Origin of the sequence: Micromonospora sp. NPDC007271, from assembly GCF_040634005.1 — a bacterium.
Taxonomy (GTDB): domain Bacteria; phylum Actinomycetota; class Actinomycetes; order Mycobacteriales; family Micromonosporaceae; genus Micromonospora.
The window spans coordinates 1-89,016 of record NZ_JBEYER010000013.1 but is presented as its reverse complement, the minus strand read 5'-3'; the positions used below and the strand labels follow the sequence as shown (position 1 = coordinate 89,016).

Annotated in this window: 85 protein-coding genes, 2 tRNA genes and 4 pseudogenes; 31 read left to right on the top strand and 60 right to left on the bottom strand. The window is 72.8% G+C overall.

Annotated elements, in window-relative coordinates; genetic code table 11:
• The 4 genes from ABZ570_RS07560 to ABZ570_RS07545 all read right to left on the bottom strand — a co-directional run.
• The coding region (locus tag ABZ570_RS07560; protein WP_358058346.1) for an ATP/GTP-binding protein at positions 1–571 on the bottom strand (571 nt) is incomplete at its 3' end.
• Between the two features lies 1 nt (position 572).
• Positions 573–950: a DUF742 domain-containing protein gene (locus ABZ570_RS07555; RefSeq protein ID WP_358058343.1), complete on the bottom strand. Its 378-nt coding sequence runs from the start codon at positions 948–950 to the stop codon at positions 573–575.
• A gap of 100 nt (positions 951–1,050) precedes the next feature.
• Positions 1,051–1,455: a roadblock/LC7 domain-containing protein gene (locus ABZ570_RS07550; RefSeq protein ID WP_358058340.1), complete on the bottom strand. Its 405-nt coding sequence runs from the start codon at positions 1,453–1,455 to the stop codon at positions 1,051–1,053.
• Positions 1,452–4,910, bottom strand: a complete 3,459-nt coding sequence (locus tag ABZ570_RS07545; protein ID WP_358058338.1) for a nitrate- and nitrite sensing domain-containing protein — start codon at positions 4,908–4,910, stop codon at positions 1,452–1,454. Before ABZ570_RS07545 ends, ABZ570_RS07550 begins: the two co-directional genes overlap by 4 nt.
• A gap of 193 nt (positions 4,911–5,103) precedes the next feature.
• On the opposite strand from ABZ570_RS07545, the gene ABZ570_RS07540 reads away from it, so the two are divergent.
• Positions 5,104–5,712, top strand: a complete 609-nt coding sequence (locus tag ABZ570_RS07540; protein WP_358058335.1) for an ATP-binding protein — start codon at positions 5,104–5,106, stop codon at positions 5,710–5,712.
• On the opposite strand, the gene ABZ570_RS07535 is transcribed toward ABZ570_RS07540, so the two are convergent.
• Together ABZ570_RS07535 and ABZ570_RS07530 are read right to left on the bottom strand one after the other, a co-directional pair.
• Positions 5,713–6,789: an adenosine deaminase gene (locus ABZ570_RS07535; RefSeq protein WP_358058332.1), complete on the bottom strand. Its 1,077-nt coding sequence runs from the start codon at positions 6,787–6,789 to the stop codon at positions 5,713–5,715.
• Positions 6,790–6,841: 52 nt separating this feature from the next.
• A complete protein-coding gene (locus ABZ570_RS07530) occupies positions 6,842–7,255 on the bottom strand; it encodes a PPOX class F420-dependent oxidoreductase (RefSeq protein WP_358058329.1) in 414 nt (137 codons plus the stop codon).
• Positions 7,256–7,381: 126 nt separating this feature from the next.
• Between ABZ570_RS07530 and ABZ570_RS07525 the strand changes: the two genes are divergently transcribed.
• Complete coding sequence (locus ABZ570_RS07525; protein WP_358058326.1) at positions 7,382–7,861, top strand: MarR family transcriptional regulator; 480 nt, start codon at positions 7,382–7,384, stop codon at positions 7,859–7,861.
• Between the two features lies 1 nt (position 7,862).
• Positions 7,863–8,789 carry a putative RNA methyltransferase gene (locus ABZ570_RS07520; RefSeq protein WP_358058323.1) on the top strand — a complete coding sequence of 309 codons (927 nt, stop codon included), beginning with the start codon at positions 7,863–7,865 and terminating at the stop codon, positions 8,787–8,789.
• Between the two features lie 72 nt (positions 8,790–8,861).
• On the opposite strand, the gene ABZ570_RS07515 is transcribed toward ABZ570_RS07520, so the two are convergent.
• From ABZ570_RS07515 to ABZ570_RS07460, 12 genes are all read right to left on the bottom strand, one after another.
• Positions 8,862–9,542: a DUF4272 domain-containing protein gene (locus tag ABZ570_RS07515; protein ID WP_358058320.1), complete on the bottom strand. Its 681-nt coding sequence runs from the start codon at positions 9,540–9,542 to the stop codon at positions 8,862–8,864.
• A 110-nt stretch (positions 9,543–9,652) separates the two neighbouring features.
• A complete protein-coding gene (locus tag ABZ570_RS07510; RefSeq protein ID WP_358058317.1) occupies positions 9,653–10,933 on the bottom strand; it encodes a thymidine phosphorylase in 1,281 nt (426 codons plus the stop codon).
• 134 nt (positions 10,934–11,067) lie between these two features.
• Entirely contained in the window at positions 11,068–11,775 is a 708-nt protein-coding gene (locus ABZ570_RS07505) for a cytidine deaminase (protein ID WP_358058315.1), read from the bottom strand.
• A gap of 132 nt (positions 11,776–11,907) precedes the next feature.
• A complete protein-coding gene (locus ABZ570_RS07500) occupies positions 11,908–13,188 on the bottom strand; it encodes an ABC transporter permease (protein ID WP_358058312.1) in 1,281 nt (426 codons plus the stop codon).
• A gap of 3 nt (positions 13,189–13,191) precedes the next feature.
• Positions 13,192–14,529, bottom strand: a complete 1,338-nt coding sequence (locus ABZ570_RS07495) for an ABC transporter permease (protein WP_358058309.1) — start codon at positions 14,527–14,529, stop codon at positions 13,192–13,194.
• 76 nt (positions 14,530–14,605) lie between these two features.
• Positions 14,606–16,141 carry an ABC transporter ATP-binding protein gene (locus tag ABZ570_RS07490; RefSeq protein ID WP_358058362.1) on the bottom strand — a complete coding sequence of 512 codons (1,536 nt, stop codon included), beginning with the start codon at positions 16,139–16,141 and terminating at the stop codon, positions 14,606–14,608.
• A gap of 265 nt (positions 16,142–16,406) precedes the next feature.
• The gene (locus ABZ570_RS07485) at positions 16,407–17,480 is read right to left on the bottom strand and encodes a BMP family ABC transporter substrate-binding protein (RefSeq protein WP_358058360.1); all 1,074 of its coding nucleotides are present in this window, start codon (positions 17,478–17,480) and stop codon (positions 16,407–16,409) included.
• A gap of 276 nt (positions 17,481–17,756) precedes the next feature.
• Entirely contained in the window at positions 17,757–18,098 is a 342-nt protein-coding gene (locus ABZ570_RS07480) for a hypothetical protein (RefSeq protein ID WP_358058306.1), read from the bottom strand.
• Positions 18,099–18,317: 219 nt separating this feature from the next.
• Complete coding sequence (locus tag ABZ570_RS07475; RefSeq protein WP_358058303.1) at positions 18,318–20,132, bottom strand: glycoside hydrolase family 13 protein; 1,815 nt, start codon at positions 20,130–20,132, stop codon at positions 18,318–18,320.
• On the bottom strand, positions 20,129–20,968 hold the full coding sequence (locus ABZ570_RS07470; protein WP_358058358.1) for an ABC transporter permease subunit: 840 nt from the start codon (positions 20,966–20,968) through the stop codon (positions 20,129–20,131). The genes ABZ570_RS07475 and ABZ570_RS07470 overlap by 4 nt, the downstream gene beginning before the upstream one ends.
• 71 nt (positions 20,969–21,039) lie before the next feature.
• Positions 21,040–22,680 (bottom strand): ABC transporter permease subunit, encoded by a 1,641-nt coding sequence (locus ABZ570_RS07465; protein ID WP_358058300.1) that lies wholly within the window; start codon positions 22,678–22,680, stop codon positions 21,040–21,042.
• A complete protein-coding gene (locus ABZ570_RS07460; RefSeq protein WP_358058297.1) occupies positions 22,680–23,930 on the bottom strand; it encodes a maltose ABC transporter substrate-binding protein in 1,251 nt (416 codons plus the stop codon). Before ABZ570_RS07460 ends, ABZ570_RS07465 begins: the two co-directional genes overlap by 1 nt.
• A 197-nt stretch (positions 23,931–24,127) precedes the next feature.
• Here ABZ570_RS07460 and ABZ570_RS07455 point away from each other — a divergent pair, with 197 nt between their 5' ends.
• On the top strand, positions 24,128–25,213 hold the full coding sequence (locus tag ABZ570_RS07455; protein WP_358058294.1) for a LacI family DNA-binding transcriptional regulator: 1,086 nt from the start codon (positions 24,128–24,130) through the stop codon (positions 25,211–25,213).
• A gap of 230 nt (positions 25,214–25,443) precedes the next feature.
• Positions 25,444–27,078, top strand: coding sequence for a glycoside hydrolase family 13 protein (locus ABZ570_RS07450; protein ID WP_358058291.1), 1,635 nt, complete (start codon positions 25,444–25,446; stop codon positions 27,076–27,078).
• A gap of 197 nt (positions 27,079–27,275) precedes the next feature.
• Here the strand turns inward: ABZ570_RS07450 and ABZ570_RS07445 are convergent, their stop codons facing one another.
• The 6 genes from ABZ570_RS07445 to ABZ570_RS07420 form a co-directional block, all read right to left on the bottom strand.
• Positions 27,276–27,719, bottom strand: coding sequence for a hypothetical protein (locus tag ABZ570_RS07445; RefSeq protein ID WP_358058288.1), 444 nt, complete (start codon positions 27,717–27,719; stop codon positions 27,276–27,278).
• Between the two features lie 106 nt (positions 27,720–27,825).
• Positions 27,826–28,194 carry a GntR family transcriptional regulator gene (locus tag ABZ570_RS07440; RefSeq protein WP_358058285.1) on the bottom strand — a complete coding sequence of 123 codons (369 nt, stop codon included), beginning with the start codon at positions 28,192–28,194 and terminating at the stop codon, positions 27,826–27,828.
• Position 28,195: 1 nt separating this feature from the next.
• Positions 28,196–29,131 carry a YhjD/YihY/BrkB family envelope integrity protein gene (locus ABZ570_RS07435; RefSeq protein ID WP_358058282.1) on the bottom strand — a complete coding sequence of 312 codons (936 nt, stop codon included), beginning with the start codon at positions 29,129–29,131 and terminating at the stop codon, positions 28,196–28,198.
• 57 nt (positions 29,132–29,188) lie between these two features.
• Positions 29,189–29,746, bottom strand: a complete 558-nt coding sequence (locus tag ABZ570_RS07430) for a 2'-5' RNA ligase family protein (RefSeq protein WP_358058355.1) — start codon at positions 29,744–29,746, stop codon at positions 29,189–29,191.
• A 47-nt stretch (positions 29,747–29,793) separates the two neighbouring features.
• Complete coding sequence (gene trpS / locus ABZ570_RS07425; RefSeq protein WP_358058279.1) at positions 29,794–30,819, bottom strand: tryptophan--tRNA ligase; 1,026 nt, start codon at positions 30,817–30,819, stop codon at positions 29,794–29,796.
• A gap of 33 nt (positions 30,820–30,852) precedes the next feature.
• Complete coding sequence (locus ABZ570_RS07420; RefSeq protein ID WP_358058276.1) at positions 30,853–31,878, bottom strand: hemolysin family protein; 1,026 nt, start codon at positions 31,876–31,878, stop codon at positions 30,853–30,855.
• Positions 31,879–31,885: 7 nt separating this feature from the next.
• Here ABZ570_RS07420 and galE point away from each other — a divergent pair, with 7 nt between their 5' ends.
• Entirely contained in the window at positions 31,886–32,950 is a 1,065-nt protein-coding gene (gene galE / locus ABZ570_RS07415; RefSeq protein ID WP_358058273.1) for a UDP-glucose 4-epimerase GalE, read from the top strand.
• Positions 32,947–34,143, top strand: a complete 1,197-nt coding sequence (gene galK / locus ABZ570_RS07410) for a galactokinase (RefSeq protein ID WP_358058270.1) — start codon at positions 32,947–32,949, stop codon at positions 34,141–34,143. Before galE ends, galK begins: the two co-directional genes overlap by 4 nt.
• Before the next feature lie 143 nt (positions 34,144–34,286).
• On the opposite strand, the gene ABZ570_RS07405 is transcribed toward galK, so the two are convergent.
• From ABZ570_RS07405 to ABZ570_RS07365, 9 genes and pseudogenes are all read right to left on the bottom strand, one after another.
• Positions 34,287–35,603, bottom strand: coding sequence for a GTP-binding protein (locus ABZ570_RS07405; protein WP_358058267.1), 1,317 nt, complete (start codon positions 35,601–35,603; stop codon positions 34,287–34,289).
• Positions 35,603–36,514: a sulfate adenylyltransferase subunit CysD gene (gene cysD / locus ABZ570_RS07400; RefSeq protein ID WP_358058264.1), complete on the bottom strand. Its 912-nt coding sequence runs from the start codon at positions 36,512–36,514 to the stop codon at positions 35,603–35,605. The genes ABZ570_RS07405 and cysD overlap by 1 nt, the downstream gene beginning before the upstream one ends.
• A gap of 78 nt (positions 36,515–36,592) precedes the next feature.
• Entirely contained in the window at positions 36,593–37,426 is an 834-nt protein-coding gene (locus ABZ570_RS07395) for a 3'(2'),5'-bisphosphate nucleotidase CysQ (RefSeq protein WP_358058261.1), read from the bottom strand.
• A gap of 99 nt (positions 37,427–37,525) precedes the next feature.
• Positions 37,526–38,116 (bottom strand): aminoacyl-tRNA hydrolase, encoded by a 591-nt coding sequence (pth, locus tag ABZ570_RS07390; RefSeq protein ID WP_358058258.1) that lies wholly within the window; start codon positions 38,114–38,116, stop codon positions 37,526–37,528.
• A gap of 253 nt (positions 38,117–38,369) precedes the next feature.
• Entirely contained in the window at positions 38,370–39,065 is a 696-nt protein-coding gene (locus ABZ570_RS07385) for a 50S ribosomal protein L25/general stress protein Ctc (protein WP_358058255.1), read from the bottom strand.
• A 311-nt stretch (positions 39,066–39,376) separates the two neighbouring features.
• Positions 39,377–40,357: a ribose-phosphate diphosphokinase gene (locus ABZ570_RS07380; protein ID WP_358058252.1), complete on the bottom strand. Its 981-nt coding sequence runs from the start codon at positions 40,355–40,357 to the stop codon at positions 39,377–39,379.
• A gap of 53 nt (positions 40,358–40,410) precedes the next feature.
• Positions 40,411–41,937, bottom strand: a pseudogene (glmU, locus tag ABZ570_RS07375) (bifunctional UDP-N-acetylglucosamine diphosphorylase/glucosamine-1-phosphate N-acetyltransferase GlmU).
• A gap of 73 nt (positions 41,938–42,010) precedes the next feature.
• Positions 42,011–42,081, bottom strand: a tRNA-Gln gene (locus ABZ570_RS07370).
• 45 nt (positions 42,082–42,126) lie between these two features.
• Positions 42,127–42,621, bottom strand: a complete 495-nt coding sequence (locus ABZ570_RS07365) for a hypothetical protein (RefSeq protein ID WP_358058249.1) — start codon at positions 42,619–42,621, stop codon at positions 42,127–42,129.
• 122 nt (positions 42,622–42,743) lie between these two features.
• Here ABZ570_RS07365 and ABZ570_RS07360 point away from each other — a divergent pair, with 122 nt between their 5' ends.
• The gene (locus ABZ570_RS07360) at positions 42,744–43,712 is read left to right on the top strand and encodes an acyl-CoA desaturase (protein ID WP_358058246.1); all 969 of its coding nucleotides are present in this window, start codon (positions 42,744–42,746) and stop codon (positions 43,710–43,712) included.
• Positions 43,713–43,909: 197 nt separating this feature from the next.
• Positions 43,910–44,593: a TetR/AcrR family transcriptional regulator gene (locus ABZ570_RS07355; RefSeq protein ID WP_358058352.1), complete on the top strand. Its 684-nt coding sequence runs from the start codon at positions 43,910–43,912 to the stop codon at positions 44,591–44,593.
• Positions 44,594–44,628: 35 nt separating this feature from the next.
• On the opposite strand, the gene ABZ570_RS07350 is transcribed toward ABZ570_RS07355, so the two are convergent.
• The 6 genes from ABZ570_RS07350 to ABZ570_RS07325 all read right to left on the bottom strand — a co-directional run bounded on the left by ABZ570_RS07350 (position 44,629) and on the right by ABZ570_RS07325 (position 50,837).
• Positions 44,629–45,096, bottom strand: a complete 468-nt coding sequence (locus tag ABZ570_RS07350) for a DUF4383 domain-containing protein (protein ID WP_358058243.1) — start codon at positions 45,094–45,096, stop codon at positions 44,629–44,631.
• 112 nt (positions 45,097–45,208) lie between these two features.
• Positions 45,209–45,667 carry a DUF4383 domain-containing protein gene (locus ABZ570_RS07345; RefSeq protein WP_358058240.1) on the bottom strand — a complete coding sequence of 153 codons (459 nt, stop codon included), beginning with the start codon at positions 45,665–45,667 and terminating at the stop codon, positions 45,209–45,211.
• Between the two features lie 94 nt (positions 45,668–45,761).
• Positions 45,762–47,561, bottom strand: coding sequence for an ABC-F family ATP-binding cassette domain-containing protein (locus tag ABZ570_RS07340; RefSeq protein ID WP_358058237.1), 1,800 nt, complete (start codon positions 47,559–47,561; stop codon positions 45,762–45,764).
• A gap of 323 nt (positions 47,562–47,884) precedes the next feature.
• Positions 47,885–48,838 (bottom strand): 4-(cytidine 5'-diphospho)-2-C-methyl-D-erythritol kinase, encoded by a 954-nt coding sequence (locus tag ABZ570_RS07335; protein ID WP_358058234.1) that lies wholly within the window; start codon positions 48,836–48,838, stop codon positions 47,885–47,887.
• Between the two features lie 85 nt (positions 48,839–48,923).
• On the bottom strand, positions 48,924–49,793 hold the full coding sequence (rsmA, locus tag ABZ570_RS07330) for a 16S rRNA (adenine(1518)-N(6)/adenine(1519)-N(6))-dimethyltransferase RsmA (protein WP_358058231.1): 870 nt from the start codon (positions 49,791–49,793) through the stop codon (positions 48,924–48,926).
• Between the two features lie 81 nt (positions 49,794–49,874).
• Entirely contained in the window at positions 49,875–50,837 is a 963-nt protein-coding gene (locus ABZ570_RS07325) for a TatD family hydrolase (protein WP_358058228.1), read from the bottom strand.
• An 82-nt stretch (positions 50,838–50,919) separates the two neighbouring features.
• Between ABZ570_RS07325 and ABZ570_RS07320 the strand changes: the two genes are divergently transcribed.
• Both ABZ570_RS07320 and ABZ570_RS07315 read left to right on the top strand, forming a co-directional pair.
• Positions 50,920–52,143, top strand: coding sequence for a hypothetical protein (locus ABZ570_RS07320; protein WP_358058225.1), 1,224 nt, complete (start codon positions 50,920–50,922; stop codon positions 52,141–52,143).
• 60 nt (positions 52,144–52,203) lie between these two features.
• Positions 52,204–53,055, top strand: a complete 852-nt coding sequence (locus tag ABZ570_RS07315; protein WP_358058222.1) for an alpha/beta hydrolase — start codon at positions 52,204–52,206, stop codon at positions 53,053–53,055.
• 52 nt (positions 53,056–53,107) lie between these two features.
• Here ABZ570_RS07315 and metG read toward each other — a convergent pair whose 3' ends face one another.
• On the bottom strand, positions 53,108–54,940 hold the full coding sequence (gene metG / locus ABZ570_RS07310) for a methionine--tRNA ligase (protein ID WP_358058219.1): 1,833 nt from the start codon (positions 54,938–54,940) through the stop codon (positions 53,108–53,110).
• A gap of 138 nt (positions 54,941–55,078) precedes the next feature.
• Here metG and ABZ570_RS07305 point away from each other — a divergent pair, with 138 nt between their 5' ends.
• Complete coding sequence (locus tag ABZ570_RS07305) at positions 55,079–55,942, top strand: hypothetical protein (protein WP_358058216.1); 864 nt, start codon at positions 55,079–55,081, stop codon at positions 55,940–55,942.
• Between the two features lie 57 nt (positions 55,943–55,999).
• Here the strand turns inward: ABZ570_RS07305 and rsmI are convergent, their stop codons facing one another.
• A complete protein-coding gene (rsmI, locus tag ABZ570_RS07300) occupies positions 56,000–56,848 on the bottom strand; it encodes a 16S rRNA (cytidine(1402)-2'-O)-methyltransferase (RefSeq protein ID WP_358058213.1) in 849 nt (282 codons plus the stop codon).
• Between the two features lie 83 nt (positions 56,849–56,931).
• On the opposite strand from rsmI, the gene ABZ570_RS07295 reads away from it, so the two are divergent.
• The 3 genes from ABZ570_RS07295 to ABZ570_RS07285 all read left to right on the top strand — a co-directional run bounded on the left by ABZ570_RS07295 (position 56,932) and on the right by ABZ570_RS07285 (position 61,136).
• Positions 56,932–58,608 (top strand): phospholipid carrier-dependent glycosyltransferase, encoded by a 1,677-nt coding sequence (locus ABZ570_RS07295; RefSeq protein WP_358058210.1) that lies wholly within the window; start codon positions 56,932–56,934, stop codon positions 58,606–58,608.
• A gap of 453 nt (positions 58,609–59,061) precedes the next feature.
• Positions 59,062–60,348 (top strand): VWA domain-containing protein, encoded by a 1,287-nt coding sequence (locus tag ABZ570_RS07290; RefSeq protein ID WP_358058207.1) that lies wholly within the window; start codon positions 59,062–59,064, stop codon positions 60,346–60,348.
• Between the two features lie 2 nt (positions 60,349–60,350).
• The gene (locus ABZ570_RS07285) at positions 60,351–61,136 is read left to right on the top strand and encodes a peptidase (RefSeq protein WP_358058204.1); all 786 of its coding nucleotides are present in this window, start codon (positions 60,351–60,353) and stop codon (positions 61,134–61,136) included.
• A 50-nt stretch (positions 61,137–61,186) separates the two neighbouring features.
• Here the strand turns inward: ABZ570_RS07285 and ABZ570_RS07280 are convergent, their stop codons facing one another.
• The 3 genes and pseudogenes from ABZ570_RS07280 to ABZ570_RS07270 form a co-directional block, all read right to left on the bottom strand.
• Complete coding sequence (locus ABZ570_RS07280; RefSeq protein WP_358058202.1) at positions 61,187–61,456, bottom strand: hypothetical protein; 270 nt, start codon at positions 61,454–61,456, stop codon at positions 61,187–61,189.
• A gap of 294 nt (positions 61,457–61,750) precedes the next feature.
• A pseudogene (locus ABZ570_RS07275) lies at positions 61,751–61,882 on the bottom strand (4-hydroxy-tetrahydrodipicolinate synthase); the annotation flags it as partial.
• A gap of 59 nt (positions 61,883–61,941) precedes the next feature.
• Positions 61,942–63,075 (bottom strand): DUF4236 domain-containing protein, encoded by a 1,134-nt coding sequence (locus ABZ570_RS07270; protein WP_358058199.1) that lies wholly within the window; start codon positions 63,073–63,075, stop codon positions 61,942–61,944.
• Positions 63,076–63,424: 349 nt separating this feature from the next.
• Between ABZ570_RS07270 and ABZ570_RS07265 the strand changes: the two genes are divergently transcribed.
• From ABZ570_RS07265 to ABZ570_RS07255, 3 genes are all read left to right on the top strand, one after another.
• Positions 63,425–63,952 (top strand): hypothetical protein, encoded by a 528-nt coding sequence (locus tag ABZ570_RS07265; RefSeq protein ID WP_358058196.1) that lies wholly within the window; start codon positions 63,425–63,427, stop codon positions 63,950–63,952.
• A gap of 109 nt (positions 63,953–64,061) precedes the next feature.
• The gene (locus ABZ570_RS07260; RefSeq protein WP_358058193.1) at positions 64,062–64,559 is read left to right on the top strand and encodes a SigE family RNA polymerase sigma factor; all 498 of its coding nucleotides are present in this window, start codon (positions 64,062–64,064) and stop codon (positions 64,557–64,559) included.
• Positions 64,556–65,659, top strand: coding sequence for a hypothetical protein (locus tag ABZ570_RS07255; RefSeq protein ID WP_358058190.1), 1,104 nt, complete (start codon positions 64,556–64,558; stop codon positions 65,657–65,659). The genes ABZ570_RS07260 and ABZ570_RS07255 overlap by 4 nt, the downstream gene beginning before the upstream one ends.
• 83 nt (positions 65,660–65,742) lie before the next feature.
• Here the strand turns inward: ABZ570_RS07255 and ABZ570_RS07250 are convergent, their stop codons facing one another.
• Entirely contained in the window at positions 65,743–66,912 is a 1,170-nt protein-coding gene (locus ABZ570_RS07250; protein ID WP_358058187.1) for a TDT family transporter, read from the bottom strand.
• Between the two features lie 71 nt (positions 66,913–66,983).
• On the opposite strand from ABZ570_RS07250, the gene ABZ570_RS07245 reads away from it, so the two are divergent.
• The 6 genes from ABZ570_RS07245 (at position 66,984) to ABZ570_RS07220 (ending at position 70,442) form a co-directional block, all read left to right on the top strand.
• Positions 66,984–67,895: a LysR family transcriptional regulator gene (locus ABZ570_RS07245; protein WP_358058184.1), complete on the top strand. Its 912-nt coding sequence runs from the start codon at positions 66,984–66,986 to the stop codon at positions 67,893–67,895.
• An 18-nt stretch (positions 67,896–67,913) separates the two neighbouring features.
• Entirely contained in the window at positions 67,914–68,180 is a 267-nt protein-coding gene (locus tag ABZ570_RS07240; RefSeq protein WP_358058181.1) for a hypothetical protein, read from the top strand.
• Between the two features lie 23 nt (positions 68,181–68,203).
• A complete protein-coding gene (locus tag ABZ570_RS07235; protein ID WP_358058178.1) occupies positions 68,204–68,728 on the top strand; it encodes a phosphotransferase in 525 nt (174 codons plus the stop codon).
• Between the two features lie 70 nt (positions 68,729–68,798).
• The gene (locus tag ABZ570_RS07230; RefSeq protein WP_358058175.1) at positions 68,799–69,464 is read left to right on the top strand and encodes a hypothetical protein; all 666 of its coding nucleotides are present in this window, start codon (positions 68,799–68,801) and stop codon (positions 69,462–69,464) included.
• A gap of 89 nt (positions 69,465–69,553) precedes the next feature.
• Positions 69,554–69,748 (top strand): general stress protein CsbD, encoded by a 195-nt coding sequence (locus ABZ570_RS07225; RefSeq protein ID WP_358058172.1) that lies wholly within the window; start codon positions 69,554–69,556, stop codon positions 69,746–69,748.
• 79 nt (positions 69,749–69,827) lie between these two features.
• Positions 69,828–70,442, top strand: a complete 615-nt coding sequence (locus ABZ570_RS07220) for a DUF6461 domain-containing protein (RefSeq protein WP_358058169.1) — start codon at positions 69,828–69,830, stop codon at positions 70,440–70,442.
• A gap of 200 nt (positions 70,443–70,642) precedes the next feature.
• Here the strand turns inward: ABZ570_RS07220 and ABZ570_RS07215 are convergent, their stop codons facing one another.
• Complete coding sequence (locus ABZ570_RS07215) at positions 70,643–71,665, bottom strand: hypothetical protein (RefSeq protein WP_358058166.1); 1,023 nt, start codon at positions 71,663–71,665, stop codon at positions 70,643–70,645.
• Between the two features lie 709 nt (positions 71,666–72,374).
• Between ABZ570_RS07215 and ABZ570_RS07210 the strand changes: the two are divergent.
• Positions 72,375–72,650, top strand: a pseudogene (locus ABZ570_RS07210) (hypothetical protein); the annotation flags it as partial.
• 178 nt (positions 72,651–72,828) lie between these two features.
• On the opposite strand, the gene ABZ570_RS07205 reads toward ABZ570_RS07210, so the two are convergent.
• The 7 genes from ABZ570_RS07205 to ABZ570_RS07175 all read right to left on the bottom strand — a co-directional run bounded on the left by ABZ570_RS07205 (position 72,829) and on the right by ABZ570_RS07175 (position 79,921).
• A tRNA-Ala gene (locus ABZ570_RS07205) sits at positions 72,829–72,902 on the bottom strand.
• Between the two features lie 171 nt (positions 72,903–73,073).
• Positions 73,074–73,631: a dihydrofolate reductase family protein gene (locus ABZ570_RS07200; RefSeq protein WP_358058163.1), complete on the bottom strand. Its 558-nt coding sequence runs from the start codon at positions 73,629–73,631 to the stop codon at positions 73,074–73,076.
• A 132-nt stretch (positions 73,632–73,763) separates the two neighbouring features.
• Positions 73,764–74,555 (bottom strand): hypothetical protein, encoded by a 792-nt coding sequence (locus tag ABZ570_RS07195; RefSeq protein WP_358058160.1) that lies wholly within the window; start codon positions 74,553–74,555, stop codon positions 73,764–73,766.
• Positions 74,556–74,733: 178 nt separating this feature from the next.
• A complete protein-coding gene (locus ABZ570_RS07190; RefSeq protein ID WP_358058157.1) occupies positions 74,734–75,378 on the bottom strand; it encodes a GNAT family protein in 645 nt (214 codons plus the stop codon).
• Complete coding sequence (gene glp / locus ABZ570_RS07185) at positions 75,375–76,688, bottom strand: gephyrin-like molybdotransferase Glp (protein ID WP_358058154.1); 1,314 nt, start codon at positions 76,686–76,688, stop codon at positions 75,375–75,377. Before glp ends, ABZ570_RS07190 begins: the two co-directional genes overlap by 4 nt.
• A complete protein-coding gene (locus tag ABZ570_RS07180) occupies positions 76,685–77,638 on the bottom strand; it encodes a UTP--glucose-1-phosphate uridylyltransferase (protein WP_358058151.1) in 954 nt (317 codons plus the stop codon). Before ABZ570_RS07180 ends, glp begins: the two co-directional genes overlap by 4 nt.
• A gap of 9 nt (positions 77,639–77,647) precedes the next feature.
• Positions 77,648–79,921, bottom strand: a complete 2,274-nt coding sequence (locus tag ABZ570_RS07175; protein ID WP_358058148.1) for a diguanylate cyclase — start codon at positions 79,919–79,921, stop codon at positions 77,648–77,650.
• 82 nt (positions 79,922–80,003) lie between these two features.
• On the opposite strand from ABZ570_RS07175, the gene ABZ570_RS07170 reads away from it, so the two are divergent.
• Both ABZ570_RS07170 and ABZ570_RS07165 read left to right on the top strand, forming a co-directional pair.
• Positions 80,004–80,669 (top strand): 5-formyltetrahydrofolate cyclo-ligase, encoded by a 666-nt coding sequence (locus ABZ570_RS07170; protein WP_358058145.1) that lies wholly within the window; start codon positions 80,004–80,006, stop codon positions 80,667–80,669.
• Positions 80,626–80,871: pseudogene (locus ABZ570_RS07165) on the top strand (FmdB family zinc ribbon protein); the annotation flags it as partial. The gene ABZ570_RS07170 and the pseudogene ABZ570_RS07165, both read left to right, overlap by 44 nt.
• 14 nt (positions 80,872–80,885) lie before the next feature.
• Here the strand turns inward: ABZ570_RS07165 and ABZ570_RS07160 are convergent.
• The gene (locus tag ABZ570_RS07160) at positions 80,886–81,092 is read right to left on the bottom strand and encodes a hypothetical protein (RefSeq protein ID WP_358058368.1); all 207 of its coding nucleotides are present in this window, start codon (positions 81,090–81,092) and stop codon (positions 80,886–80,888) included.
• Positions 81,093–81,397: 305 nt separating this feature from the next.
• Between ABZ570_RS07160 and ABZ570_RS07155 the strand changes: the two genes are divergently transcribed.
• Positions 81,398–81,895 (top strand): flagellar biosynthesis protein FlgA, encoded by a 498-nt coding sequence (locus tag ABZ570_RS07155; protein WP_358058142.1) that lies wholly within the window; start codon positions 81,398–81,400, stop codon positions 81,893–81,895.
• Positions 81,896–82,020: 125 nt separating this feature from the next.
• Here the strand turns inward: ABZ570_RS07155 and ABZ570_RS07150 are convergent, their stop codons facing one another.
• Positions 82,021–82,194, bottom strand: a complete 174-nt coding sequence (locus ABZ570_RS07150; RefSeq protein ID WP_358058365.1) for a hypothetical protein — start codon at positions 82,192–82,194, stop codon at positions 82,021–82,023.
• Positions 82,195–82,358: 164 nt separating this feature from the next.
• Here ABZ570_RS07150 and ABZ570_RS07145 point away from each other — a divergent pair, with 164 nt between their 5' ends.
• Entirely contained in the window at positions 82,359–82,988 is a 630-nt protein-coding gene (locus ABZ570_RS07145) for a hypothetical protein (protein WP_358058139.1), read from the top strand.
• A gap of 6 nt (positions 82,989–82,994) precedes the next feature.
• Here the strand turns inward: ABZ570_RS07145 and ABZ570_RS07140 are convergent, their stop codons facing one another.
• Positions 82,995–83,477 (bottom strand): DUF2231 domain-containing protein, encoded by a 483-nt coding sequence (locus ABZ570_RS07140; RefSeq protein WP_358058136.1) that lies wholly within the window; start codon positions 83,475–83,477, stop codon positions 82,995–82,997.
• 174 nt (positions 83,478–83,651) lie between these two features.
• Here ABZ570_RS07140 and ABZ570_RS07135 point away from each other — a divergent pair, with 174 nt between their 5' ends.
• Both ABZ570_RS07135 and ABZ570_RS07130 read left to right on the top strand, forming a co-directional pair.
• Positions 83,652–84,080, top strand: coding sequence for a Fur family transcriptional regulator (locus ABZ570_RS07135; RefSeq protein ID WP_358058133.1), 429 nt, complete (start codon positions 83,652–83,654; stop codon positions 84,078–84,080).
• Between the two features lie 79 nt (positions 84,081–84,159).
• Positions 84,160–85,011 (top strand): oxygenase MpaB family protein, encoded by an 852-nt coding sequence (locus ABZ570_RS07130; RefSeq protein WP_358058130.1) that lies wholly within the window; start codon positions 84,160–84,162, stop codon positions 85,009–85,011.
• 29 nt (positions 85,012–85,040) lie between these two features.
• Here the strand turns inward: ABZ570_RS07130 and ABZ570_RS07125 are convergent, their stop codons facing one another.
• From ABZ570_RS07125 to ABZ570_RS07110, 4 genes are all read right to left on the bottom strand, one after another.
• Positions 85,041–85,886, bottom strand: coding sequence for a PD-(D/E)XK nuclease family protein (locus ABZ570_RS07125; protein WP_358058349.1), 846 nt, complete (start codon positions 85,884–85,886; stop codon positions 85,041–85,043).
• A 143-nt stretch (positions 85,887–86,029) separates the two neighbouring features.
• A complete protein-coding gene (locus tag ABZ570_RS07120) occupies positions 86,030–86,644 on the bottom strand; it encodes a MarC family protein (RefSeq protein WP_358058127.1) in 615 nt (204 codons plus the stop codon).
• Between the two features lie 40 nt (positions 86,645–86,684).
• Positions 86,685–87,551 (bottom strand): PHP domain-containing protein, encoded by an 867-nt coding sequence (locus ABZ570_RS07115; RefSeq protein WP_358058124.1) that lies wholly within the window; start codon positions 87,549–87,551, stop codon positions 86,685–86,687.
• Positions 87,552–87,605: 54 nt separating this feature from the next.
• Positions 87,606–88,898, bottom strand: a complete 1,293-nt coding sequence (locus tag ABZ570_RS07110) for a hypothetical protein (RefSeq protein ID WP_358058121.1) — start codon at positions 88,896–88,898, stop codon at positions 87,606–87,608.
• Positions 88,899–89,016 lie beyond the last annotated feature (118 nt).

Below are 89,016 nucleotides of genomic sequence, written 5' to 3'. Positions count from 1 at the left end.
CCCAGGCCATCGACCCGGCCATCCGGGTGCTGTACGTCGACATCGACCCGGTCGACTCCCGGTTGCGGGCGTCGCACGGCACCACCGGCACGTGGCTGGAGATGGCCAGCGCGTCCCGGACGTCCTGCGGGTCGTGGTACTGCATGCCGTCGAAGCAGTTGATGGCCACCAGGTACGGCAGCCGCCGGTGCTCGAAGAAGTCGATGGCGGCGAAGCAGTCGGCCAGCCGGCGGGTGTCGACCAGCACCACGGCGCCGATGGCGCCGCGGACCAGCTCGTCCCACATGAACCAGAACCGGGTCTGACCCGGCGTACCGAACAGGTACAGGATCAGATCACGGTCGATCGAGATACGACCGAAGTCCATGGCGACCGTGGTCGTCGTCTTGCCCGGCACCTGCCGGTTGTCGTCGACGCCCACGCCGGCGGAGGTCATGATCGCCTCAGTGGTCAGCGGCGTGATCTCCGAGACCGAGCCGACCAGCGTCGTTTTACCGACGCCGAATCCCCCGGCGATCACGATCTTCGCCGACGTCACGCGCCCGCTCGGGGCCGACGGCCGGTGCGACATGTCAGAGCCTGCGAAGTCCACTCAGCACCCTCTCCAGCAGTTCAGTGCCCACCGCGTCGTCGGAGTCGTCCAGGATGGTCGGCTCGTGGACCGCGACCAGGCCGTCCGTCGCCATGTCGGCGATGAGCACCCGGGCCACGCCGAGCGGAAGTTGCATCCGCGCCGCGATCTCGGCGAGCGACTGCACGCGTCCGTCACACAGCGCGGCGATGTACTGGTGCTCACGGCCCTGTCCGCCGTTGCCGGCGGCAACGGCCCGGCCGCGCACCGTCGTCTCGACGAGCGCCTCCAGGGCGATCTCGAGCCGGGGCCGGGTACGGCCGCGGGTCACGGCGTATGGACGGACCAACGCGCCGGTCGGCTCGTCACGATCGACCATGTCGCCGCTCACCTCCTTCGTACCCCGTGCCGGCCCTACCCGGTGGCATCCGTCGTTGTCCTAGTTGTTGCCGCTCCTGACCCACCGGTCAGCGCGTCGATCAGCCCATCATCCCGACAGCCGTACGCGGCTGCGGGGTCAGGGCGTCGCCCACCCGGTCGACGAGGAGGGCCATCTCGTAGCCGACCTGGCCGACGTCGGAGCTCCGCGAGGCCAGCACCGCGAACGAGGAGCCGTCCGAGATGGACATCAGGAACAGGAAGCCGTTGTCCATCTCGACGACGGTCTGCAGCACCGCCCCGCCCTCGAAGCAACGGGCCGCGCCCTGGGTCAGGCTGACCAGACCGGACGCGATGGCCGCGAGCTGGTCCGCGCGGTCCCGCGGAAGATCACGGGACGCAGCGAGGAGCAGGCCGTCGGCCGAGACCGCAACCGCGTGCGCCACACCGGGCACCCGGTCGGCGAAGTTGGCGAGCAGCCATCCGAGATCCTGCGTAGTAGTCATCGTTGTTGCTCCTTCTGCCCGCTCCCGGCCACCGGGCCTGAGCCAGACTGCGAGGACTGCTGCCCGCCCGGAGTCGCCTCCGGGCCGGCCGAGTTGCTGTCGGACGGGTTGTTACGCCCCCGCTGCACGCCCCGGTGGTAGGCCGAGAGGAGACCCCGTACGCCCTCCGGCGTCCGGCGCTGCACCGACGTGGTCGGCTTCTCGATGCCACCCGGGACGAGCTGCGCCATCGGCACCCGCTTGGGCAGGCCCTTCTGCGTGGTCTCGGCGACCGGCACCTCGGTGGCCGCCGAGGCGGCCCGCCAACCGTCGTCGGCCGCCGTCTGCCAAGGGGGGGACTGCTGCGGCACCCGCCGGTTCGGCAGTGCCTCGGCGAAAGCGGGGCGCACGCCCCCGCTCGCCGATCCGTTGTCCTGCGAGGCTCCACCGGCCGTCGGAGTGTGTGCCATCGGCGTGTTACCTGTCGTCCCGGATGTGGTCTGCTGGACGGTCCGACCGGCGGCATCGACCTTGGCAAACTGCTGGGTCGCGGCGCCGTTCGCCGCCGCTGCGGTCGTCTCCTCCGGCCCCGGCCGTCGGGTACGGAACCAGGCCGACTCGAGCTCCCGGAAGATCGGCAGCTCCATCGTCTCGTCCGCGTACCGCTGGCGATCGGCCGGCTGCTGTGCCGGCGCGGGCACCGGCCGGCTGGCAGCCGGCGGCGCCTCCGGACGGGCGACCCGGGGCAGCTCGGTGGTCATGTCGAGGCCGGCGGCGAGGCGCTCCGGCACCGGCGGGGCGGCGGCCGGCTCGGGCGCGGCGACCGGCGGCCAGGCCGGCGGCGCACCCACGCTCGGCGCCGGACGTGGCGGCACCTGGTTGACCGGCGGCAGCGAGACCGGCTGGACCGGGGCCGGCGCGGCCGACACCGGCTGACCGGAGACCGGCGCGGCCGAGACGGGTTGCCCCGAGACGGGCGAGGCCGAGACCGGCACGCCGGAGATCGGCGGCAGCGGCGGGGCCGACACCGGCGGCGGGCCGTACCGCCGCGCCTCGGGGCTGCTCGGCAACTGCCGTGGGATGGGGGGCTGTGAGCCGGTGCTGTTCGGGTCGCCCTCGGCCGGGCTGCGCCGCTGCGGCAGCGGGTCGATCGGCTGTCCGTTGGGCGTCCGCGGGGCGAAGGCGTCGCCGCCGGCGAGCCCGGTGGCACCGGTGAGGTCGGACCAGGCCGGCATCGACCGCGCCCCGGCGGCGGTGGCCGGGTTGCCGGAGCCGTTCTGCGGTGCCGGGTCGAAGGGCCGCCCGCCGAGCGTCACCTGGTTGCCGGACGCGCCGGGGCGCGGGGCCGGCGGGGTGTTCGGGCCGCTGCCGAAGGCGGCGAAGGCACCGAGCGTGGGGGCCGGACCGCCCTGCTGGGGACCGGTCGTGGCGGCCGGGAGGGCGGGCGCCTGCGGGCCCCGGCCGGAGAGGGCGCGCGGCACCAGAACCGAGATGGGGAGGGTGACGTCCGCGACCGTGCCCCGGTCGGCACCGGGCCGCAGCTCGACCTTGACGCCGTGGCGGGACGCCAGCCGCGCGACCACGACCAGGCCCATCATCCGGGAGACCGCGACGTCCACCTGCGGTGGCGTGGCGAGCCGCTCGTTCAGCTCGCGCAGCTGCTCCGGGCTGATGCCGATGCCTCGGTCCTCGACGTAGAGGGAGGCGCGGTCGCCCACCCGCCGGGCCTCCACCATCACGTGGGAGTCCGGCGGGGAGAACGCGGTGGCGTTGTCGAAAAGCTCGGCGACCAGGTGCACCATGTCGTTGACCGCGTGCGCGGCGACCTCGATGTCCCGGTCGATCACGCCGAACTCGATCCGCGTGTAGTGCTCGACCTCGGACTGGGCGGCGCGGAGCACGTCGATGAGAGCGGCCGGCTCGCGCTGCACGCGGGTGGAGTCCGCACCGGCGAGGACCAGCAGGTTCTCGTCGTTGCGTCGCATCCGGGTGGCCAGGTGGTCGAGCTGGAACAGCTCGGCCAGGCGGTCCGGGTCCTCCTCGCCGCGCTCCAACCGGTCCAGGTGGCCGATCAACCGGTCGACCAGGATCTGCGACCGGCGGGCCAGGTTGACGAACATCGTCGCCACGGACGCCCGGAGGGCGGCCTGCTCGGCGGCGGTCCGGACGGCCTCCAGGTGGACGGCGTTGAACGCCTCGGTCACCTGGCCGAACTCGTCCTTGCTGCGGACCGGCAGCGGCTCGGCGATCTGGTTGGCCAGCTGCACCGGGGAGAGCTGGCCGGTGACCTGCGGATCCCGGAGGCGGGCCACCGCCTGCGGGAGGCCGTACTGGGCCACCGAGAGGGCACCCTGCCGCAGCTCGCGCAGCGACCGCGCCATCGAGCGGGCGACCAGGTACGCGAAGAGGATGGCCAGCAGCAGCATGGTGAGCAGCAGGCCGGTCTCCAGGAACACCTGGGTCTGGGTGTCCGAGCGGAGCTGTTCGGCCTGTCGGACGACGTTGCCGTCGAGCTTCGCCTCGACCGTCCGGATCAGCTTGGCGTTGGCCACCATGGCGGCGTCCCACTGGTCCGGCTTGAACGGCGCGTCGGACATGTCGCCGTCGATGCTGTCCGTGACGTAGGCGGTGTAGCTGGTCGCCTGGCGCAGGTCCGAGCCGGCCACGGTCTGGTCGTAGAACTCGGAGTCGGCCGTGGTGGCGACCGCCTTGAAGCTCTGCAGCGCCTGCGCCTGGCCGGTGCCGCTGGCGATGAACTGCTCGCGCAGGATCGGGGTGAGCTGCTTGCGCACCAGGGCCTGGTGCACGACCACCCGGCGCTGGGAGAGGTACTCCTGCTGCCGGGCGACGGCGGCGGCGGCGCGCATGTGGTCGCTCAGGTCGGCGTCGCCGGCCAGCTGGGTGGCCGAGTCGCGGATCGAGAGCAGGTCGTTGATCAGGCCCTCGTACGACTTCTCCGCGGCGTCGATGGTCAGCTTGCCGTTGTAGACCTGGCTGCGGGTGCCCGGGAGGTCGGCGAGGCTCTGGTCGATGCGGTCGAGCAGGACCTCGAAGTTGCTCGGCAGGTCGTCGATCGCGGCGCGCTGCCGGGAGTAGGGCGCCTTCTCCTGGTCGACCCGGGAGTTCGCCCGGTTGTAGGCCTCCTGGTACTGGGCGTTGGCCTGGGCCTGCTCGGCCTTGGTCTGGCCCCGGCTGTTGGCGCCGAGCCACAGCACCGCGGTGACCCGCTCGTCCTGCAGGGTGTCGACCAGGGCACCGGAGTAGCCGATCAGGTTGGCGAGGTCGCCGGCCCGGTTGGCATTGTTGAGTGTCTCCAGGTGGCCGACCAGGCCGTTGGTGCCCACCACCACCGTGGCGATGGTCGGCACGATCATGATCAGGCCGAGCTTGGACCAGATCGGCATGTCGCGGAGCCGGCTGGCTGGCCGGCGTAGACGCGACAGGAAGGAGCCCGCCGTCTTTGGTCGTTTGCTCACGTCACCGCCCTCGCATTACCGCGTCCGGACGTCACCCGCGGGCAACGCCGAGCGACCGACCCGGCGGGTCGGACCTCCGAGATTCCATCACGCCGCCCCGCAAAGAGAAAGCCCAGGTTGTCCGTCGCCGGAGGTGTGATGAGATGTTGATGCAATTTGATAGCAGTCCGTCTGGCCGGAGTCACTCAAAGTAATGGAACACCCTCACCGCGTCGTCCTCCTCGCCGGCCCCTCCGGCTCCGGAAAGTCGTACATTGCGCAGCGAACCGGACTTCCCGTGCTCTGCCTGGACGACTTCTACAAGGACGGCGACGACCCCACGTTGCCACGCCGAAACGGACAGGTCGACTGGGAGTCACCGCTGTCCTGGGACGCGGACGCAGCGGTGGAAACAATTGCCCGACTGGCTCGGGACGGCAAGGCCGAAGTGCCGGTTTATGCGATCGACGCGGACCGAAAGGTGGCCACTCGGCCATTCGACGTCGACGGATCGCCGCTGTTCGTCGCCGAAGGGATTTTCGCGGCCGAGATCGTCGAGGAGTGCCGCCGCCGCGGCCTGCTCGCCGGGGCGTACGCGTTGCGCCGGCCGCGCGGCGCGACCTTCGTCCGCCGGCTCGCCCGCGACCTGTCCGAACAGCGCAAGGCACCCCGCGTGCTGATCCGGCGCGGGATCACGCTGCTGCGCACCGAGCCGGCCGTGCTGCGCCGGCAGACCGGGCTGGGCGCCGAGGCGGCGCGGGCCCGGGAGGTGCTGCGCCGGGTGGCCGCCCTGCTCGCCGGCCACCCGCACGTGCATTCGTGATCAGCCGATCAGCTTGGCGTACGCCGGCTTGATCACCTCGTCGATGATCCCCAGCCGCTCGTCGAACGGGATGAACGCGCTCTTCATCGCGTTGATCGTGAACCACTGGAGCTCCTTCCAGCCGTAGCCGAAGGCCTCCACCAGCAGCGCCATCTCCCGGGACATCGAGGTGCCGCTCATCAGCCGGTTGTCGGTGTTGACGGTCACCCGGAAGCGCAGGTCACGCAGCAGCCCGATCGGGTGCTCGGCGATCGACGGCGCCGCCCCGGTCTGCACGTTCGACGAGGGGCACAGCTCCAGCGGGATCCGCTTGTCCCGGACGTACGCGGCCAGCCGGCCCAGCACCGGCGGCGGGCCCGGGGTGATGTCGTCGACGATCCGGACCCCGTGGCCGAGCCGGTCGGCGCCGCACCACTGGATCGCCTGCCAGATCGACGGCAGTCCGAACGCCTCACCGGCGTGGATGGTGAAGTGGAAGTTCTCCCGCTGGAGGTACTCGAAGGCGTCCAGGTGCCGGGTGGGCGGGAAGCCCGCCTCCGCGCCGGCGATGTCGAAGCCGACCACCCCGGTGTCCCGGTGCCGGACGGCGAGCTCGGCGATCTCCTGCGAGCGGGCGGCGTGCCGCATCGCGGTGAGCAGGGTGCCGACCCGGATCGGCGTCCCCGCCTCGGCGGCCAGGGCGCTGCCCTCCGCGAAGCCGGCCACCACGGCCTCGACCACCTCGTCGAGGGTGAGGTTCTGCTCCAGGTGCTGCTCCGGCGCGAACCGGACCTCGGCGTAGACCACGCCGTCGGCGGCCAGGTCGAGCGCGCACTCGCGGGCCACCCGACGCAGCGCGGGCGCGGTCTGCATGACCGCCACGGTGTGCGCGAACGTCTCCAGGTAGCGCTCCAGCGAGCCCGAGTTCGCCGCCTCCACGAACCAGCGGCCGAGCGCCTCCGAATCGGTGGCGGGCAGCTCGTGGCCGACCTCGGCGGCCAGCTCCACGATCGTCGCGGGCCGCAGGCCGCCGTCGAGGTGATCGTGCAGCAGCGCCTTCGGGACCTTGACGATGTCCTCGTATCGGATTGCGACCATGGTCAGACACTATCCACCGGCGGCCCGGCCCCGACACAGGACCGGGCCCGGCTCACGGTCGCCAGCCGTACACCCGCTCGACGGCGAGGCGGAGCACCAACCGGCCGTCGGCCACCATCGCCGCGCGGTAGTCCGCCCAGTCCGGATGCTCGCCCCGGATCCGCCGGTAGACCTCGACCAGCTCGTCGACGGTGGCGTCGCCCGTCACCGTGGCCGGTGTGGTGAGGGTCACCGTCCCCTCGGCCACCGCGTACGCCCCGCCGTCGGTGGTGGTGACGTGGAAGCTGGCCCGGGGATCGCGCCGCAGGTTGCGCACCTTGGCCCGGTCGCCGGTGGTGGAACAGCGGATCAGCCCCGGCTCGGCCAGGTAGTCCACGTTGGACAGCTGCGGCCGGCCGTCGCGGCGCAGGGTCACCAGCACACCGCGCCCCCGCTCGCCGAACAGCTCCCACAACCGCTCGCTCATGCCGCCACCCGTGGCAGAGGCAGTCGACTGCGTCCTGCGGCGGCGCCCTGCCGGCGATCCGGTTGACATGTCATCGACGTTAGGACCGCTTGGATGACATGTCAACAACTGGACTAGGATCGGGGCATGGGCGAACCACGCTGGCTGGACGAGCGGGAGGACCGGGCCTGGCGCGGCTACCGGCGGATGCGCCGCCTGCTCGACCTGGAGCTGGCCCGGGAGCTGATGCAGGACGCCGGCCTCTCCGAGCCGGACTACGACGTCCTCTCCGACCTCTCCGAGACGCCCGACCAGCGGCTGCGGCTCAGCGAGCTGGCCGACCGGATGCTCTGGTCGCGCAGCCGCCTGTCCCACCACCTCACCCGGATGCAGCAGCGCGGCCTGGTCACCCGCGAGGAGTGCCCGTCCGACGGCCGGGGCGCGTTCGTGGTGCTCAGTCCCGCCGGCCGGCGGGCCATCGAGGCGGCGGCCCCCGGACACGTCGCCGCCGTCCGCCGGCACCTGATCGACCTGCTCACCGCGGAGGAGGTCGACGCGCTCGGCGCGCTGACCCACCGCGTCGTCGACCGGCTCAGCGGGCGGCGGACCGGCCGGGCAGAGGTCTGACGTGGACGCCCGCATCCTCGACCGGCTGCGCTGCCCGGTCTGCGGCGAGCCGCTGGCCGAGACCACCGCCGGCACCGCCCGCGCCCTGCGCTGCCCACGCCGGCACAGCTTCGACATCGCCCGGCAGGGGTACGTCAACCTGCTCGCCGGCCGCGCCCCGCACACCGGGGACAGCGCCGAGATGGTGGCCGCCCGCGCCGACTTCCTCGCCGCCGGCCACTACGACACCATCGCCGCCGCGCTCGCCGCCACCGCCGCCGAGGTCGTCGCGGGGGCACCCCGCATCGCACCGGCGGGCACGGCGCTCGCGCACGGTGACGGCCGCGCCGACGGTCGCGGCGCGGCGGGGAACCCGTACCCCCTGGTGGTGGATGCCGGCGCGGGCACCGGCTGGTACCTCGCGGCGGTGCTGGCGGCGCTGCCGGACGCCGTCGGCCTGGCCCTCGACGTCGCCAAGCCGGCGCTGCGCCGGGCGGCCCGGGCCCACCCGCGCGCGGCCGCGGCGCTCGCCGACACCTGGCAGCGGCTGCCCCTGGCCGACCACTCCGCCGCGCTGCTGCTGAACGTCTTCGCACCGCGCAACGGCCCGGAGTTCCACCGGGTGCTCGACCCGGCCGGCGCGCTGCTGGTGGTCACCCCGGCTGCGGACCACCTCGCCGAGCTGGTCGACGCGCTCGACCTGCTGCGGGTGGACCCGGCCAAGGCCGACCGGGTCGCCGGCAGCCTGAGCGGGCACTTCATTGCGGATTCGGTCGGCGAGCACCGGGCCCGGCTGGCCCTGCGCCGCACCGAGGTGTCCACCCTGGTCGGCATGGGGCCGAGCGCCTGGCACACCGACCCGGCCCGGCTCGCCGAGCGGATCGCCGCACTGCCCGAGCCGGTGCCGGTGACCCTCGCGGTCCGGATCGGCACACACCGGCCGCGCTGACCCGCGCCGACGCCGCCCGTGGCCGAGGGGCCGGAGACCGAGGAGCGGGGGCCGGGGCGAATGGCGGACCGGTCAGGTGGAGAGGTCGACCTCTTCCCAGCCCGGCGGCTCGTCGTGGTACGGCCCGTGCAGCACCACCGCCCACTCCAACGCCCAGCGGCGCTGCCCGATCGCGTTCGCGTCCACCAGCCCGGGTAGCGGCCGTCCGGTGTCCTCCGACTCCAGGTACGCCCAGTCCAGGCAGTAGTGCAGGTCGAGCAGGGCGGCCGCGTCGGCCGGGTGCTGCGGCGCGGCCAGGATCCGGGCCCGCCACTGCGGGAAGGTCTCCCCGGCGACGAGATTGGGCATCCGCTCGACCAGTCGCTCGTCCACCGGCACGGTCGGGTCCAGTTCCTTGGCCAGCCCCAGCACCCAGGCCAGCGCGAAGAGCGCATCGTGGTGCAGCACGAACGAGCGGTGGTCGCCCTTGCCGCCCACCACGAACTGCCACTCGGGCGGGGTCAACGTGTCGACCAGGTGCGACTCCAGCAGCCAGCTCATCGCCGCCTGCGCGGGCATGCCGAAACAGCGGGCCAGGATCAGGTGCAGCACCGCGATCCGCGCCTCCATCTCGGCGGTGGGGCGCAGCTCGATCTCGTCCCCCGGCTCCCACACCAGGGGGAACTGCGGTGGCGGCAGCGGCAGACCCAACCGGGACAGCTCGTCGAGGCTCGCCTCACGGACGGCCCGGGGATCAGGGGCGGGTACGCGCACGGCTCAGGTCCCTGTCTGCTCGCGTCGGCTCAGCACCGATCGGTCCCCCTTGGCCAGGCAGGATAGCCGCTCGGCGGGGCCGGCACCACGGCCCCGCCGACGGGAAACGATCAGCCGATCCGCTCGATCACCAGCGGCGCCGCGGCGGGGGCGTCCGGGGCGATCCGGACCGCCCGCTGCGCCTCGGCCAGCGCGGCCGGGATCCGCTCCGCGTGCTCGGCGCGCAGCTCGTACAGGGGCTCGCCGACGCGTACCCGGTCGCCGGGGCGCTTGTGCAGCACCACGCCGGCCGGAATGCTCACCGGGTCCTCCTTGCGGGCCCGGCCGGCGCCGAGCCGCCAGGCCGCCACCCCCATGGCGTAGGCGTCGATCGCGGCGACGTAGCCGTCGGCGGCGGCGTGCACCACCTCGACCTCGTCGGCCGTCGGCATCGGGGCGTCCGGGTCGCCGCCCTGCGCCCGGATCATCGTCCGCCACGCGTCCATCGCGCGACCGTCGCGGAGCGCCGCCTCCGGGTCGGCGTCCGGCAGGCCCGCGGCGGCGAGCATCTCCCGGGCCAGCGCCAGGGTCAGCTCCACCACGTCGGCCGGGCCGCCGCCGGCGAGCACCTCGACCGACTCGGTCACCTCGACGGCGTTGCCGATGGCCAGGCCGAGCGGGGTGGACATGTCGGTGAGCAGGGCGACCGTCCGCACGCCGTGCGCCCGGCCCAGCTCGACCATGGTGCGGGCCAGCTCGCGGGCGTTGTCGGCGGTCTTCATGAACGCGCCGGAGCCCACCTTCACGTCGAGCACCAGCGCCCCGGTGCCCTCGGCGATCTTCTTGCTCATGATCGAGCTGGCGATCAGCGGGATCGCCTCCACCGTGCCGGTGACGTCGCGCAGCGCGTACAGCTTGCGGTCGGCCGGGGCCAGCCCGTCACCGGCCGCGCAGATCACCGCGCCGACGTCGCGGAGCTGGGTGATGAACTCCGCGTTGCTCAGCGCGGCCCGCCAGCCGGGGATCGACTCCAGCTTGTCCAGCGTGCCGCCGGTGTGGCCGAGACCCCGGCCGCTCAGCTGCGGCACCGCCGCGCCGCAGGCGGCGACGAGCGGGGTGAGCGGCAGAGTGATCTTGTCGCCGACGCCGCCGGTGGAGTGCTTGTCCACGGTCGGCCGGGTCACCGGCGAGAGGTCCAGGCGCTCCCCGCTGGCGATCATCGCGGCGGTCCACCGGGCGATCTCCGGGGCGGTCATGCCGCGCAGCAGGATCGCCATGGCCAGCGCCGACATCTGCTCGTCGGCCACCAGCCCCTTGGTGTACGCGTCGACGACCCAGTCGATCTGCCCGTCGCTCAGCACACCCCCGTCCCGCTTGGCCCGGATGACATCAACCGCCGTAAAAGCACTCACCGTCAGAAGTTCCTATCAGTCGTTGCGGAACCGATCCGCGAACAGTGGCCATCGAGGGATTGGGCCGACCGTGACCGGCGGAGGGATCAAGCCTGACCGCCCGGAGCCGGGCACGGTCGGCCCGATCCCCAAGCTCAAGCACCCGGCCAGCGGACCGGGATTTCCAGCGGCGGCTCGCCCTCGCCGGCCCAGAAGATCGTGCCCGACGCGTCCACCACGACGACCCGGGGTGTACGCGCCAGCCCCCAGGTGATCGCCTCCGCCGGGTCGCCCCAGGTCGGGCCCTCCTCCAGCACGCCGGTCTCGATGCCCTCGGTGTCCCCGGCCGACCGCTCCCAGTACGCCGTCCAGACCTGCTGCCCGGCGGAGAGGTCCGGGTGCACGAAGACCGTGCCCCGCCCCCGCCAGGCGGCCAGCCGGTCCGGCACCACGGGCACCGGGTGCTCGCCGGTCACCGCCTCCAGGTCCTCGACGCCGAACGCGTGCGGCAGCAGCTCCGTCATCCGCAGCGGGCCGCCCTTGGCCTCGATCAGGCACTCCGGCCCACCCTGCTCCCACAGCAGCTGGCGGCACCGGCCGCACGGCATCAGCGGCTCGCCGGTGGCGTCGACGCAGGACAGGGCGACGATCCGCCCGCCGCCGGTGGCGTGCAGCGAGGAGACCACCCCGCACTCGGCGCAGAGGACCACGCCGTACGCGGCGTTCTCCACGTTGCAGCCGACCACCACCCGGCCGTCGTCGACCAGGGCTGCCGCCCCGACCGGGAACTTCGAGTACGGCACGTACGCGTGCCGCATCACCTCGGTGGCGGCGGCCCGCAGCCGCTCCCAGTCGATCTCCATCACATCTCCCATTCTGCCCAATTCCCGCTGATCAGACCGGGCGCGGGGCGCCGACGGTGGTCGGAACCACCACGGCCCGGAGACGGGCGTGCCCGGCGGGCCTCCCCGCCGGGCACGTCGCGTCGCGGGCGGTCAGCCCTTGACGTACGGCTTGCCGTCGGCCGCCGGGGCCCGCACCTTGCCGACCAGCCCGGCCACGGCCAGGATCGTCGCCAGGTACGGCAGCATCGCCAGGAACTGGCTGGGGATGCTGCTGCCGATCGCGCCGAGGTACGTGGCGAGCTGGTCGGCGAAGCCGAAGAAGAGCGCCGCGAGCAGCGCCCCGGTGGGGCTCCACCGGCCGAAGATCAGCGCGGCGAGGGCGATGAAGCCCTTACCGCCGATCATGTTCTTGGTGAACGAGTACAGCGCCAGGGTGTACGAGGCACCGCCCACGCCGGCCACCAGTCCCGCCATGATGACGTTGCGGTAGCGCAGCCGCAGCACCTTCACGCCCAGCGTGTCCGCGGCGGTCGGGTGCTCCCCCACCGAGCGGGTCCGCAGCCCCCACCGGGTACGGAACAGCGCGACGTGGATGACCAGCACCAGCAGCAGGCCGAGATAGAGGAAGATGTTGCCGCGGAACAGCGCCGGACCGACCAGCGGGATGTCCTTGAGCAGCGGGATCTCCCAGTTGCTGAACCGAGGGGCGCTGTTGTACCTCGCCACGTTCGTCTGCATCAGCCGCTCGTAGAGGAAGCCGGTGACGCCGACCGCGAGCAGGTTCAGCACGATACCCATGACCACCTGGTCGACCAGGTAGCGGATGGCGAACACGGCGAGCAGCAGCGAGATGAACGCGCCGCCGATCGCCGCGGCGACCAGCCCGACCCAGACGTTGCCGGAGAGGCTGCCGAACAGCGCGCCGGAGAAGGCCCCCATCAGCAGTTGGCCCTCGATCGCCACGTTGACCACGCCGGACCGCTCGCAGAGCACGCCGGCCAGCGAGCCGAAGATCAGCGGCAGGGCCAGGATGAAGGTGCCGCGGACGACGTTGACCATCGGCATGAAGTTGCGGCCGTCGGGGGCGGCGGAGACCTGCCAGCAGAGGAAGCTCAGCACGAACGCGACCAGCCCGACGCCGAGCAGCAGGGTGAACCAGCGCTTCGGCACCCCGGCGAGCAGCGCGGCGCCGGCCGCGGCGGCGATGACCCCGAACAGGATCGCGCCGGTCGTGCCGTGGATCGACAGGGCGGCGCCGCCCTCGGTCTCGCTGAGCGTGAACCGGGCCTCCTGGCCGGTGGCGAGCGCCCCGAAGAGCACCGCCGCGAGCACGCCCAGCCCCAGCAGGACGGCGCCGACCTTGCGGATACGCGTCCAGAAGCCCTCGTCGACCGTGGTGACGGCGACCTCGGGGACAACCATGGTGGACATGCCTCACCAGCCCTTCGCGAGGCTCGTCTGCAACCGGGCCGCGCGGGCCGCCCGGAGCTGGAAGATCGCCTTCACCAGGGCCGGCGCGGCGATGAAGATGACGATGAGCGCCTGGAGCACGGTGACCAGTTCCAGCGAGATCCCTGAGTACGACTGCATCCGGTTGCCGCCGGCCTGGAGCGCGCCGAAGAGCAGCGCGGCCATCAGCACGCCCCACGGCTTCACCCGGCCGAGCAGCGCGACCAGGATGCCGTCGAAGCCGATCTGCGCGACCACCTGCGGGGTGAGCGCGTTCGCGGTCGAGCCGAGCACCATGTTCGAGCCGCCGAGGCCGGCCAGCACACCGGCGATCACCATGACCAGCACGTACGTCTTCGTGACGCTGATGCCCGCGGTCCGGGCGGCGTCCGGGTTGGCACCGACCGCACGCAGCTCGAAGCCGAGCGTCGAGCGGTTCAGCAGCCAGGCGACGAACGCGGTGGCCAGCACCGCGAGCAGGATGCCGGTGTGCACCCGCAGGTTGTCGCCGAGCAGCCGGGGCAGCTGGGCGGAGGCGTCGACCGGCTTGCTGATCGCGTCGGCGCGGGTCGGGCTGTGCACCCCGTCCTGGATGATGATCCAGGCCAGGAAGTAGACCGCGACGTAGTTGAGCATGATCGTGTTGATCACCTCGTGGGCGCCGGTACGCGCCTTGAGGATGCCCGGGATGAAGCCCCAGAGGGCACCACCGGCCGCGCCGGCGAGCAGCGCGACGAGCAGGTGCAGCCCCGGCGGCAGCGGCAGCGCGAAGCCGGCGGCGGCGGCGAGGACGACGCCGATCGTCGCCTGGCCCTGGGCACCGATGTTGAACAGGCCGCCGCGGAAGGCGAGCGCCACCGCCAGGCCGGTGAAGACCAGCGGTGCGGTGTAGGTGAGCGTCTCCGAGATCGGGCTCAGCGCGGCCGTGAAGCCGGTGGCGTCCGGGTCGAAGATGGCGCCCTTGAACAGGTTCGCGTACGCCTCGCTGACCACGGCCCAGCTCGAGTTGAGCGCGTCCGACGGCCGGGCGGTGATGTAGCCGTAGGTGGCCAGCACCTCCGGGTCGGAGACGATGATCAGCACCGCGCCGACCAGCATCGCCAGCAGCACGGCGAGCACGGTCACGGTGACCGTGTTCGCGGCCCAGAGGTTGTCCAGGAACAGCCGGCCCAGCGACGGGCGGGGCTCGCCCGTGGACTCCTTGGGCGCGGTGGCGGTCGCCGCGGCGTCGCCGGTGCGCGGGGTCGGGATCGTCCGCGCCTCCTGCGCCTCGGTGGCCGGCGCCTTGTCCGGCGAGCCCGACACCGCATTCCGGTTGCTCATGCCGCCACCTCGCTGCGCTCGGTGCCGGCATGAGGCAGCATCGCGCTGTATTGATGATTCGCTCGCTGGCGCTCGCTCATGACTTTTCCTCGTTGCCAGGGCCTTCGGGGGCCAAAGCCGCAGCGCCTTCGGGCGTACCGCTGGTGCCGTCGGTCGCCGTGGCGGTGTCCGGGGTGATGCCGGCCATCAGCAGGCCGATCTCCTCGCGGGGAGTGTCCGGGCCGACCACGCCGATGATCCGGCCGCGGTACATCACCGCGATCCGGTCGGCCAGGCCGATCACCTCGTCCAGCTCGCTGGAGACGACCATGACGGCGGTGCCGATGTCCCGCTCGCGGATCACCCGGCTGTGGATGAACTCGATCGAGCCGACGTCGACGCCCCGGGTGGGCTGTGCGGCGATGAAGAGCTTCAACGGCCGGGACAGCTCCCGGGCCACGATCACCTTCTGCTGGTTGCCGCCGGACAGGGTGCCCACCGGCGTGTCCGCCGAGGAGGTACGGACGTCGAACTGCTCGATCCGCTCCTTCGCCGACTTCGCGATGGCGTCCGGCTTGAGCGACAGGCCCTTGCCGAAGGGCGGCTGGTCGTAGATGTCCAGCACCAGGTTCTCCGCGACGGAGAACTCCTTGACCAGACCGTCGACGCTGCGATCCTCCGGCACGTAGCCGACGCCGGCCCGGAGCACCTTCTTGGTCGGCCAGCCGTGCACGGCCTCGCCGTCCAGGGTGACAGTGCCGGCGAGCGCGGGCCGCAGGCCCATGATGGCCTCGATCAGCTCGGTCTGGCCGTTGCCCTGCACGCCCGCGATGCCGAGCACCTCACCGGCGTGCACGGTCAGGTCGACGCCGTCGACCGCGCGTACCTGCCGGTCGTCGTCGACGACCAGGCCGGAGAGCTCGAGGATCGGCTTGCCCGGGGTGGCCGGCTGCTTGTCGACGGTCAGCCGGACGCTGCGGCCCACCATCAGCGCGGCCAGCTCGTCCCGGCTGGCGTTCGGCGACGCCGTACCCACGGTCTTCCCGCGTCGGATCACCGTGATCCGGTCCGCGATGGCCTTCACCTCGCCCAGCTTGTGGGTGATGAAGACGATCGACTTGCCGGCGGCCTTGAGCGACCGCATCACCGCGAGCAGTTCCTCGGTCTCCTGCGGGGTGAGCACCGCGGTGGGCTCGTCGAGGATCAGCAGGTCGACGTCGCGGGTGAGCGCCTTGACGATCTCCACCCGCTGCTGGATGCCGACCGGCAGGTCCTCGATCACCGCGTCCGGGTCGACCCGGAGGTTGTACCGCTCGGAGACCTCGGCGACCTCACGGCGGGCGCGCCGCCGGTCGAGGAAGCCGGTGAGGCCGCCCTTGACCTGCTCGGCGCCGAGCATGACGTTCTCCGCCACGGTGAACACCGGCACCAGCATGAAGTGCTGGTGCACCATGCCGATCCCGGCCGCGATGGCGTCCGACGGGCCCTTCAGCTTCAGCGGCTGGCCGTCGACCAGGATCTCGCCCTCGTCGGGCTGGTAGAGCCCGTAGAGCACGTTCATCAGGGTCGACTTGCCGGCACCGTTCTCGCCGAGCAGGGCGTGGATCTCTCCAGGCTCCACCGTCAGGTCGATGTGGTCGTTGGCGACCAGATCACCGAACCGCTTGGTGATGCCGCGCAGTTCGAGTCTCAGCGCAACCTCCTGGAGTGCGAGCGATGGTGCAGCGTAGCTGCTGCCGCACCGGCCATCGGGCCGGGTCGGTTCGCGGGGGTAAGGTCCGGCCGCCCCGGTGCCGCAGGTCTCTGCCCGCGTACGCCGAGACGGCCGGTGGTGCGTCGTGCCTGGTGGCCGCCGGCCTCCGCCGCCGATGCCCTCGGTGCGGCGGCCGGCGGACCGGTCACTCCGTGGCCGGCTGGGCCTTGGAGGTGACCTTGATGGTGCCGGCGGCGATGTCCGCCTTGATCTTGTCGATCTCGGCCTTCAGGTCCGCCGGGACCTTGCTGTCGAACTCGTGGTACGGGGCGAGCGACACGCCGTTGTTGGCCAGGGTGCCGACGAAGCCCGGCTTGGCCTGCAGCTGCTCACCGCTGGCGGCCTTGAGCACGGCCTCCTTGACGGCGTCCTGGATGTTCTTGACGACCGTGGTCAGCAGCGCCGGGCAGTTCGGGGTGCTCTGGCAGCCGTCGGTGTCGACCCAGATCGCCGAGTACTTGCCACCGGAGGCCTGGGCGGCGGCGGTGGTGCCGAGGCCCGCGCCACCGGCGACCGGCATGATGATGTCCGCGCCCTGGGCGACCAGCGCGTCGGAGACCTTCTTGCCGTCGTCCTGCTTGTCGAAGGAGTTGGAGAAGGAGCCCTTCTGGCTCGCCTTGTCCCAGCCGAGGAGCTGGACGTTCTTGCTCTTGGCCTGGTTGTAGTAGGCCACGCCGTCGGCGAAGCCGTCCATGAAGATGGTCACCGGCGGGATCGGGATGGCGCCGTAGGTGCCGACCTTGCCGGTCTTGGTCATCCCGGCGGCCAGGTAGCCGGCCTGGAAGGCGGCCTGGGTGGTGTCGAACTGCATCGGGTAGATGTTGTCCACACCCGGGTTGGCGTCCACGATGCCGAACTGCTGCTTCGGGTTCGCCTCGGCGGCCTTCTTGGTGGCGTCGGCCATCAGGCCACCGACGGCCAGGATGAAGTCGCACTTCTGGTTGACGTACCCGGTCAGGTTGACCTCGTAGTCCGCCTCGGCCTTCGACGCGACGTACTTGATGTCGATGTTGTCGTTGGCCTTCTTGGCCGCCTCGAGGCCCGCCCAGGCGGAGGTGTTGAACGACTTGTCGTCGATGCCGCCGAGGTCGGTCACCATGCAGGCGCTGTACTTCTTGCCGGCGGTGCCGCCGGCGGCGTTGTCGTCCTTGGGGGCCTCACCACACGCGGCGGCGCCCAGCACGAGGCCACCCGCCACGACGGCGGAGGCGATCCGCATCCCACGCACAGAGCGCAAGACGTCTCCTTCCCATTGCACACCGCGTCGTCCGCGATGGCAGCCCTTGCGCCGGCCTGCGGTGTGCCGCCGGCGTCCCACGTTACGGACGGGAGCGTACGCCCGCGCCCACCCACCGGCCGACAATCGTGCACGACTGTTGAGCGTCCGTTACCCCTACGTAATCCGGGGGTGGGGGAAATCACTTTCACGACCGGCGGGCTTCGGAAAAGGTGTCCTTAACGTCCGTTTCCTGCGACGTTTCCACTGCTGCTGGGGCTACCGCCAGAAGACCGCCACCGCCGCGTTGACCAGGGTCAACCCGATGATGGCGAGGAAGTGGCCGCGGTTGACCGACTCCCGTTTCCGGGAGAAGAAGACCATGACAAAGATCAACAGTGCGAGCACCAACTTGGTAACAAGTTTCGCCGGCGCCGGCTCGTGCCCGTCGCGCAGCGGGGCGGACAGACCGATTCCGGTCAGCACCTGGATCACCGAGCCCCAGAGCATGGCCGCGTTGATCCGCAGCCGGCCGCTGACGTACTGGGCGATCGAGCCGCCGAGCAGCAGCGCGAACCCGATCAGATGAACGTAGAGAAGTACCAGCCGAATAGCTTCCACGCCGCCCATCCTCCCCCATCAACGACGCCCCGTAGTAGTCCCCCCATCCACCCGCCGTCATACCGTGACCTCCCCACCCCCTCCCCACCCCTGACCTCCCCGCGATCTTGCAGTTTGTGGCGCAGCAAAGCGGACATAAGCCGCGTAACTCCGACCGTAAGTGCAAGATCGCCGGGGGGCGGGGAGGGTGGGGGCGGGAGGGGGGCGGGTGGGGGTTGGTTAGGGGAGGCGCCAGGCTTGGAAGGTGGGGCCGTCGGGGGGCAGGGTGACCGTGCCGTCGGGGGCAGGGCGGAGGGCGGGAGCGTTGCCGTGGACGTTCTCGGCGGCCGGGAGGCCGGTCAGGCGGACCGGGGTACCGGGCGCGCGGCGGGCCAGCACGAGCACCGCGCCGGTCGGCGCCTCGCGCAGGAAGACCAGGGTGTCCGGGTCCGCGTACACCCAGCGCAGGCCGCCGTGCCGCAGCGCCGGCTCGCCGCGGCGCAGCGCCAGCAGCGACCGGTACGCGTCGAACGTGCGCCGGTCCCAGCTCTCCGGCCGGTGCCACGGCATCGGGGTACGCGAGCCCTCGCCGTTCGTGCCGGTCAGCCCCAGCTCGTCGCCGGCGAAGACCACCGGGGTGCCCGGCATGGTGGCGAGCAGGCCGGCGGCCACCTCCTGCCGGGCGGCGTCGCCGACCACGGTCCGGATGCGGGCCGAGTCGTGCGAGCCGAGCAGCTGCCACGAGTGCACGTAGGACCGCCAGGAGATCAGCGACCGGTAGGCGTTCATGGTGGCGAGCACCGCCCCCGCGTCCCGTCGGCGGACGCCGCCCGGGGTGCCGAGGAAGTTCGGCAGCGGCTCGTCGCCGTGGCGCAGCCAGGACCAGACCGGGTCGGTGAAGCCGACGTAGTTCATCGTCCCGTGCCAGCCGTCCCGGTCCAGGTCACCGGTGTGGTCGTGGCCGTGCTCGGCCAGTAGCAGGCCGTCGGCGCGGGTCTCGGCGACCACCTCGCGCAGCAGCCGGGCCACCTCGTGGGTGTACGCGTCCGCGCCCCGCCGGCCGGTCATGTTCGCCACGTCCACCCGCCAGCCGTCCAGCCCGTACGGCGGGCGCAGCCAGCGGCGCAGCAGCGAGTCCTCGGCGGTGGCGAAGCGACGGCGCAGCTCGGCGCTGCCCCAGTTGAGCTTCGGCAGCGACTTGACCCCGTTCCACGACTCGTAGTCCCCGCCGGTCAGGTCGAAGTAGTAGAGCTCGCGCTCGGGCGCGTGCACGTCGGCGACGGCGGCGGTGAACCACCGGTGCCCGTCGCCGGTGTGGTTGCTGGTGATGTCGCCGAGCAGCCGCCAGCCCCGGGCGTGCACCGCGTCGGCGAGCCGGGCCAGGGCGGCGTCCCCGCCGAGCAGCGGGTCGACGGTGTCGAAGCTGGACGCGTCGTACCGGTGGTTGGAGCGCGCCGGGAAGACCGGGGTCAGGTAGACGGTGTTGATCCCGAGCCGGTCCAGGTGGTCCAGGCGCTCGGTGATCCCGTCCAGGTCGCCGCCGTAGAACTGGTACGGCGTCTCCGGGCCGCGCCCGATGACCGGGGTGTCCCAGTCGCACGGGATGGCCCAGTCCGGCGCGGTCCGCCCGGCGGCGGCGGCCGAGCGGGCGAACCGGTCCGGGAAGATCTGGTAGATCACCGCGTCCCGCGCCCAGGCCGGCGGCGGGGCGTAGCTGACCAGCTTGAAGTCGCCGTGGTCGGGCACGTCGTGGTCGACCAGGCCGGCGGCGTTGAGCCAGCGGCAGGCCTTCGCCCCGGCGAGCAGGAACCGGTAGTTGCTGACCGGGTTGCGGACCTCGACGTCGGCCCGCCACCACACGTCACCACCCTCGGTGCGGTCGACCACGGCCTCGGCGAAGCGCGGCTCGCCGTCACCGGTGGTCCGCACGTGCACCTGGCGGACGTCGGCGCCGGCCGGCACCCGGACGAAGACCGGGACGAGCTGCCCGAGCACGGGCTCCTGTTCGGGCACGTAGGTGGCGGACCCGTCATGGTGCGGCTGCAGCATGGTCATCCCTTGACGGCTCCGGAGGTGAGGCCGGAGACGATGTAGCGCTGGAGGTACTGGAACACCAGCACCGTGGGGATCGCGGTGAGCAGCGTCGCCGCTGCGAAGATCCCGAAGTTGACGTTGCGCTCGTTGCCCTGGAGCATGCCGTACATACCGACGGCGAGGGTCTTCGAGTTGGTGCTGGTGAGGAACACGTTCGCCATCAGGAACTCGTTGATCGTGCCGATGAACGCCAGCAGGCCCGTCACCGCCAGGATCGGGGCCACCAGCGGCAGCATGATCCGGAAGAACACCTGGGCGTGGGTCGCGCCGTCCATGGTGGCCGACTCGTCCAGCTCCCGGGGGAGCGTGTCGAAGAAGCCCTTCATCAGCCAGGTGTTCACGCCGAGCGCGCCGCCCAGGTACAGCAGCAGCAGGCCCCACGGGGTGTTGAAGCCGATCCCGGGCCACAGCTCGGTGATGGTGCCGAAGATCAGGAAGATCGCCACGATCGCCAGGAACTGCGGGAACATCTGGATCATCAGCAGCGAGAGCAGCCCGACCCGCCGGCCCCGGAAGCGCATCCGGGAGAAGGCGTACGCGGCCAGCGAGGAGAGGAAGACCGACGCGAAGGACGCGACCCCGGCGATCAGCAGCGAGTTGAGGAACCAGCGCGCGAACGCGGTGCGCTGGAACAGCTCGCCGAAGTTGCCGAAGGTCACCCCTCCGGTCGGCACCAGCTCGGTGGACGACAGCGTGCCCAGCGGATTGAGCGCCGCGGAGAGCACGAACACGATCGGGAAGAGGCTGAACAGCACCCCGAGCACGCCGACGAGGTGTCGCCAGCCGACCTGGGTCAGCCAGCGGTTGCCCCGCCGCCGACGGGCGGCGACGGCCGGGCTTCCCGTGGCCGGGGCGGTGGTGGACGTGGTCACGAGTACACCTCCTCCTGCCTGCGGGTGCGCCGGAAGCTCACCGCGGACACCACCGCGACGATGGTGAAGATGAACAGCGAGATCGCCGCCGCGAACCCGAACTCCGCGCCCTGGGCACCGAACGCCAGCCGGTACGTGTACGTGATCAGCAGGTCGGTCGCGCCGTTCGTCGGGTTGTCCGCGGGGAACGGCGCACCCTCGGTGGTCAGGTAGATCGCGTTGAAGTTGTTGAAGTTGTACGCGAACGACGAGATCAGCAGCGGGGAGAGCGCGACCAGCAGCAACGGCAGGGTGACCGCGCGGAACGACTGCCACGGGGAGGCGCCGTCGACCGAGGTCGCCTCGGTCAGCTCGCGCGGGATCGCCTGCAGCGCTCCGGTGGCAACCAGGAACATGTACGGGTAGCCGAGCCACAGCTGCACCAGGATCACCGCGAAGCGGGCGGTCCAGCTTCCGCCGAACCAGTCGACGCCCAGCCCGAACAGGTTGTTGAGCAGTCCGAAGTCGGTGTTGAACATGTCGCGCCAGACCATCAGCATCGCGAACGACGGCATGGCGTACGGCAGGATCAGCAGCACCCGGTAGAGGTTCGTGCCCCGCATCCGGGGCGAGTGCAGGGCCAGTGCGATGAGCAGGCCGAGGACGAACGTCCCCCCGGTGGAGGCGATCGCGAAGGCGAAGTTCCAGATCAGTGTGCCGAGGAACGGTCCGGAGATGTTGTCGTCGGTGAGCACCCGGGTGAAGTTCGTCAGGCCGACGTTGACCTTCCAGCCCTGGGCGAGCCGCTCGCCGTCGGCGGCGACGAAGGAGCCGGTCGCCTCGTCCGCGGTCCAGGTCCTGCCGGTCTCGCTGTCCTTGATGCAGTCGCAGTCCGCGTCGTACGCCCGGACGGCGGTGCCCTCGTAGGCGCGGGACAGGCCGTTGGACCGGATGGCGCCGCCGGAGGTGGGCACGATCAGGTCGGTGATCTCCTTGCTCCGGACGCTGGCCTGGCCGAAGTTGAGCACCGTGTAGCCGTCGGCGGCGGTGACCTTGCCGGTCGGGCTGACCGTGACCTGCCCGGCGTCCAGCTTGCGCAGCCCGTCCGCGTCACCGACCGAGACCTCCCTGGTCTTCGGGTCGGTCAGCAGGAAGACCAGCGCGTCGCTGGCCGGGTCGCCCTGGGTGGCGATGGCGAGGGAGTACTCGGTGGAACCGGGGACCTGCTTCACCGAGGAGGTCTGGATGGCGACGATCGCCTCGTCCTTGCTGCCGCGGTGGCCGTCGCCGAAGTTCGTGAAGGCGGTGCTCGCGGTGTACAGCACCGGGAAGATCTGGAAGGCGATCAGGAAGAGCGTACCGGGGACCAGGTACTTGGCCGGGATGTGCCGGCGGGTGAGGTAGAGGTAGAACAGGCCGGCCGTGGTGGCCGCCAGGATGGCCAGCCCGATCCAGTGCCCGGCCTCGACGAGCGGGAACGCCGCCCAGATCGCGATCCCGGCCGCCAGGCCGAGCAGGATCACCTTGACGACGAGACCGGTCGCCGTGATCGGCGCGTGGTGCCGCGTGGTGGCGGGGGTGCGCGGGAGCCCGCGGCGAACGGGCTCCCGGCCCGGAGCCTGCGTGGCAGGCTCCGGGCCGGACAGCGACGCGCTCATTACTTGATCTGACCGGCGATGGTCTTGCCAGCGGCGGTGATCGTGCTGGCCGGGTCGGCGCCGCCGACGACGGCCGCCTCCGCCTTGCCGAACGGGTCCCAGATCGCGGCCATGGCCGGGATCGCCGGGAGCACCTGGCCGTTCTTGCCGGCCTCCTGGAACTTGGCCAGGTCCGGGTCCTCGCCCTTGACCTGGTCCAGCGCCGCGGTCAGCGCCGGCGGGCGCGGCTCTGCCTTGTACAGCGCGACGGCCAGCTCGGGCTTGGTGACGTAGTTCGCCACGAACTCCTGGGCCAGGGCCTTGTTCTTGCCCTTGGCGGCCACGTAGAAGGCCTGGACGCCCACGAACGGCTGGGCCTCCTTGCCGCCGGCGAAGCCGGGGACCGGGGAGATGTCGTACTTGATGCCGGCCTTCTTCACGTCGGCGGTCGCCCACGGGCCGGAGACCAGGTAGGCGCACTTCTTGCCGGCGAAGGTGGCGATCGAGTTGGTGTCCTGGATCGAGCGCTTCAGCACGCCCTCGCCCTTCTCGCCGAGCTTGCCGATCTTCTGGAAGGCCGCGATCGACTCCGGCTTGCCGACGCCCAGGTCCTTGGGGTCGTAGTCGCCGTTGGCCGCCGTGCCGAAGAGGTAGCCGCCGGCCGAGGTGTACAGCGGGTAGATGTGGTAGGCGTCGCCGTTCTGGCCAACCTGGAGGCAGAGGATCTCGCTGACCTTCTTCTCCGCCTTGAGCTGCTTGCCGGTGGCGACCAGATCCTCGATCGTCTTCGGCGCCTCGGGGGCCAGCTCGGTGTTGCGGATCAGCGCCAGGTTCTCCTGCGCGTAGGGCACGCCGTAGAGCTGGCCGTTGAAGGTGACGGCCTTGACGGCGACCTCGCTGAACCCGCTCTTCTGCTCGGCGGCGAGCTGCACCGGGTCGATGGCGCCGTTCTGGACCAGGTTGCCGATCCAGTCGTGCGCGCCGACCACGACGTCCGGACCGCTGCCCTGCTGGGAGGCGGTGACGAAGTTGGTCTGCAGGTCCTTGGAGACGGCGTTGACCTCGACGGTGACGCCGTTCTCCTTGCCGAACTCATCGGCGAACGGCTTGAGGGCGGCCGTGCGCTTGTCGTCGGCCCAGATGACCAGCTTGCCGCCGGAGGCCTTGGCGGACTCCTTGGCGGCCGGCTTGTCGCTGTCGCTGCCACCGCAGCCGGAGGCGGCGAGCGCCAGGCCGAGGACAGCGACCACACCCGCGGTACGGATGCGCATCGGTACTCCTGTCGTCATGGCGGCCCGCCGGGGGAAGGACGGCCCGCCAGTGGAAACCTCTGTAAATTCTTGCTGACCGGCGCTGCGTACCGCGCCGCTGCTCTCGCGTGTTGCGGGGACGTTAGCAAGACGTTGCAGAGAATGGAAGGTATTGCAGGAGTGTACGCAAGAACTTTCCCGTGAGCTAAAGTGCCGCCATGCGCGCTCGTCTGTCCGACATCGCCCAACAGGCCGAAGTCAGCGAGGCCACGGTGTCGCGGGTGCTCAACGACCGCCCCGGGGTCGCCCCCGAGACCCGGCAGGCCGTCCTGACCGCCCTCGACGTGCTCGGCTACGAGCGCCCCGCCCGGCTGCGCAAGCGCAGCGCCGGGCTGGTCGGCCTGGTGGTGCCGGAGCTGGACAATCCCATCTTCCCGGCGTTCGCCCAGGTCATCGAGTCGACGCTGGCGCAGAGCGGCTTCACCCCCGTGCTCTGCACCCAGACCCCCGGCGGCGTCACCGAGGACGAGTACGTCGAGATGCTGCTGGACCGCCAGGTCTCCGGGATCGTCTTCGTCTCCGGCCTGCACGCCGACACCGCCGCCAACCACGACCGGTACCGGGCGCTGATCTCCCGGCCGCTGCCGATCGTGATGATCAACGGGTACGTCACCGACGTCGCCGCGCCCTTCGTCTCCTGCGACGACCGGGAGTCGGCCGAGCTGGCCGTGGCCCACCTGGTGGCGCTCGGGCACCGCCGGATCGGCCTGATCACCGGGCCGGACCGGTTCGTCCCGGTGCAGCGCAAGGTGGCCGGCTGGAAGTCCGCGATGACCCGGTTGGCCGGGTTCGCCGAGGGCGAGCTGGACGGCCTGGCCGAGCTGTCCCTCTTCGGCGTCGAGGGTGGTGAGGCGGCCGCCGGCCGGCTGATCGAGCGCGGGGTCACCGGCATCGTCTGCGGCTCCGACCTGATGGCGCTCGGCGCGATCCGGGCCGCCCGTCAGCGCGGCCTCGCCGTCCCCGGCGACGTCTCCGTGGTCGGGTACGACGACTCGCCCCTGATGGCCTTCACCGATCCGCCGCTGACCACCGTGCGCCAGCCGGTCGCCGCCATGGCGGTGGCCGCGGTCCGGGCCCTGGTCGACGAGATCAACGGCCACCCCGCGCCGCACTCCGAGTACCTGTTCCGGCCGGAGTTGGTGGTCCGCGGCTCCACCGCGGTGGTCCGCCCGGCCGACGCCGACCCGGGGGGCGGCCCGCACCGCCAGCGTCCGCCGACCTCCTCCGTCGCCGTCCCGGCCTGACCCGTCCGGTCGAGTGCCGACCGGCGCGATCGCGCCGGGCCGGCGGCTGGGCGGGATCCCGATGGCCGGGACACCGCCACGCCCGCGAGCCGGAGTTGCCATTTCTTGCGCAAGGATTGCTTGACTCTTGCAGCGCTGAGCCGGCATCCTGCTCAGACACCCGCGTCCGCTCACCCACGCCGGCGCGGCACCGCACGCCGACCTGCACCAGAGAACGGGGATCGTCACCGATGACCGCCGCCAGCAACCCGACGCCGCCGACCACCGACGACGACTGGTGGCGATCCGCGGTCGTCTACCAGGTCTACGTCCGCAGCTTCGCGGACGCGAACGGCGACGGCGTCGGTGACCTCCAGGGCATCCGGCAGCGCCTGCCCTACCTGCGCGACCTCGGCGTGGACGCCCTCTGGCTGACCCCCTTCTACACCTCGCCCCAAGTGGACGCCGGCTACGACGTGGCCGACCACCGGGACGTGGACCGGCTCTTCGGCGACCTCGCCGACTTCGACGCGATGATCACCGACGCGCACGCCCTGGGCCTGCGGATCATCGTCGACCTGGTGCCCAACCACACCTCCGACCGGCACCGGTGGTTCCAGGCGGCGCTCGCCGCCGGCCCCGGCTCGCCCGAGCGCGCGCGCTACCTGTTCGCCGACGGCAAGGGCGACCAGGGCGAGCTGCCGCCGAACGACTGGGAGAGCATCTTCGGCGGTCCCGCATGGACCCGGGTCGCCGACGGCCAGTGGTACCTGCACCTGTTCGACCCGGCCCAGCCCGACCTGAACTGGCGCCACCCGGAGGTACGCGCGGAGTTCGAGGACATCCTGCGGTTCTGGCTCGACCGGGGCGTGGACGGCTTCCGGATCGACGTGGCGCACGGGATGATCAAGGCCGAGGGGCTGCCGGACGTCGGCTTCAACTCGATGACCACCGGTCGGCGCCAGTCGGAGCTGCTGGGCAAGGGCCGGCTGCCCTACTTCGACCAGGACGAGGTGCACGACATCTACCGCGCCTGGCGGCCGATCCTGGACAGCTACCCGGGCGGTCGGATGGCGGTGGCCGAGGCGTGGGCGGAGACCCCGCAGCGGCTGGCCCGCTACATCGGCCCGGACGAGCTGCACCAGGCGTTCAGCTTCGACTTCCTCGACGCCACCTGGTCGGCCGACTCGTTCCGCAAGGTGATCGACACCGCGCTGGCCGAGTCAATGATCGTCGGTGCCCCGACCACCTGGGTGCTCTCCAACCACGACCGGCAGCGGCACGTCACCCGGTACGGCGACGGCGAGATCGGCCTGCGCCGCGCCCGGGCCGCCGCCCTGCTGATGCTCTCGCTGCCCGGGTGCGCGTACGTCTACCAGGGTGAGGAGCTGGGCCTGCCGGAGGTGCTGGACCTCCCCGACGAGCTGCGCCAGGACCCGGCTTTCCTGCGCACCGGCGAGAGCCGGGACGGCTGCCGGGTGCCGATCCCGTGGAGCGGCGAGCTGGCCCCGTACGGCTTCGGCCCGGAGGGCAGCGAGCTGAGCTGGCTGCCAGCCCCGGCGACCTGGCGGGCCCTCTCGGTGGCCGCCCAGGCCGGCCTGCCCGGCTCGACGCTGGAGCTCTACCGGACCGCCCTGCGGATCCGGCGCGAGCACCCGGCGCTGGCCGGCGTCGGCGCCATCACCTGGCTGGAGACCGAGCCTGGCGTGCTGGCCTTCCGCCGCGCCGGCGGTGACGCCGAGCTGACCTGCGTGGTCAACATCAGCGGCGCCGAGGTCACGATCACCGGCCACGGCCGGCCGGTCGTCGCCAGCGCCGACCTCGCCGAGCGGGGCGACGGGTACGTCCTGCCGGTGGACTCAGCTGCGTGGTTCGAACGGCGCTGAGCCGGGTAACCCGCCATTGACCTGGTCGTCCGTTGTGCTCCGCGCCGACGGGCGGCTGGGCAACCGACCCCTTGTGGTGGGGGGTGAGGTGGCACCGGCGCCTCGGGGAGTCCGCTCCCCGCGGCGCCGGTGTCCATCTGGGACCAGGAAATCCGCGGGACGAGTTCTGCGTGCTCGACCATGCCGGTAAAGCGCGCTCACCCCTCCTTGCTGGTGAGCAGCTTGGCGATCCGGGCGAGACCGGCCCGCACCTCGTCCCGGCTCGGCGGCGGCGTCGGCGTCGGCACCGGCTCCCGCTCCGCGGCCAGCTCCAGCTCCTCGTCGATCGTGTCCTCGAAGTCGCCGTAGAGGTCCGCCTGGTCGACCTGGGCCGCCTCGTCCTCGGCGGCGAGCTGCGCCGCCGCGATCTCGCCGCGGATCTCCTCCGCGGTCAGCGCCGGCAGCAGCGGCTCGACCACCGCCATCAGCTGTTCCTCGGCCACCACCGCCTCGGCCAGGGCGAGCGCGTGCGGCCGCTCGTACGGGCCGCAGACCACCGGCTCCCACTCGTCGGCGTCGCCGAGCGGGCCGAAGGTGATGATCCACGGCAGGCCGAGCATCGGCGAGTCGTCCGGCAGGTCCAGTGTCACAAGTGCGCCCACCCGCTCATCATGGTCGGTCCCGGGCGCGGAGAACCGCACAACCTCAGGGAAAGGGTGGCCCCACGCGCTGCGGCCACACTTTCCGGGAAGCTCCCGTGTCCCGTCGTCAGCCCGGGCGGGCGGCGTCGAGGGCGGCGCGGACCAGGGCGAGGGCCCGGTCGGGCGGGACGCCCAGGCGGGCGGCCTCGGCGGCGTACGCGGTGGCGGCGCGGTGCAGGCGGTCGGTCGCGTCGTCGCGTCCCGGGGCGACCACCGTCCCGTGCCGACCCCGGGTCTGCACCAGGCCGGCCCCCTCCAGCTCCCGATAGGCCCGGGCCACGGTGTTCACCGCCAGCCCCAGCTCGCTGGCGAGCTGCCGGACCGCGGGCAGCCGGGTGCCCACCGGCAGCCGGCCGTCCCCGATCATGCGGGCGAGCTGCCCGCGCACCTGCTCGTACGGGGGCACCGCCGAGTCCGGGTCGATCCGGATCTCCATCTCAGCCCGCTCCTCCCGGCGTACCCGGCTCGGGCACCTCGTCGGCCTCCACGTCCACCTCCCGGGCCGCGCGGCCCTCGGCCAGGTCCACCACCCGGCCGTACCGGCTGGTCGCGGCCAGCGCCGCCCCGAACAGCACCAACTGGTTGAGCAGGTAGAGGTAGACCAGCAGCCCCACCGCCGTGGCGACCACCGTGTACGCCGGGTTCCGCTCGGTGCGGACCACGTAGTAGCGCCCGACCGTGTTGAGCAGGGTGATGCCGATCGCGACCAGCACCACCACCGGGCGCAGCCGGCGGCGGCTCATCCGCAGCCGGGGCACCGCCACCAGCAGCGCCACGGCCAGCACCGCGTTGACCAGGACGCTGAGCACGGCGCTGAGCGTGGTCAGGCCCACCGACCCGGTGCTGCGCAGCAGGAACCGCAGCACCGACTCCAGCGCGTCGACGGCGGCCACCGAGAGACCGAGCAGGACGAAGACCCCGACCAGCACCCCGAGGTCGACCAGGCGGCGTACCACCAGGTTGCCGGGCTGCTGGTTGAAGCCGTACATCAGCCGTTGTGAGGAGCGGATCGCCTCCACCCAGCCGATCCCGGTGAAGACCAGGATGACCAGGCCGACCACCCCGACGGTGCTGCTGCTCTCCGCGATCTGCCTCGAGTCGAGGAAGGGCAGGTTCCGCTCGAGGAAGTGGGCCACCGCCCTGGCGACCTCCTCGTTGTCCGCCAGCACGGCGCCGAAGGCCGAGTACCCGACCAGGGCGAGCGCGAAGACCGCGAAGAAGCCGTAGTAGGCGATGGCCGCGGCGAGCCGGCCGGCGAGCACGTCGGTGTAGAGCGTCCCGGCCCGCCACAGGTGATCGAAGGCCGGCAGCCGGTCGCGCGCCGCGTCGATCCGACGGCCGAACGCGGCCTCGATCCGGCCGAGCACGCTCACCATGTCATCCTCGCCGCTCCCCCACGACGGCGCGGAACGGCCGGCCGGGCGGGCAGCTCAACCGCCCAACCGGAAGTCGCGGCGCGGCTGCCACCGGGTCGCGCCGCTGTGCGAGAAGAGGGTGAACGCCTCCACCTCGAACAGCGCCGAGAAGTCGGCCAGGTCCTCGTACGCCTTGTCGAGCGCCTCGGAGGGGACGTCCTGCGCCACGGTGACGTGCGGGTGGTACGGGAAGCGGGCCTCCCGGTGCAGCTCGGGAGCCGAGTTGATGGCGGCGGCGAGCAGCTCGCACTCGCTGATCCCGGCCGCCACCGCGACGAAGACCACCTGGGTGACCGGGCGGAACGTGCCGGTGCCCCGCAGGTGCAGGGCGAACGGCAGGTGCGCGGCGGCCACCTGGGCCAGGTGCTCCTCGACGGCGGGCAGCGCCCGTACCGGGATCTCGGTGGGCCCGAGCAGGGTGACGTGCGCCGGAACGACCTGCGGGTCGCCGGCCTCGATCCGGCGGCGGGTGAGCATCCCGCCCCACGGCTCGGGGATGTCCACCGCGATCCCGATCTCGATGGTGTCGCCGGTGCCCGGCACCCCGTCCCTGCGATCCACGCTGCGCGCCATCCCTCCGGCCACCGGCTGCGTACACCCTCTCCGACGTGCCCGGGCCGCTACTCGGACCGGAGCGGAGGGAAGAAGCCGATCCGGTCGTACACCGTCCGCACCGTCGCCGCGGCGACCACCCGGGCCTTCTCCGCGCCCTGCGCCAGCAGCTTGTCGAGCTGGGCCGGGTCGTCCAGATAGGTGCGGGTGCGCTCCTGGATCGGGGTGAGGGCCTCCCGGACCACCTCGGCGAGGTCCTTCTTGAGGTCGCCGTAGCCCTTGCCGTCGTACGCGGCGACCAGGTCGTCGATGCCGCGGCCGGAGAGCGCCGAGTAGATGCTCAGCAGGTTGGCGATGCCCGGCTTGCCCACCGCGTCGAACACGATCTCGCGGCCGGTGTCGGTGACCGCGGAGCGGATCTTCTTGGCCGAGCGGGCCGGATCGTCCAGCAGGTCGATGATGCCGGCCGGCGAGGAGGACGACTTCGACATCTTCGACGTCGGGTCCTGCAGGTCGGTGATCTTCGCGGTGTCCTTGACGATGTGCGGCGCGGGCACCGTGAAGGTCGGCCCGAACAGCGTGTTGAACCGCTGGGCCAGGTCCCGGGAAAGCTCCAGGTGCTGGCGCTGGTCCTCACCGACCGGCACCGCGTTGGCCTGGTAGAGCAGGATGTCGGCGGCCATCAGGACCGGGTAGGTGAAGAGGCCGACGCTGGCCCGCTCACTGCCCTGCTTCTGCGCCTTGTCCTTGAACTGCGTCATCCGGCTGGCCTCGCCGAAGCCGGTGATGCAGCCGAGCACCCAGGCGAGCTGGGAGTGCTCGGCCACCTGGGACTGGACGAACAGGGTGCTGCGCTCCGGGTCGATGCCGACCGCGAGGAGCTGCGCGGCGGCGACCCGCGAGCGCCGCTTGAGCAGCTTCGGGTCGTGGCCGGCGGTGATCGCGTGCAGGTCGACCACGCAGTAGAACGCGTCGTGGCTCTCCTGCAGGGCCACCCAGTGCCGCACCGCGCCCAGATAGTTGCCGAGGTGGAACGAGTCGGCCGTCGGCTGGATGCCGGAGAAGACGCGGGGGCGGGCGGGTACGTCGGACATGCCGGCAATTCTGTCAGCACGCCCCGGGGTACGTCATGACGGGCCGGCGGGTCGGCTCTCGGCGGTCGCGGCCCGGGGCGCGACCTCGCGCCGCTGCTCGGGGAGGCGTGCGGTGGAGACCGCCAGCCGGGACACCCGCCGACCCTCGATGGCGAGCACCCGGAGCAGCCAGCCGCCCGGCGGGTCGTCGGGGTCGGATCCGTCCAGGCCGTCCGAGGCGGCGGTCACCGGCACCTCGTCCCCGGCGACCGGGAGCCGGCCCAGGGCGGCCATCACGAAACCGCCGACCGTCTCGTACGGCCCGGCGGGCAGCGGCACCCCGGTGCGCTCCGCGAAGTCGGCCAGGTTGAGCCGGCCGTCGACGACGGCGGGCAGGCCGGCGTGCGCCGGGTCGGGCGGGGCGTCGTACTCGTCGTGGATCTCCCCGACCAGCTCCTCGACCAGGTCCTCGCAGGTGACGATGCCGGCGGTGCCGCCGTACTCGTCGACCACCACCGCCAGGTGGTGCCCCTCCCGACGCATCTCGGTGAGCGCGGCCAGCACCCGCTTGCTCCCGGGCAGGCGCTTCACCTCCCGGGTCAGCTCCCAGACGGTGGCGCGGCCCTGCGGCTCGGGGCGGAGCAGCACGTCGCGCAGGTGGACGAAGCCGACGACGTCGTCCTGGGTGCCGTCGACCACCGGGTAGCGGGTGTGCGTCTCGACGCGGACCAGCCGCTCCGCCTCGGCGACGGTCAGCCCGGCCGAGAGGAACACCACCTCGGTCCGCGGCACCATCACCTCGCGGACCAGGCGCGCCCCGGCGACCAGCACCTCGTCGATGATCCGCCGCTCGTCCGGGTCGAGCACCGTGTTGGCGGCGACCAGGTCCCGCAGCTCCGCCTCGCTGATCCGCTCCCGGCCGGCCGCCGGGCTGGCCCCGAGCAGATCGGTGACCAGACGGGTGGCGCCGTCGGCGGCGCGGACCACGAGCCGGGCGACGGTCCGGGCGACCGGCCCCGGCTCGCGTCGCGGCCGCCCCGGCCGTCGTCGCCGGAGCCCGCGGCCGCCCGCGTCCCGCATGACAAGGATGTTAGACAGCGGACGCGACAGCCGTAGGGTGATCACGGACGGCCGCCCCGCCGACGCGGCCAGGCAGGAGGAACCCGACGTGAAACTGCTCGTCACCGGCGGCGCCGGCTACATCGGCAGCGTGGTGACCCGGATGCTGCTGGACCACGGCCACGAGGTGACCGTCCTGGACGACCTGCGCACCGGCCACCGGGAGGCCCTCGCCCCCGACGCGACCCACGTCGACCTTCCGGTGCACGAGGCCGCCCGGGTGCTCACCCCCGACGCCGGCTTCGACGGCGTGCTGCACTTCGCCGCGCTGATCGCGGCCGGCGAGTCGATGGTCAAGCCGGAGCTCTACTGGCGGACCAACACCGTCGGCTCGCTCGCCCTGATCGACGCGGTGCGCGCCGCGCGGGTGCCCCGGCTGGTCTTCTCCTCCACCGCCGCCGTCTACGGCAACCCCACCGAACTGCCCATTCCGGAGACCGCCGTGAAGGCCCCCACCAACACCTACGGGGCGACCAAGCTGGCGGTCGACCTGGCGCTCACCTCCGAGGCGATCGCGCACGACCTGGCCGCCGTCTCGCTGCGCTACTTCAACGTCGCCGGGGCGTACCTGCACGAGGGGCGGGCCCTCGGCGAACGGCACGACCCGGAGACCCACCTCATCCCGCTCGCCCTCGACGTCGCCGCCGGCCGGCGCGAGAAGCTCCAGCTCTTCGGCGACGACTACCCCACCGTCGACGGCACCTGCGTCCGCGACTACATCCACGTGGCGGACCTCGCCCGGGCCCACCTGTTGGCGCTCGACGCCGCCACGCCCGGCCGGCACCGGATCTACAACCTCGGCAACGGCAGCGGCTTCACCAACCGGCAGGTGATCGAGGTGGTCCGCGAGGTCACCGGCCACCCGGTGCCGGTCGAGGTGGCCCCGCGCCGGGAGGGCGACCCGGCCGAGCTGGTCGCCTCCTCCGCCCTGGCCCGCGCCGAGCTGGGCTGGGTGCCGGAGAAGCCCACCCTGCACGACATGGTCGGCGACGCCTGGGCCTTCTACCGCGAACACGTCCTGGGGCGGCGGTGACCGGCCGGATCGTCGCCGCCCCGCCGCCCGCGCCGCCGGGCGACGTCGCGGCCCGCGCCACCGCCGGCTTCCGGCAGCGGTACGGCGGGGAGCCGGCGGGCCGCTGGGCGGCTCCTGGCCGGGTCAACCTGATCGGCGAGCACACCGACTACAACGACGGCTTCGTGCTTCCCTTCGCGCTGCCGCTGCGTACCGTGGTCGCCGCGGCCGCCCGGGCCGACGAGCGCTGGACGGTCTGGTCGGAGCTGGACGACGACCCGGTCGAGTTCGGCCCGGCCGAGGCCGACGAACCCGGCCGGGTCACCGGCTGGGCCGCCTACGTGGCCGGAGTGGTCTGGGCGCTGCGCGCCGCCGGGCACGCCGTCCCCGGCGCGCGGCTGGCCGTCGCCTCCGACGTGCCGGTCGGCTCCGGGCTCTCCTCCTCGGCGGCCATCGAGGCGGCGGTGCTCGCCGCCCTGGTCGACCTGGGTGGGCTGGACCTGCCCGCCCAGCGGTGGCCCCGGCTCGCCCAACAGGCCGAGAACGACTACGTCGGCGCCCCCACCGGCATCATGGACCAGTCCGCGGTGATCCGTGGCCGGCCGGGGCACGCCCTCTTCCTCGACTGCCGCAGCGAGGAGGTCGAGCAGATCCCGTTCGACCTGGACGCCGCCGGGCTGGCCATGCTGGTGATCGACAGCCGCGCCCCGCACCGGCACGCCGACGGGGAGTACGCCGCCCGCCGGCGGTCCTGCGAGCGGGCCGCCCGGGCCCTCGGGGTACCCGCCCTGCGGGACGTTCCCGCCGACGGGCTCGACGCCGCGCTGGCCCGCCTCGACGACGACGAGACCCGCCGCCGGGTCCGGCACGTGGTCACCGAGGACCAGCGGGTGCTCGACAGCGTCGCGCTGCTGCGCGCCGGCCGGGTACGCGACATCGGTCCGCTGCTGACCGCCTCGCACACCTCGATGCGGGACGACTTCGAGATCACCGTGCCGGAGGTCGACACCGCGGTCGAGGCGGCCCTGGCCGCTGGCGCGTACGGCGCCCGGATGACCGGGGGCGGCTTCGGCGGCTGCGTGCTCGCCCTGGTCGAGGCGTCCGCCGCCGACGCCGCTGCGGCCGCCGTGGCCGCCGCGTACGCCGAGCGCGGCTTCGCCGCCCCCGCCACCGTCACCGCCCTCCCGGCCGGTGGCGTCACCCGCCTCGACTGACCGTCCACAGGGTGGTGCTCGATCCAGGAAACAGTGGTCCCCTCCTTCGTGGATGGCCACTACTTCCCGGTTCGAGCACGATCTCGTAGGGCAAGCCGAAGGCCCGCGCCGGTGACCGGCGCGGGCCTTCGCAGAGCACTCGCTCAGCCGGCCTCGATGATCATCCCGGCACCGACGGTGCGGTTGGTCGTCTCGTCGATGATGACGAAGCCGCCGGTGGTGCGGTTGCGGCGGTACTCGTCGGCGAGCAGCGGGACCGTGGTCCGCAGCCGGATCCGGCCGATCTCGTTGAGCTTCAGCTCGCCGGCCGTCTCGTCCCGGTGCAGCGAGTTGATGTCCAGCCGGTAGTGCAGCCCGCGCACGATCGCCCGCGCCGACCGGGTGGTGTGCTTGATGGCGTACTTGCCGCCGACCTGCAGCGGGCGGGTCTCGTCCATCCAGCAGACCATCGCCTCGATGTCCTGCGCGACCGCCGGGGCGTTGTGCGGCCGGCAGATCATGTCCCCGCGGGAGATGTCGATCTCGTCGGTCAGCCGGACCGTCACCGACATCGGCGGGAACGCCTCGTCCACCGGCCCGTCGGCCGTCTCCACCGAGGCGATCCGGCTGGTGAAGCCGGACGGCAGCACCATCACCTCGTCGCCCGCCTTGAGCACGCCCGAGGCCACCTGGCCGGCGTAACCCCGGTAGTCGGTGACGGTGGTGGACTGTGGCCGGATCACGTACTGCACCGGGAAGCGCACGTCGACCAGGTTGCGGTCGGAGGCGATGTGCACCCGCTCCAGGTGGTGCAGCAGCGACGGACCCTCGTACCAGGGCATGTGCTCGGAGCGGGTGACGATGTTGTCGCCCTTGAGCGCGGAGATCGGCACCACGGTCAGGTCCGGCACGTCGAGCTTCGCGGCGAACGCGGTGAACTCGTCGGCGATCCGCTCGAACACCTCCTGCGACCAGTCGACCAGGTCCATCTTGTTGACACAGAGGACCAGGTGCGGCACCCGTAGCAGCGAGCAGAGGAACGCGTGCCGGCGGGACTGCTCCACCAGGCCCTTGCGCGCGTCCACCAGGATCAGCGCCAGGTCGGCCGTCGAGGCGCCGGTGACCATGTTCCGGGTGTACTGGATGTGCCCCGGGGTGTCGGCGATGATGAACTTCCGCCGCGGGGTGGCGAAGTAGCGGTACGCCACGTCGATGGTGATGCCCTGCTCCCGCTCGGCGCGCAGGCCGTCGGTGAGCAGCGACAGGTCGGTGTACTCGTCGCCCCGGGCCGCGCTGACCGCCTCGACGGCGGCGAGCTGGTCGGTGAAGAGCGACTTCGTGTCGTACAGCAGCCGGCCGATCAGCGTCGACTTGCCGTCGTCGACGCTGCCCGCGGTGGCGAACCGCAGCAGGTCCATCGGCCGGGCCTCCGACCCGGCCCCGGCGTCCGTCACGTCCGGTGCCAGCGTCTCTGCGCTCATCAGAAGTAGCCCTCCCGCTTGCGGTCCTCCATGGCGGCCTCGCTGACCCGGTCGTCACCGCGGGTCGCGCCGCGCTCGGTGATCCGGGTGGCGGCCACCTCCTCGATCACCTTCTCCACGGTGTCGGCGTCCGAGCGCACCGCCGCGGTGCACGACGCGTCGCCCACGGTCCGGTACCGCACCCGCGCCTTGACCGGCTGCTCACCGCCGCGCGCCCGGAAGAACTCGTTGACCGCGTACAGCATGCCGTCGCGCTCGATCACCTCGCGCTCGTGCGCGTAGTAGATCGACGGCAGTGGGATCCGCTCCCGGGCGATGTAGTGCCAGACGTCCAGCTCGGTCCAGTTGGACAGCGGGAAGACCCGGATCGACTCGCCCGGGTGGTGCCGGCCGTTGTACAGCGCCCACAGCTCCGGCCGCTGGTTCTTCGGGTCCCACTGGCCGAACTCGTCCCGGAAGCTGAACACCCGCTCCTTGGCCCGGGCCTTCTCCTCGTCCCGCCGGGCACCGCCGAAGAGCGCGTCGAAGCGGTGCTTCTCCACCGCGTCGAGCAGCACCGGCGTCTGGATCCGGTTCCGCATCCCGTCCGCCGACTCGCGCACCAGCCCCTTGGCCAGCGCCTCGGGCACGCTGGCCACGATGAGCTGCAGACCCAGCTCGGCGACCCGCTGGTCCCGGTATTCCAGGACCTCCGGGAAGTTGTGCCCGGTGTCGACGTGCATCACCGGGAACGGGATGTTGGCCGGCGCGAACGCCTTCTGAGCCAACCGGAGCATCACGATCGAGTCCTTGCCGCCGGAGAAGAGCAGCACCGGGCGCTCCATCTCGGCGACCACCTCACGCATCACGAAGATGCTCTCGGCCTCCAGCGCGTCGAGGTGGGAGACCTGGTATGCGGCGGGGGACGTCATGACACGAACTCGATTCGCTCGGATCCGCACATCGGAATTCCAGACCTTTCCGGTCGGACACGTGAAGAAGAAGTCAGGTTACCCGGAGTGCCGCTGCAGCGCTGCAAGCAGCCGGCCGGCGAGATCCTTCCGACAGACCAGCAGGTCCGGCAGGCGGGGGTCGGCCTCGTTGTATTTCAGCGCAGAACCGTCGATCCGGGAAGCGTGCAGTCCGGTGGCCGTCGCCACAGCGATCGGAGCGGCCGAATCCCACTCGTACTGGCCACCCGCGTGGATGTACGCGTCGACCTCACCGGTGACCACGGAGGCGATCTTCGCGCCCGCCGAACCCATCGGCACCAGATGCGCGCCGACCTCCTCCGCCAGATCGGTCAGGAAAACCGGCGGACGGCTACGGCTGGCCGCCAACCGGATGGTCCGCCCGCCCCCCGAGGTCGCCGCCTCCAACGTCATCGGCGGGTACGCTGGCGGGTAGTCCGTGGCCAGCACGCGGTGCTGCGCCGGCAGCCCCACCGCGCCCGCCACCAGGCCGTGCGGCGTCGGCGCGTTCCGCGCCCAGAGCGCCACGTGCACCGCCCAGTCCGACCGGCCCTCCTCGGCGTACTCCCGCGTGCCGTCCAGCGGGTCGATGATCCACACCCGGTCGGCGGTCAGCCGGGACACCGCGTCCGACCCCACCTCCGCGGTCCAGGCCAGCCGAGAGCCCTCGTCCTCCTCCGACAGCACCGCGTCCGCCGGCCGCCACTTCGCCAACTCGGTACGGATCAGGTCGTGCGAGACCTTGTCCCCGGCCGACTTCAACGCCCCCGGATCCGCGAAGCCCATCTCGGTTCGCAGATTCATCAGCGCCTGCCCGGCCCGCGCCGCCAGCCACCGCGCGAACGCGCCGTCGATCATCGGAGGACTGCCCATGTTCCCGCTCCCGTCGTCCGCCGTCGCCGGCACCCGCCACGTCGAAATGCGCAGACTACCGGCCCGGACCAGCCCCGCCCGGCAGACCCCGCCCGGAACTCACCCGCCGTGGTACAGGTTCTGCGTCGGCTCCACCCCGCGGGTGACTACCGACTCCACCACGTCCGCCGCCCGGTCGACGAGGAACTCCAACTCCTTGCGCTCCACAGAGGAGAAGTCCGACAGCACGAAGTCCGCCGGATCCTGCCGGCCAGGCGGCCGGCCGACGCCGAACCGCACCCGCACGTACTCCTTCGTGCCCAACGACTTCGACATCGAACGCAGGCCGTTGTGGCCGCCCTCGCCGCCGCCGCACTTCACCCGCAGCTGCCCGTACGGGATGTCCAGCTCGTCGTGCACGGCGATCACCCGCTCCGGCGGGATCTTGTGGAACTGGGCGAGCCCGGCCACCGGGCCGCCGGAGAGGTTCATGTACGTCAGTGGCTTCGCCAGCACCAGCTTCGGGCCGCCGAACCCGAGCCGCCCCTCGGCGACCTCCGCCACCGCGCGCCGGTGCCGCCCGAACCTGGCCCCCACCCGGCCGGCCAGCAGATCGGCCACCATGAAGCCGACGTTGTGCCGGTTACCCGCGTACTCCCGGCCGGGGTTGCCCAGGCCGACCACCAGCCACGGCCCCGCCTCGTCCGTCACGCCACGCCCCTTCCGTCATCCCCGGCGCGCGGGCCGCCACCCGGCGGCGCGCGCCTCAAGCCCCCCGCGCCCGCCGTCGCGGAAGCATCGCGCCCGGGCCGTCACCCGGCGACCGACCACTCCCGCCCGGCCGGCTGCCACCGCGCCACGAACCGGAACCGTCGCACCCGGGCCGCCACCCGGCCACCGGCCCCGACACGCCGACAGGCGCCCCCGGAGTACGGGGACGCCTGTCGCACAGCCAGCGGACCGGTCAGGCCTCGGTCTTCGCCTCGGCCGGGGCCTCCTCGCCCTCGGCGGCCGGCGCGCCCTCGGGAGCCTCGGCGGTCTCCTCGCCGACCTCCGCCTCGGCCTCCTCGGCGGCCTCCTCGACCTCGGGGAGGGTGGCCTCGAGCTGCTCGGCGGTCGGGGCGGCGGTCACCGTGGCGACCGGCAGCTCCGGGTCGGCGGCCAGCTCGACACCGGCCGGCAGCGCGACGTCGGCGGCGGTGACCTGGACGCCCGGCTCGGCGCCCTCGATCGAGGCCTCCAGGTGGTCCGGCACCTTGGTGGCGTCGGCGGTCACCGAGAGGGTGTCGTGGTCGTGCACGATCAGGGTGTCCTTCGCGGCCTCACCGGTCAGCTCCACCGGGACCTCGACGGTGACCTTCTCACCACGGCGGACCAGCAGCAGGTCGACGTGCTCGAAGGTGTCCTTGATCGGGTCACGCTGGATCGCCTTCGGCAGCGCCAGCACCTGGGTGCCGTCGCTGACCTCGATCGCGAAGAGCTGGTTCGCTCCGCCCTTACGGATCGCGGCGGCGAACTCACGCGCCGGGAGCGCGATGTGCTTGGGCTTCTCGCCGTGGCCGTACAGCACGGCGGGCACCTTGCCGGCCCGGCGGGTACGACGGGCACCACCCTTGCCGAACTCGGTACGGGGCTCGGCGCTGATCTTTACCTCGGACACGGGGAAACTCCTGATGCTTCGCTGCTGGCGGCTTGTCGTCTGGCGGTGCTGGGCGAGGGGCTCGCTGGGGGCTCATGCGTCATGATCGACTGCCCGGAGCACCGCGTCGATGACGGCACCTCCGTGCGGCGCTTCTTCAGCGGCCCGCAGGGCACCCTCGCCGTGGCAACCGCACCAGTCTACCCGAGCCTTTTCCGCGCCTTCCGGCAGTCCCCACAACACCGCCACGGTCGACCCGCCGGCCACCAGTGGCCGTTCACGCCGGCCACCGGTGGCCGGTCAGATGGGCCGCCGGTGGCCGGCGCGGAGGCTCAGCTCAGGCCACCGAAGAGCGTGGTCACCGAACCGTCGTCGAAGACCTCCCGGATCGCCCGGGCCAGCAGCGGCGCGATCGACAGCACGGTGATCTTGTCGAGCTGCTTCTCCGGCGGCAGCGGCAGCGTGTTGGTCACGACGACCTCGCTGATCGGGCTGTTCTTCAGCCGCTCGGTCGCCGGGTCCGACAGCAACGCGTGGGTCGAGGCGACCACGACGTCCGCAGCGCCCGAGTCCTTCAGGATGTCGGCCGCCTTGGCGATCGTGCCACCGGTGTCGATCATGTCGTCGACGATCAGGCAGACCCGGCCCTCCACCTCACCGACCACCCGGTTCGCCACCACCTGGTTCGGCTTCAGCGGGTCCCGGGTCTTGTGGATGAAGGCCAGCGGGCAGCCGCCCAGCCGGTCCGTCCAACGCTCCGCCACCCGCACCCGGCCCGAGTCCGGCGCCACCACCGTCATCGGGCGGCCCGCGTACTTGTGCTCCACGTACTCGGCCAGCACGTCCATCGCGAACAGGTGGTCCACCGGACCGTCGAAGAAGCCCTGGATCTGGGCGGTGTGCAGGTCGACCGTGAGGATCCGGTTCGCACCCGCGGTCTTCAGCAGGTCGGCCACCAGCCGCGCCGAGATCGGCTCCCGGCCGCGGTGCTTCTTGTCCTGCCGGGAGTACGGGTAGTACGGCAGCACCACGGTGATCCGCTTGGCCGAGCCGCGCTTCAACGCGTCGACCATGATCAGGGTCTCCATGACCCAGGTGTTCACCCCGTGCGTCACGGACTGCACCACGAAGGCGTCCGAACCGCGCACCGAGTCCTTGAACCGTACGAAGAGCTCACCATTGGCGAACTCGTACGAGTCGGAGGGCGTCGGCGCGACGCCGAGCACCTCACCGATCTCCTTGGCCAGCTCCGGAAAGCCACGTCCGGAGAAGAGCATCAGGCTCTTGCGGTTTTCGGCGACGATGCTGCCCATGGGCCCGTCTGCTCCCGTGTGTCGGTGGTTCCCGGCGGCGGTCGGGCCGGGGACTATTCGGTTGCAGTATCCCCCGGGTTCACCGGGCCGCCCACGGACTCGGCACCCTCGTGGATTCAGTCACCTTCGCTTGCGGCTTCGGCCTCGCCCGACGCACCCTCTCGGGCCCGCTCGGCCGCCTCGGCGGAGACCGTGCCGGGCCGCTTACGGGCCACCCAGCCGTCGATGCTGCGCTGGGGCGCCCGGGTCACCCCGAGCGCTCCCGGCGGCACGTCCTGGCTGATCGCGCTGCCCGCCGCGACATACGCCCCGGCCCCCACCTCGACCGGCGCGATGAGGCTGGTGTCGCACCCGATGAAGGCGCCCTCGCCGACCGTGGTGTGGTGCTTGTTCACCCCGTCGTAGTTCACGAAGATCGTCGCCGCGCCGATGTTCGCCTTCGCCCCGATCGTCGCGTCCCCCACGTACGACAGGTGCGGCACCTTGGCGCCCGCCCCCACCTCGGAGTTCTTCACCTCGACGAACGTGCCCACCTTGGCCTTCTCGGCGAGCCGCGTGGCCGGCCGCAGGTAGGCGAACGGCCCCACGCTGGCCCGCGGACCGACCTCGGCCCCCACCGCGTGGCTGCGCAGCACGCTGGCACCGGCGCCGACCGTGGTGTCGATCAGGGTGGTGTCCGGGCCGACCACCGCGCCCGCGCCGACCACCGTCACGCCCTGGAGCTGGGTGTTCTGGTCGATCACCGCGTCCCGCTCGACGGTCACCGTCACGTCGATCCAGGTGGTGTGCGGGTCGAGGATGCTCACCCCGCTCCGCATCCAGCCCTCGTTGACCCGGTCCCGCAGCAGCCGGCGCAGCCCGGCCAGCTCGACCCGGTCGTTGCAGCCCAGCGTCTCCACGTGGTCGGCGGCGCAGTGCACCGCCACCGGCTCGCCGGCGTCCCGCAGCAGGCCGAAGACGTCGGTCAGGTACTCCTCGCCCTGGTCGTTGTCGGTGGAGAGCTTGCCCAGCGCGTCCCGCAGCCGCGCCACGTCGAACGCGTAGATGCCCGCGTTGATCTCCCGCAGGGCGCGCTGCTCCGGGGTCGCGTCGCGCTCCTCGACGATCTGCTCCAGCCGCCCCTCCGCGTCGCGGACGATCCGGCCGAGCCCGGCCGGGTCGGGCACCTGGGCGGCGAGCACGGTAGCCGCCGCGCCCGCGTCCTCGTGCGCGTCGACCAGGGCCCGCACGGTCTCCGGCCGCAGCAGCGGCACGTCTCCGTTGATCACCACCACCGTGCCGGTGACGTCCGACACCGCGTCGAGCGCGATCCGGACCGCGTGCCCGGTGCCGAGCTGCCGCTCCTGCAGCACGGGAGCGGCCTCCGGGGCAACCTCGGCCAGGTGCGCCCGGACCTGGTCGGCGCCGTGACCGACCACGACCACGGTGCGGTCCGCCGCCAGCGGCGCCGCCGCCGCCAGCACATGTCCGAGGAGGGTACGGCCGAGCAGCGGGTGCAGCACCTTGGGCAGGGCCGACTTCATCCGCTTGCCCTCACCGGCGGCGAGCACGACGACGGTGCGGAGGTGGGGCTGGGACACGACGTGGCTCCCGTCGGGACGGCGACAGTCTCGCGGCCATGCTAACCACGCGAGCACGGCCAAACAGCAGAAGCTCCCGGGAGAGGATTCGAACCCCTACAATCAGGACCAAAACCTGACGTCCTGCCATTAGACGACCCGGGACGGTCAAAACGGGCAAACAGGAACCCGCTTGGCGCTGTCTACACCTTACCGGTCGCGAGGTTGATCCTCATCGGCCATTCCCTTCATGATCCCCTCGATCTTCCAGTAGTTCGGCTCGACCTGACAACGTAGATAGTCAGGCAGCCGCGATAGCCCGTGCCGACAGCCGACGCGTCGGCGGTTTCGTGGATGCTCACCCGGAACCTCCCCGGTCGGCCGGTGGCACACCGAGCGCGTCGAGGAACCGCAGAAAGATTGCCACCAGCAGCGGATCACTGTTGACGAACCGGCACGATAGCCGTCCCACTGGGCATCCGCCCTCGCCCGCGAAGCTGCCCGGCGCCGCCGCCGGACCAACTCTGGGTCGAGCGGAAGATGCCGGGTCCAGAGGTATGCGGTCGACTTTGACACCCGCAGCCGCTCCGCGATTTCGCCCACCGGGCAGCCCTCCCGCCGGAGGGCGAGCGCCCGTTCATAGAGCTCCGGCTTTCGGCCGCGGTAGGGGCGACCGTGGGTGATCGGGACGTCATCGTCGGTCACGTCGGCAGGTCAGGGCAGGCGTACGGCAGGCGCGGCCATTCACGATTCGGACTGTCCGCTGCGATCCGGCCGGCTCCTGGTTACGGTGACGTAGGCGTAACCCATCTTCCCTGGGAGGTGCCATGTCGACCGCCCTGACCGGGCCGAACACCGGACCCAAGCCCAAGCCGCTGACCCAGGGCCACCAGTCCCGAGGCATCCTGATCGCCCTGTGGGCCTTCGTGGTCATCCCGTTCCTCGCTCTGGTCGCCGCCGTACCCGTGGCCTGGGGCGGGTGGCTGGGCTGGAGCGACATAGCCGTGGCCGCCTTCTGGTACATGCTGTCCGGCCTCGGCGTCACCGTCGGCTACCACCGGTACTTCACCCACGGTTCGTTCAAGGCGAAGCCGTGGCTGCGGGTGGCGCTCGCGGTGGCGGGGTCGTTCGCGGTCCAGGGCGAGATCATCCAGTGGGTGGCCGACCACCGCCGGCACCACGCCTACTCCGACCTGGAGGGCGACCCGCACTCGCCGTGGCGCTTCGGGCAGAGCGTCGCCGGGCTGACCCGCGGCCTGTTCCACGCGCACGTCGGCTGGCTGTTCAACCGGGAACTGTCCAACCGCGAGCGGTTCGCCCCGGATCTGCTCGCCGATCCGGCCACCCGCCGGGTCGACCGGCTCTTCCCGCTGCTGGTAGCGATCTCGTTGCTCGGCCCGGCGGCGATGGGCGGACTGCTCACCGCATCGTGGCAGGGCGCGCTGACCGGGTTCTTCTGGGGCGGGCTGGTCCGGGTCGCGCTGCTGCACCACGTCACGTGGGCGATCAACTCGGTCTGCCACGTCTACGGGGAGCGCCCGTTCGCGATGCGTCCGGGGGACCGCGCCGCGAACTTCTGGCCGCTGGCGCTGCTGTCGTTCGGGGAGAGCTGGCACAACCTGCACCACGCCGAGCCGACCAGCGCGCGGCACGGGGTGCTGCGGGGCCAGCTCGACCCGTCGGCGCGGGTGATCTGGCTGCTGGAGAAGTCCGGGGCGGCCTGGGCGGTCCGGTGGCCGAAACCGGAGCGGCTCACCGCGAAGCTGGTGGGGCCGGGAGAGGACCGGCCGACCTAGTTACCAGCCGGGCCGGCGACGGCCGTCCAGCCTCGCGGCGAGCGGCCACCCGATGGCCCGGCGGCCTGGCAGGATGGCCGGATGACCGAGCTTCAGCGCCGGGCCGGCGCTCCGGCCGCAGCACGGATCGGCGAGGCGCCCCGATGAGCAGGGAGATCCCGCAGCAGGGCGGCACCGAGCGCCGGCGAGGTGACGAGATGACCGACCCGGGCAAAGCCGGCGGTGCGGCCCGGCGGCGAGCGGTCCCCGCGGCGAAGCCCGCTTCCCGGGTACGGATGTCCGCGGCCCAGCGCCGGGAGCAGCTGATCTCGATCGCCCGGCAGATCTTCGCCGAGCGTGGATTCGACGCCACCTCGATAGAGGAGGTGGCTGCCCGGGCCAAGGTCTCCAAGCCGGTCGTGTACGAGCACTTCGGCGGCAAGGAGGGGCTGTACGCGGTGGTGGTGGACCGGGAGGTCCGGTCGCTGCTGGAGCGGATAACCACCGCGCTGACCGCGGGCCATCCACGAGAGCTGCTGGAACAGGCGGCGTCGACGCTGCTGACGTACATCGAGGAGGAGACCAGCGGGTTCCGGGTGCTGGTCCGGGAGTCGCCGCTGATGTCGGCGACGGGCAACTTCAGCAGCGTGATGAACGACGTGGCGCATCAGGTGGAGCACATCCTGGGCGCGGAGTTCTCCAGCCGGGGGTACGACCCGAAGCTGGCCGAGCTGTACTCACAGGCGCTGGTGGGCATGGTGGCGTTGACCGGGCGCTGGTGGCTGGAGGTGCGCAAGCCGCGGAAGGAGACGGTCGCGGCGCACCTGGTGAACCTGGCCTGGAACGGGCTGTCGCACCTGGAGGCGAAGCCGGGCCTGAGCACGTCCCGCAAGCTGGGCTGAGCGGCCGACGGGTCCGGGGGCTTGGCGGCCGGCGGTCAACGATGCTGCTCGCCGACCGGGTGGTAGCGGCGATCCTCCGCAGCCTTGGCGTGTTCGGGGGGACCGACCTTGTCGTAGAGGCCGGTGCCGAGCAGGACCAGCCCGAACAGCAGCGACACGATGACGGTGGACATCGAGAAGTTGAGGAAGTTCGCGGTCTGGAGCAGGCCCATCATGAGCAGGGCGGTGAACAGGAAGACCGCCCCGGCGGTCAGGTTCATGTAGTGGCCGAGGTTGCCGCGGCGGGACGCCCCGATCAGCAGGAACGCGCCGAAGATGACCGAGACGATGGAGAAGGCCAGGTTGGTCCGGAGTCCGAGCGACCAGTCGCTGCCCCGGCCGAAGAGGCCCGTGTCCCAGGTGAGGACGACCCCGTAGACCCCGAACGCCAGGATGTAGACCCCGATGAGCCCGGCGAGGACCCGGTAGACCGGCCGGGCGGGATGGTTCACCGGGAGATGCATGGGGCCCTCCAGACAATTGGCGTTTCGTGGAGATTCTCGCCCATACCGCCCGGATGCGTCTCTGGAAACGCCGAAGGCCCGGCGGGAGCCGGGCCTTCGAGCAGGGCTGCGGTCAGAGCACGAGCCGGGCCTTCTGCCAGGCCTCCTGCTCCTCGTCGGTGCCGACCTTGCCGTACATGCCGGCCATCAGGAGCACCAGGGAGAGGGTCAGCAGCACGATCACGGTCATGATCGAGAAGTTGAAGATGTTGGCGTCGGTGTGCAGGAAGGCCAGCTCGGCCAGGCCGAGGACCATCAACGCGTAGGCGGTCCACTGGTTGATGGCGACGTCGAGGTTGCGGCCGATCGCGACGCCGGCCAGGATCACGGCCCCGAACACGATCGAGAGCAGCGAGAAGCCGAGGTTGGCGCCCTGGCCGAGGACCTTGAGGGAGTCGTCCTGGGCGAACGCCCCGTTGCCGGCGGTCGTGATGACGCCGATCACGCCGAAGACGACGAAGTACAGACCAACGAGCCCGCCGATCGCCCGGTAGACCGGCCGCGCGGGGTGGTTGACGGGGGTGTGGGCCATCTCTGCGTCTCCAAGACCGTTCGGATGAGGGGTCGCCAGCGATTGTCCCGTACGACCGGTTGTGACGCCGCACACCCCCCACCCCGGATCGGGGTCAGCCGGTCGGCAGTTCCTCGGCGAGGGTCAGCCAGGCCTCCTCGGTGCGTTCCCGCTCGGCCCGCAACTCCTTCAGCTGGGCGTCCAGCTCGGCGACCTTCGCATAGTCGGTGGCGTGGGCGGCGAGCCGGTCGAGCAGGTCCGCCTCCTTCTGCTCGAGCTTCGCGATCTGCCGTTCCAGCTTGCCGAGTTCCTTCTTCGCGGTGCGTACCTCGGCGGCGGACATGCCTTCGCGGGCCGGGGCGGTCGCGGCCGGGGTGAGATCGGCGGGCGCCGGGCCGCCGCTGGCGGCGGCCCGGGCGAGGTACTCGTCGACCCCGCCGGGCAGGTGCACCAGCCGCCCGTCGCCGAACATCCCGTACGCCACGTCGGTGACCCGCTCGATCAGGTACCGGTCGTGGCTGGCCACCACGATGGTGCCGGGCCAGGAGTCGAGCAGGTCCTCCAGCGCGGCGAGGGTGTCGGTGTCCAGGTCGTTGGTGGGCTCGTCGAAGAGGAGCACGTTGGGCTCGCCGGCGAGCAGGCGGAGCATCTGGAGCCGCCGGCGTTCGCCGCCGGAGAGATCGCTGACCGGGGTCCAGAGCCGCCGGTCGTCGAAGCCGAAGATCTCGGCGAGCTGGGCGGCGCTGATCTCCCGGTCGCCGAACTGCACGCGCCGGGCCACCTCCTCGACGGCCTCCAGCACGCGCAGGTGACCGGGGAGTTCGGCGAGTTCCTGGGAGAGGAACGCGGGCCGGACGGTCTGCCCGGTGGTGAAGCGCCCGCCGTCGGGGCGGGTCAACCCGGCGAGCATCCGCAGCAGGGTGGTCTTGCCGGCGCCGTTGCGGCCGAGGATGGCGACCCGGTCGCCGGGGCCGACCTGCCAGGTGATGTCGTGCAGGATCTCCTTCGGGCCGGCGTGCAGGGTGACCTGGTCCAGGTCGTACACCTGCTTGCCGAGCCGGGCGGTGGCGAGCCGCTGCAGCGACATGGTGTCGCGCGGCGGCGGTACGTCGGCGATGAGCGCGTTGGCCGCCTCGATGCGGAACTTCGGCTTGGAGATACGCGCGGGCGCACCGCGGCGCAGCCAGGCGATCTCCTTGCGGAGCAGGTTCTGCCGGCGGGCCTCGGTGGCGGCGGCGACCCGCTCCCGCTCGACCCGGGCGAGGGTCCAGGCGGCGAAGCCGCCCTCGTACGCCCGGACGGTCTGGTCGGCGACCTCCCAGGTGGTGGTGCAGACGGCGTCGAGGAACCACCGGTCGTGGGTGACCACGACGAGCGCGCCCTTGCGGGTGACCAGGTGCCGGGCCAGCCAGTCGACGCCGCCGACGTCGAGGTGGTTGGTGGGCTCGTCGAGGATGAGCAGGTCGGCGTCGCGGACCAGCAGCGCGGCGAGCGCGACGCGGCGACGCTCGCCGCCGGACATCGTGCCCACGGGCGCGTCGAGCCCGAGGTGGGGCATGCCGAGGCCGTCGAGGATGGCGCGGACGCCGGCGTCGCCGGCCCACTCGTGCTCGGCGCCCATGCTCTCGTCGAGCCAGGCGGTGCCGAGGACGACGTCGCGGACGGTCGCGTCGGGGGCGAGGTTCAGGGTCTGCGGCAGCCAGGACACGCGCAGGTCGCGGCGGTGGGTGACCCGGCCGTCGTCGGGTTCCTCGATGCGGGTGAGCAGCCGCAGCAGGGTGGACTTGCCGGCCCCGTTGAGGCCGACGACGCCGACCCGGTCGGCGTCGTCGAGGCCGAGCGAGACGTCGGTGAGCAGCGGCCCGGCGGCGCCGTACCCCTTGGACACCCGGTCCAGGTTGACGATGTTGGCCACTCCCCCACCTTTCATGATCAAGGCGTCCCGGTGCCGCAGTCGGCACCTGGGGACGCCCGCCTCTCAGGGTACGCGGCCTCCCGCCCGCACCCCTGTCCACGCCGCCCACGTCCGTCCGCCCGGCCGCGCGCCACGATGCCCGCCGCCACGGCTCGCCAGCCCACGACCGGCGGCGCCAGTGATCAACTCCGGTTGCGGCACAGTGTGGTCTCGTCGTCGGATCTGACCACACCTCGCCGCACACCGTGTCGATCATGCAGTCCGGGCCGACCCGGGGCTTCGTCCCGGACGCGGACCGGACCGGTCGGGGCGTCGAGGCGGAGTCAGACGACGCGGGCGCCGGCGACCGGGCCATGGGCGACGCGGGCCTGTCGGCACACCCCGGCGGCCTCCATCTCGGCGGCGATCCGCCCGGCGTGGGTCTCGTCGGCGGCGAGGAAGACGCAGGTCGGCCCGGAGCCGGAGACGATCCCGGCGAGCGCGCCGGCCGCCTCCCCGGCCTTCAGGGTGTCGGTCAGCGACGGCCGCATGGACAGCGCGGCGTCCTGGAGATCGTTGCCGAGGGCGGCGGCGAGCACCCGCGGGTCGCGCTGGCGCAGCGCGGCGAGCAGCGCGTCGGTGCTGCCGAGCGGCGTGCCCGCGGTACCGGCGTCGCGAAGCCGGTCCAGCTCACGGTAGGCGGCAGGGGTGGAGAGGCCGCCCTCGGCGATCGCCACCACCCAGTGCCAGGAGGTGGGGCGGGCGAGCACCGGGCTGACCGCCTCGCCCCGGCCGGTGCCCAACGCGGTGCCGCCGTGGATCAGGAACGGCACGTCGGAGCCGAGGTCGGCGGCGATACCGGCCAGCTCGTCCCGGGACAGGCCGGTGCCCCAGAGCGCGTCGCAGGCGACCAGGGTGGCCGCCGCGTCGGCGCTGCCGCCGGCCAGGCCGCCGGCGAGCGGGATCTGCTTGCGCAGGTGCAGCCGGGCGTACGGCAGGACGCCCGCGTACCCGGCGAGGGCGTGGGCGGCCCGGATGACCAGGTTGGAGTCGTCGAGGGCCAGCTCGCCGGTGCCCTCGCCCTCCATGGTGAGGGTGAGGGTGTCGCCGGGGCGGGCGGTCAGCTCGTCGTAGATGGAGATCGCGTGGTAGACGGTGTTCAGCTCGTGGTAGCCGTCCCGGCGCAGCGGCCCCACCCCGAGGTGCAGGTTGACCTTGGCGGGCACCCGGACCTTCACCGGCCCGCCGGCCCCGCGCCGCTGCTCCTCCTCGTCGTCCGGTCGCCAGGCCTCGGTCACGGGACGATGTCCCGCGGGCGCAGGCGGATGTCGAACGGCTTCTCCACGATCAGCTCCTCGGCGCGGTCGGGCAACGGCGCCCAGCCTACTGGGCCGCGGTGGGCGCGGTCGGGGCCGACGCGGCGATGGCGGCGAACTGCTCCACGGTCAGCGACTCGCCGCGGGCACCCGGGTCGACACCGGCGGCGGTGAGCGCCGCGGCGGCCCGGTCGGCGCCGCCGGCCCAGCCGGCCAGGGCCGCCCGCAGGGTCTTGCGGCGCTGCGCGAACGCCGCGTCGATCACCGCGAAGACGGCCACGCGCGGGACGTCGGCGCGGGGCGGCTCGCGCCGGCTGAACGCGACCAGTCCGGAGTCGACGTTCGGCACCGGCCAGAACACGTTGGGCGGGACCTTGCCGGCGGCCCGGGCCCGGGCGTACCAGGCGAGCTTGACCGAGGGGACGCCGTACACCTTCGAGCCGGGCCCGGCGACGAGCCGGTCGGCGACCTCCTTCTGCACCATCACCAGGCCGTGCCGCAGGGTGGGCAGCTCGGCGAGGAGGTGCAGCACCACCGGTACGGCGACGTTGTACGGCAGGTTCGCCACCAGCGCGGTGGGGGCGGGTTCGCCCAGGTCGGCGGCGGTGACCCGGAGCGCGTCGGCGGGGTGCACGGTGAGCCGGGCGGCGTCCGGGCCGGCGAACCGGGCGGCGGTCTCCGGCAGCGCGGCGGCCAGCGCCGGGTCGAGCTCCACGGCGTGCACGTGCGCGGCGACCGGGAGCAGGGCGAGGGTGAGCGAGCCGAGCCCCGGGCCGACCTCCAGGGCCACGTCGTCGGGGGCGAGCCCGGCGGCGGTGACGATCCGGCGGACGGTGTTCGGGTCGTGCACGAAGTTCTGGCCGAGCTTCTTGGTCGGCGTCACGCCGAGGCGCGCGGCGAGTTCCCGGATCTCCGCCGGGCCGAGGAGTCCGGTCACGCCCCGTAGCGTATTCGCCCCGCCCGGCCGGGAAGGAGGGGCCCCTTGTCAACGCCGGGCGTTAACCAGGGGCCCCTCCTTTCACCACGGGCCGAAGGCGCGGTCGCCGGTGGCGGAGATGGCGGCGCAGAGCTCGTCGAGATCGGTGCCGGTGGTGGCGGCCAGCGACCGGACGGTCAGCGGGATCAGGTACGACGCGTTGGGCCGGCCCCGGTGCGGCATCGGGGTCAGGTAGGGGGCGTCGGTCTCCACCAGCAGCTGGTCGACCGGCGTGACGGTGGCCGCCTCGCGGAGCGCCGCGGCACTGCCGAAGGTGACCGTGCCGGCGAAGCTGAGCAGGTAGCCCCGGCGGACACACTCGCGGGCGAAGTCGGCGTCGCCCGAGAAGCAGTGCATGACGACCGTGTCGGGTGCGCCCTCGTCGTCGAGGATGCGCAGCACCTCGGCGTGGGCGTCCCGGTCGTGGATGACCAGCGCCTTGCCGTACCGCTTGGCGATGGCGATGTGCGCCCGGAAGCTCTCCTCCTGCACGGCCCGGCCGTCCTCCCCGGTACGGAAGAAGTCCATCCCGGTCTCGCCGACGCCGCGCACCCGGTCGCGCGCGGCGAGGGACTCGATCGCGCGCAGCGCCTCGTCCAGGTCGGCCAGCCGGGGTGCCTCGTTCGGGTGCAGCGCGACGGTGGCCAGCACCCCGCCGTAGCGTTCGGCCACGTCGGCGCCCCACCGGGACGACTCGACGTCGACACCGACCTGCACCAGCCGGTCCACGCCGACGCCGGCGGCCACCGCGATCGCCGCGCCGACCGGGTCGTCGGCGGGCCCGCCGCCCGAGCCGCCGTTCGCTCGCGACTGCGGGGCTCGCGACCCCGGCTCGTTCCTCGCGCTTCGCGGGGGCCCGCCGTATTCGCTGACGGTGATGTCCAGGTGGGTGTGGCTGTCCAGCACGGGGACGGGCAGCGCCTCGGGGACGGGCGGGAACTCCCCGGCCCGGCGGGCGGCCCGCTGCTTGCGGGTTTCGGTCTGCTCGGTCATCGCGGCCAGCATCACACACCGCCGCCGGCCGCTGTTCCCGGACCGCCACCGCCCGTTCACGCCTCCAACATCTGCCACGCTTAGCGTCCGGGTCGTGACCGTCACTCCTCAGGCCAGCGGGACCGAGCTGCACGTGACGTACGACGGTCGCGTCCACCCGGCGGAGGAGATCGCCCGGGGCGCGGCGTACGAGTTGTTCAGCGCCGACGAGGTGCCCGGCTTCGAGTGGGCGCCCCGGCCTGGGGTGGCGTATCCGTGGCGGAAGTTCGTGCACGTCACCGAGGTGAGCGCGGTGCACGGCGGGACACCGCCGGCCGAGGACGCGGACGCGCCGCTGCTGATGCCGGTGCACCGCGGGCGCGGCTGGCCGTACCTGCACCAGCTCAGTCAGCAGCCGGATGCGGCCGGGGATCCGACGCTCGCCGCGGTGCGCGGCTCGGCGGGGATCCGGCCGGGCACCCGGATGGTGAAGGTGCTCTCCGCCCGCCAGCTCGCCGGCTACGTGCGGGGTTGGCTGCCGCACGGCTTCTGCTACCGGGAGCACGACGTGGCGCACCTGCGTACGCCGGCCGGGCTGGCGGTGCTGCGCGGCGACGGCGAGGGCGGCGACGTGGCGTACGCGCTGCGCTGGCGGGCCACCGACCCGAGCGACTACGACGTGCCGGTCGGCCCGGCGCACCAGGGGCTCCTCGCGCTGCCGCCCCGGGACCGGCTCGGGCCACCGGTGCTGGGTACCGGCTTCGTGCCGAGCAACGCCCAGCTCATCCCGGAGTTCATCACCCGGGACTTCGCCGACCTGCCGATGCCGGCCAACGCCGCACTGCTCGCCTACCCGGCGGAGGGGGTGGAGGTGGTGCTCTACACCTACCAGGCGGAGCAGCGGGGCTGGCTGCGGATGGTCGGCCCGCAGTGGCGGCACCTGCTGTCCGCGGTGCCCGGTCTCTCCCCCGACCAGGAGTACGTGCCGACCGGCGACGCGCCCCGCTCGACCCGGCTCGTCGGCGCGTACGGCGGCGGCGAGTACGAGGCGGTGGCCGACCTGCCCGGCGGGTTCCGGGTGCTGGCGATGACCCGGGCGGCCCGGTACCCGGTGGAGTCGGCGGCCCGGCGGCTGCGCTACGCCAGTTGGCGTGGGGTGCCCTGCCTGGTGCTGCGGGAGGAGTCGGGCTGGCTGCGGCTGCGGTTGTGCCGTCCGGACCCGGACGCGGTGGTGACGACCGGGGCGCAGTGCCACGAGCGGGGCGTCTACGAGACCTGGGCACCGGCCACCGAGGTGACCGACGACCAGGTGGTGGACCTGCGCTACCCGGGGGCATAACCGGCAGCGGCGGGGGAATCCGCCGGGTCCGACAAGGCACCCCAGCTCAGGAGACCCGACATGCCCTTCGTCACCGTCGGCACGGAGAACTCCGCGCCCATCGACCTGTACTACGAGGACCACGGCTCCGGGCAGCCGGTGGTGCTGATCCACGGTTTCCCGTTCAACGGGGCGAGCTGGGAGAAGGTGACCGGCCCGCTGCTGAAGGCCGGATACCGGACGATCACGTACGACCGGCGCGGCTTCGGTGCCTCCGCCCAACCGGCCATGGGGTACGACTACAACACCTTCGCGGCCGACCTGGACGTGCTGATGACCGAGCTGGACCTGCGCAACGCCATCCTGATCGGCCACTCGATGGGCACCGGCGAGGTGACCCGCTACCTGGGCTCGTACGGGTCGAACCGGGTGGACCGGGCGGTGCTGCTCGCCCCGCTGGCGCCGTTCCTGCTCAAGACGCCGGACGACCCGGAGGGCGTCGACAAGGGCCTCTTCGACGGCTTCCAGCAGGCGATCCTGGACGACCGTTTCGCCTTCCTGACCCAGTTCTGCCAGAACTTCTTCAACTATGACGAGAACAAGGGCCGGCGGGTCAGCGAGGAGGCGTTCCGGGCGCACTGGGAGATCGGCACCCGGGCGTCGGCCAAGGGCACCCACGACTCCGTGGACGCCTGGCAGACGGACTTCCGCAACGACCTGCCCCGGATCGACGTACCGGTGCTGATCATCCAGGGCGACAAGGACGCCGTACTGCCCTACCCGGCGACCGGGCAGCGGTTGGCGCCGATGCTGCCCAACGCGAAGCTGATCACCCTGAAGGGCGCCCCGCACGGCATCCCGTGGACCCACGCCGACGAGATCAACCAGGCGATCATGGAGTTCATCGGCGCGTCGCGGATGGCGCGCGCCTGAGTGCGCCGGCGGCGCGGCCCGGCAGATCCGGCCCGCGCCGCCGCGCGTACGGTCAGCCGGCCAGCCGGGCCAGCTCCTCGTCGACGATGGTGGGGTCGAGCTTGCGGAACACCGGCTTCGGTGCCGCGAGCGGCCGGCCCACCTCGAGGGGTACGGACTCCCAGCGCGCGCCGACCGTGTAGTCGCCGGTCAGCACCGGGTACGCCGGCCCGCCGTCGAGGTCCTCGACCTCCTCGATCCGCGGCATCGGCGCGTGCACGCCGGTGCCGCCGAGCAGCTCGTGGATCTTCTGGGCGGAGTGCGGCAGGAACGGGGTGAGCAGCGTGTTGGCGTCGCTGACCACCTGCAGGGCGACGTGCAGGATGGTGCCCATCCGCGGCTTGTCGTCCTCGCCCTTGAGCTTCCACGGCGCCTGCTCGGAGAGGTACTTGTTGGCCTCGGCGACGACCCGCATCGCCTCGCCGATGGCCTGCTTCTGCCGGTGCCTGGCGATCAGGTCGCCCACGGTGTCGAAACCGGCCCGGGCGGTGGCGAGCAGCGCCTGGTCGGCCTCGGTGAGCCCGGCCGGGTCGATCGGCGGGATCGCCCCGAAGTTCTTCGCCGCCATCGAGATGGACCGGTTGACCAGGTTGCCCCAGCCGGCGACCAGCTCGTCGTTGTTGCGGCGGAGGAACTCGGCCCAGGTGAAGTCGGTGTCGTTGCTCTCCGGACCGGCGACCGCGATGAAGTAGCGCAGCGCGTCGGCGTCGTACCGCTCCAGGAAGTCGCGGACGTAGATGACCACCTTGCGGGAGGAGGAGAACTTCCGCCCCTCCATGGTCAGGTATTCGCTGGAGACGACCTCGGTGGGCAGGTTGAGCCGGCCCAGTTCGCCCGGCTCGCCGTCGCGGGCGCCCTCGCCGGAATAGCCGTCGAGCAGCGCCGGCCAGATCACCGAGTGGAAGACGATGTTGTCCTTGCCCATGAAGTAGTAGCCACGGGCGTCACCGCCAGCTCCGCTGGCAGGGACGGCGGAGCCCTCGGCGTCCTTTGGATTCCAATACTTGCGCCAGGCCTCGGGGTCACCGGTACGGCGGGCCCACTCGATGGAGGCGGACAGGTAGCCGATGACCGCGTCGAACCAGACGTAGATCCGCTTGTCGGGCCGGTCGCGCCAACCGTCCAGCGGGATCGGCACGCCCCACTCCAGGTCCCGGGTGATGGCTCGGGGCTGGAGGTCGTCCAGCAGGTTCTTGGAGAACCGCAGCACGTTGGGCCGCCAGCCCTCCCGGCTGTCCAGCCACTGGCGCAGGGCGTCGGCCAGGGCGGGCAGGTCCAGGAAGAAGTGCTCGGTCTCGACGAACTCCGGCGTCTCCCCGTTGATCTTGGAGCGCGGGTCGATCAGGTCGATCGGGTCGAGCTGGTTGCCGCAGTTGTCGCACTGGTCGCCGCGGGCGCTGTCGTAGCCGCAGATCGGGCAGGTGCCCTCGATGTAGCGGTCGGGCAGGGTGCGGCCGGTGGACGGGGAGATCGCCCCGGTGGTGACCTTCGGGACGATGTAGCCGTTGCGGTGCAGCCCGAGGAACAGCTCCTGCACCACCGCGTAGTGGTTGCGGGTGGTGGTGCGGGTGAACAGGTCGTAGGAGAGCCCCAGCGCCCGCAGGTCCTCGGCGATCACCCGGTTGTACCGGTCGGCCAGCTCGCGCGGGGTGACTCCCTCTGCGTCCGCCTGCACCTGGATCGGGGTGCCGTGTTCGTCGGTGCCGGAGACCATGAGCACGTCGTGACCGGCCATCCGCATGTACCGGGCGAAGACGTCAGAGGGAACGCCGAATCCGGATACGTGGCCGATGTGGCGCGGGCCGTTGGCGTAGGGCCAGGCGACCGCGGCGAGAACGTGACTCATGAGCAGCAAGCGTAGTGATTGCTTCGGGTCGACCGCGAACCAATAGGGCCCGTCCCGCCACCCGATCCGGACAGCTCGTCCAATTTGTCGCCGACACGCGGCCTGAGCTGCCCGACCGACCTCGCGTACCGGTGTCAAATGAACGGCGTGACCAGCGGACCAGCGGCGCCGGAGCAGGGCGGGCCAGCCGCCGGCCCGGGTGCGGACGCGGCCGGGGCCCGGATCGGGGCGGCGGCGCGTGGCGGGTCGGTCGCGCCGCAGCCGCGGCTGGACCCGGCAGTCCCGCCGGTGGAGGTGGAACCGACCACCGGGGCGCCGGTGGACGCGGTGCCCCGCCGGGTGCCGGTCCGCCAGCCGAGCTGGCGGCGACCCGTCCCGGACGAGGTCTCCTGGGCGCCCATCGAGGAGGTGCACTGGGACGGCACACCGGTACGCCCGGAGCTGTCCCGGCGGAGGGGCGGGTCGCCGGCCGGCCGGCCCGCCCTCCGATCCCGGAGCCGCCCGTCCCACCCGCCGCGTCCGCTGCGGGCGCTGGCGGGGCTGGTGGCGTTGAGCCTGCTCTCGGCGTTCTTCGCCTGGGTGAGCGCGGAGCCGTTCTGGTTGGCCGCCGGGCACGCCACGAACGGGACCGTGGTGATCACCGACTGCGCCGGCGGCGGCCTGACCCAGCGCTGCCGGGGGATCTTCCGGGCCGACGGTGACCGGTTCGTCGCCCACGGGATACGGGTCAGCGGTGTGCCGGCCGAAGGTCACGCCCCCGGCAGCGCCCTGCCCGCCCGGATGACCGGGCCGGACGGGGGCACCGCCTACGCGGATGCCGGCGTCGGCCGGCACCTGCGCTGGCTGCTCGGGCTGCTGCTGGTGCTGGGCTGCGGCGCCGGCATCGCCCGGTGGACCGGGGCCGGCCGGCTGCCGGACCGGCGGCACCGCCGCTGGGCGGTGGGGGCGGCGCTGGCGGGACCGGCGCTGATCACCGCCGGCTTCCTCGCCGCCGCCTGGTGAGCCGGCCGGCGAGGTCAGAAGGATCCCCTCCTGTTCGGCAGGCGGGGTGCCCTCCTTTCAGCGGTGCACGACGGTGTAGACCTCACGGCGGCGCAGGTGGTACGCGGCGGCGACCTCGGTGATCGCGTCGCGCCGGGACAGCCCGGCCGCCTCCCGTTCGGCCACCGCGGCGCGCAGCGTGTCGTCGTCGGGCCGGACCGCCGCGACTGGCGGCGCACCCGCCACGACCAGGGTGATCTCGCCGCGCGGCTCGCCCGCCGCGGCCCACTCGGCCAACTCGCCCAGCGGCCGGCGGACCACCTCCTCGTACGTCTTGGTCAGCTCCCGGCAGAGCGCGGCGGGCCGGTCGGGGCCGAAGGCGGTGGCCAGGTCGGCCAGTGCGCCGGCGATCCGGTGCGGCGCCTCGAAGAGGACCAGGGTGCGTTCCTCGGCGGCGAGGGCGCGCAGCCGGGACCGGCGGGCGGCGGGCGTGCGGGGTAGGAAGCCCTCGAAGCAGAACCGGTCGCAGGGCAGCCCGGAGAGCGCCAGCGCGGTGGTCACCGCACTCGGCCCGGGTGCCGCGGTGACCGGGCAGCCGGCGTCGATGGCGGCCCGGACCAGCCGGTAGCCGGGGTCGGAGACGCTGGGCATGCCACCGTCGGTGACCAGGGCGATCGTGTAGCCGGCGGCGAGCACCTCGACCAGTTCGGGGGTACGGCGCTCCTCGTTGCCCTCGAAGTACGAGACGATCCGGCCCGGCACGGTCACGTCGAGGTCGCGAGCCAGCCGGCTGAGCCGCCGGGTGTCCTCGGCGGCGATCACGTCGGCGGTGGCGAGCACCTCGCGGAACCGGGCCGACGCGTCGGCCGGGTTGCCCAACGGCGCGCCGAGCAGCACCAGCCGGCCAACCTCGGACATTTCACCCACGGCGTGCGCTCCTTCATCGACGGCCGTACCAATCTCGGGGACGACGGGCGCCACCGGGCACCTTCGCAGCCTACGATCGCCGGGTGACGAGTGCGTCGACAGCACAGAGCGCGAGCGGGTCCGCCACCGAGCGGACGGACGACGAACCGGGCACCGCGACGGGTGGGGCCGGGATCCCGGCCGTCGTCCGGCGGCGGCTCGCCACCGTCGACGCCCGCCTCGACGGGCGCGCCTGGCTGGCCACCTCGGTCGTCGTGGCGATCGCGGCGATCCTGCGGTTCGTCGGGCTCAGCGGCCCGAAGGGCAAGATCTTCGACGAGATCTACTACGCGCGGGACGCGTACGGGCTGATCGACCGGGGCGTCGAGTGGAACTACAAGGACAACGGCCCGTCGTACGTGGTGCACCCGCCGCTCGGCAAGTGGCTGATCGGGCTCGGCGAGTGGGCCTTCGGGTACCAGGACGCGGAGACGAACATCTCCGTACCGGGGCACCTGATCACCACCGCCCCGGAGCTCGGCTGGCGAATCGCGGCGGCCGTGGCCGGCACCCTGTCGGTGCTGCTGCTGGTGCGGATCGGCCGGCGGATGTTCCGCTCCACCACCCTGGGCTGCGCGGCCGGGCTGCTGCTCGCCCTGGACGGCTTCCACCTGGTGCTCTCCCGCACCGCGCTGCTCGACATCTTCCTGCTGCTGTTCGTGCTGGCCGCGTTCGGCGCACTCGTGCTGGACCGGGACGCCCGGCGGCGGCGCTGGACCCGGGCGCTGGAGGCGGGGCTCGACCCGTCGCGGCCGGGGCGGGCCGGCCGCCCGCCATCGACCTGGCGGGACTGGCCGTGGTGGCGGCTGCTCGCCGGGGTGCTGCTCGGCTGCGCCTGCGCGGTGAAGTGGAGCGGCCTGTACTTCGTGCCGGCCTTCGCGTTGCTGGTGATCCTCTGGGAGGTCGGCGTCCGCCGGTCGGCCGGCGTCCGCCACCCGTGGCGGGACGCCGTGCTGGACGAGCTGCCCTGGCTGCTCGCGGCCGGGGTGCTGCTGGTCGGCACGTATGTCGCCACCTGGTCGGGCTGGCTGCTCAGCGACGACGGCTACTTCCGCCTGGCCAGCCAGTACCCGAACCACGGGCTGAGCGACGCCCCGGTCATCGGCCCGCTGATCAACCTGTTCCAGTACCACAGGGCCGCGTACGGCTTCCACACCCATCTCGAGGACCCGCACAAGTACCAGTCCTGGCCGTGGCAGTGGCTGCTGCTCGGCCGGCCGGTCGCCTTCTACTGGTCGGGTGAGGGCAGCTGCGGCGCGCCGAGCTGCGCGTCCGAGATCCTGCTGCTCGGCACCCCGCTGCTCTGGTGGTCGTTCCTGCCGGCGCTGGCGGCCCTGGCCTGGCTCGGGTTGGCCCGGCGGGACTGGCGGGCCGGGGCGATCCTGGTCAGCGTGGCCGCCGGCCTGCTGCCCTGGTTCTGGTTCGCCCTGGACGGCCGGACGATGTTCTCCTTCTACACCGCCCCGGCGGTGCCGTTCCTGGTGCTGGCGGTGGTCTACGTGCTCGGCGCGATCGCGTCACCGGCGCCGGCCTCCGCCACGGCACCACCACCGAGCGAGCAGCACGTCTCCGACCGCCGGCTGGTGGGCGGGGTCGTCGCGGGCGCGTACGTGCTGTTGGTGGCCCTCTGCTTCGGCTACTTCTATCCGATCTTCGTGGGCCGGCTGATGACGTACGCGGAGTGGTCCGCCCGGATGTGGCTGGACGGTCGCTGGATCTGACCCCGGAGCGGCCCGGCCGGAGCGCGGTCGGGCCCGGGCGCACGGAAAGACGCGCCCCGATCGCCTGCCACGGGGGAAGCGGGCGATTGGGGCGCGCACGTGAAGCTTAACCATCCGACATCACCTGCACAACTGGTCGTCCCCGGTCAGCTTCCCGATCGGCACGCGCCGCCAGGATGCTTGCACCCGGACCGCTGACGGACGGTCATGATCCGAATACCTTACGAGAGCCTTACGGCCCCGCCCGGCAGGGAGCCTGCAGCACACAAAGCGGGAAACATGAGGATCGCCGGATTTACGGGTTTTTGGGCTCCAAATCCGGATATCCGAATGACGAACATTCGCCGACCGGACGGGCGGGCTGGAGCAGGGACCCCAACGCCCGCCGCCGGCCCGACTGCCGCCGCCCCACCCGGGTGATCATCCGAAGTGGATCTCACTACACTTCGGCCGGTGATCAACAAGAGAAGATCGTTGGCTGTCCTCATCGGACTGCTGACGACCACCGCGCTGATCGGTCCGACGCCCGCCAGGGCCGACGACGACCCCGCCGAAACCCCCGCCGAACCGCCCAAGGTCGAGCTGGTCCTCGACGTCAGCGGCTCGATGCGCGCCCGCGACATCGACGGGCGTAGCCGGATCTCCGTCGCCCAGCAGGCGTTCAACGAGGTCGTTGACGCGCTGCCCGACGAGACCCAGCTCGGCATCCGGGTGCTCGGTGCCACCTACAAGGGCAGGGACAAGAAGCAGGGCTGCCTGGACACCCAGCAGATCGTGCCGGTCGGCCCGGTGGACCGTGCGCAGGCCAAGGCGGCCGTGGCCACGCTCCGGCCGACCGGCTTCACCCCGGTCGGGCTGGCGCTCCGCTCCGCCGCACAGGACCTCGGCACCGGCAGCACCGCCCGCCGGATCGTGCTGATCACCGACGGCGAGGACACCTGCGCCCCGCCCGACCCCTGTGAGGTGGCCCGCGAACTCGCCGCCCAGGGCACCAAACTGGTCGTCGACACGCTGGGCCTCGCCCCCGACGACAAGGTACGGCGACAGCTGCTCTGCATCGCCGCGGCGACCGGCGGCACGTACACGGCGGCGCAGAGCGCCGACGAGCTGACCGGCCGGATCAAGCAGCTCGTGGACCGGGCCCGGGACACCTACACCGCCGCCCCGACGGTGGTCGGCGGGTCGGCGGAATGCGACCGGGCACCGCTGCTCGGCCCCGGCGTCTACACCGACCGGGAGGCGTTCTCCGAGCACCGCTGGTACCGGGTGCCGGTACGTCCCGGCCAGGAGCTGCGCGCCTCGGTCAGCGTGGCGCTGGACCGACCCGTCAACCCCGACTACGGGGTACTGCTGCGGGCCACCGCGCCGGACGGGCGGGAACTGGTCCGGGGCGTCGACGCCGGCAGCGGGCGCACCGACGTCGTCTCCGCCGGCCTGCGCTGGTCCGCGGCCGAGGAGGACGGCCCCAGCCCGTCCCCGACCGGCACCCTGACCGTGACCGCGCAGACGGTGTGCCTGGTGGTCAGCAACTCGTTCGCCCCCCGCCCCGGCACCGAGGCCACCCCGGGCATGCCGATCGAGCTGACCGTCGACGTGGTCGCCGCCTCCCCGGCCCCGGACGGACCGGACCTCGGCCGCGGCTGGGCCCTGCTGCTCCTGCTCACCCTGGCCGGGCTGGTCACCGGGCTGCTCGCCGGGCTGCTCACCCGTTGGTGGGTCGCCACCTGGAGGGAGAACTGAGGATGCGTACGCTGATCCGGTCCGCGGCGGCGCTGGCCGCCGCCGGGCTGACCCTCGCCCCGGCCACCGCCCCGGCCGTCGCCTCGGCCGCTCCGACGCCGTCGCCGGGCGCCGCCACGGTGACCAAGGCCGGCACCTCGTTCCTGACCGCCACCGCCATCACCGCCGGGCAGCCCGTCCAGGTGGGCGCGTCGACCGGCGACTACCTCTACTGGTCGTTCCGGGCGGAGGCCGGGCAGACCCACGAGATCACCGCGACGGTCTCCTTCCCGAAGGGCCGCAGCGGCAGGTCGACGTGGGCGGTCGACGTCTTCGACGGGCTGCGCCGCCGGCAGGCCTGCACGGCCGGGGCGCAGACCCCGACCGCCGACGCGGCGGCGGCCAGCGTCGCCCTGGGCTGCACGCTGCGCCGGGTCCGGCCCTGGGCCGAGCCCTGGTCCGGTGACCCGCTGCCCGGCACCTACTACGTCCGGCTGGCCGTGACCGACCTGCCCGAGCCGGACCTCGGCCTGCCGATCGACGTGGACCTGCTGGTCGGCGTGGACGGCGAGGGCGGCACGTCCGGTGAGGACGGGAAACTGGAGGCCCCGCTGGTGCCGAACACCCGGCCCGGGACGGTGCTCAGCGCCGAGCCGGGGCCCGAACCGGTCGCCGAGGAGGAGACCAGCCTCACCGGCTGGCTCCCGGAACCCGGCTCGCGTTGGGTCTGGACCACCGCCGGTGGCGTGCTCGCCGCCGTGGCGGGCGTGGTCGGCTTCGCCCTCACCCGGCGGCCCCGCCGCCCCTGAGCCCGGCTCCGGTGGCCGCCGCAGGTGCGCGGCGGCCACCGGGGCAGCCGTCAGCCGTTGGGCCGGCCGCGCGGTACCCAGCCGATGAACCGGTCCTGCAGGGACGACACCGGCGCGTGGCACAGGTCCTGCGTGGCGGCGGCCAGGCAGGAGCCCAGATAGACGCTCAGCGCGGCCCGGTCCACCTGGTACTCGTTCAACAGACGGCCACGCTTCGTGACGCAGGGCCACTCGTCGCCGCAGGAGCCGCAGGTCCAGTCGGGGGTCGTCGGCGCATGCTCGTCCGGTACCGGCCCCGACGCCTTCGCACCAGGCGTCATCGGCACTTCCTCTCGCAGGTGGACGGGTCTGCTGGCCATCCCCTCTGGGCCTTGCCAGCCCCCGTGACGTCCCTACAGCGTCACCAAGCGCAGTGGCGTTACAGCGTCACGCTACCTTCACCGTCGGCCGCCGTGAACCTGCCCGTCCCGGCGGAGATTTCCGCTCGGAGCGACGCCGTCCTCGTCCAGGACGCCAACGGCATCCTGGAATGCAGCACAGGCTGGAGACGCCGGCTCCTGGAAACCCTGAGCCGAGACGGGGGCCGGTCCCAGCCGCGGCCGGCCCCGCCCCCGTTACGCCGGCACCCCGGCCAGGTCCTCGACACACGCCAGGGCGCGCGCCGTGGCTGGCAGCAGCGGCGGGCGGACCGCCGGCGTCGGGATGCGTCCCTGGGCGTGCAGCACCGCCTTGATCACGGAGGCGTGGGCGGCCAGGGTGGCGGCGGCTGACCGGGAAGGCGGCCAGACCGGGACAGACCCTGAGTTCAGCCGTCGCCGGTGAGCTCGGCCAGGTCCACGGCGGCGAGCAGCTGGGTGAGCGCGGGTTCGGCGGCGAGGTCGAGGGGTAGCAGCTCACCGGTACGCGGTCGTGGGTTGAGCAGCAGTTCCCGGCTGGTGTCGCGCACGATCGCGGCGGCGTCGGCAACCTGCCACCGCACCCCGCGCAGCGCGGATCGGTCGAACGTCGCCGCCAACAGGCAGGAGACTCGCGGCCGGCCGTACGCGTCCACGCCGTCGGGCCGCAGCACGGCCACCCGGACGGCGGCGATGCCGGGCGCGACGGCCAGCGCCTCCCGTACGGTGACCAGCACCTGGCCGCAGACGAACAGCTTGTAGTAGGCGGCGCGGTCGCGCTGGGGCAGCTTGCGCAACGACAGGTTTCCGGCCTGGGTGGTGGTGGCCATGCGGTCGGGCACCACCTGATCGACCCCGGGCACGAGCACCGCCAGGGAGACCTCGTCGCCGCTGACGCCGACGGCCGCGCTGGGCGCCTCGTTGTCCTCGAACGCCTCCTCCAGGGTCTCCAGCACCACCTCGGGCACGTTGGTGCACAGCTGCTGCCAGCGCTGGTCGAGGTACTGCTGCCAGGCGGCCTGCTGGGCCAGCCGATCGGCCCACTGCCGTTGCACCTCGGCCTCGGTCCACTGCGCCGCCTGCTGTCTGGCCTGCGCCCGCCGGCTGCGCTCGAAGAGCCCGACGCCGGCCAGGGCATGGTTCTGGTAGTGCTTGCGGATGCTCTCCCGGTCGGGAGGTGCGGGTTCCGGTGCGACCGGCCGGGAAGCGGGCGGGAAGTCCACCCGGTGCAGTTCGAGGATGCGCTGGAAGACCTGAGCGAGGCGGTGCGCCTCTTCCGCCCGCTGCTCCCGTACCGCCTGGCGCTGCTGGGCGGCGAGTTGCCGCTGGTAGCTCGCTGCGGAGGTGGTCCGGCCGCCGCCGGGTCGGCCGCGACCTCCGCCACCGAGCGAGGTGTAGAACCCGACCGGCCCGACGCCGGTGGAGAAGCCGGTACGGCCGCCGCCGACGTGGATCCGCGCTGCGCGCGGACCGAGACTGGTACGGATGCCCCGCGACGAGGCCCGGACACGCACCCCGGGCGCGAGCTTGATGGAGAACCCCACCCGCCAAAGGTAGGCCGGCCTGACCTGCGGCTCGTTCATCCCGGCGCCCGACCGGCCCTCCGTCACTCGGTCGACTCGCCTGACATTCGGGCCAGCACCGCGCGTCGAAGTATCGATACGCATGGCGCCCGATTAGCCTCTGGCAATTGTTGCGTACGCAAGCACACTGGGACGGGTGACCTACCAACCCCCGCAGGAGCCGTGGCGACCGGTGCCGCCTCCCCCGCCACCGCCGCCTCCCCCGCCGTGGCAGGCCCCGACCGCCCAACACGGACCGGTCCCGCCATACCCGACCGCGCGGGTGCCGGCTGCCGGCCGGACCGAGACACACGGCTGGGCAACCGCTCCCGTGGCCAACGGCGCTGCTGGCAAGGGCCCGAGGCGACCCGTCACTCGCGGCCAGAAGATCGCCGGGGGCTTCCTCGGGCTGCTCCTGCTCTGCTGCTGCGGCGGCGGCATCGCCGCCATCGGCAGCTCGGGTGACGACAAACCGGCCGCCAAGGAGTCCGCGGCAGGCGGGCGGGCGCTGGCCGAGCCGTCCGCCGCCCAGCCGGAAAGCCCCACGCCGTCGACCGAACCGCCGAGCGCGGCACCCACGACCGAGTCGCCGAGTCCTGCGGCCACCACCAGCCGACCCAGCCCGACGCCGAAGCCGACGCGAAGCACCTCCAAGCCGACGCCGACCAGCCCCAAGCCGACGCCGAAGCGCACCACCAGCACCCCGCGCACGACCGCGCCGACGACGTCGTCGATCCGCACCGGCGTGACCCCTGGCGCCTTCTGCAGTCCCGCTGGCGCTCTCGGCCGGACCACCAAGGGCACACTGATGCAGTGCAAGACCGCCAAGGACGGTCGGCTGCGCTGGAAGACTGCCTGAGCTGGGCAGATCGGATTTCCTGCACGGCTGACGACGTCTTACGGTCGGTGGGCAACCTTCCGGGCCGTCGGTCGGGTAGTAACCGGCGACCCACTACGAAGGAGAGCCGGTGGCATCCAGCGACACGTTCGCGGAGTTCGTGACGGCCCGATCAGCTCGGCTTCTGCGTACCGCCTATCTGCTCACGCACGACTGGGCGCACGCGGAGGACCTGCTGCAGACGGCGCTGGTACGCGCGTGGGGCGCCTGGGGACGGATCGACGCGGACCCGGAGCCGTACGTACGACGAATCCTGGTCAACGTCTACGCCTCCTGGTGGCGGCGCAGGTGGCGCCAGGTCGAACAGCCGATGCCACAGCTCCCGGAGCGGCCGACCGCGGACGAACTGTCGCGCGTGGACCAGCGGGACCAGGTGTGGCACGCGATCGGGAGGCTGCCGCGACGCCAGCGGACGGTGCTGGTGCTGCGCTACTTCGAGGACATGACGGAGGCGCAGATCGCGGAGGCGATGGGCATCTCGGTGGGCACCGTCAAGAGCCAGGCCACGAAGGCCCTGGCCAAGCTGCGACTGGACGAGTCGCTGACGCTGGAGGCATCGCCCCGATGATCGACCTCAGGGAACTCATGGCCGAGCGCTCGGCCGACGCCGCACCGTCGGGTGACCGGCTGGCGGAGGTTCAGCGCAGGATCGCCGTACGTCGTCGCCGACACGCCGTGCTGACGGTGGCCGGCGCGGTGACGCTGGTGGCGGGCATGGCCACCTACGTCGCCGTACCCGGCGGCCAGCCGGCCGGGCCGCCGACGTTCGCCGCGGGATCGGCGACCCCGTCGGCCAGCCCGCCCGCCTCCCCGAAACCGGTCGCGGGCGGCAAGGTCGGACCCTTCGCCGAATACGCCCGCGGCTACCGCGTCGTCGCCTTCGGCAAGGCGCCCGTGAGCTCGAAGAAGGTGGAGTTCACCTGGGCCGTCAACGCGGCGGACGTGGCGTTCCTGACCTACTGCCCCGGCCTGCCCAAGGACACCACGCTCGACCTCGAGTTGGCGATCGACGGCAGCGATGCCGGCTACACCACGAACTGCAACTCGGAACTGCACAACGACCCGGATCCCTATGGCGGGCTCCGAGGGTACGGCTCGACGCCGCGCCAGACGGCGCCGAAGGGAGCGAGCATCGGCGACACGGTCACGGTGGCCTACTCGGTGACAGGCGCCCAGCGCAACGGTTACCTGCCGAAGATCCCCACCGAAGGCACGATCTACGTCGCGGTGGCCGAGAAGGTGCCGTTCGAGCAGTACCCCTTCCCGGCCCGCCCGGCCAAGCCGGCGCCGCCCGAGCCGGACGGCATGGCCAGCGAGCCCGGCACCAAGGTGGTGCACAGCGACCCGGCGGACCCGAACACGCCGGTCAGCACCACGCTGACCTGGCACCGGAGCTTCGAATACATGGTGGTGCCCCAGACACCCGGCATCTATCGGGTCTCGGTCAACGGTGTGCCCGCGGGCGGTGGTGAGGTCTACGACTACTCCGGCAACGGCCCGAACTCCTCCTGCCAGGTGAAGCGGGCGGACAAGGGCCACTGCCTGCTCGACCTCGAATCCCTCAAGGACGGTGACACCGTCACCGTCACCGTCACCGCCGAGCATGCCACCGGGCCGTGGCTGGCCGAGCTGCGCTCCGAGTGGCAGGACCCGTCGGCGCGGGGGTGACCGCGAAGGGGCAGCGGTCCGGACGTCCGCCCGGACCGCTGCCCCGCCTTGCATCACCGTCGGCCCGACGCCACGACCGGCCCTCACCTGGCAGTCGGCACGGCGGGTGGGAGGAAGAGGTGCCCGTGCCAGGCGCCGCGCACGGTACGGGCCGCGACCGTCGCCCAGGCGGCGAGCAGCAGCCCGTACAGCAGCACGGCGAGCGCGGTCAGCATGATCGAGCCGGACCGGGCGGCCAGCCCGGTGACGCCGGTGACCAGGGTGCCGACGGGGAAGGTGAAGCTCCACCAGGTGAGCGAGAACGGCAGCCCGGCGCGCGCGGTGCGGATGGTGATCGCGGCCGCCAGGGCCAGCCAGAGCAGGGCGAAACCCAGCACCGGTACGCCGTAGAGCAGGGCGAGCAGCTGCGCACCGGCCGCGTACGGGTCGGGCAGCACCCCGTCGGCGGCCCGGCCGAGCAGGTGCGCGGCGGTGATCGACTGGCCCAGCGGACCCAGCACGATCCACAGGGTGGGGACCATCCGCGCGGCGCAGACCCGGTGCACGACCAGCCGGGACCAGAGCTGCGGCAGGATGATCAGGGTGGTGGCCAGGCTGATGCCGAACATCGCGTAGCAGGCGATGACCATGTCGAGCCGGGCCTCCCCGGCCGGCAGATGCGGCACGAGCAGCGCCCCGTTGGCGGCCGAGACCATCGGCGGCACCACCGGCATCAGCCACCCGCCGAACGCCGCGTCCGGCGCGATCCGGTGCCGGGTCATCATCAGGTACGGAATGGCCACCGCGGTCAGCAGACCCAGCCCCGTCCCGAGGCTCCACAGCACGAGGTCGACCGCGACGGCAGCGGATTCGCCGAGCCAGGCTGAGCCGAGCAGCAACGCACCGCCACCGACGGTCATCAGGGCCATCGGCGGCGCACCCCAGAACTGCGCCATGACCGGGTCGGCGGCGTGCCCGAGCGCGGTGTCCCGGTGCCGGCGCAGGTGCACCGCCCACGCGGCGACGAGCGCCACCAGCAGCAACGCCGCCGCGGCCCAGACCAGGGTCGCGGCGAACCGCAGCCCCGGCAGCTGCACCGGCAGCCCGGCCGCGGCGGTGGCCACGATGCCGGTGCCCATCACCGAGGCGAACCAGTTCGGCCCCAGATACGCGAACACGTCGCGCGGACGTGCCAGCGCCGACAGCGGCGCGGGCCGCCCGGCCAGGTCGGGGCGGCGGCGAGGAAGCGTGGGTGGGTGGTGCAGGCTGCTCATGCGAACAACTGTCGGGCCGCGCGGACCGGCCCGGTAGGCAGTGATCTCGTACCGAGTCATAACCTTCCCTTATGCCTCTGCCGCCGCAGGTGACCGACCTGACCAGCTTCGACCTGCTGCTGTCCGTCGCCCGCCTCGGCAGCATCGGGCAGGCCGCGGCGGAACACCGCATCTCCCAACCGGCGGCCAGCGCCCGGCTCCGGTACCTGGAACGCCGCCTCGGCCTGACCCTGCTGCAGCGCACCCCGCGCGGCTCGGTGCTCACCCCCACCGGCGCGTTGATCGCCGACTGGGCGCGGGGCGTGGTGGAGGCGGCCGACTCGCTCGCCGCCGCCGTCCAGACGCTGCGCAGCTCGCACGAGAGCCGGCTCGCCGTCGCCGCCAGCCAGACCATCGCCGAGTACCTGCTACCGGCCTGGCTCGTGGCGCTGCGCGCCCGGCAGCCGGACCTCGTCGTCACCCTCCAGGCCGCCAACTCGGCGGAGGTGGCCACCCGGCTGCTCGCCGGCAACGCCGACCTCGGCTTCGTCGAGGGCCCCGACCTGCCGCCCGGCCTGGACGCGGAAACCGTCGCCGAGGATCGGCTCTCCGTCGTCGTCGCCCCCACCCACCCGTGGGCCCGCCGCCGGCGCGGCATCGCCCCGGCCGAACTCGCCGCCACACCACTGGTGTCCCGCGAAGCGGGCTCCGGCACCCGCCGCGCGCTGGAGGCCGCCCTGCGCGAGCACCACATCGACACGCTCACCGCCCCGCTGCTCGAACTGTCCTCCACCACGGCGATCAAGCACGCCGTCGCGGCCGGTAGCGGCCCCGCCGTGCTCAGCTCCCTGGCGGTCAGCACCGAGCTCGCGGCCGGCACCCTGGCCGCCGTACCCGTCAGCGGCCTCACCCTGCACCGCCGGCTCCGGGCGGCCTGGCCGGCCGGCCGGCAGCTCACCGGCCCCGCCCGCGACCTCTACGCGATCGCCCGCCGGCCCCGGTAACGCGTATGGTGACCGAACATGGTCACGTTGCCGCCCGCAGACCTCCGGGATCACTTCGCGCAGCATGGCTACCGGCGGTTCGACCTGCTCGGCGAGGGGATGGAAGGGATCGTCTTCGCCCTCGGCGACAGGCATGTCGGCAAGCTGTGGTTCCGTCGCCAGCCGGCCGAGTTGCGGATCATCAAAGACTTCTACGAACACCTCGGATCGCAGGATCTCCCCTTCGCCGTACCTCGGATCTGGCGCTGGCGAAGACGCCAGGAGGCGAGCCCGCCCGCCGGCTGACCGTGCTCGACGAGCCGACACCGATGTGGCAGGGCCACCGCACCTGGGCCGGAGCGCTGCGGGCCCTCCTTGACCGGCGGGTAGCTGCCTTCCACCCGACCCTGCGCGGCACGGTCGACATGTTCGACGAAAAGCTCGCCCGCGTCCGCCACCTGATCGACGGCCTCCGTCCGCCCCGCACCGTCACGATCCACGGTGACCTCGTACGGGAGAACGTCCTGGTGACCCCGGCCGGTGAGCCGGCGGCCCTGCTCGACTGGGGCTTCCTGTCCACGGAGGCCGACCCGGCCTTCGAGGCGAGCATCACCGCCGGGGTCTTCGACATGTACGGGCCGGCCGGCCGCAGCCTGGACGAGGAATGGGTCGAGAACCTGTGCCGACTGTTCGGCCACACCCGTCATCAGCTGCTCTTCTATCGCGCGGTCTACGCGCTGCTGACCAGCAACTCCTACGATGCGGAGGGGCAGGACGGCCACTTCGCCTGGTGCGCCGCGGCACTCAACCGGCCGGACATCACCGAGGCCCTGTGGTCGGACTGGGCGGCGTAGCGGCTGCCAGGTTCGTCGACGGTGGCACGGTTGACCACAAGGGACGCCGCGCCCGGGGTAGCGTGCCGACATGCGCGAGCAGACGGGCGACGGGCGACAGGTTTTCGTGTCGGCCGATGAGCGACCAGACTTACGAGATTCGCCGGTGATCGACCTGGACGCGACCCCGGAACAGCCCGCGCACCCCGAGCCGGGCAGGCAACTGCACGGCTGGCAGGCGTTCCGCTCGAGGCGGGTCTCCCTACCGCTGGTCCTGGCCCTCCTGCTGGGCACGGCAGCCGTGGCTGGCGTCGGCACCTACCGGTGGCAGGCGCGGCAACAGCGCCTGGCGGCTGAGTCCGTCGCATCGTTGCTGGTCCTCGGGCAGGCCGAGATGACGTCCGGCAGCGGGGACGGGACAGTGGGCAGGATCGAGTCGTCGGTGATGGTGGTGAACTCCGGGCCCCTGCCGGTGGAGGTCACCGACATCCGCGCCGCGAAGGACGGCCTCGCTCTCAAATCGGTCAAGCCCGATGTCGTACGGCCGGGGGTGGGACGGTTCACCGTGTGGCTGACGGTCGACTGCACCACGGCGGTGCCGAACGAGTCGGTCCCGGTCACGTTGTCGGTCCGCACCGCGAACGGAAAATCCCGCGAGGTCACCTTCCACCTGCCGGCCCGCCCTTGGCAGTTCGCGTTCGAGTCGATGTGTCTGCCACCGCCCGGGTTCAAGGGCACGCCGGTGCCGGTTCGGTAGCCGACCAGGGTTTCCGTCCAGGACGAGCGGGGACGCGGGCCGGGAGGGGCGGGCTTCGCCCCGGTTCGCCACCACGACAGGGAGCCGACATGAGCTTCACCGAGCGGGCGAAGGACAAGATCGAGCGGCTGGCCGGCCCGGCCCGGGCGCGGATGGGCGACATGGCCCAGAACGAGCGGTCGGAAGCGGAACGGGTGACCCGGCGGGACGAGATCCAGGGCAGACAGCGCGGCGAGCACGTGCAGGAGGACGCCCGGGACACGAGGGGCGATTTCACCAGCTGACCTCGATGGCCGCGTCAGGCTGCCGGGCCCGGAGCCTACGACGGCCAGCGGCGTCGGTGGTGCCTGCGAAGATCCGGGTATGAGCGCAGCCGCCTCCGACTACACCTGGTTCGCTGACCGCTTCCCCGGTTTGATGGAGGCCTACTGCTTGACCTTGGTCAACGGGCTGACGCCTTCCGGACTCCTGGACCGACTCGGGGCGAGGGAGGAGTGCCGGGTGACTGGTGCCGAGGAACTGCTTGAGCCCGCGCACCAGGCATGGGAGGAACATCAGGGCGACGGGTCGTTCGTCGGCGCAACCGCGGTCGGCGACTGGACACTCGCCGTCGAGCCCAACGGCTACCTCGGCACCCTCGACGAGGCGATCGTCCCGCTCTCGAAGGGCACCCGGCTCGTGTCCCACTTCCGCAATGTCAACGCGGTCGACCACTTCTTCTGGCTGGATGACGGAGAACTTCGACTGCATTTCGAGCCGCTGTTTCCTACCGCTCGGGATGGTAGCGACCCCGACAGCCTGGTGGAGGTGATGCGGCAGGTCGGTTTCGACCTGCGCGAGGAGGATGACGCCAGTTATGAGCTTCATACTGAGGCGGCGTTCGCCCTCGCGGAGTACCTCACCGCGGTTCGACTCACTCCAGAGTTCCTCGAAACCGCGACATACGTCTGCGGCATCGCCCCAGTGCCCGGCAGGTAGAAAGGGTCCAGGGCTGAGCCGCTGCACAAGATCAAAAAGACCTCCCACCAGTTGCTGTGCTCAGCTGCTGCGCTTCGGCGGAACCGGCGATGCTGCTTCGGCATGAGCAATGGCGAGCGGTCTGGTACGCAGCCTTGAATCTGCATGGAGCAGCCCCGACCACCGAGTGGGCCGGGGGCTGCTGCTGCGGTGCTGATGGCTCAGAGAGCCTTGCCGTTGACGAACAGCTGGGCCGGGCCGGCGGAGGTCCTTACGCCGGTCTGGATGTTGCCGTACGTGGTCGCACCCTCGGTGATCGTGCCGCCGGTGACGAGGTCGAGCGTGATCGCCTCGCTGATGATGGCGCCGTCCGTGACGGGGCCGTCGGTGATCGCACCGGGCGTGATGACGTTGCTGAGGCCTGTGATCTTGTCGGCGTTGGCGCTGCGAAGGCAATCGGCTGGGTTCTCGCCCGGAGCCGCGTCCCACTCGCCCCACAGCACGTTGTCCACGGGCTCGAACTGGTAGTCGCCGAACGACCAGGAACCGAACGACCAACCGCCGAACGACCAACCGCCGAACGACCAGTCGCCAAACGACCAGTCGCCGAACGAGGTTGGGGAAGTCCAGCTGGTGTCGCCGACCTCGTAGGACTCGACTCCCTGCCGGCCGTTGACGATGAAGCCGTTGTACTGGTTGGCCTTGCGGGCGTCGACGTCGAGGTTGTAGCTGACGCTGCCGGAGAGGACGCCGGTACGGCTGCCGGTCCGGGTGCCGGCACGGGAGGCGTCCCGGGTACCCTCGCGGGTGCCGACGTGCGAGGCGGTCCGGATGCCGGTGCGCTCGCCGCCGCGCACGCCGTCGCGGTGGAACGTCTTGGTGCCGTTGCCGTTGGTGAACGTGCAGGTCAGATCCTGCGATATGACCTGCTTGGCGACCTGGGTGCCGGTCTGCGTCCCCGACTGGGTGCCGATCTGGGAGCCGATCTGCGAGCCGACCTGGGTGACGTCCTGCGACAGCGACTGGGACGTCGGCTGCTTGTAGGTGAACGCGAGGCTCTTGCTGTCGACAGCCTTCTGGAGCGCTGCGTTGTTGTAGCCGAGGGCGGACTGGACGTCGCCCTTGCCGATGAAGCCGACGCCTGTGGTCGGGTCGACGTTGACTGACGCCCAGGCGGAGGTGGTGCCAAGAACGATCGTCGCCGTAGCCGCGATGCTGCCGATGAGGATGCTACGAACCCGCATGTACTGCTCCCTTCGTCGTGCTGACGTTTCGTTTGCCGATGCCGGCGTGCCTTGCGGTCTTGCTGCTGCGGCTCATCTACAGCCACTGCTCGTGCAGTTGAGACGGTGCGCCGCGGGGTCAGCTGACGCACAGTAGGTTTGGCGGAGGTGCAGAAACGATGCGGCCGAATCTAATGAGTTTGTCAGTGCGTAATTCCCCGATAAGCTGATACGCCGTGCGTTGCCCCCGGTGGGCGTTCAGGACCAAGCCTCGCGGCCAGGCACCGGACGAGGTGAGGCGGTTCCTGCGGTGGATCGGTTGCGCGGTCTGGTCCTGCGTACTGACATGGCTCAGCGTGGCGCTTTCTCCTCCTCCGATCAAGCCGATGATCAGCTAGTACACCTGCTGATCGGATACATTTGCCTGTCCAAGGAGGAGGCTGCCCCGCCGCTTCGCGGCGACTTGGTGACGGTTCGTCGGACGGTTACGCCAGCGGGCCCCAGCTGCGACGGTGGCGGGAGCTGTACCACGCGCAGCGCGGGGACATCCATGCGCTGAGAGCGGTCGCGGGCGGTGCCTGTGTCGCACACCGGCTCTCGTACGGCGTCAGCCGCGACCACCACGCTCGGCAGCCGGCGCACATGCCGTCGAGTCCTCGGACGTGAACCGCAAGGATCATCTGCTCCTGCCCGTCCTTCACCCCTCCCCTCCCCCGACCAGTGGCCACGATTGATCGGAATCCGATGCCGAGCGCGACACGGCAGGTCGGCTCCGCATCGGCAGGCACGCCGCCGCCACCGCCGCCAGCAGCACACCGGTCGATGCCGGGCCTGGCAGGACAACGGCCTGGTCTTCACTACCCGCCTCGGGACGCCGGTCGAGCCGAGGAACTTCCACCGCGATTTCAAGACCCGCTGCCGAAAGGCAGAAGTACGGGAGATCTCCGTGCACGCCACGAGGCGGACCGGCGCCTCCCTGCTGGTGGCGCTCGACGTCCGCCCCCGGGTGACCATGCAGATCCTGCGGCACAGCCAGATCGCCGTGACCATGAACATCTACAGCGAGGTGGGCCTCGGAAGCGACCGAGAAGGCGCTCAAGCGCCTCGGCGAGCAGTTCCTCGGAGCTGCTGTACAAGATCGAAAAAGGCCGTCTCCGACTGGCGGAAACGGCCTTTGAGCTGGGTGGAGCTGAGGGGATTTGAACCCCTGACCCCCTCGATGCGAACGAGGTGCGCTACCGGTCTGCGCCACAGCCCCTCCGCTGGCGTACCAGCGTCGGTCCCACCCGGCTTGCACCGGGCGGGCCGGCGACAAGGCTAACAGGTCCGGCACCTCCGACGCGAACCGCCCCACCGGATGAGGAGATCTTGGAAGGAAAAGGCCCCCGGAGGGGCCCAAACCTTCCAAGATCTCCAGGCCCACCTCAGGTCAGGCGGCTGGGGTGTAGGTCAGGTTGAGGACGCCGCTCTTGAAGGTTTCGTGACTCACCAGGTGCAGCGGGTACGTCGGCGTCTCCTCGAAGAGCCGCTGGCCGCGCCCCACGGCGATCGGGTGGACCAGCAGCCGCAGCTCGTCCAGCAGTCCGTTCGCCAGCAGCCACCGGACCGTGGTGGCGCTGCCCGACATCGCGATCTCCCCGTCGGCCCGCTCCTTGATCTCCCGCAGCCGCGCCGCGACCTGCTCGGACTCACCGGACAGCAGGGTCGAGTTCTGCCAGGTCGCCTCGGTGAGCGTGTTGGACAGGACGTACTTCGGCACCGAGTTGATGAACGTCGCGAAGTCGCCGTCCTCGCCCCCGGTGTGGTTCGGCCAGTACTGCGCCCACTCCTGGTACTGCCGGCGCCCCATCAGGAACGCCGTCGCCGCCTCCATCCCGCGCCCGACGGCGGCGCCCATCTCGTCGTCGAAGTAGGGGAAGTGCCACTGGTCGGGCCGCTCCACGACGCCGTCCAGCGAGATGAAGAAGTTCGACACGATCTTGCCCACGTTGCGCTCCCTGGTGTCACTGGCGCCCGCCCCTCCGCCGGCGCCCTCACCATCCCGTCGAACACCCCCCACCAAATTCGACACCCACCACCCAGTTGATCGACAGGGCGGAGCGGGGGCGGGGTGGGGGTGTCAGGCGGTGTGGGTGCCGCGGCCGGCCTCGTAGGGGCGGCCGCGGAGGCCGCCGGCGCGGCGGTAGGAGACCGAGCCGCCGCTCGCCGCCGGCGGGAGGTCCGCCGGCCGGTCCAGGCCCATCGCCGTACGCCGGACCGCCTCGCGCTGGGCGGCCAGCCGCCGCTGCGCCTCCCGTCGAGCCGCCGCGCGTCTCGCCTGCTCGCGGCGCACCTCGGCCTGGCGGGCGGCCAGCCAGGCCGCCTCCCGGGCCTCCGCGCGCCGCCGCCGCCGGTCGGCCAGGGCCAGCTTCCGCAGGTGTACGACGTACGTCACGAGCAGGGTGCCGGTCACCGAGACGCTGATCCAGAACCCGGGACCGACCAGCACCACGCCGATCAGCTCGACGAAGTTGAGCAGCAGCAGCGCGGCCAGCACCCGGCGCCGGCGGTAGATGGCCGGTGTGTGGCGGCGCTTCGGCGGGTGCCGTCCACGGGACCTGGCGGGGTCGGGCGACACCGACCGGAGCCGACCGGAGCGGCGCGCGGCGGGCGGGGCGGAGACCGGCGGAGCCAGACTCTTGGTGTCGGCATCCTCACTCAGGGTGATCACGAGGGATCTGGGCGGCCGGATCGGTCGCCGTCCGGGCACGGTGCGACGTCGACGGCGGCGCTGGAGCACCCGCGCCGTCGACTGCGCCCGCTCCGCCACCAGCCGCTCGGTGGCGTCGTACCGGCGGACCAGCGCCGGCGCGAGGGCGAGCAGGCCGGCGGCGGCGAGGACGGCGAGGAGCACCGAGGTCGGCACCCTCACCCCTCCCGTCACCAAGATTCGGGCCCGCGCCGTCCGACCGCAGCATCTTCCGTCGTCCGTCGTTCACGGCGCAGATCGTGCAGTCGCGCAGCGCTTGCCGCAGCTTGCAGTTACTTGAGGTTACGGGCCGCCGACCCGGTTGACCGTACGCCGCGCCGGGCGTGGCGGGTGGGACGCTTCACCCGCGGCTGTCACGTACGCGGTGCCAGCGGGCCAGCAGCCCGCCCTCGGCGGCCACTTCCTCACTGGTGATCGCGTATCCGATGTGGTCCCGCCAGGCACCGTCGATGTGCATGTAGCGGACGTGGTAGGCCTCCTCGCGGAAGCCCAACTTCTCCACCACCCGCCGGGACGGCTTGTTCTCCGGCCGGATGTTCACCTCGATCCGGTGCAGCCCGCCGGGGCCGAACGCGTGGTCCACCGCCAGCGCGACCGCGGTGGGGATCACGCCGCGACCGGCCACCCGGGAGTCCACCCAGTAGCCGACGTACCCGGAGCAGAACGCCCGGCGCACGATGCTGCCCACGTTGAGGTGGCCGACCAGCCGCTCCTGCCCGTCCTCGCGCAGGCAGACGGCGAACGGCATCCCGTCACCGGTACGCGCGGACCGCCGCTGGTCGGCGTTGACCAGGCGGAAGGCGGCCGGCGAGTTCAGCTCGTCCCAGCTGCCGGGCAGGTGGGACTCCCAGGGGGACAGCCAGGCCCGGTTCGCGCGCCGGATCTCCGACCAGGCCACCGCGTCGGAGCGCCGGTAGGGCCGGAGTACCACCGGTCCGTCCACCAGCACCGCCGGCCAGCCAGGCGACCGTCGAAACAGGCTCACCGGCGTCGGTCCAGCAACAGCACGTCCACAGTCGACCCGGCCGCCGCGGTGGTGACCCGCTCGCCGAGGACCAGCAGGCCATTCGCCTCGGCCAGGCCGGCGAGGGTGAACGGACCGCCGGCCAGCGGCTGGACGGTGTAGCCTCCGCCGCGCCGCTCGGCCACGTGCGCGGGACGGAACTCGCGCAGCCCGCCCGGGGACGAGACCGTCTCCAGCAGGTGGGCCCGGACGCTGGGCCGGAACACCGGCTCGGCGCCGGCGAGCAGCTGGATGGCCGGGCGGGCCAGCACCTCGAAGCCGATCAGCGCCGCGCCGGGCTCACCGGGTAGACAGACCACCGGCACCTCCTCGGCGCCGACGGTACCGAATCCGAGGGCCGTTCCGGGATAGAGGGCCACCTCTGTGAAGGCCACCGGTCCGGCCCGGCCGCCCTCCCGGCGGGAGAGGATCCGGCGGACCATGTCGCCGGGGCCGGTGCCGGTGCCGCCGGTCGTGATGATCAGGTCGGCCCGCAGCGTCTGGTCCTCCAGCAGGCCGCGCAGCGCCTCCGGGTCGTCGTCGCAGATCCCCACCCGGTACGCGAGCGCCCCCGCCTCGGCCGCGGCGGCGGTCAGCGCGTGCGAGTTGGTGTCCACCACCTGGCCGGGCTGGCTGCCTCGGCCGACGTCGACCAGCTCGTCGCCGGTGGCCACGATGACCACCCGCGGGCTGGGCCGGACCACCACGTGGCCGATGCCGGTGGCGGCGAAGACGGCGACCAGCGCCGGCGAGACGTACGCGCCGGCGCGGGCGAGCAGGGCGCCGGCGGGCAGCTCCTCACCGGCGCGGCGGACGCCGTACCCGCGCTTGGGGGCGCGGAAGATCTCCACCGCCGCCATGCCCTGGTCGGTCCACTCGACCGGGACCACCACGTCGGCGCCGATGGGCAGCGGCGCCCCGGCCGCCACCGAGAAACACGAGCCGGGGGTGAGCCGGACCGGCCGCCAGCTCGCCGCGCCCAGATCGCCGACCACGTTCAGTCGGATGCTGCGCCCACCGCGCGTACCGGAGGGGGCCGGGACATAGCCCGGCCCCCGGCTCCCTCCGGAGATGTCCTCCCAGCGCGCGGCGTACCCGTCCATTGCCGCCTGGTCGAAGGCGGGGTACGAGTGCGGTGCGACGACGTCCTCGGCGAGGACGTTGCCGTACGCCTGGGTGAGGTCGAGGTCGAGCGGAGGCAGCGCGCGTAACCTGCGCAGCACGCTGCCCAGGTAGTCGGCGAGCGGCATCAACTCGTTCGCGGCCGCCTCGGCGTCGGCCGTCGCGGTCATGTACTGGGACCGCCCGACGCGTCCGAGTTGACGAACTCGGTCAGCCACTTGCGGAACTCGGCGCCCAGGTCCTCCCGCTCGGCGGCGATCTGGACCACGGTCTGGAGGTAGCCGAGCGGCATGCCGGTGTCGTAGCGGGTGCCCCGGTAGACGATGGCGTGCACCGGCACCCCCTCGTTGCGCAGGATCTCCATCGCGTCGGTCAGCTGGATCTCCCCGCCGCTGCCCGGCTCCGTCCGCCGGATCGCGTCGAAGATCCGCCCCGGCAGCACGTACCGGCCGAGGACGGCCAGGTTGCTCGGGGCCTCCTCCGGCTTCGGCTTCTCCACCATGCCGGTGACCTTGACGACGTCGGCGATGTCGCTGAACCCCGGCTCGGCCGGCTCGACCGAGGCGATCCCGTACCGCTTGGTCTCGGCCGGGTCGACCTCGAAGAACGCCAGCACGATGCCGCCGGTGCGGGCCTGCAGCTCCAGCATCGCCGGCAGCAGCGGCTCGTCCATCTTGACGAACTCGTCGCCGAGCAGCACCGCGAAGGGCTGGTCGCCGACGTGCGACTCGGCGTAGCCGACGGCGTGACCGAGGCCCAGCTGCTCGGGCTGCCGGCAGGTGTAGATCTCGGCCAGTTCCTCCGGACGGCGTACCGCCTCGAGCAGCTCCGGCTTGCTCTCCAGCCGGGCCTCCAGGTCGGGGCGGCGGTCGAAGTGGTCCACCATCGAGGTCTTCCCGCGCCCGGTGACCAGCAGCACGTCGGTGAGGCCGGCCTGGGCGGCCTCCTCGACGATGTACTGCAGCACCGGCCGGTCGACGACCGGCAGCAGCTCCTTCGGGACCGCCTTGGTGGCCGGCAGGAACCGGGTGGCCAGGCCGGCGGCCGGGATGACCGCCTTGACGGCGCGGGAACGGCCGGTCGCGGCCGTCGCTGGGGGATTCGCTGAGTGCTCCGACATGTCGCGAGACTATCGGCCACGGCTCTGCCGCGGCGGGTGAGGACCGGAAGACGCGCCGCCCTGACCCGCACCCGCGGAGTCCGGCGGGCCGGCCCGGGGCAGCCCGTCCGGCGGGCTGACCGCGGCGGCCACCACCGGGATCTCCCGGCCGGGCACCGGGTCGGGGGCCCGGGCCAGCCGGTAACCGTCCCGACCTGCGGCCTTGGCCGCGTAGAGGGCGTCGTCGGCGGCGTCGAGCACCTGCTGGCCGGTGGCGGCGTGGTCGGGATACACCGCGATGCCGATGGACACCGTCACCGGCACCCGGACGGGCCCGCCCGGGTGCCCGTCCACCGGCACCGGCTGGCCCCGGACCACCGCGCCGAGCCGCTCGGCGACGATGGTGGCGCCCCGGGCATCGGTCTCCGGCAGCAGCACCACGAACTCCTCGCCGCCCTGCCGGAACGCCAGGTCCACCTCGCGGATCTCGCCCCGTACCCGGCGGGCGAACTCGACCAGCACGGCGTCCCCGGCGGCGTGCCCCCAGGTGTCGTTGACGTCCTTGAACCGGTCCAGGTCGAGGGCGAGGACGCTGAGCATCCGGCCGAACCGGTTCGCCCGCTCCACCTCCCGCCGGATCGACTCGCGCAGGTAGCGGTAGTTCCACAGCCCGGTCAGCGGGTCGGTCAGCGAGAGCCGCTGCGCCTCCTCGTGCACCCGGACGTTCTCCACCGCCACCGCCGCGTGCCCGGCGAAGGTCCGCAGGGTGACCAGGTCGTCGTCGTCGAACCCGTCCGCGCCGAGCCGGTCGTAGAGGGCCAGCACGCCGAGCGCCCCCGACGACTGCTCCAGGTCGCGGCGTTGCGTCAGGCCGGCCTTCATCCGGTCCGGAGCGGCGCCCAGCGGCGCGGGCGCGGCGAAGGGCACCGCGATGTACGTCTCGCAGGTCGGTTCCCCGACCGGGGTGTCCGGCGGCTCCCACCGGCCGCGCAACGGCTCCCCGGTGGCGGCCACGGTGCCGATCACCCCGGTGCCGACCGGCACCCGCAGCGTCGCCGGGTCGGCCCGGTCGCCCCCGGAGCCGTCGGCCATGGAGCGGTCGGGCGCCGGTGCCGATTCGGCGGGTGCCGGGTCGGCACGGTCGGTGGTGGGCCAGCGGCCGTCCAGCCCTTCGACGCACCGGCCGACGAGCACGCCGTCGCCGTCGAGCAGCAGCACCGCGCCGGCCCGGGCGCCGGTCGCGGCGATCGCGCTGCGCAGGATCACCCGCAGGATGCGTTGCAGGTCGTGGGTGCTGGCCAGGGTGTCGCCGAGCACCGCCAGGTGCCCGCGCAGCTGGTCCCGGCTGCTGGTCAGGGCGGCCACGTAGCTGCCGGTCTCCCGGGCCATCCGGTTGAACGCGTCGGCCAGCCGACCGATCTCGTCGCGGCTGCGGACCGGCACCCGGGCGGTCAGGTCGCCGCGCGTCACCCGGTCCACCGCGCCGGCCAGCTCGACCAACGGCCGGGTGGTCACCCGGGCCAGCCGCCAGGCGGCCAGCACGGCCAGCGCCGCGGCGAGCACCACCGCGCCGACCAGGGCGGCGTACCCGCCCGGCGAGCGCTCGCCGGGGACCGAGAGGACCAGCGGCAGCGGCTGCCCCGGGGACGGGCCGAGCCGGCGGACGTACCGGCCGTCGCTGGTCTCGGTGACCCCGTTCCCGTCGACCCGACGGGCGGCGGCCAGCACCGCCTCGCGTACCGCCGGGGTTTCGGTGGTGTGGGTGACCCGGTCGGTGCCGGCGGAACCATCCAGCAGGGTGACCGCGACGCCGGTCACCGCGGCGAGCCGCGCGACGAAGGCCGGGTCGACGGGCTGCGCGGCGGTGACCGCGCCGAGGTCGGCACCGGTGGCGTCGCGGAGCTGGACCCGGGCGGCGAGCGCGCGGACCGGGCCGGCTGCCGGCGGAGCGCCGTCGCAGTCCTGCCAGGGCCCGGCCGGGCCATCCGGGGTGAGGTAGCTGGACCGGCCGACGGCGTCGGTGATCAGCACGGCGGCGGCCAGGCCCCGCCCCACCACCTGGTCGGCCGCGCGGGGCCGGGCGGCGGGGTCGGTGACCAGCGCGACCGCGTCGGCCGCCGCGCGCAACTGCTGGCAGAGGGCGTCCACCGAGGTACGCACCGCGGCGGCGGCCAGGCCCAGCCGCTCGGCGGAGCGGCTGCGGTCGACGGACGAGATCATGGACCCGACGAAGAAGGCGCCGAGCAGGACCGGGCCGAGCACCACCGCGAGGAAGGCTGCCGTCAACCGCCCGCGTAGCGTCAAGCTTCCTCCCGGAAGTTCCGCGCCCTTCCTGCGATGCTGACACAGCGCGACGGGGAGGCAAGCGTTGCGTTAGGAGTGTTGCGTGCCGGAATTTTCTGATGGAGCGGATGTCGCGCATGAGGCGAAGCGGGACCTGCGGGTCGGGTTGCTCGCCCACCGCCGCTCGCTGTCCGCTGCCCGCCGGGCGGAGGCGGCGGCGGCCGTCCAGGCCGAGCTGGTCTCGCTGATACGCCGGCTCCGGCCGGCCCGGATGACCGGGTACGTGCCGGTCGGCTCGGAGCCGGGCGGGAGCGAACTGCCGGAGGTGCTGCGCGCGGCGCTCCCGCCGGAGGCGGAACTGCTGCTGCCGGTGCTCCGCGAGGACCTGGACCTGGACTGGGCCGCGTACGCCGGGGCCGGCTTCCTGCGGGCGGCCGGGCGGGGGCTGCGCGAGCCGACCGGGCCCCGGCAGGGCCGCTCCGCCGTGGCCGCGGCCGAGCTGGTGGTCGTCCCGGCCCTGGCGGTGGACCGCCGCGGGCAACGGCTGGGCCGGGGCGGCGGCTCGTACGACCGGGTGCTGGCCCGGGTGCCCGCGGGGACCCTCACGGTGGCCCTGCTGCACGACGGGGAGCTGGTCGAGGCGGTGCCCGCACAGCCGCACGACCGCCCGGTACGCGCCGTGATCACCCCCACCGGCGGGCTGCGTACCCTGCCGGCGGTGCCGGATGTGGAACCGAACGCTTCCGCTGGACGAACGCGGGTTCCATGACGCACCATTGGCACTCGAATACGTCGAGTGCCAACCGACCGCGCCAGATCCGGAGGAGAACGTGCCTACGTACCAGTACGCCTGCACCGCGTGCGGCCACCAGCTCGAGGCGGTGCAGTCCTTCAGCGACGAGCCGCTGACCGAGTGCCCCACGTGCGAGGGGCGACTGCGAAAGGTCTTCAACTCGGTCGGCATCGTGTTCAAGGGTTCCGGCTTCTACCGCACCGACTCGCGCTCCTCCGGGTCCGACAGCACCACGAGCACCTCGGGCAAGCCGGCCACGTCCGAGTCGTCGTCGAGCTCGTCGAGTTCGTCGAGTTCGTCGAACGGGTCGAGCAACGGCTCGTCCACCTCGACCAACGGCTCGTCCGGCTCGAGCAGCGGCTCATCCAGCAAGACCCCCGCCGCCAGCACCTCCAGCACCTCCTCCTGACCCGCGACCCGCGCCGCCTGCGCGCCGGACGCCGGACGCCGGACGCCGATTCAAGATCCGCGCAAAATCCTGGAAGAAGTGGCTGTCCCCGCCAGGGACAGCCACTTTTTCCGTGAAAGAGGGGTTTCCTCTCGGCGCGGGCGCGAGGTGGAGTTAACACAGGCGGACGAAGGTTTGGGGGTTGTCCACAGGCGGGTGGGTTTTCCACAGGGCGGCCGTCGCGGGGCCCCTCGGTCCGCTCTGCGTTTCTAGGCTGCTGGCGTCCATCGGGTCGGCGGGCGGGAAGGGGGCGCGGGTGGTGGCGGGCGAGGGATCACTGCGGCCGGTGCACTGGCGCGGCCTGCCCCGGGGCACCACCCTGCTTCGGGTGACGCTGGTCGCGGCGCTGCTCGGCCTGGCCGCCGCCGTCCTGCACACCCCCACCGGTTGCCCGCCCGGCGCGACCCCGACCCACCCGGGCCCGGCCGCGAGCCCGGCTCCACCGGGCGCCGCCCGCCCGAGCGGTGCTCTGCCGCTACCCGGCGGGTCGGTCGGCGTGCCGGTCCGGCTGGCCGAGCCGGCCGCCCTGGCGGTACTCCGCCCGGGCGCCCGGGTGGACCTGCTGGTCATACCGGCGGGAGGGGCGGCCGGGGAGGCAACGCTGCTCGCCGCGCGGGCGCTGGTGCTCGACGTGGTGGGCGCCGGGGCGGTCGACGGTGCCTCCGCGGTCTATCTGGCGCTGCGGCCGGAGCAGGCGCAGCGAGCCGTCGGCGTGCCCGAGGGCAGCCGCTTCGCGGTGGTGGTACGCGAATGACGGCACCCGGCAGGCCGGCGGTGGCTCCTGCCCCACCCGCCCAGTCGCCTTTCAGCCTGTCGACCGGCGCGTTCCGGCGCCGGCCGGTCAGCGCCGCCGCGGCCGGTCAGCCCCGGCGCGGCCGGTCAGTCCCAGTGCGGCGGGCGCTCGGCAAGCAGCCAGTCGTCGTTGCCGCCGGATCGCTCGCCCCAGCCACGGTCCGTGTCGTCGGTGGTCTGCTCGGGCAGCACCACGAAATCGTCGCTGAGGTCGACCACGCGGTCGTCGTCGCCGCGCGCACGCATGCCGGGATCGCTCACGAACGGCAAGGATACCGGCGAAAAGGAAACAGCTCGACCATGCGACCGGCCACGGGCCGGGCTCGCCCGCTGGTCCCCCGCATTCCCGGTGCCCGCTCTCGGGGCCGGCCCGCCCGTCGCGTCCGGGCGGCCGACGGGCCGAGGCGTTGGTAGCGTCGGACGGCGTGACGACGCCGAGCGGTGGCAGCCCCGACGACGAGTTCTGGCGACGCCCGACACCGGCCCAGCCGGCCGGCGGCGTCGACAATGACCAGCCCGGCGAGGCGGCCGCCCCCGGCCAGCCCGCCGAGCCGGACGCCGGCATCGGCCGAGCCGAGAGCCCGTGGCCCGGCGGGGCGCAGACCGGCGGCCCTCGACCCGAGGTGGCGCAGGCCGGGGGGCCCTGGACCGCTCCTGCGCAGTCGCCCAGTCCCTGGTCGGGCACGGCCCACGCGGACGATCCGTGGGCCCGCCCGGGTCCGGGCGGGGACTGGCAGCAGGCCGGCGGCCAGCCGCCGCCCCCCGGCAGCCAGCCGCAGCCCGTTGGCGGCCAGTCGCAGCCCCCGGGTGGCCGGCCCGGAGCCGCCCGAGACGGCGGATACGCCGGTCCGCCGCCGACCATCCCTCCCCCACCCGGCTGGCGACCACCCCTGCACGTGCAGCCCGCTCCACCGCGCCGGCTTCCACCGCAGGACATGGCCGCGATGGACCAGGCGGAACAGCAGGCCGAGCGCCTCACCTACGGCATCGGCGCGGTCGCCGGGGTGGTGCTGGTGATCCTGATGTGCCTCCTCTGCTCGCGGGTGATCTTCTGACCGGGGTCAGATCGTCCCCTCCCAGACCACCTGGGCGCCGCTGTCGCCGGTCAGGTAGACGTACACCAGCGCGAAGACCGCGAGGACGACCACCACCCCGGCGAGCACCGGGACCAGCCAGCGGGGCAGGCCGCGCACCCGGGCCAGGCCACTGGCCAGCAGCAGGAGCAGGAGCGCCGCCACGGCCAACCCGATGGTGTACCAGAGCAGCGTGTCGCCGTACTCGGAGTGCTCCTCGATCTTCCTGAGGAACTCGCCACCGATCCCCCGCTCCCGTTGTGCCTCCTCGAACGCTTCGCCGGACTCCGTCGCGACGTAGGCGGCGATCGGCGTCACCACGGCAAGGCCCGCCACCGCCCAGTCGAGCCGGGAGCGCCACCGAGGCACCAACCCGTACGCGACGGAGATCAGCGCCAGCAGCGGCACCAGCACCACGACGACGTGTACGACCAGGACGTGAAGCGGCAGGCCGTTGAATTCCCTGAACACCGGACACCCCCAACGAGTGGACCAAGCGCGCGTCAGCGTACGACGGGAGGAGGAGTCCGCACCTCCGTCGCATCGACACACGCGCGTGTCGGGAACGCGGTTCACCCTGTGGCCCCGGCCACCCCGATTCCCAGCTCGGTTGTCGCCCCCTCGGCCACGTGCTGTCATGGACCCATGTCCAGTGGCGAGGAACTTCTCCGGTCGAGGGGCCTGCGGGTCACCCGGCCGCGACTCGCCGTGCTGGACGTCCTCGCCGCCGGCGGTCACCTGGAGGTCGACGAGATCACCCGACGGGTCCGCGAGCGGCTCGACTCGGTCTCCACCCAGGCCGTCTACGACGTGCTCGGCGCGCTCTCCCGCGCCGGCCTCTCGCGCCGGATCGAGCCGGCCGGCAGCCCGGCCCGGTACGAGGCGCGCGTCGGGGACAACCACCACCACGTGGTCTGCCGCGGCTGCGGCGAAATCGCCGACGTCGACTGTGCCACCGGCAGCGCCCCCTGCCTCGACCCGGACATTGCACACGGCTTCGAGGTGGACGAGGCGGAAGTGACCTTCTGGGGTCTCTGCCCCGCCTGCCAGGCGCGCCGCTCCGCCGACGACTGATCCGCCCGTCGGCGGTCGACGACGGGACGGGCGGGGCCGGCGGGCACGTGACCGGCCCGGCGCATGGCACTCTTGGGCGGTGGACACCGATGACCTCGGGCTGTTCGGCCCCGGATCGGTCACCTGGAGGGTGCACGCGGAGCCGATCCTGATCGTCGCCGGCCTGCGCTCGCTCTACCTTCAGGCGTTGCACCCCCGGGCGATGGCCGGCGTCGCGCAGAACAGCAACTACCGCACCGACGCGTGGGGCCGGCTGGTCCGGACCGCCACCTACGTGGCGACGACGGTCTACGGGACGACTGCCGAGGCCGAGGCGGCCGGCCGGCGGCTGCGTACGCTGCACGGCCGGATGCGGGCCACCGACCCGTTCACGGGCGAGGAGTTCCGCATCGACGACCCGGAGCTGCTGCGCTGGGTGCACGTCGCCGAGGTCGAGTCGTTCGTCAGCACCGCCCGCCGGGCCGGGCTCGCCCTGACCGACGCCGAGGTCGACGCGTACTACACCGAGCAGCGCCGGGCGGCGGCCCTGGCCGGGCTGGACCCGGCCGACGTGCCGGGCACCGCCGCCGAGGTGGCCGACTACTACCGCCGGATCCGCCCGGACCTGCGGATGACGAAGGAGGCGGCGGAGATCGCCCTCTTCCTGACCGCCCCGCCGATCCCCTGGAAGCTCAGCCTGCCGGTGCGACTCGGCCTGCACCTCGGCCCGCCACGCTGGGCGTACCTCGGGATCGCCGGCACCGCGCTGGCGCTGCTGCCCGCCTGGGCGCGCCGCTTGTACGGCGGTCTGGGCCTGCCCACCACCGCCCTGTCGGCGGATCTGAGTGTCCGCGCGCTGCGGCTGGCCCTGGCGGCGCTGCCGCGCCGCTACCGGGAGGGGCCGTTGCAGCAGGCCGCCAAGGAGCGCGCGGCCCGGCTCACCGCCGCCTGACCGCGCCCTGCCAGCGGCACCGGGCCCGATCAGTCCAGGTCGGCGGCCGGGGCGGCGGGGCGTTCCACGGCCGCCCACGGGTCCTTGCCGGGCGTCTGTGCCCCGGTGGGGCAGGTGCGCCGGTAGTCGCACCAGCCGCAGCGCGGCCCCGGGGTGGCCGGGAACGCCTCGTCGGGGTCGGCGCCGTCGGCGACCGCCCGCTCGGCGGCCATGATGTCCCGGGCGGTCTCCTCGGCGCGGGTCAGCTGCCGGTGCAGCGACTCGGGGGTGTGCTCGTGCGCGGCGACCGTGCCGGTGGGCAGGTGGTGCAGCTCCACCCGGCGGCAGGGCCGGCGGAACACCCGCTCGGCCGCGTACGCGTAGAGGGCCAGTGCCTGGGAGCCGCGGACATCGTCGGCGTCCAGCCCGGTGCGGCCGGTCTTGTAGTCGACGATGACCAGCTCGGGCCGCCCGTCCGGGCCGGGGCGGGAGTCGATCCGGTCGGTGCGGCCGTTGAACGCCAGCACCCCGGTCTTGACGGCGACCACCCGTTCCACCCCGACCGGCTCGTCGGCCGGGTCGAGCCCCGCCACGTACGACTCCAGCCAGGCCAGTGCCCGCCGGAAGGCGTCCCGCTCCTGCTCGTCGTCGCGGTAGCCGTCGCGCACCCAGGTGCCCTTGAGCAGCGTACCCAGCACCTCGGGGCGACGGCGGTCGGGCGCGAGCGCGTACCAGTTCTTCAGGGCGGTGTGGACGCTGGCACCGAGCGAGTTGTGCGCCCACGGCGGCCCCTTGGGCGGCGCGGGCCGGTCGACGTACGAGTAGCGGTAGCGCCGGGGACAATCGACAAACGCGCCGAGCTTGCTGGGGGTACAGACGAAGAGGCGCTCCGGCATCCCCTCGAAGCCGAGCTGCTCGGCCTGCTCCGGGCGGGGCCGGGGCGGCCGGCCGCCGGTGGATCGTCCGGTCGGGGAGGGTCGTCGCACCCCTGAGATCCTGCCATCCCGGTACGACACCCCGGCGGCGCCGGGCCGCCGGGTCAGCGCATGGTGATGAAGTGGGTCACGAAGGCGGCGATCGCGTCGGCGATGAGCTGCACCGCGATGGCGGCCAGCAGCAGGCCGGCGATCCGGGTGAGCACCTCGATGCCGCCCGGCCGGAGGACCTTGACGATCACGCCGGAGAAGCGCAGCGCCACCCAGACCGTGACCATCACCGCGACGATCGCGAGGGCGATCGCGAGGTAGTCGGTGGGCCCGCCGGCCCGCTGCACGAAGAGCATGGTGGCGACGATGGCGCCCGGCCCGGCCAGCAGCGGGGTGCCCAGCGGCACCAGGGCGACGTTGGAGGTGGTCTGCTGTGTCGGGTCGTCGGCCTTGCCGGTCAGCAGCTCCAACGCGACGAGTATCAGCAGCAGCCCGCCGGCGGCCTGCAACGCCGGCAGCGAGACGTGCAGGTAGGCCAGGAGGGTCTGCCCGGCCACCGCGAAGATCACAATCACTCCGAGCGCCAGCGCGACTGCCTGCCAGGCGGCCCGGTTCCGGTCGCGGGCCGGCAGGGGGCCGGTGAGCGCGAGGAAGATGGGCAACATGCCGGGCGGGTCGACGATCACCAGCAGGGTCACGAAGACCTCGCCGAAGAGCTTGAGATCCACCCGAACACGGTAGCCGCGCCGCGGAGAGCGGAAACGCGGATCACCCCGAAGCGACCGGGGTCACTCCGCTGGCCAGGGCGACGAGGCGTTCGTACGCCTCGGGGTCGGTGGTGTGCGCGCCGAGCTGGACGGTCTTGTGCGTGCCGTGGAAGTCCGACGACCCGGTGACCAGCAGGCCCAGCTCGGCGGCGAGCCGCCGGACGTGGGCCCGCTCGGCCGGTGTGTGGTCCTCGTGGTCGGCCTCCAAACCGGCCAGCCCGGCCTCCGCCAGGGCCGCGATCAGCTCGTCGGGCACGATCCGCCCACGGCGGGAGGCCCGAGGGTGGGCGAAGACGGGCACTCCGCCGGCCGCGCGGACCAGCGCCACCGCCCGGAACACGTCGATGTCCTCCTTGGGCAGCCGATACCGCTCCCCCAGCCAGTCCGGCCCGAACGCCTCGCTGGTGGTGGCGACCAGCCCGGCCCGGATCAGCGCCTGGGCGATGTGCGGGCGGCCGACCGTCCCGCCGGCCGCGCCCGCCAGGATCTCCCGCCAGCTCACGTCGATGCCGTCGGCCTGGAGCAGCCGTACGATCCGCTCGCCGCGTTCCGCCCGGGCCCGCCGGACCCGGGCCAGCTCGGCGACCAGCTCCGGATCCGCCGGGTCGAAGAGGTACGCGAGCAGGTGCAGCGGGAGCGCCGGCTCGACGCCGTGCCACCGGCAGGAGAGCTCCGCGCCGCGTACCAGGGTGAGGCCGGACGGCAGCGCGCCGACCGCGGCGTCCCAACCGGCGGTGGTGTCGTGGTCGGTGATCGCGACGACGTCGAGGCCGGCCGCGGCGGCGGCCCGGACCAGCTCGGCGGGGCTGAGGGTGCCGTCGCTGGCGGTGGAGTGGGCGTGCAGGTCGATCCGGGCGGCAACGGTCACGCCGCCGACGCTACCGCCCGGGCGCCGCGACCGGCCGCCCGAAGGGTACGCCGGTCAGGGGCGGGTGTCGGCCACCACGACCGGCCGGTCGCCCGGGGCGACCCCGTCGACGGGCGAGGTGGTGGGCTGCTCGCCGGCTGCCACCTCGTCTGGGCGGACCCGGACCAGCGCGCCGGCGGCGTCGACGTGCAGCGCGGCGCCGGATCGGGTCCAGGTCACCACCCCGGTCACCGCCGGCCCGGCCGGCCGGGCCGACCCTCCCGAGCCGAGCGTGCCCAGGTCGACCAGGAGTGCGCTGTCGCGTGCGCCGTTCACCAGCAGCCACCGCCCGTCGGCGGAGACCTCGCCACGGCCGTCGGCGGCGAGGTTCGGGCCGCAGTCGGTGCGGACCGGGGCGAGGTTCCGGGCCGGGTCGAGCAGGGCCAGGCAGGGTCGCCGGGGCGCCCCGGCCGAGATCTGGCCGACCACCCGGCCGTCGGGGCGGGTGCCGTAGACGTTGAGCACGTCCCGGTTCGCGGCACCGAGCTGGTCGTCGACCGGCGGGCGCCAGACCCGGAACCCGCCCCGGTCGGTCTGCCGGATGAGGACGGCGTCGCCGGCGAAGCCGACCGGCACGGCCCCCGCCGGGGCCGCCGTCCGGACGGTTGCGAGAAGCTGGCCGGCGACCACGCCGGCGGCGAAGATCTCCGCCCCGTCGCGCCAGGCGACCTGGCGCCCGTCCGCGGCGACCGCGACCGCGTCCGCGCTGGCGAGCACCACCTGCGGCGCCCCACCGGTCGGCGGCATCCACCAGAGGGTACGGCCGGCCGCCGTGACCGTCGAGGTGAGCAGCCAGCCCCCGTGGTTGGCAACGCGCTGCGCCCGCTCGAGCGTGTTCACCCCGGTCAGCTCCCACCGTTCGCCGCCGTTGGTGTACAGCCAGTCGCCGACGATCAGATCGAGTTCGGGGCGGACCGGGCCGGCCGGGGGCGGCGGGACGGTGGACTCGGTGGGCAGCGGACCGGGCGTGAAGCCGCGCGGATCGCCGAGCACCACGGTCGGCGTGCCCTGTTGCCCGCTGGGCCCGCCGAACTGTGCCATGCCGGTGGTGACCAGCACCGTGGCTACGCCGGCCAGGGCGAGACCGGTCAGAGTACGCCGACGGCCGACCCGCCGGGCCCGCCGGAGGGCCATGCCGGCCGGGTCGGCGGCGAGCGGCCGCGGCGTGGCGACCCGGCGGGTCAAGGTGTCCCGCAGCGCCCGCTCCAGCTCGTCGTCGGTCACGGGAAATGGACGCTCCAGGCCGCCCGTCTGGTTGTCGCAGGGGTTCGGCGAACGGCTGATGACTCGCTCGCTCCGCTCGCTCATCGGGTCTCCACCGGCATGCTGGTGGCGGGGCGGGCGACGGCCGGGCTCGCAGGGAGCGGAGCCGGCCGGACCAGCGGCGGGCGCGCGGCGCGCGTCGGTGCCGCCGGCGGCGCCGCGG

Excerpts from the sequence above, each read along its gene's own strand:
- cysD (WP_358058264.1), bottom strand. The coding sequence starts at position 36,514 with ATGACGTCCCCCGCCGCATACCAGGTCTCCCACCTCGACGCGCTGGAG.
- ABZ570_RS07325 (WP_358058228.1), bottom strand. The coding sequence starts at position 50,837 with ATGCTGGCCGCGATGACCGAGCAGACCGAAACCCGCAAGCAGCGGGCC.
- ABZ570_RS07315 (WP_358058222.1), top strand. The coding sequence starts at position 52,204 with ATGCCCTTCGTCACCGTCGGCACGGAGAACTCCGCGCCCATCGACCTG.
- ABZ570_RS07180 (WP_358058151.1), bottom strand. The coding sequence starts at position 77,638 with ATGTCGGAGCACTCAGCGAATCCCCCAGCGACGGCCGCGACCGGCCGT.
- ABZ570_RS07440 (WP_358058285.1), bottom strand. The coding sequence starts at position 28,194 with ATGGAGATCCGGATCGACCCGGACTCGGCGGTGCCCCCGTACGAGCAG.
- ABZ570_RS07525 (WP_358058326.1), top strand. The coding sequence starts at position 7,382 with ATGGGCGAACCACGCTGGCTGGACGAGCGGGAGGACCGGGCCTGGCGC.
- ABZ570_RS07540 (WP_358058335.1), top strand. The coding sequence starts at position 5,104 with ATGGAACACCCTCACCGCGTCGTCCTCCTCGCCGGCCCCTCCGGCTCC.
- ABZ570_RS07255 (WP_358058190.1), top strand. The coding sequence starts at position 64,556 with ATGATCGACCTCAGGGAACTCATGGCCGAGCGCTCGGCCGACGCCGCA.
- ABZ570_RS07240 (WP_358058181.1), top strand. The coding sequence starts at position 67,914 with ATGGTCACGTTGCCGCCCGCAGACCTCCGGGATCACTTCGCGCAGCAT.
- ABZ570_RS07220 (WP_358058169.1), top strand. The coding sequence starts at position 69,828 with ATGAGCGCAGCCGCCTCCGACTACACCTGGTTCGCTGACCGCTTCCCC.
- ABZ570_RS07345 (WP_358058240.1), bottom strand. The coding sequence starts at position 45,667 with ATGGCCCACACCCCCGTCAACCACCCCGCGCGGCCGGTCTACCGGGCG.
- ABZ570_RS07430 (WP_358058355.1), bottom strand. The coding sequence starts at position 29,746 with ATGGCGCGCAGCGTGGATCGCAGGGACGGGGTGCCGGGCACCGGCGAC.
- ABZ570_RS07455 (WP_358058294.1), top strand. The coding sequence starts at position 24,128 with ATGCGCGCTCGTCTGTCCGACATCGCCCAACAGGCCGAAGTCAGCGAG.
- ABZ570_RS07555 (WP_358058343.1), bottom strand. The coding sequence starts at position 950 with ATGGTCGATCGTGACGAGCCGACCGGCGCGTTGGTCCGTCCATACGCC.
- ABZ570_RS07215 (WP_358058166.1), bottom strand. The coding sequence starts at position 71,665 with ATGCGGGTTCGTAGCATCCTCATCGGCAGCATCGCGGCTACGGCGACG.
- ABZ570_RS07450 (WP_358058291.1), top strand. The coding sequence starts at position 25,444 with ATGACCGCCGCCAGCAACCCGACGCCGCCGACCACCGACGACGACTGG.
- ABZ570_RS07280 (WP_358058202.1), bottom strand. The coding sequence starts at position 61,456 with ATGACGCCTGGTGCGAAGGCGTCGGGGCCGGTACCGGACGAGCATGCG.
- ABZ570_RS07485 (WP_358058360.1), bottom strand. The coding sequence starts at position 17,480 with ATGCGGATCGCCTCCGCCGTCGTGGCGGGTGGCCTCGTGCTGGGCGCC.
- ABZ570_RS07350 (WP_358058243.1), bottom strand. The coding sequence starts at position 45,096 with ATGCATCTCCCGGTGAACCATCCCGCCCGGCCGGTCTACCGGGTCCTC.
- ABZ570_RS07355 (WP_358058352.1), top strand. The coding sequence starts at position 43,910 with ATGACCGACCCGGGCAAAGCCGGCGGTGCGGCCCGGCGGCGAGCGGTC.
- ABZ570_RS07460 (WP_358058297.1), bottom strand. The coding sequence starts at position 23,930 with ATGCGCATCCGTACCGCGGGTGTGGTCGCTGTCCTCGGCCTGGCGCTC.
- ABZ570_RS07420 (WP_358058276.1), bottom strand. The coding sequence starts at position 31,878 with ATGCGGGACGCGGGCGGCCGCGGGCTCCGGCGACGACGGCCGGGGCGG.
- ABZ570_RS07475 (WP_358058303.1), bottom strand. The coding sequence starts at position 20,132 with ATGACCATGCTGCAGCCGCACCATGACGGGTCCGCCACCTACGTGCCC.
- ABZ570_RS07495 (WP_358058309.1), bottom strand. The coding sequence starts at position 14,529 with ATGAGCAACCGGAATGCGGTGTCGGGCTCGCCGGACAAGGCGCCGGCC.
- metG (WP_358058219.1), bottom strand. The coding sequence starts at position 54,940 with ATGAGTCACGTTCTCGCCGCGGTCGCCTGGCCCTACGCCAACGGCCCG.
- ABZ570_RS07530 (WP_358058329.1), bottom strand. The coding sequence starts at position 7,255 with ATGAGCGAGCGGTTGTGGGAGCTGTTCGGCGAGCGGGGGCGCGGTGTG.
- trpS (WP_358058279.1), bottom strand. The coding sequence starts at position 30,819 with ATGTCCGACGTACCCGCCCGCCCCCGCGTCTTCTCCGGCATCCAGCCG.
- ABZ570_RS07305 (WP_358058216.1), top strand. The coding sequence starts at position 55,079 with ATGAACGGCGTGACCAGCGGACCAGCGGCGCCGGAGCAGGGCGGGCCA.
- ABZ570_RS07500 (WP_358058312.1), bottom strand. The coding sequence starts at position 13,188 with ATGTCCACCATGGTTGTCCCCGAGGTCGCCGTCACCACGGTCGACGAG.
- ABZ570_RS07135 (WP_358058133.1), top strand. The coding sequence starts at position 83,652 with ATGTCCAGTGGCGAGGAACTTCTCCGGTCGAGGGGCCTGCGGGTCACC.
- ABZ570_RS07230 (WP_358058175.1), top strand. The coding sequence starts at position 68,799 with ATGCGCGAGCAGACGGGCGACGGGCGACAGGTTTTCGTGTCGGCCGAT.
- ABZ570_RS07235 (WP_358058178.1), top strand. The coding sequence starts at position 68,204 with ATGTGGCAGGGCCACCGCACCTGGGCCGGAGCGCTGCGGGCCCTCCTT.
- ABZ570_RS07380 (WP_358058252.1), bottom strand. The coding sequence starts at position 40,357 with ATGGGCAGCATCGTCGCCGAAAACCGCAAGAGCCTGATGCTCTTCTCC.
- ABZ570_RS07405 (WP_358058267.1), bottom strand. The coding sequence starts at position 35,603 with ATGAGCGCAGAGACGCTGGCACCGGACGTGACGGACGCCGGGGCCGGG.
- ABZ570_RS07535 (WP_358058332.1), bottom strand. The coding sequence starts at position 6,789 with ATGGTCGCAATCCGATACGAGGACATCGTCAAGGTCCCGAAGGCGCTG.
- ABZ570_RS07125 (WP_358058349.1), bottom strand. The coding sequence starts at position 85,886 with ATGCCGGAGCGCCTCTTCGTCTGTACCCCCAGCAAGCTCGGCGCGTTT.
- ABZ570_RS07550 (WP_358058340.1), bottom strand. The coding sequence starts at position 1,455 with ATGACTACTACGCAGGATCTCGGATGGCTGCTCGCCAACTTCGCCGAC.
- ABZ570_RS07360 (WP_358058246.1), top strand. The coding sequence starts at position 42,744 with ATGTCGACCGCCCTGACCGGGCCGAACACCGGACCCAAGCCCAAGCCG.
- ABZ570_RS07225 (WP_358058172.1), top strand. The coding sequence starts at position 69,554 with ATGAGCTTCACCGAGCGGGCGAAGGACAAGATCGAGCGGCTGGCCGGC.
- ABZ570_RS07285 (WP_358058204.1), top strand. The coding sequence starts at position 60,351 with ATGCGTACGCTGATCCGGTCCGCGGCGGCGCTGGCCGCCGCCGGGCTG.
- glp (WP_358058154.1), bottom strand. The coding sequence starts at position 76,688 with ATGACCGCGACGGCCGACGCCGAGGCGGCCGCGAACGAGTTGATGCCG.
- ABZ570_RS07465 (WP_358058300.1), bottom strand. The coding sequence starts at position 22,680 with ATGAGCGCGTCGCTGTCCGGCCCGGAGCCTGCCACGCAGGCTCCGGGC.
- ABZ570_RS07110 (WP_358058121.1), bottom strand. The coding sequence starts at position 88,898 with ATGAGCGAGCGGAGCGAGCGAGTCATCAGCCGTTCGCCGAACCCCTGC.
- ABZ570_RS07395 (WP_358058261.1), bottom strand. The coding sequence starts at position 37,426 with ATGGGCAGTCCTCCGATGATCGACGGCGCGTTCGCGCGGTGGCTGGCG.
- ABZ570_RS07505 (WP_358058315.1), bottom strand. The coding sequence starts at position 11,775 with ATGGAGATCGACTGGGAGCGGCTGCGGGCCGCCGCCACCGAGGTGATG.
- ABZ570_RS07245 (WP_358058184.1), top strand. The coding sequence starts at position 66,984 with ATGCCTCTGCCGCCGCAGGTGACCGACCTGACCAGCTTCGACCTGCTG.
- ABZ570_RS07250 (WP_358058187.1), bottom strand. The coding sequence starts at position 66,912 with ATGAGCAGCCTGCACCACCCACCCACGCTTCCTCGCCGCCGCCCCGAC.
- galE (WP_358058273.1), top strand. The coding sequence starts at position 31,886 with ATGTTAGACAGCGGACGCGACAGCCGTAGGGTGATCACGGACGGCCGC.